The organism is Fulvivirga sedimenti (genome assembly GCF_020328055.1).
Genome location: NZ_JAIXNE010000006.1, coordinates 115,098 through 230,440, shown reverse-complemented (window position 1 = coordinate 230,440; position 115,343 = coordinate 115,098). Strand labels below are relative to the sequence as shown.

The 115,343-nt window shown below is 44.6% G+C and carries 111 protein-coding genes (2 of these 111 cut by a window edge); 66 read left to right on the top strand and 45 right to left on the bottom strand.

Annotated features, from left to right (window positions below; all coding sequences use genetic code 11):
* Both LDX50_RS27015 and LDX50_RS27010 read left to right on the top strand, forming a co-directional pair.
* Positions 1-121: the end of an aspartate-semialdehyde dehydrogenase gene (locus LDX50_RS27015; RefSeq protein ID WP_225699410.1), read on the top strand. Its footprint begins 872 nt before the window's first position; the window shows 121 of its 993 coding nt (coding positions 873-993); its start codon lies beyond the left edge, outside the window; its stop codon occupies positions 119-121.
* Positions 121-1,326, top strand: coding sequence for a THUMP-like domain-containing protein (locus LDX50_RS27010; RefSeq protein WP_225699409.1), 1,206 nt, complete (start codon positions 121-123; stop codon positions 1,324-1,326). The genes LDX50_RS27015 and LDX50_RS27010 overlap by 1 nt, the downstream gene beginning before the upstream one ends.
* On the opposite strand, the gene LDX50_RS27005 is transcribed toward LDX50_RS27010, so the two are convergent.
* Entirely contained in the window at positions 1,323-1,514 is a 192-nt protein-coding gene (locus tag LDX50_RS27005; protein ID WP_225699408.1) for a hypothetical protein, read from the bottom strand. The two genes, LDX50_RS27010 and LDX50_RS27005, sit on opposite strands and share 4 nt — an antisense overlap.
* Before the next feature lie 48 nt (positions 1,515-1,562).
* Between LDX50_RS27005 and LDX50_RS27000 the strand changes: the two genes are divergently transcribed.
* Both LDX50_RS27000 and LDX50_RS26995 read left to right on the top strand, forming a co-directional pair.
* Complete coding sequence (locus tag LDX50_RS27000) at positions 1,563-2,147, top strand: Crp/Fnr family transcriptional regulator (protein ID WP_225699407.1); 585 nt, start codon at positions 1,563-1,565, stop codon at positions 2,145-2,147.
* Between the two features lie 58 nt (positions 2,148-2,205).
* Positions 2,206-2,802, top strand: a complete 597-nt coding sequence (locus LDX50_RS26995; RefSeq protein WP_225699406.1) for a DinB family protein — start codon at positions 2,206-2,208, stop codon at positions 2,800-2,802.
* Here the strand turns inward: LDX50_RS26995 and LDX50_RS26990 are convergent.
* Genes LDX50_RS26990 through LDX50_RS26980 form a run of 3 tightly spaced genes read right to left on the bottom strand, consistent with a single transcriptional unit; the run spans position 2,771 to position 5,013 of the window.
* Positions 2,771-3,307 (bottom strand): dihydrofolate reductase family protein, encoded by a 537-nt coding sequence (locus LDX50_RS26990; RefSeq protein WP_225699405.1) that lies wholly within the window; start codon positions 3,305-3,307, stop codon positions 2,771-2,773. The two genes, LDX50_RS26995 and LDX50_RS26990, sit on opposite strands and share 32 nt — an antisense overlap.
* A gap of 44 nt (positions 3,308-3,351) precedes the next feature.
* Positions 3,352-3,528 (bottom strand): hypothetical protein, encoded by a 177-nt coding sequence (locus LDX50_RS31115; RefSeq protein WP_420828568.1) that lies wholly within the window; start codon positions 3,526-3,528, stop codon positions 3,352-3,354.
* Positions 3,529-3,552: 24 nt separating this feature from the next.
* The gene (locus tag LDX50_RS26980; protein WP_225699403.1) at positions 3,553-5,013 is read right to left on the bottom strand and encodes an aldehyde dehydrogenase family protein; all 1,461 of its coding nucleotides are present in this window, start codon (positions 5,011-5,013) and stop codon (positions 3,553-3,555) included.
* A 172-nt stretch (positions 5,014-5,185) separates the two neighbouring features.
* On the opposite strand from LDX50_RS26980, the gene LDX50_RS26975 reads away from it, so the two are divergent.
* Entirely contained in the window at positions 5,186-5,818 is a 633-nt protein-coding gene (locus LDX50_RS26975) for a 2OG-Fe(II) oxygenase (protein WP_225699402.1), read from the top strand.
* On the opposite strand, the gene LDX50_RS26970 is transcribed toward LDX50_RS26975, so the two are convergent.
* The 4 genes from LDX50_RS26970 to LDX50_RS26955 all read right to left on the bottom strand — a co-directional run bounded on the left by LDX50_RS26970 (position 5,815) and on the right by LDX50_RS26955 (position 8,319).
* Positions 5,815-6,192, bottom strand: a complete 378-nt coding sequence (locus tag LDX50_RS26970) for a hypothetical protein (RefSeq protein ID WP_225699401.1) — start codon at positions 6,190-6,192, stop codon at positions 5,815-5,817. The two genes, LDX50_RS26975 and LDX50_RS26970, sit on opposite strands and share 4 nt — an antisense overlap.
* Entirely contained in the window at positions 6,182-6,670 is a 489-nt protein-coding gene (locus tag LDX50_RS26965; RefSeq protein ID WP_225699400.1) for a DUF4199 domain-containing protein, read from the bottom strand. Before LDX50_RS26965 ends, LDX50_RS26970 begins: the two co-directional genes overlap by 11 nt.
* A gap of 9 nt (positions 6,671-6,679) precedes the next feature.
* Positions 6,680-7,144 (bottom strand): nuclear transport factor 2 family protein, encoded by a 465-nt coding sequence (locus LDX50_RS26960; protein ID WP_225699399.1) that lies wholly within the window; start codon positions 7,142-7,144, stop codon positions 6,680-6,682.
* Between the two features lie 68 nt (positions 7,145-7,212).
* Positions 7,213-8,319: an adenylate/guanylate cyclase domain-containing protein gene (locus tag LDX50_RS26955; RefSeq protein ID WP_225699571.1), complete on the bottom strand. Its 1,107-nt coding sequence runs from the start codon at positions 8,317-8,319 to the stop codon at positions 7,213-7,215.
* Positions 8,320-8,488: 169 nt separating this feature from the next.
* Here LDX50_RS26955 and LDX50_RS26950 point away from each other — a divergent pair, with 169 nt between their 5' ends.
* Positions 8,489-9,805, top strand: coding sequence for a hypothetical protein (locus LDX50_RS26950; protein WP_225699398.1), 1,317 nt, complete (start codon positions 8,489-8,491; stop codon positions 9,803-9,805).
* Between the two features lie 108 nt (positions 9,806-9,913).
* A complete protein-coding gene (locus LDX50_RS26945; protein WP_225699397.1) occupies positions 9,914-13,255 on the top strand; it encodes an amidohydrolase family protein in 3,342 nt (1,113 codons plus the stop codon).
* A gap of 139 nt (positions 13,256-13,394) precedes the next feature.
* Here the strand turns inward: LDX50_RS26945 and msrB are convergent, their stop codons facing one another.
* Genes msrB through LDX50_RS26920 form a run of 5 tightly spaced genes read right to left on the bottom strand, consistent with a single transcriptional unit; the run spans position 13,395 to position 18,553 of the window.
* Positions 13,395-13,841, bottom strand: coding sequence for a peptide-methionine (R)-S-oxide reductase MsrB (msrB, locus tag LDX50_RS26940; protein ID WP_225699396.1), 447 nt, complete (start codon positions 13,839-13,841; stop codon positions 13,395-13,397).
* Between the two features lie 58 nt (positions 13,842-13,899).
* Complete coding sequence (locus tag LDX50_RS26935; RefSeq protein WP_225699395.1) at positions 13,900-14,817, bottom strand: hydroxypyruvate isomerase family protein; 918 nt, start codon at positions 14,815-14,817, stop codon at positions 13,900-13,902.
* A gap of 2 nt (positions 14,818-14,819) precedes the next feature.
* Positions 14,820-16,157 carry a Gfo/Idh/MocA family protein gene (locus LDX50_RS26930; protein ID WP_225699394.1) on the bottom strand — a complete coding sequence of 446 codons (1,338 nt, stop codon included), beginning with the start codon at positions 16,155-16,157 and terminating at the stop codon, positions 14,820-14,822.
* A gap of 10 nt (positions 16,158-16,167) precedes the next feature.
* Positions 16,168-17,142 (bottom strand): formylglycine-generating enzyme family protein, encoded by a 975-nt coding sequence (locus LDX50_RS26925; RefSeq protein ID WP_225699393.1) that lies wholly within the window; start codon positions 17,140-17,142, stop codon positions 16,168-16,170.
* Positions 17,143-17,158: 16 nt separating this feature from the next.
* Complete coding sequence (locus LDX50_RS26920) at positions 17,159-18,553, bottom strand: amidohydrolase family protein (protein WP_225699392.1); 1,395 nt, start codon at positions 18,551-18,553, stop codon at positions 17,159-17,161.
* Positions 18,554-18,614: 61 nt separating this feature from the next.
* Here LDX50_RS26920 and LDX50_RS26915 point away from each other — a divergent pair, with 61 nt between their 5' ends.
* The 3 genes from LDX50_RS26915 (at position 18,615) to LDX50_RS26905 (ending at position 21,224) form a co-directional block, all read left to right on the top strand.
* A complete protein-coding gene (locus LDX50_RS26915; protein WP_225699391.1) occupies positions 18,615-19,196 on the top strand; it encodes a hypothetical protein in 582 nt (193 codons plus the stop codon).
* A 92-nt stretch (positions 19,197-19,288) separates the two neighbouring features.
* Positions 19,289-19,972 (top strand): tRNA pseudouridine synthase A, encoded by a 684-nt coding sequence (locus LDX50_RS26910; protein WP_225699390.1) that lies wholly within the window; start codon positions 19,289-19,291, stop codon positions 19,970-19,972.
* 163 nt (positions 19,973-20,135) lie between these two features.
* Positions 20,136-21,224 (top strand): class I SAM-dependent methyltransferase, encoded by a 1,089-nt coding sequence (locus LDX50_RS26905; RefSeq protein ID WP_225699389.1) that lies wholly within the window; start codon positions 20,136-20,138, stop codon positions 21,222-21,224.
* 42 nt (positions 21,225-21,266) lie between these two features.
* Here LDX50_RS26905 and LDX50_RS26900 read toward each other — a convergent pair whose 3' ends face one another.
* Positions 21,267-22,358, bottom strand: a complete 1,092-nt coding sequence (locus LDX50_RS26900) for a WD40/YVTN/BNR-like repeat-containing protein (RefSeq protein ID WP_225699388.1) — start codon at positions 22,356-22,358, stop codon at positions 21,267-21,269.
* Complete coding sequence (locus tag LDX50_RS26895; RefSeq protein ID WP_225699387.1) at positions 22,355-22,720, bottom strand: nuclear transport factor 2 family protein; 366 nt, start codon at positions 22,718-22,720, stop codon at positions 22,355-22,357. Before LDX50_RS26895 ends, LDX50_RS26900 begins: the two co-directional genes overlap by 4 nt.
* Positions 22,721-22,783: 63 nt before the next feature.
* Here LDX50_RS26895 and LDX50_RS26890 point away from each other — a divergent pair, with 63 nt between their 5' ends.
* Together LDX50_RS26890 and mfd are read left to right on the top strand one after the other, a co-directional pair.
* Positions 22,784-22,987, top strand: coding sequence for a hypothetical protein (locus tag LDX50_RS26890; protein WP_225699386.1), 204 nt, complete (start codon positions 22,784-22,786; stop codon positions 22,985-22,987).
* Positions 22,988-23,003: 16 nt separating this feature from the next.
* Positions 23,004-26,375, top strand: a complete 3,372-nt coding sequence (mfd, locus tag LDX50_RS26885; protein WP_225699385.1) for a transcription-repair coupling factor — start codon at positions 23,004-23,006, stop codon at positions 26,373-26,375.
* On the opposite strand, the gene LDX50_RS26880 is transcribed toward mfd, so the two are convergent.
* The 3 genes from LDX50_RS26880 to LDX50_RS26870 all read right to left on the bottom strand — a co-directional run bounded on the left by LDX50_RS26880 (position 26,358) and on the right by LDX50_RS26870 (position 28,515).
* On the bottom strand, positions 26,358-26,615 hold the full coding sequence (locus tag LDX50_RS26880) for a hypothetical protein (protein WP_225699384.1): 258 nt from the start codon (positions 26,613-26,615) through the stop codon (positions 26,358-26,360). The genes mfd and LDX50_RS26880 overlap by 18 nt on opposite strands.
* A 129-nt stretch (positions 26,616-26,744) precedes the next feature.
* Positions 26,745-27,458, bottom strand: a complete 714-nt coding sequence (locus LDX50_RS26875) for a LytR/AlgR family response regulator transcription factor (RefSeq protein WP_225699383.1) — start codon at positions 27,456-27,458, stop codon at positions 26,745-26,747.
* A gap of 4 nt (positions 27,459-27,462) precedes the next feature.
* Positions 27,463-28,515 (bottom strand): sensor histidine kinase, encoded by a 1,053-nt coding sequence (locus tag LDX50_RS26870; protein ID WP_225699382.1) that lies wholly within the window; start codon positions 28,513-28,515, stop codon positions 27,463-27,465.
* A 372-nt stretch (positions 28,516-28,887) separates the two neighbouring features.
* Between LDX50_RS26870 and gldJ the strand changes: the two genes are divergently transcribed.
* Positions 28,888-30,135 carry a gliding motility lipoprotein GldJ gene (gldJ, locus tag LDX50_RS26865; RefSeq protein WP_225699381.1) on the top strand — a complete coding sequence of 416 codons (1,248 nt, stop codon included), beginning with the start codon at positions 28,888-28,890 and terminating at the stop codon, positions 30,133-30,135.
* 55 nt (positions 30,136-30,190) lie between these two features.
* Here gldJ and LDX50_RS26860 read toward each other — a convergent pair whose 3' ends face one another.
* Entirely contained in the window at positions 30,191-30,835 is a 645-nt protein-coding gene (locus tag LDX50_RS26860) for a ComF family protein (RefSeq protein WP_225699380.1), read from the bottom strand.
* Between the two features lie 33 nt (positions 30,836-30,868).
* Between LDX50_RS26860 and LDX50_RS26855 the strand changes: the two genes are divergently transcribed.
* From LDX50_RS26855 to LDX50_RS26790, 14 genes are all read left to right on the top strand, one after another.
* Positions 30,869-31,213: a carboxymuconolactone decarboxylase family protein gene (locus tag LDX50_RS26855; RefSeq protein WP_225699379.1), complete on the top strand. Its 345-nt coding sequence runs from the start codon at positions 30,869-30,871 to the stop codon at positions 31,211-31,213.
* Positions 31,210-31,599, top strand: coding sequence for a hypothetical protein (locus tag LDX50_RS26850; protein ID WP_225699378.1), 390 nt, complete (start codon positions 31,210-31,212; stop codon positions 31,597-31,599). The genes LDX50_RS26855 and LDX50_RS26850 overlap by 4 nt, the downstream gene beginning before the upstream one ends.
* 24 nt (positions 31,600-31,623) lie before the next feature.
* Positions 31,624-35,082, top strand: coding sequence for a coiled-coil domain-containing protein (locus LDX50_RS26845; protein WP_225699377.1), 3,459 nt, complete (start codon positions 31,624-31,626; stop codon positions 35,080-35,082).
* Between the two features lie 8 nt (positions 35,083-35,090).
* Positions 35,091-35,492, top strand: coding sequence for an ATP-binding protein (locus tag LDX50_RS26840; RefSeq protein ID WP_225699376.1), 402 nt, complete (start codon positions 35,091-35,093; stop codon positions 35,490-35,492).
* Positions 35,493-35,496: 4 nt separating this feature from the next.
* Entirely contained in the window at positions 35,497-35,913 is a 417-nt protein-coding gene (ybeY, locus tag LDX50_RS26835; RefSeq protein ID WP_225699375.1) for an rRNA maturation RNase YbeY, read from the top strand.
* A gap of 73 nt (positions 35,914-35,986) precedes the next feature.
* Positions 35,987-37,846 (top strand): tRNA uridine-5-carboxymethylaminomethyl(34) synthesis enzyme MnmG, encoded by a 1,860-nt coding sequence (gene mnmG / locus LDX50_RS26830; protein WP_225699374.1) that lies wholly within the window; start codon positions 35,987-35,989, stop codon positions 37,844-37,846.
* On the top strand, positions 37,843-38,718 hold the full coding sequence (locus LDX50_RS26825) for a class I SAM-dependent methyltransferase (protein WP_225699373.1): 876 nt from the start codon (positions 37,843-37,845) through the stop codon (positions 38,716-38,718). Before mnmG ends, LDX50_RS26825 begins: the two co-directional genes overlap by 4 nt.
* Positions 38,719-38,762: 44 nt before the next feature.
* Positions 38,763-40,391 (top strand): Ig-like domain-containing protein, encoded by a 1,629-nt coding sequence (locus tag LDX50_RS26820; protein ID WP_225699372.1) that lies wholly within the window; start codon positions 38,763-38,765, stop codon positions 40,389-40,391.
* 408 nt (positions 40,392-40,799) lie between these two features.
* Positions 40,800-42,587: a tetratricopeptide repeat protein gene (locus tag LDX50_RS26815; protein WP_225699371.1), complete on the top strand. Its 1,788-nt coding sequence runs from the start codon at positions 40,800-40,802 to the stop codon at positions 42,585-42,587.
* A gap of 11 nt (positions 42,588-42,598) precedes the next feature.
* The gene (locus LDX50_RS26810; protein WP_225699370.1) at positions 42,599-44,323 is read left to right on the top strand and encodes an AMP-dependent synthetase/ligase; all 1,725 of its coding nucleotides are present in this window, start codon (positions 42,599-42,601) and stop codon (positions 44,321-44,323) included.
* On the top strand, positions 44,320-44,808 hold the full coding sequence (locus LDX50_RS26805; RefSeq protein WP_225699369.1) for a nucleoside/nucleotide kinase family protein: 489 nt from the start codon (positions 44,320-44,322) through the stop codon (positions 44,806-44,808). The genes LDX50_RS26810 and LDX50_RS26805 overlap by 4 nt, the downstream gene beginning before the upstream one ends.
* Before the next feature lie 168 nt (positions 44,809-44,976).
* Positions 44,977-45,162, top strand: a complete 186-nt coding sequence (locus tag LDX50_RS26800) for a hypothetical protein (protein ID WP_225699368.1) — start codon at positions 44,977-44,979, stop codon at positions 45,160-45,162.
* Between the two features lies 1 nt (position 45,163).
* Complete coding sequence (locus tag LDX50_RS26795; protein ID WP_225699367.1) at positions 45,164-45,619, top strand: hypothetical protein; 456 nt, start codon at positions 45,164-45,166, stop codon at positions 45,617-45,619.
* A gap of 70 nt (positions 45,620-45,689) precedes the next feature.
* Positions 45,690-46,913, top strand: coding sequence for a pyridoxal phosphate-dependent decarboxylase family protein (locus LDX50_RS26790; protein ID WP_225699366.1), 1,224 nt, complete (start codon positions 45,690-45,692; stop codon positions 46,911-46,913).
* Here the strand turns inward: LDX50_RS26790 and LDX50_RS26785 are convergent, their stop codons facing one another.
* Positions 46,914-49,604, bottom strand: a complete 2,691-nt coding sequence (locus tag LDX50_RS26785; protein WP_225699365.1) for an ABC transporter permease — start codon at positions 49,602-49,604, stop codon at positions 46,914-46,916.
* Positions 49,604-49,936 (bottom strand): PadR family transcriptional regulator, encoded by a 333-nt coding sequence (locus LDX50_RS26780; protein WP_225699364.1) that lies wholly within the window; start codon positions 49,934-49,936, stop codon positions 49,604-49,606. Before LDX50_RS26780 ends, LDX50_RS26785 begins: the two co-directional genes overlap by 1 nt.
* 133 nt (positions 49,937-50,069) lie before the next feature.
* On the opposite strand from LDX50_RS26780, the gene LDX50_RS26775 reads away from it, so the two are divergent.
* The 7 genes from LDX50_RS26775 (at position 50,070) to LDX50_RS26745 (ending at position 60,454) form a co-directional block, all read left to right on the top strand.
* On the top strand, positions 50,070-50,507 hold the full coding sequence (locus LDX50_RS26775) for a MarR family winged helix-turn-helix transcriptional regulator (protein ID WP_225699363.1): 438 nt from the start codon (positions 50,070-50,072) through the stop codon (positions 50,505-50,507).
* Positions 50,508-50,522: 15 nt separating this feature from the next.
* Positions 50,523-52,922, top strand: coding sequence for a 3-hydroxyacyl-CoA dehydrogenase/enoyl-CoA hydratase family protein (locus LDX50_RS26770; protein WP_225699362.1), 2,400 nt, complete (start codon positions 50,523-50,525; stop codon positions 52,920-52,922).
* Positions 52,923-52,935: 13 nt separating this feature from the next.
* Positions 52,936-54,108, top strand: coding sequence for a thiolase family protein (locus tag LDX50_RS26765; RefSeq protein WP_225699361.1), 1,173 nt, complete (start codon positions 52,936-52,938; stop codon positions 54,106-54,108).
* A gap of 27 nt (positions 54,109-54,135) precedes the next feature.
* The gene (locus LDX50_RS26760) at positions 54,136-55,947 is read left to right on the top strand and encodes an acyl-CoA dehydrogenase family protein (protein WP_225699360.1); all 1,812 of its coding nucleotides are present in this window, start codon (positions 54,136-54,138) and stop codon (positions 55,945-55,947) included.
* Between the two features lie 209 nt (positions 55,948-56,156).
* Positions 56,157-57,479, top strand: a complete 1,323-nt coding sequence (locus LDX50_RS26755; RefSeq protein ID WP_225699359.1) for a tandem-95 repeat protein — start codon at positions 56,157-56,159, stop codon at positions 57,477-57,479.
* A gap of 9 nt (positions 57,480-57,488) precedes the next feature.
* Positions 57,489-58,424: a PorP/SprF family type IX secretion system membrane protein gene (locus LDX50_RS26750; protein ID WP_225699358.1), complete on the top strand. Its 936-nt coding sequence runs from the start codon at positions 57,489-57,491 to the stop codon at positions 58,422-58,424.
* Positions 58,425-58,426: 2 nt separating this feature from the next.
* Positions 58,427-60,454 carry an OmpA family protein gene (locus LDX50_RS26745; protein WP_225699357.1) on the top strand — a complete coding sequence of 676 codons (2,028 nt, stop codon included), beginning with the start codon at positions 58,427-58,429 and terminating at the stop codon, positions 60,452-60,454.
* Here LDX50_RS26745 and LDX50_RS26740 read toward each other — a convergent pair.
* The gene (locus LDX50_RS26740) at positions 60,451-61,332 is read right to left on the bottom strand and encodes a diacylglycerol/lipid kinase family protein (RefSeq protein WP_225699356.1); all 882 of its coding nucleotides are present in this window, start codon (positions 61,330-61,332) and stop codon (positions 60,451-60,453) included. The genes LDX50_RS26745 and LDX50_RS26740 overlap by 4 nt on opposite strands.
* Before the next feature lie 265 nt (positions 61,333-61,597).
* Between LDX50_RS26740 and LDX50_RS26735 the strand changes: the two genes are divergently transcribed.
* A complete protein-coding gene (locus tag LDX50_RS26735) occupies positions 61,598-62,647 on the top strand; it encodes an App1 family protein (protein WP_225699355.1) in 1,050 nt (349 codons plus the stop codon).
* A gap of 2 nt (positions 62,648-62,649) precedes the next feature.
* On the opposite strand, the gene LDX50_RS26730 is transcribed toward LDX50_RS26735, so the two are convergent.
* A complete protein-coding gene (locus tag LDX50_RS26730; RefSeq protein ID WP_225699354.1) occupies positions 62,650-62,805 on the bottom strand; it encodes a hypothetical protein in 156 nt (51 codons plus the stop codon).
* A 137-nt stretch (positions 62,806-62,942) separates the two neighbouring features.
* Between LDX50_RS26730 and LDX50_RS26725 the strand changes: the two genes are divergently transcribed.
* From LDX50_RS26725 to purE, 6 genes are read left to right on the top strand one after another with little or no spacing between them, the layout of a single operon-like run.
* A complete protein-coding gene (locus LDX50_RS26725) occupies positions 62,943-63,167 on the top strand; it encodes a FeoA family protein (protein WP_225699353.1) in 225 nt (74 codons plus the stop codon).
* A 3-nt stretch (positions 63,168-63,170) separates the two neighbouring features.
* Positions 63,171-65,270: a ferrous iron transport protein B gene (feoB, locus tag LDX50_RS26720; RefSeq protein WP_225699352.1), complete on the top strand. Its 2,100-nt coding sequence runs from the start codon at positions 63,171-63,173 to the stop codon at positions 65,268-65,270.
* Positions 65,271-65,280: 10 nt separating this feature from the next.
* Positions 65,281-67,068, top strand: coding sequence for a MutS-related protein (locus LDX50_RS26715; RefSeq protein ID WP_225699351.1), 1,788 nt, complete (start codon positions 65,281-65,283; stop codon positions 67,066-67,068).
* 31 nt (positions 67,069-67,099) lie between these two features.
* Positions 67,100-69,022: a peptidylprolyl isomerase gene (locus LDX50_RS26710; RefSeq protein ID WP_225699350.1), complete on the top strand. Its 1,923-nt coding sequence runs from the start codon at positions 67,100-67,102 to the stop codon at positions 69,020-69,022.
* A complete protein-coding gene (locus tag LDX50_RS26705) occupies positions 69,019-70,164 on the top strand; it encodes a 5-(carboxyamino)imidazole ribonucleotide synthase (protein ID WP_225699349.1) in 1,146 nt (381 codons plus the stop codon). Before LDX50_RS26710 ends, LDX50_RS26705 begins: the two co-directional genes overlap by 4 nt.
* Positions 70,161-70,664, top strand: coding sequence for a 5-(carboxyamino)imidazole ribonucleotide mutase (purE, locus tag LDX50_RS26700; RefSeq protein WP_225699348.1), 504 nt, complete (start codon positions 70,161-70,163; stop codon positions 70,662-70,664). The genes LDX50_RS26705 and purE overlap by 4 nt, the downstream gene beginning before the upstream one ends.
* Here the strand turns inward: purE and LDX50_RS26695 are convergent.
* Positions 70,661-71,671 (bottom strand): potassium channel family protein, encoded by a 1,011-nt coding sequence (locus LDX50_RS26695; RefSeq protein ID WP_225699347.1) that lies wholly within the window; start codon positions 71,669-71,671, stop codon positions 70,661-70,663. The genes purE and LDX50_RS26695 overlap by 4 nt on opposite strands.
* Before the next feature lie 68 nt (positions 71,672-71,739).
* Here LDX50_RS26695 and LDX50_RS26690 point away from each other — a divergent pair, with 68 nt between their 5' ends.
* Positions 71,740-72,450, top strand: coding sequence for a sulfotransferase-like domain-containing protein (locus LDX50_RS26690; RefSeq protein WP_225699346.1), 711 nt, complete (start codon positions 71,740-71,742; stop codon positions 72,448-72,450).
* Between the two features lies 1 nt (position 72,451).
* Entirely contained in the window at positions 72,452-73,366 is a 915-nt protein-coding gene (gene ilvE, locus LDX50_RS26685; RefSeq protein WP_225699345.1) for a branched-chain-amino-acid transaminase, read from the top strand.
* Here the strand turns inward: ilvE and LDX50_RS26680 are convergent.
* The 3 genes from LDX50_RS26680 to LDX50_RS26670 all read right to left on the bottom strand — a co-directional run bounded on the left by LDX50_RS26680 (position 73,350) and on the right by LDX50_RS26670 (position 76,769).
* Positions 73,350-74,327, bottom strand: coding sequence for a TerC/Alx family metal homeostasis membrane protein (locus LDX50_RS26680; RefSeq protein ID WP_225699344.1), 978 nt, complete (start codon positions 74,325-74,327; stop codon positions 73,350-73,352). The two genes, ilvE and LDX50_RS26680, sit on opposite strands and share 17 nt — an antisense overlap.
* Positions 74,328-74,487: 160 nt before the next feature.
* Positions 74,488-74,904 (bottom strand): Fur family transcriptional regulator, encoded by a 417-nt coding sequence (locus LDX50_RS26675; RefSeq protein WP_225699343.1) that lies wholly within the window; start codon positions 74,902-74,904, stop codon positions 74,488-74,490.
* Positions 74,905-74,939: 35 nt separating this feature from the next.
* Positions 74,940-76,769: an ABC transporter ATP-binding protein gene (locus LDX50_RS26670; protein ID WP_225699342.1), complete on the bottom strand. Its 1,830-nt coding sequence runs from the start codon at positions 76,767-76,769 to the stop codon at positions 74,940-74,942.
* A gap of 153 nt (positions 76,770-76,922) precedes the next feature.
* Here LDX50_RS26670 and LDX50_RS26665 point away from each other — a divergent pair, with 153 nt between their 5' ends.
* Positions 76,923-77,846, top strand: a complete 924-nt coding sequence (locus LDX50_RS26665; protein ID WP_225699341.1) for a universal stress protein — start codon at positions 76,923-76,925, stop codon at positions 77,844-77,846.
* Here the strand turns inward: LDX50_RS26665 and LDX50_RS26660 are convergent.
* Positions 77,843-78,775: an acyl-CoA desaturase gene (locus LDX50_RS26660; RefSeq protein WP_225699340.1), complete on the bottom strand. Its 933-nt coding sequence runs from the start codon at positions 78,773-78,775 to the stop codon at positions 77,843-77,845. The two genes, LDX50_RS26665 and LDX50_RS26660, sit on opposite strands and share 4 nt — an antisense overlap.
* Before the next feature lie 46 nt (positions 78,776-78,821).
* A complete protein-coding gene (gene mutS, locus LDX50_RS26655) occupies positions 78,822-81,437 on the bottom strand; it encodes a DNA mismatch repair protein MutS (RefSeq protein WP_225699339.1) in 2,616 nt (871 codons plus the stop codon).
* Positions 81,438-81,536: 99 nt separating this feature from the next.
* Between mutS and LDX50_RS26650 the strand changes: the two genes are divergently transcribed.
* Positions 81,537-82,067: an RNA methyltransferase gene (locus tag LDX50_RS26650; protein ID WP_225699338.1), complete on the top strand. Its 531-nt coding sequence runs from the start codon at positions 81,537-81,539 to the stop codon at positions 82,065-82,067.
* 54 nt (positions 82,068-82,121) lie between these two features.
* Here LDX50_RS26650 and LDX50_RS26645 read toward each other — a convergent pair whose 3' ends face one another.
* Entirely contained in the window at positions 82,122-82,745 is a 624-nt protein-coding gene (locus tag LDX50_RS26645) for a hypothetical protein (RefSeq protein ID WP_225699337.1), read from the bottom strand.
* Between the two features lie 233 nt (positions 82,746-82,978).
* Between LDX50_RS26645 and LDX50_RS26640 the strand changes: the two genes are divergently transcribed.
* From LDX50_RS26640 to LDX50_RS26625, 4 genes are all read left to right on the top strand, one after another.
* On the top strand, positions 82,979-83,344 hold the full coding sequence (locus tag LDX50_RS26640) for a DUF4174 domain-containing protein (protein ID WP_225699336.1): 366 nt from the start codon (positions 82,979-82,981) through the stop codon (positions 83,342-83,344).
* 79 nt (positions 83,345-83,423) lie between these two features.
* The gene (locus tag LDX50_RS26635; protein WP_225699335.1) at positions 83,424-84,512 is read left to right on the top strand and encodes an efflux RND transporter periplasmic adaptor subunit; all 1,089 of its coding nucleotides are present in this window, start codon (positions 83,424-83,426) and stop codon (positions 84,510-84,512) included.
* Positions 84,509-85,771, top strand: coding sequence for an ABC transporter permease (locus LDX50_RS26630; protein ID WP_225699334.1), 1,263 nt, complete (start codon positions 84,509-84,511; stop codon positions 85,769-85,771). Before LDX50_RS26635 ends, LDX50_RS26630 begins: the two co-directional genes overlap by 4 nt.
* Complete coding sequence (locus LDX50_RS26625) at positions 85,768-86,454, top strand: ABC transporter ATP-binding protein (RefSeq protein ID WP_225699333.1); 687 nt, start codon at positions 85,768-85,770, stop codon at positions 86,452-86,454. The genes LDX50_RS26630 and LDX50_RS26625 overlap by 4 nt, the downstream gene beginning before the upstream one ends.
* Before the next feature lie 62 nt (positions 86,455-86,516).
* Here LDX50_RS26625 and LDX50_RS26620 read toward each other — a convergent pair whose 3' ends face one another.
* Positions 86,517-86,942 (bottom strand): hypothetical protein, encoded by a 426-nt coding sequence (locus LDX50_RS26620; protein ID WP_225699332.1) that lies wholly within the window; start codon positions 86,940-86,942, stop codon positions 86,517-86,519.
* Between the two features lie 96 nt (positions 86,943-87,038).
* Between LDX50_RS26620 and LDX50_RS26615 the strand changes: the two genes are divergently transcribed.
* Positions 87,039-87,758, top strand: coding sequence for a uracil-DNA glycosylase family protein (locus LDX50_RS26615; RefSeq protein WP_225699331.1), 720 nt, complete (start codon positions 87,039-87,041; stop codon positions 87,756-87,758).
* On the opposite strand, the gene LDX50_RS26610 is transcribed toward LDX50_RS26615, so the two are convergent.
* Entirely contained in the window at positions 87,736-88,944 is a 1,209-nt protein-coding gene (locus LDX50_RS26610) for a thiolase family protein (RefSeq protein WP_225699330.1), read from the bottom strand. The two genes, LDX50_RS26615 and LDX50_RS26610, sit on opposite strands and share 23 nt — an antisense overlap.
* Positions 88,945-88,995: 51 nt before the next feature.
* Here LDX50_RS26610 and LDX50_RS26605 point away from each other — a divergent pair, with 51 nt between their 5' ends.
* The 3 genes from LDX50_RS26605 (at position 88,996) to LDX50_RS26595 (ending at position 92,372) form a co-directional block, all read left to right on the top strand.
* Complete coding sequence (locus tag LDX50_RS26605; protein WP_225699329.1) at positions 88,996-89,463, top strand: DUF4293 domain-containing protein; 468 nt, start codon at positions 88,996-88,998, stop codon at positions 89,461-89,463.
* A gap of 108 nt (positions 89,464-89,571) precedes the next feature.
* Positions 89,572-91,467, top strand: coding sequence for a molecular chaperone HtpG (gene htpG / locus LDX50_RS26600; protein WP_225699328.1), 1,896 nt, complete (start codon positions 89,572-89,574; stop codon positions 91,465-91,467).
* 86 nt (positions 91,468-91,553) lie between these two features.
* Entirely contained in the window at positions 91,554-92,372 is an 819-nt protein-coding gene (locus tag LDX50_RS26595; RefSeq protein ID WP_225699327.1) for a toxin-antitoxin system YwqK family antitoxin, read from the top strand.
* Here the strand turns inward: LDX50_RS26595 and LDX50_RS26590 are convergent.
* A complete protein-coding gene (locus LDX50_RS26590) occupies positions 92,366-92,719 on the bottom strand; it encodes a YraN family protein (protein WP_225699326.1) in 354 nt (117 codons plus the stop codon). The two genes, LDX50_RS26595 and LDX50_RS26590, sit on opposite strands and share 7 nt — an antisense overlap.
* A gap of 30 nt (positions 92,720-92,749) precedes the next feature.
* Here LDX50_RS26590 and lipB point away from each other — a divergent pair, with 30 nt between their 5' ends.
* Genes lipB through LDX50_RS26565 form a run of 5 tightly spaced genes read left to right on the top strand, consistent with a single transcriptional unit; the run spans position 92,750 to position 97,816 of the window.
* Positions 92,750-93,493: a lipoyl(octanoyl) transferase LipB gene (lipB, locus tag LDX50_RS26585; protein ID WP_225699325.1), complete on the top strand. Its 744-nt coding sequence runs from the start codon at positions 92,750-92,752 to the stop codon at positions 93,491-93,493.
* A complete protein-coding gene (locus tag LDX50_RS26580) occupies positions 93,490-93,894 on the top strand; it encodes a hypothetical protein (protein ID WP_225699324.1) in 405 nt (134 codons plus the stop codon). The genes lipB and LDX50_RS26580 overlap by 4 nt, the downstream gene beginning before the upstream one ends.
* Positions 93,891-94,607, top strand: a complete 717-nt coding sequence (locus LDX50_RS26575; RefSeq protein WP_225699323.1) for a 3'-5' exonuclease — start codon at positions 93,891-93,893, stop codon at positions 94,605-94,607. The genes LDX50_RS26580 and LDX50_RS26575 overlap by 4 nt, the downstream gene beginning before the upstream one ends.
* Positions 94,608-94,666: 59 nt before the next feature.
* Positions 94,667-96,829, top strand: coding sequence for a ribonuclease R (gene rnr, locus LDX50_RS26570; RefSeq protein ID WP_225699322.1), 2,163 nt, complete (start codon positions 94,667-94,669; stop codon positions 96,827-96,829).
* 9 nt (positions 96,830-96,838) lie between these two features.
* Positions 96,839-97,816, top strand: a complete 978-nt coding sequence (locus LDX50_RS26565; protein WP_225699321.1) for a polyprenyl synthetase family protein — start codon at positions 96,839-96,841, stop codon at positions 97,814-97,816.
* Here the strand turns inward: LDX50_RS26565 and LDX50_RS26560 are convergent.
* From LDX50_RS26560 to LDX50_RS26550, 3 genes are all read right to left on the bottom strand, one after another.
* Positions 97,813-98,001 (bottom strand): hypothetical protein, encoded by a 189-nt coding sequence (locus LDX50_RS26560; RefSeq protein WP_225699320.1) that lies wholly within the window; start codon positions 97,999-98,001, stop codon positions 97,813-97,815. The genes LDX50_RS26565 and LDX50_RS26560 overlap by 4 nt on opposite strands.
* A 44-nt stretch (positions 98,002-98,045) precedes the next feature.
* The gene (gene lysA, locus LDX50_RS26555) at positions 98,046-99,281 is read right to left on the bottom strand and encodes a diaminopimelate decarboxylase (protein ID WP_225699319.1); all 1,236 of its coding nucleotides are present in this window, start codon (positions 99,279-99,281) and stop codon (positions 98,046-98,048) included.
* A gap of 154 nt (positions 99,282-99,435) precedes the next feature.
* Positions 99,436-100,299 carry a T9SS type A sorting domain-containing protein gene (locus LDX50_RS26550; RefSeq protein WP_225699318.1) on the bottom strand — a complete coding sequence of 288 codons (864 nt, stop codon included), beginning with the start codon at positions 100,297-100,299 and terminating at the stop codon, positions 99,436-99,438.
* 127 nt (positions 100,300-100,426) lie between these two features.
* Between LDX50_RS26550 and LDX50_RS26545 the strand changes: the two genes are divergently transcribed.
* From LDX50_RS26545 to LDX50_RS26535, 3 genes are all read left to right on the top strand, one after another.
* Positions 100,427-101,941 (top strand): sensor histidine kinase, encoded by a 1,515-nt coding sequence (locus tag LDX50_RS26545; protein ID WP_225699317.1) that lies wholly within the window; start codon positions 100,427-100,429, stop codon positions 101,939-101,941.
* Positions 101,931-102,620: a response regulator transcription factor gene (locus LDX50_RS26540; RefSeq protein WP_225699316.1), complete on the top strand. Its 690-nt coding sequence runs from the start codon at positions 101,931-101,933 to the stop codon at positions 102,618-102,620. The genes LDX50_RS26545 and LDX50_RS26540 overlap by 11 nt, the downstream gene beginning before the upstream one ends.
* Before the next feature lie 149 nt (positions 102,621-102,769).
* Positions 102,770-103,501, top strand: coding sequence for a 1-(5-phosphoribosyl)-5-[(5-phosphoribosylamino)methylideneamino]imidazole-4-carboxamide isomerase (locus LDX50_RS26535; protein WP_225699315.1), 732 nt, complete (start codon positions 102,770-102,772; stop codon positions 103,499-103,501).
* Positions 103,502-103,504: 3 nt separating this feature from the next.
* Here the strand turns inward: LDX50_RS26535 and LDX50_RS26530 are convergent, their stop codons facing one another.
* Positions 103,505-103,882 (bottom strand): hypothetical protein, encoded by a 378-nt coding sequence (locus LDX50_RS26530; RefSeq protein ID WP_225699314.1) that lies wholly within the window; start codon positions 103,880-103,882, stop codon positions 103,505-103,507.
* A 79-nt stretch (positions 103,883-103,961) separates the two neighbouring features.
* Here LDX50_RS26530 and LDX50_RS26525 point away from each other — a divergent pair, with 79 nt between their 5' ends.
* The 3 genes from LDX50_RS26525 to LDX50_RS26515 are packed head-to-tail and all read left to right on the top strand — an operon-like array spanning position 103,962 to position 107,576.
* Complete coding sequence (locus tag LDX50_RS26525; protein ID WP_225699313.1) at positions 103,962-104,306, top strand: tRNA-binding protein; 345 nt, start codon at positions 103,962-103,964, stop codon at positions 104,304-104,306.
* Positions 104,287-105,150, top strand: coding sequence for a GNAT family N-acetyltransferase (locus LDX50_RS26520; protein WP_225699312.1), 864 nt, complete (start codon positions 104,287-104,289; stop codon positions 105,148-105,150). The genes LDX50_RS26525 and LDX50_RS26520 overlap by 20 nt, the downstream gene beginning before the upstream one ends.
* Entirely contained in the window at positions 105,147-107,576 is a 2,430-nt protein-coding gene (locus LDX50_RS26515; protein ID WP_225699311.1) for a bifunctional UDP-N-acetylmuramoyl-tripeptide:D-alanyl-D-alanine ligase/alanine racemase, read from the top strand. Before LDX50_RS26520 ends, LDX50_RS26515 begins: the two co-directional genes overlap by 4 nt.
* Here LDX50_RS26515 and LDX50_RS26510 read toward each other — a convergent pair whose 3' ends face one another.
* On the bottom strand, positions 107,577-108,155 hold the full coding sequence (locus tag LDX50_RS26510) for a LemA family protein (RefSeq protein WP_225699310.1): 579 nt from the start codon (positions 108,153-108,155) through the stop codon (positions 107,577-107,579).
* A gap of 85 nt (positions 108,156-108,240) precedes the next feature.
* Between LDX50_RS26510 and LDX50_RS26505 the strand changes: the two genes are divergently transcribed.
* Entirely contained in the window at positions 108,241-108,765 is a 525-nt protein-coding gene (locus LDX50_RS26505; RefSeq protein ID WP_225699309.1) for a hypothetical protein, read from the top strand.
* Here the strand turns inward: LDX50_RS26505 and LDX50_RS26500 are convergent.
* Genes LDX50_RS26500 through prfA form a run of 4 tightly spaced genes read right to left on the bottom strand, consistent with a single transcriptional unit; the run spans position 108,749 to position 113,054 of the window.
* Positions 108,749-110,062 carry a DASH family cryptochrome gene (locus LDX50_RS26500; protein ID WP_225699308.1) on the bottom strand — a complete coding sequence of 438 codons (1,314 nt, stop codon included), beginning with the start codon at positions 110,060-110,062 and terminating at the stop codon, positions 108,749-108,751. The two genes, LDX50_RS26505 and LDX50_RS26500, sit on opposite strands and share 17 nt — an antisense overlap.
* 45 nt (positions 110,063-110,107) lie before the next feature.
* Positions 110,108-110,536 carry a secondary thiamine-phosphate synthase enzyme YjbQ gene (locus LDX50_RS26495; protein WP_225699307.1) on the bottom strand — a complete coding sequence of 143 codons (429 nt, stop codon included), beginning with the start codon at positions 110,534-110,536 and terminating at the stop codon, positions 110,108-110,110.
* A gap of 2 nt (positions 110,537-110,538) precedes the next feature.
* A complete protein-coding gene (locus LDX50_RS26490) occupies positions 110,539-111,981 on the bottom strand; it encodes a choice-of-anchor Q domain-containing protein (RefSeq protein WP_225699306.1) in 1,443 nt (480 codons plus the stop codon).
* Entirely contained in the window at positions 111,981-113,054 is a 1,074-nt protein-coding gene (gene prfA, locus LDX50_RS26485) for a peptide chain release factor 1 (RefSeq protein WP_225699305.1), read from the bottom strand. Before prfA ends, LDX50_RS26490 begins: the two co-directional genes overlap by 1 nt.
* A gap of 106 nt (positions 113,055-113,160) precedes the next feature.
* Here prfA and LDX50_RS26480 point away from each other — a divergent pair, with 106 nt between their 5' ends.
* Positions 113,161-113,571 carry a hypothetical protein gene (locus LDX50_RS26480; RefSeq protein ID WP_225699304.1) on the top strand — a complete coding sequence of 137 codons (411 nt, stop codon included), beginning with the start codon at positions 113,161-113,163 and terminating at the stop codon, positions 113,569-113,571.
* Here LDX50_RS26480 and LDX50_RS26475 read toward each other — a convergent pair.
* The 3 genes from LDX50_RS26475 to LDX50_RS26465 all read right to left on the bottom strand — a co-directional run.
* Positions 113,551-114,129, bottom strand: a complete 579-nt coding sequence (locus tag LDX50_RS26475; RefSeq protein WP_225699303.1) for a DNA-3-methyladenine glycosylase I — start codon at positions 114,127-114,129, stop codon at positions 113,551-113,553. The genes LDX50_RS26480 and LDX50_RS26475 overlap by 21 nt on opposite strands.
* Before the next feature lie 75 nt (positions 114,130-114,204).
* Complete coding sequence (locus LDX50_RS26470; protein ID WP_225699302.1) at positions 114,205-114,930, bottom strand: MBL fold metallo-hydrolase; 726 nt, start codon at positions 114,928-114,930, stop codon at positions 114,205-114,207.
* 8 nt (positions 114,931-114,938) lie between these two features.
* On the bottom strand, positions 114,939-115,343 hold the 3' portion of the coding sequence (locus tag LDX50_RS26465; protein ID WP_225699301.1) for a GNAT family N-acetyltransferase. The gene runs 42 nt beyond the window's last position; 405 of the gene's 447 nt are visible here — the last part of the coding sequence; its start codon lies beyond the right edge, outside the window — the gene reads right to left on this strand; the stop codon is at positions 114,939-114,941.

Genomic DNA, 115,343 nt, shown 5'->3' with positions numbered 1-115,343 from the left:
AGATGAGTTCCACCCAAACACGCTCAATATGTGGATTGTGGCTGATAACCTTCGAAAAGGAGCAGCCACCAATGCCGTACAGATTGCAGAATTCCTTACGGCAAATAACCTGGTGTATTAATGCACGCGGGCGAATGGCTTGACGCCCTCGCATCACAGGAAGCCCAGGAATTCATGCGCGCGAATGAAAACGAAGACCCATTCAGTCTGTCGCTAAGATTTCAGGAAATCGCAGGTATTCCAATCTCAATTCTTGCATCCCAAATCCGTTCCAGGCAAAAGGCCCGTACTAAACTGCCCGAATGGGCATCGCACGACTGTATTGTTTTCCCTCCCGCGGAAAATCTCGAACAGGCATCTTCGGAGCAAACCGCACGCTTCAAGTCAACCCTCATTCGCGGAGACAGGTTTGTTGATCTAACAGGAGGTAGCGGGATCGATTCCTTTTACATTTCCCAAAATTTCAGGAGCAGTATTTATGTTGAAGAGCAGCCTGAGCTTTGCGCAATCGCTGAACACAATTTCAGATGTCTCAATCAGGAGATTGAGGTTTTGAACCTCCCGGCAGAAAGATTCCTTGAGCAGTTCACGGTTACAAAGGAAATGACTTTTTTCCTCGACCCTTCTCGCAGGGATTCTGATAAACGCCGTGTATTTCGGCTTGAAGACTGCTCCCCCGATGCACGTAAAATCTGTGCACAGATAAGTGAGCAAAACGGGCATTGTCTTCTAAAACTTTCCCCCATGCTTGATATAGAACAGGCGCGTAGGGAACTCCTGAACAGAGTGGCGAAAATTTGGATTGTTGCCCTTGATGGCGAGGTGAAGGAATTACTGTTTTTAACGCAACCGCAGCCCGAGGATAATCCGCTTTATACGGCAACAGATCTGAACTTAAATGGGGGATGCCAACAGTTTGAATTTCGGCGGAGTGAAGAAGAGAATGCATATTCAGAATATACTGATTCCGGCTTGTACCTCTATGAATCTAGTGCGGCACTTAGAAAGGCAGGAGCATTCAAAATTCTGTCAGGTCATTTTAATCTGAAGAAAGTTGCTCCCAATACGCATCTTTATTTTTCCGGGGAATTTTATCCTGATTTTCAGGGACGTGTGTTCAGGGTATTGGATATACTTCCTTATCAACCAAAAAAGCTCTCCTCCCGGATAGGTTCAGAAAAGGCAAATATTACCATTCGGAATTTTCCTGAAGAAGTAGCTCAGATTCGCAGAAGGTCAAAACTTCGTGATGGTGGCGATCTTTATTTATTTTGCTACACAGATCAGCACGACAGAAAGATGGTTGCTGTCTGTAAAAAAGCCTAACATAGAAAAAGTCTGGTGAGCAGGACAATTATGCAGCCACCACCATATAAAATGAATACCTTCAGCCGGTTCTGAATGCTCATCCACCAAAGGACCCACCATGGCCTGTAGAGACCTGCGAAAAGCGTGAAAAGAAAAATCCCCGCCAGCCAATTCAGAATTTCACACAGTACTTCGGAATTCATCATGGCCTAAATTTGCCAAATAATTATTTATCTTTCATAAAAGTCTGAACTGTGCCTGGCAATGATATTTTTGACGGACTGCTTGAGCAGGCCGATTCATTTTTCCCCATTCCGTCTGTCGACAGGGGTCGCTTCATCCGTGACTGGAAGCCCTGCAGTATCAGTAAAGGCGAACACATTACCCGGATTGGGCAGGTGGAAGATTATTTTTATTACGTTCATCAGGGTGTCCTTCGCGGGTATACAATTCATGAAGGCAATGATGTTAGCGTAGGCTTCACCTACCATGGTGATTTTTCCGGTGTATTTGATTCATTCCTGGACCGTTCGGTATCGTGGTTCGGAATTCAGGCACTTACTCAATGTTCTATGTTGCGAATATCATACAGCGATATGATGAAACTTTATGATGATTCACATAGTGCCGAGCGCTGGGGAAGGATTTTTACAAGTGAAATGCTCATTCGAATGGCAAAACGCCAGCTGGAAGTTCGCAGTTATACAGCGGAGGAAAAGCTCGAGCGTCTGGAAAAAAACAGTCCGCAAATTTTCCAGCATATTCCCTTAAAGCATCTGGCATCCTACCTGGGAATGACGCCCGAAACACTCAGCCGGCTTCGCAATAAACGCCCGTGATTTCTTGATCTGGATCAAGGCGATCCAGCATTGTGGTCACTATCTTTGAAATAAAAAAATGATCGACTCTATTCATTCCCAGATAGAATTCCAGCGCAATCAATTGAAGCAATATGAGCAGCTGGATACCTCACTGCTTCATGCAAAACCAGCCTCCGGCGGCTGGAGTATTCTTGAATGCATCGGTCACATGAATTTGGCGACCGAATTATACCTGGATCAAATCGAAGCGAAATTGCCCTTGCTCAAAGAAGGCGATCGCGCATATAAACCAACCGTACTCGCAAAATATTTTATCAACGGGCTTGGTGTTCAAAAGGATGGGAAAATAAAATTTCGGATGAAGACCATGAAGGCATTTGACCCTTCGGCTACCGGCATACCCGATGACAACGGAATTGAACGTCTTTATGATAACCTGAAAAGGGTTTCCAAAATTCTTTATCAGCTGGAAGGTAAGGATCTGCGATCCTTTAAGGTAACAACCGCTCTTGGTCCGGTTTTAAAGTTCAATGTGGGCGATGCAATCCGGTTTATATCCGCCCACAACGAACGTCACTTTTTACAACTTCAGCGTATTTATAAAAATGTTGCGGAAAGTTCTGATGAAAGATCCTCTGCCATCACTGCTGAAATGTCCAGGTCTCCTGAATAAATCCATTGGCATATTTATTTTCTGATACGAGCCGGGCGTCACCGGGCAGGACGTGTTCTCCGAACAATGGTATTCCTTTAAAGAGCCGAACAGGCAGTTTGGTAAGGATCAGCTCATCGATCAGGCCCGCTTTCAAAAAGGACCCTGCCAGAACGCCTCCTCCAACCAGCCAGATATCCTTCCCAGGAGCATCCTTGCAATTTCGCGCGAATGCTATTGCATCCGTATGAACAAAACAAACCTCATCGCAGGGCATCGGATCCGGATGGCTCGTAAACACAAAATTCCTCTTATCTGAATAAGGGAAAGGCACCTTCATATCCATGAGCTTGGCATAGGTTCGATAGCCCATGAATGTAGTATCGATACGGGCATACATTTCACTATATCCAAAATCCTCTCCCTCCTGAAACCACTTTTTATCTTCAAGCCAGTCAATCCCGTCGTGCTCGTCGGCTATGTAGTGATCTGCCGACGCAGCCACGTAGTAAATGATCTTCCGCATAATTCAATTAAATTGTTTCATACTTTTTATTAATACTCTATTTTTCAGAATAAATCGATCATCATGTCAGAAAAGGTCCGGGAATGCCCTTCATGTGCCATGGAAATCAGTTCTTCGGAGGCAGTTTGCCCAATCTGTGGATATGAATTTCCTTCCCGATACAGAAAAAACTGGTCAATGTTGGCAGCAACAATACTTTTGTTGCTACTGCTGATCCTCATATTTCTGCCCTGATTTATTGGCCGCTAAAACCACTTAATCGTCAGATCGATTAATTTTTGTTTAAAGTCACTGAATGGAGGGCCCATAAAATCCAATCCGCTTACGGGAGCCCACTGTTTCAGGACAGCTCTTGGATTTGAAAACGCCTCGAATCCATAGAAACCATTGCCTTTTCCTATGCCGCTGTTATTCGATCCTCCGAAGGGAAGATTGTTATTGAAGAAATGAATGCCGCTATGGTTGACAACTGTACCACCTGCGCGGGTTTCCTGAATAATCGTCCTGATATTCTTTTTATTCTTACTGTAGATATAGAGTGCCAGGGGCTTTTCCCTGGAATTAATCTCGTTGATAACCTCTTCCAGATCATTGTACAGATATACCGGCAGAATCGGGCCGAAAATCTCATTCTTAGAAATACCGGAACCTGCCGGCACATTCGTAAGAATCGTAGGTTCAAAATAATCCTCATCCGGATTGGTCTTTCCACCATATTCAATACTTGCTCCTTTCGATACGGAGTCCTCCATATAAGCGGAAATTCTACGGTGGTGGTTTTTATTTACAATCCGATTATAGGATGGTGAAACAGACGCATCCTCGCCATAATAGTCCCTGATATTTTGCTTAACCAGCTCCATGAATTCGCTGGCATTCTTTTCATGAACAAACACGTGATCCGGGGCAATACATACCTGTCCGTTATTCATCCATTTACCAAAGGCAATCCGCATGGCGGCGGTTTTCAGGTCGCAGTCCTCGTCAACAATCACGGGAGATTTCCCGCCAAGTTCCAGGGTAACGGAGGCCAGGTTTTCAGCTGCGGCTCTCATCACAATTTTGCCAATTTCCGGAGCGCCGGTGAAGAAAATATGATTAAAAGGAAGTTTTAATAGTTCACTCGCAACTTCCACACCTCCTTCAATAACAGCAACTTCCGATTCATCGAATAGTTCTGAAATGATCTTTTTCATGATCCCGGAGGCATAGGGGGTATGCTCCGAAGGCTTGATCATTACGCAGTTTCCCGCAGCTATCGCCGAGATCATCGGCCCGAATGATAAGTTGACAGGAAAGTTCCAGGGAGAGATTACCAGAACGACGCCCTTGGGTTCATAATGAATATAGGAACTGGTACCAAGCTGGGCCATTGGTGTGCCCACTTTTTTGGGACGCATCCATTTTCTGAGATGTGAGCGCGCATATTTAATGTCGGAAGTTACGGGGTAAATCTCCGTTAGATCTACTTCACTCGGATGCTTGCGAAAGTCCTTGTACAGTGCTTCCCTGATCTCTTCGCGGTAAGAAAGAACAGCTTCATGCAGAACTGCCAGTTTCCGCCGTCTTTCACTTGCTGTCGTCCTCGCCACCTTATGTTGGTTGGCTTTCTGAAGATTAAATATTCTTAAAATTTCTTCCCCTGGCGAAGCTTCGCTATTCGAATTAATCCCTTTTGATTTTGGTTCGGCTACAGTCGTATTCATGCCATCGTATTTTGGTTAATTTACGAATTATTCCTCTAACATTCATCCGTCACAAAAATCTTCCGATACCGGAAAAGTCAACCTTTCATAATTACTATATCCCGGTCAACTTTGTGCATAACGCAGCTGAATACTTCCTTCCAACGACGTATATTCGCAAAATTTCTTTACAATGGGTGCTTATACCGATGATGAATGGCTGGCGTGGATAGATCAACTCTCTGCCGAAGATTACGTTGTGATTGATGAGTTCCTTCCCAAAGATATTTATCAGACACTGCGGTCCTTTTTTCTGGAACACCTGAAGCAGGACGACTTTTCAAAGGCGGGAATCGGCGCTGCGGGCAACCGGCAAATAGCAGCATCCATCCGCGGAGATTATATTTACTGGCTTACCAAAGAACGGGATGTAACACTTCTGCCCGTATTCCAGCTCCTGGAAGAATTAATTCAAAAGCTTAACCGGTATTGTTTCCTTAGCTTGTCGGGTTACGAATTCCACCTGGCACATTATCCTTCCGGAACTTTCTATCGCCGTCATCTTGATCAGTTCAGGGAAAGAAATAACCGGATGATCTCCATCATCATTTATCTTAATGAATTGTGGAATGAAGGTGACGGGGGAGAATTGATCGTTTACAGGGACAATGAAGTCCATGAAAAGATACAGCCACTGGCCAACCGTTGCGCTATGTTCAGAAGTGACTGTGTGGAGCACGAAGTTAGTGAAACCCGCATAAGCCGCTATAGTCTTACCGGCTGGCTGCTGTATCAGCCTCCGGGGCTCGGACAGATTCTTGGTTAGGCGTTCGTATTTTTAGGCCGGACAAACGACCCGACCAGACCTCCGATCAGGGATGTGATGAATGACAAACCAAAAGCCAGTCCGATTTCAAAGGGCGCAAGATTATGCATGGTTTCATCCACGAATGTAAGATCCCAGATTATTCTCAGAATAACGGCCAGTGCCACGCCGGCAGATATTTGCAAAGCGATAATTACAGCTTTACCCCGTTCAAAATAACAGAGCAGGAAAGCAAGTATGCTGCTGGCAGTCATCAAAATAGTTTTCACTTTAATACCCAGCACCGTGGGATTATTATAGTCATTAAACCAGGCATAAAAAATCCCCACAACAAGCCCGCCGAGGACATAGAACAGCCAGCGCTTAGTTTGCATATTTCTTCTTTGTGAATATCGCTACAATTGCTGCTGTAAATGCCCCTGTAACAACCGCAAATATCATGCTCTGTACGATGTAGTTAGTGAGATTAAAATATTCAGCCGCGGCTTCAGTTGTTTCGTAAGTGCCTGACTTAACACTATATTCAATCACATTATCAAAATAGTGAGGTGAAATAAATGTCTGCGTAATATACTGGCTTAGCGGTGAAAGCAGGGCTACAACGATGCCAATAATTATCCCGCTCCTGAAACCCTGTGACCAGTTCATTTGACCAGCGTAATCTGTTTCCCTCTTTTCAACCAGAGCAAAATAATACATGATAAAAGCGGGGAGAATGAAAATCAACGTGTAATAAGCATGCTTGTCAATGTGTACATCATGCCAGCCAAGCAATCGCTCAAGTAAGGTCCATAGCATCATCACAATGGTGAAGATGATCCCCCATTTAATTTCGATTCGGATATTTTTCATGGTTATGTATTAGTTAGATTGGGTTAAAGGTCCTTCCCATAGCACCTGCTCGATCATCCATTTTCCATTTTTCTTGGATAACAACACATAATCTTCTCCCCACCATGCCGTAATTTTCGCCGCTGCGATTATTTCCTTTACATCCAGGATCGTCACCTTCCGCGGGGCATCCGATGCCGGAAATTGCTTTTTTGCAAGAACATTTGCCGCATAGTCCAGCGCCTGATCATAGCTCATGTGAATCGCTTCCCCGAAGCTGCCGCTTTCATCATCCTTCCAAAAGCCAAATTTGTTAAGTTCCGGAGCAAGTGCTTCTTTGAGTTTGTTTGTATTGCCTTCATAAAATCCTTCAATGTAATTCATACAGGCCTGCCGGACGGCATCTTCCTCAGTGCTGGTCTGGGCCTGCAGATTTCCCGTGAATATTAAGAGTAAGGAAAATAAAAAAAGGAATAACTGGGTTGGTCGTTTCATGACTTCAGAGTTTTTGAATTGTTGTTATCGTTAATTAAGATACAAAAAAAAATTGTACGTATCCCAAATCAGATTTCCTCTTTGGCCACCGAAAATAACTCCACACTTTCGGTTTTTCCTCTCAGACTGATATTCCCCATCGCTTCAAACCGGAGCTCGTTTTGAGGTTCCACGAAATTTTTAATCCGGCCTGAGACAAGGAGATCAACACCGTACGTATTACAGCTTGCCTGAATGCGTGCAGCAGTGTTCAATACATCCCCGGTAAAAACGATTTCCTTCTTGATGAGTCCGATCTCACCGGTGGTAACTTTTCCGGAATGAATGCCCGCCTTAAAGCCGGGAATGGCATCATATCTTTCGGCATACCGTGCTTCTTTTGCCTTCATCCCTTCCCGGATATCAAAAAAACACTGTATACTCTTCAGATATCCAAAACCCTCGGCAGAAGGCCAGGAAATGATCACCTCATCGCCGACATACTGATAAATCTCTCCACCGGATTTCAGTATGTATTCAGTGAGATCCCCGTAATACTCATTCAGAAAATCGAAATAGCGGATGTGTCCGAGGTTCTCCGCAATACTTGTTGATGATCTCATATCAAGAAACATAAAGATCCGCTCCTCCTGTTTTGGCCTGTGATATTTTCCGGTCATGTAATTCAGCAATACACTCTGACCGAGATTATCACTGATTTCCGAAATAAGCAAAATGATGGTAACGCATGCCCCGGCATATATCACAATACTTACAAAGGCAAAGCTGAACATGAAATTAAGTACACTATAGATGACTGCGGCATTATACACAGGCTGATCCATCTGTGAAGCATTCAGAAAAAGAGCCACTAAAAAAAGCATGATGCATATCAGCAGAATATAAAGGGCCCCCTTAACCACTACCTTCATGAAGAAAGTTGTGCGCTCAAAAAGACTGTCGAGAAAAAGCACCTCTGAAATGGCCAGCACGATACCCATCAAAAATCCGCCCGATACGCTGGCAGCTATCGCTGAGGCAAAATCATACGGATTGCCGGTAGCCGGATAAATGGTACTGCTTCCCATCAGTCCCTTTTCAATTATGGCGAAGAGGAAGGCGAAAAAGGCTGTTGCCAGCGCAAATGGTATTACCTTTTTTAAACTTCTGCGCTTGAGCGCTGATAATCTGAACATCACGCTTCTCTGGATTAAACACTTAAAATAGACACAAGTGCATTCAATCAGAAAGTAAGAACGAAGAAATTCCTTCCTTTCCTCAAACATATTGTAACTTTCCTCCTGAGTAAGTCTAAAGTTAAGGCACAGGAACAGATCAATCATCACAGGAACAGATCAATCATCTATGAAAATAGTTCGTATTGCCGTCATTGCATTTGCCGTGATATTTGTTTTGGGAATTGTATTTCTGAAGCCACTAAACAGGACGCCACTGGAAGAGACCGGTCTCATCGAACAGGCAAGGGATTCCATCGCCGGGGCAATGATCATTTCAGCGCGTGATACACTTCCGTTCATGGTCTCATACGGCCGCGTGAATATTACTCCGGAATACCCGATGCCAATGGCAGGGTATTCGCAACGGGATGCATTCAATGCCGTACATGACAGTCTTTTCTGCCGTGTGATTATGCTGGAGAAAGATTCGCGCCGTCTTTATATGATTTCCGCTGACCTGCTGATTTTTCCGGAAGAATTGAAATCAAAAATTCAGCAGTCCTTTCTAAGTGCAGACCCGGGGGCACTTTTCTATTTTTCCGCAACACATACTCACAATGGTCTCGGCGGCTGGGCCGACGGACTTGGCGGGGAGTTAATTGCCGGTGAATATCATCCTGAATGGATCGATAAGGTTACCCGTGACATCACCGAATTGGCAAAAATAATTAGCGGACAGGCCAGAAAATCAACAATAAATTATTTTGAAGCCGATGCCCAGCAATACGTCAAAAACAGACTGGTTGCAGGAGCACCAGTGGATGGTAAAATCCGGGGATTGAAGATCAATCGAGCCTCAGGGGACTCATTAGTGCTTTTTACATACTCAGGTCATCCCACCCTGCTCGACCGGAAAAGCCTGACCCTATCCAATGATTATCCGGGCGCAACCATTGAAAAGCTTGAAACCCGTGGGTATGCATTTGCTATGTTCATGGCCGGGATGGTAGGCAGTCACCGCATCACTAATATCGAGGGTAACGGCTTCGAACGAATCAGCAGCCTTTCTGATATACTAACTGATAAAATCTCCAGTGCAGCTGTGATCGGTCCGGTCGAAACCAGTTTTTCCTTGCTGCATTACGAAATTCCCTTCGGGCCGTCCCAGGCACGGATTGGCAAAAACATAGCTGTAAGAAACTGGGTTTTCAGTTCGGTTTTACAACCCCTGAAGGGATCATTAACAGCGGTAAATATTGGCGGGCTGAACCTGGTAAGTACCCCGTGTGATTTCTCAGGAGAGCTCTACGATCAAATCCGTCCTGATTCAAAGCCGGTAATTATCACCAGCTTTAATGGTGACTATGTCGGCTACATCACAAAAGACGCTCACTATGACAATTCAGATTATATGGAAGTAAGAACAATGAATTGGGTAGGACCCTATTACGGTGACCATTTTGCCGGAATGATTAATCAGGCCCTTCACAAAATAAATCACTGAACATCATATTAACATTTCCTGAATTTCATTTTTGCCATTTATATAATCCTACTGTGAAGTATCATTGCTTTTAATATAATTTGAAGAAGCACTCAATCGAAATAATCCATGAAGAAACTAATCATTGCCCTTTTCAGCTTACTGACAATCGTTGCGTATGGGCAGGAAAAATCAGAATCTGATACTGTTAAAAAAGCAACCAAGGAACTTCCCTTGGAACCAACACGAAAAATGCGGTTGCAAACCAACGAAGGAACATGGATCTCACTGGATGTAAGTCCGGACGGTAAAAATCTTGCCTTCGATATGATGGGCGATATTTATCTGATGCCTGTTAGCGGTGGAAAAGCAACCCAGATCACCTCGGGGATGGCATTCGACACACACCCGCGTTTCAGTCCGGATGGTAATTCAATTTTGTTTACCTCCGATAAAAGCGGCTCTGAAAATATCTGGACACTCGACCTGAACAATAAAGACGCCGCTCCTAAACAAATAACCAAGGATTCCGACAAGTATTACCAGGCAGCAGAATGGACGCCTGACGGAAAATATATTGTTGCCGCAAAGGGGGGGCGCGTATTAAAGCTTCATATGTATCATAAAGATGGTGGAGGCGGAATTCAGCTTATTAAAGAGCCTGAGGGACTTCAAACCATCGAACCTGCCTTTGGTGCCGACGAACGATATGTATGGTTTTCCAGGCGTAACGGAGCATGGAATTACAATGCCCAAATGCCTCAATACCAAATAGCCACATATGACCTGGAAACAGGAGAAGTTGCAACTCAAACCAGGCAATACGGTTCTGCATTCTCACCAACACTTTCATCCGATGGGAAATGGCTGGTATACGGGACGCGATACAATACAGAAACCGGACTCATGAAACGAAACCTGGAAACCGGCGAGGAGTCATGGCTGGCTTTTCCGGTACGACGCGACGATCAGGAGTCAAGAGCACGACTGGGTGTTTATCCGGCTATGTCCTTCACGCCCGACAACCAGTTTGTGATCGCATCCTACAGTGGGAAATTGTGGAAAATTCCGATTGCCGGAGGTTCAGCTTCTGAGATCCCTTTTGAAATAGACACAGAGCTGGATTTCGGTCCCTTAGTACATTTCGATTACCCAATCAGTGATGATAAGAAAATGGTGGCAACCCAGATACGCGATGCTCAAAGGTCGCCTGATGGTAAGAAAGTTGCCTTTACTGCACTGAACCGGTTGTACGTAATGGACTTCCCTGACGGAAAGCCAAAAAGACTAACAGACAATGATTTCACCGAAGCAAAGCCTGTATGGTCTGCAGACGGACAGTCTGTTGCCTTCACCACCTGGGAAGGGAATGAAGGAAATATTTACAAAGTGAAGGCCTCAGGTGGAAAGCCCGTAAAACTTACACGCCGGGGAGCAACATATTGGGATCTTGCCTGGGACTCGAAAACCAACCGCATTGCGTTCGTGTATGCGGCAGCACAGGGTTATAAAAATACTACTGGTCCCGGTGGTTTTGGCTCCCCAGCGTTTATCGGATGGATCAGTGCCGATGGTGGTGAGATCAACCCCATAAAATCTGCTGACGGCCGGGAAAATCTGCATTTCATTAAAGGAAATGACAGAATCTATATGTTCCATAGCAGCAAAGGACTAATGTCTATGCGATGGGATGGAACTGATGAAAAGGAACATCTTAAAGTTACGGGCATTATGACATACCCGTCATTGAGCCTGGAGCATTCACTCGAGGAAACTGCCACAGAACCGACCCAAAAACCGAGCAGTGCTGAATATATTACAATGGCTCCCGAAGGAGACCGTGCTCTGGCAAAGATCAACAATGACATCTATGTGGTAACATTGCCGCCAGTCGGAGCAGAAACGATTACTATTTCGGTTTCAAATCCGGAAAATGCTTCCTTCCCTTCCTGGAAACTAACCACGCTTGGTGGCGAATTTGCTCACTGGAGTACTGATGGAAACACGGTGAATTTTACTCTTGGAAACGCGTATTTTACCTACGATCTTAACGAATCTGAACGAATAAAGGAGGAGCTGGAAAAAAAGAAAAAGGAGGAAAAGGAATCGGATTCAGATGAAAAAAAGGATGATTCCGAGGAAAAGGAAGATGAGGGCTACAAGCCGGATGAAATACGGGTAAAAGTCGAGGTTGAAAAGGACATACCGGAAGGAAGAATTTTACTTCAGGGTGCGCGCATTATCACTATGAAGGGCGAGGAAGTCATTGAAAACGGTGACATCCTTATTGAGAATACCAGAATCATTGGAGTGGGGCCCTCCGGTTCATTAACTGTGCCCAGGGGCACAAAGACGATGGACATGCAGGGCAAGACTATTATCCCGGGATTTGTCGACACGCATGCACACATGTGGCCGAATTGGGGACTTCAAAAAAACCAGGTATGGATGTATGCTGCCAACCTGGCGTATGGCGTAACTACTACACGTGATCCGCAAACCTCAACCACCGATGTTCTTACGTATTCAGACATGGTGGAGACCGGACAAATTTTGGGTCCGAGGGTCTATTCTACCGGACCGGGCGTAGGCTTCTGGTCGTACAATATCAAGAGCCTTGAACATGCCCGAAATGTGTTGAAGCAGTATTCAGAATACTTCAATACAAAAACGATCAAAATGTATATTACCGGAAACCGGCAGCACCGCCAGTGGATCATTCAGGCGGCGAGGGAGCAGGAATTAATGCCTACCACCGAGGGAGCCCTGGACATGAAGCTGAATCTCACCCAATTGATAGACGGTTATCCGGGACATGAGCATGCATTCCCGATCTATCCGATCTACGATGACGTAACGCAGTTGGTAGCGAGGGCTCAGATGGCCTATACCCCTACTTTACTCGTTTCGTATGGAGGACCATGGGCTGAGGAGTATTTCTACTCAACGGAAAATGTGGTAGGAGACAAAAAGCTTAATTTCTTTTCTCCAAAATCAGAGATTGATCAGAAAGCCCGGCGAAGGGGTGCCTGGTTCATTCCTGAAGAACATATATTTTCCCGCCATGGCAAGTTTGTAGGCGACCTTGTGAAGTCGGGAGGCCTTGCCGGAGTTGGGTCGCATGGTCAGTTGCAGGGACTCGGCTATCACTGGGAGCTGTGGGCGATCCAAAGTGGTGGTATGCCTGAAATTGACGCATTGAAGGTTGCAACGATACTGGGGGCACGGTCTATCGGGCTCGATAAGGAACTGGGCTCCGTTGAAACGGGAAAACTTGCAGATCTGGTGATCCTGGATAAAAATCCACTGGATAATATTCGAAATACAAACTCGGTTTCCCATGTGATGAAAAACGGGCGTTTGTACGAGGGAAATACCTTGAATGAAATCTATCCACGGGAGAAACCAGCACCTGACTTTTACTGGAACCAGGACGGTCCCGATACTATGGATCTGCCAGGAGAGAAGTAAAGAACCCGGATACATTCTGATCATTTGTAAGTACCCTGCGACACGTTTAAAGAGTGGAAATAAACCAAGACCAGTTTTGGTGTTTCATGAAAAAAGCCGGTTATGAATACCGGCTTTTTTACTTTGAGAAAACAGACGATTAAGAATCCAGTTTCTTCAAGGCAACCGCGTTGATACAATATCGCAAGCCGCTCGGCTTTGGGCCATCCGGAAAAACATGTCCCAGGTGGGCGTCACAAACATTGCATAGTGTTTCAACCCGTGTCATGCCAAAGGACCTGTCAACGTGATAGGAAATAACATTTTCCCTGAGCGGCTGTGTAAATGAAGGCCAGCCCGAACCCGATTCGAATTTTTCTGAGGCATCGAAAAGTGGAGTATCACAGCAGATACAGGCATAACGCCCGGGCTCAAACAAGCTGCACATTTCAGAACTAAATGCCCGCTCCGTTCCTTTTTTCCGTGTCACATAATATTCTTCTTCACTTAACTGCGCCTTCCATTCCTCCTCCGTTTTTGTAACCCGGCGGTCGGGCAGGGGGTTTCCTGTACGTGCAATTTCGATGATGTCATTCCACTTCTGCATATCTGTAAATTTTCTTCACACATTAACCCATTCGCTGCAGAGAATGTTCATGGCGCGACTAAAAGGCATCCGATTTTCGGTATGCTTCAATAACTGCTGTCTCACCTTCCTTCCCTTTCATAGAATTACCATGTTCCATACCTACAATTCCGGTAAACCCTTTTGAGTGAATGTGTCGAAATACATTCAGATAATTGATCTCTCCGGTGCCTGGTTCATTTCTTCCGGGATTATCACCCACCTGAAAATAACCGATCTCACTCCATGCTTTATCAATGTTCGGGATAATATTCCCTTCCGTTATCTGCTGATGATAAATGTCGAAAAGAATCTTACAGGAAGGACTGTTCACAGCCCGGCAGATCTGATATGCCTGTGGTATTTTTGTAAGAAACTGACCAGCGTGGTTAGCCCACCAGTTTAATGATTCGAGTACCATAACAACACCATACGGTTCAAGAATTTCTGATGCCATGCGAAGCGATTCAACGACATTGGCTGTTTGATAATCCATCTCCAGAGACAGGTCCACATGCCCTGGAACAACTGTCATCCATTTCGCATTTACACGTTTTGCAACTTCTGCCGCTTCACGTATATCAGACAGAAACTTTTCACGAAGTTCCGGATCGCCATTGGTTAGGTTTGGTTTGCTCCAGCCTATTTCATGTGCCACAAAAACGCCCATCCGCATGTCCAGCCGCTCAAGCGTATCAGCAATTTTCTGTTGCTCCTCAACCGGACGGGCCTTCATCCAGTTATCTTCAATTGCTCTGAACCCATGATCATGCATAAATGTAATCTGATCCACAATATCCTTACCCGTATGTGATTCAAACATGCCAAAGTGAGGTGCATAATTCAATTTGAACGGGTCACTGGTCAATACGCTGTTACTGCCTGCCATTACACTTCCATAAAGAGCGGCGCCCGGGGCTGCCAGTGCTGCCGCTTTTGTAAAATCTCGTCTTTTCATTATTACATCTTATACTTATTCACTCCCGGTACCGGAACGGGATAAAACCCGTTTTCATCTGGCATAACAGGTGCCATATCATTAAAACTCTGAATATCAGGAACGAGCTTCAGGTTCGTCGCAAGTGCGTCTTCCCAGGAAATTTGCTGTCCTGAATAAGTAGCCATTCGTCCTAGTATTGCCGACATGGTACTGTCAATTCCATGGGTGGTATCATCATGATCATACGCGCCTGCACGTACTGAAGCAAACAGCTCATTATGCTCCTGCTGATATGGGTTAATATCATCCCTGCCTTCATGGGCATAGATATTCGCGCCAGCACGGGAACGAATAATTCCGGTATTCTCACTATTTACCAGCACAGACCCCTGCGTAGTCTGGAAGACTTCTTCCACACGGTTCATGCAGCCGGGCTGGTGTCTGCACTGACTGGAAATAACCTGGCCTTCCGGATACACGAATTCGACAAAGTGATGATCAAAGATCTGACCGTACTCCTTCCCTTTGCGAACTTCCCGGCCGCCCATGCCCTGGGCACTCACCGGATTTGCACCGATGAACCAGTTTGCCACATCAATATTGTGGATGTGTTGCTCCAGAATGTGATCACCGCAAATCCAGTTGAAGTAGTACCAGTTCCGCAGTTGATATTCAAGTTCTGTATACTCGGGTTTCCTGGGGTTCACCCAAACCCCGGAACTGTTCCAGTATACCTGCCCGGATACGATTTCTCCCGCGGCATTTTCCTGAAGACGCTTCAATACCTCGCGGTAGCTTCGCTGGTAATGGCGTTGTAGTCCGACCACCACATTAAGCTTTTTGCTCCGGGCAACTTTCGCCGCTTCCATGACTGTCTTAATTCCTGCTACGTCTGTTGCCAGCGGTTTTTCCATGAAGACATGTTTCCCTTTGCCAACGGCATATTCAAAATGTTGAGGGCGGAAGCCGGGAGGAGTAGCAAGGATTACAACGTCGGCCATATCGATTGCCTTTTTATAGCCATCAAAACCTACAAAAGCCGAATCATCCTTCACCTGCATTTTACCCGACTCACCGTACTTTGCCGTCAGGCCTTTTCGGCTCGATTCCAGCCGATCAGGAAAAATATCGGCCATGGCAACGATCCTTACCCCTTCATCCGCCTCCATTGCCTGAGCCGCAGCACCGGTACCACGGCCCCCACAGCCAACGAGGGCTACCTTAATTTCATCCTTTGCAGCCACGAAGGCACTGGCCGACAGCGGAAGTGCAGAGGCCAGGATTCCCGCACCGGCAATTCGTGCCGAATCAATACAAAATTCTCTTCTGGACGGGTTTCGTTTCTTTTCTTCTTTCATAACTCTGTTTTTAATAGTCGTTGATTGGAGGTAATCTGAAACGCTCCCATTCTGATTCAGGAGGCGTTTGTACAGGGCGGACGATCCGAAAGCCAACATGCAGCGCATCGGTATGCCACCATAAACTTTTTGGAAATTGAGGATCTCTTTTCTTCCACGACGGGTCGGAATAGGTCCGTGCTGCCGATCGCAACACATCCGGATCATCCATCCATGAACCACCCCGCACAACATGCGGATATAGATCTTCTCCTCTATTGAGGGGGTTTTCTGCCACTGAAGGTAAGCCTGCGTAATATTCAGGGTCGTATGAATCCAGCACCCATTCTGCCACATTACCATGCATGTCATACAATCCCCATGGATTTGGCTCTTTCATTCCACCCCTGTTGAATGTGCCGTTACTGTTTTCTGCATACCAGGCGTATTCATCTATGGCCGAAGGATCATCGAAAGAGTAGGGTGTATTTGTTCCTGCCCTGCTGGCATATTCCCATTCAGCTTCGGTAGGCAGCCTGTAAAAGCGTCCTGTTCTGGCCGTGAGCCATTCACAAAAGACACTTGCTGCATACTGTGTAACATTTACAACAGGATGCCCGGGCTTATTGAAATTAACATAGGGCATGGTTGCCCCTGAAACACCATCCACATCCAGCTCTATCTCTCCTGGCCGGGGATGAACAACATCGTCACGATTTCGATAAAGAAAAAACTCAAATTCATCCCAGGTAATCTCCATCGTACTCATCCAAAAACCGTCAACTCTCACCTCATGCAGGGGCCCTTCATCCGGTCTTCTTCCTGCCTCACTATCGGGACTGCCGGCAAGAAATGTTCCTCCCTCAATAGCCTTCATTTCAATCTCAAGGTCGGTGCCGGGAATGATCTCATTGTAATCCTCAAAGCCATTCCTGACTGCCAGGGTTCCCCCACCTACGAAGGTAAGGGCAGTAAGCGTAATCACTACCGGAACCCCTGCCCTCATACACATATTTTTAAGCCTATTCATTTTTTGCACTTTCAGCAATTGCGCTCAATTTCTGTATAATTTCATCTCTGGACAGGGAATATCCTCGCACAATTACATAAGCGGGATTTCTGAGGTTTTCAATATTCTCAAGCGGATTGGCATCAAGGAGAACCAGATCTGCACTGGCACCGCTAACAATCTCTCCAAATTTTCCTTCCATACCAAAATACATAGCAGGGTTTAAGGTGCCTGCCTGAATAGCCTGCAATGGAGTAATGCCTGCCGACAGCATTCCTTCAATCTCATGATGAATGGAAAAGCCGGGTACATTGAATACCTGAGGGGCATCGGAGCCAAGTAATAAACCATGTCCGTTATTCTGAAGAGCAAGCAATAGCTGACGGCGAATTGAATTGAAACGTTCCCATTTATCTTCACTGTAATCAGGATTACTTATCAGGTTTGTCTTGCTCTCTCTCCATGCGGAAAGAACGGATGCCGGCATGTATTGCATTTCCTCCTCTGAGAGATAATCCTCGGGCGCAACAGGTGAAAACCACCGGTCAAATAAACTCTGGGTTGGAACTATCCAAACCTGATGTGCCGCGCTCAGGGCAACCAGTTCTGTAATTTTATTCCTGTCGGCAAGGTCGGTAAAATTGTATCCAAAAAACCCATTCTCATCCGGTGATACATTCGCCTCAACAGGAACCAGTCCTTCCAGGAAACCGTCGATATGGTCAACAGATTTATAATTACTTTCAAGGGCATGCCTGATTCCCACATCAACGGGCACATGACCTGCAAAAGGGATGCCCACCTCATTGGCAGTTGAAACCAAAACGTCAAATACATCTCGCCGTATCCCGGGATGAATCTTCAGAAAATCATAGCCGGCAGCCTGGTACTCCCGTACCTTTTTATCTGCCTCCTCAGTGGTCGGCACGGTATTCCCATTCAGTGAAGGGCTTGACGTATAGATTCGCGGGCTTAATATTTCATTTCGAGCTGCACGTTCCCGCAGTTCCAGGTGAACAGGATGACCAAGCATTCCGCGGATGGTTGTAACGCCATTGGAAAGGTAAAGAAACAGCGTGGCTTCCATATCCTTCCTGCCCCAGTCGGGCGAAGGAATATGTGCATGCATCTCCGCAAGCCCCGGCAGCAGGTATTTACCATTTCCGTCAATGATTTCGGTAAAAACAGTCTCTGGTTCTTCAGTTGAAATGCTCGAAATTTCAGTGTCCTTAACAACCACGTACCGGTTGGCTAAAATTTCTCCGCTTCGTACATCAATTATGTTCACATTAGAAATCAGAATCCCTTCTTCCTGGCCCTTTGACTCGCCGCATGACAGGCAACAGACCAGGATGATACAGCTCACTATATTGAAGTTCAGTATTGATTGTATGGTTGGTCTTTTCATGGCTGATGTCGTTGGCTACCGCGTTGTAAGAGAATTTTGTTAATTTACAAAAAAGAACATTATGAAACCCGTTGCCCTTTTATTGATATTATCTCTTGCCGGATACTCCGCAATTTCCCAGAATTTACCTTATGAGGAAATCCCTGACTATCCCGAGGAATATCACGCAGGTACGGTGCTGTCAAGGATGACGGACGGGCTTGGGTATCGTTTTTACTGGGCAACTGAGGGGCTTCGAAATGAAGATCTCAATTATGTTCCTTCGGAAGGGGCACGATCAACGTTCAAAACAATGGAGCATATTTTCAGCCTGGTACGGATGATCCACAATACATTGAATGGTGAGGCGAATATCAGCCCTGAGGACCCTGCTGCTATGGAATACGAGGAGCTAAGGGCTGCTACACTTGAATTAATACATGCCTGTGCTGAAAAAATGGGAGAAAACAGCGACTTCAGCTCACTTCCAATCATGTTTAAAATGGGGGAACAGGAAGCCTCGTTACCTTTCTGGAATATAATCAACGGGCCACTTTCCGATGCGATCTATCATACTGGACAAATAGTTTCGTTCAGGCGTGCTTCGGGCAACCCGATTGACCCCCGTGTAAATGTCTTTACCGGAAAGAATGCCGATCGATGACTTTCCCCTTTAATTACCTGATCGAATTACAGTATCTCGGATTCAGGTTTCACGGCTGGGCAAAACAGCCAGGAATAAAAACCGTCCATCATATGATCGACAGAACGCTGTCATATGTGCTGGGTCACAATGATTTTAAAACCCTTGGAACCAGCCGGACAGATGCGCTTGTCTCTGCAGTTCATTCCGGTTTTCAGCTTTACCTGCATGAGCCTGTTAAGGAAAATGAATTCATCGGCAATTTCAATGAAAATCTGCCCAACGATATTCGCGCGATAAAGATCCGCAGGGTAGACAGTTCATTTAATATCATACAAACCCCCAAGATCAAGGAGTATGTATATTTATTTCATGACGGGGAGAAGGCACATCCCTTTTGCGCCCCCTTTATGGCATATTTTCCCGGTGAACTGAATTTGGAGCATATGAAGAAAGGTGCCCAAATGCTGCGCGGCCCGCATCACTTTATTAATTATACAACCAAACCATCTGCCCTGAGTAATTTCGACCGGATAATTCTGGACGCTGAGATTCGTGAAAATGATTTGTTTAATGGAAACTTTTTCCCTGAAAAAAGTCATCTGTTCCACGTCAAATCGGCCGGGTTCCTTAGACATCAGGTACGCCTGATGATGGGCCAGCTGGTACAGGTCGGATTGAACAACATTTCTCTTGAAGATTTTTCGATTTCCCTGGATGAAAAACTCGCGGCTCCATTTGATTATATAGCCCCTGCTTCGGGGCTGATCTTGTGGAAGATCGACTTCGGACTTTAATATTTTGAAAGTTAATGCTTTATGGCGGTTACAAAACCGGCATTACAGGTAATATATATCGCAAAATTCTATGAATCGGATATTTTGATAAGGTAAAATCATTAATTAGCTTGAACCAAAATTTATGTCGGCCCAGCCCCTTAACGAAACAAAACCAACCCGGATGAAAAAAGATTGGATTACAATCCTTCACTGTCCTATTACAAAACAGGACCTCCGAGAGTTATCCTCTGAGGAAATTCAACAGATCAACGAAAAAATTACAGCCGGTCAATGCTGGAACCGCGATGGCTCGCCTGCGAATCTTACCTTGGATGAAGGGTTCATCAGCCTGGACGGTGCTTTCATATATCCGGTTATCAATGGGATATCCGTCCTCATGAAGGAAATGGCAATTACTACTCAAAAAGAAGGTATTGATTCCAAGTCACTGCATGACAAAAAGCAGTTGGTAAAGGATTTCTATGACGGGAAGGGGTGGTCTAAAAACGAGGAAGGCCACTATGAAGACGCAGTAATATTTGAAGACCTTCGGGAGGTTTCCAAAGATTATATCAGTAAATGTCACAATCGTCTCGGAAGATACGTACATCCGAAAGGAACATATCTGATGGATGCCGCTTCGGGACCCATACAGTTTGATGATTACCTGCAGTATTCAGAAAATTATAAATACCGCGTCTGCGTGGATCTGTCGTACCAGGCATTATCTGAGGCCAGGAAAAAAATCGGTGACAAGGGTATTTTCCTGCTTTGTGATATGACCAATCTTCCTGTGAAGGAGGGATGCATCGATAGCTTTGTTTCTATAAATACCATATATCACATCCCAAAGGATGAGCAAATGAATGCCATACGTGAGTTGTACCGCGCTCTGAAACCGGGCGGTAAAGGGGCAGTGGTATATGAATGGTATAAATATTCTCCCTGGATGAACTTCTGGCTTTTACCAAAGCGTGGCTGGAACTATATTTCGAATAAGCTGAATAAGTTAAGTACGGCTGTCAAAGGATCAGGGAGCGGACTTTATTATTACGTGCACCCCTACGAACAACTGAAGCAGCATCTGGGAATTCCTTTTACGGTTGGAGTATGGAGAACCGTGAGTGTAGACTGGATGAAGATTTACATACACGATTCGTTATTCGGCAAAAAAATTCTTTCCTGGTTATATAAAAAGGAAGAGGAGAACCCGGAGAAATATGGGATGAAGGGCGAATACCCCATTCTGGCATTTGAAAAGCCGGAATAAGCCCCCTCGTTATATTGAAAAAGCCCGCAGTTGCGGGCTTTTTTATTGAGCATTTTTGGGAACTGTAAGATGCGCTCCGGAAGTTTTTAATGTCATCCTGGCGATCTTGCCATTTCCAGCGAGCCAGGCGGCATCGCCTGAAGGCGTAAAGCGCACAGTGTAGAAATCTTCGTCCGATATCAGCTGCCAGTGTCTTCCGCTATCAAAAGAATACGCTATTCCCGGAATTCCAACAGCGATCATGGATCTTCCCCCGGCCCCGGGAACGTATCTGATGCAGGACCTGTATCCCGGACCAATCCCATCTGAGATTAGTTCCCAGGTTTTACCCCCGTCTGAGGTAACAGCCTTGTTCGATTTGGATATCGTTTTTCGTTCCCAGTCCCCGCCGAATATGATACCGTTATTTTCATCGTAAAAGTCGACCGTAAATATTCCGGTCATGGTGCCGCCCTGAATGATAGGTGTTTGATGAACCTCCCAGGTTTTGCCCTTATCCGCACTGTGATAAATGCGTGCGGTGCCACCACCGGTGGCAATCCAGATATGGGAACCCGATGTGGCTATATTTGTATTGCTGGCAGCAAAAGCACCCTCTCCCGCCTCGGCTGGCGGAAGGTTTTCACAAGATATTTTAGACCATGTTTGTCCGCCGTCCCCGGTAAGAATTACGGAAATGCAGCCGTCAACTGGGTCGCCCATGGCTACACCATTCATGTCATCCATAAATACCATGGCATCATAAAATACTCCCTCACCTGATTCGGTGTATACAAGCTGCCAGCTTTGCCCGTTATCATCCGACCGGTAAAGCAGCGCCGGAGAAGCAACACTGAGAAGAAAAACCGCGTCACTGGTAGAGGCTATTGCCCTGAACTCCGGAAATGTGCCTTCAATTTCAATACTGTCGTGCCTCCAGGTCACGCCACCGTCTGTTGTCACGCCGTACTTGCCACCTGCACCGGCATACCAAACGTGGCGATCATCTATAACTTCCAACGCCCTGATACTGGTATTTACCTGAAAGTTTTGAATTTCTGCATCCAGAAAGGGGGTACTGTTGTCTTCTGCGGGCTCGGGGTTACACCCAAATAAAAGACAGACCGAAAAAAGCAGAATCGTTCGTTTTTTCATTCCAGCATTACTCTGGGGTCGAACAGTGTTTGAATACTGTGTATTTTTCCATTCTTGATAACAAAAAGGTGCCCCATATCCAGGACCTGTCCGCCCGAGAGCCTTACCTTAATGAGGGAAAAAACATCCTTGCCGTCGATTATATCTTTTTCGGCATGGTATTGCGCATTTGAAAATGATGCAGCCACATCGATTAAAAATTCATGCACCGCATCCCTGCCCTCTAAAACTCCCGGAACAAAGGGACCAGCAAGTGTAACATTCTTTGAAAGAGGTATATTCTCAACTTCATTGTTGAAAATCCCCTCGAAGTAATAATCCAGTGTGTTCAGAATCTTTTTCCTTTTTTCTGATTCTCCCATAATTGTAATTCCTATCCGTTATTATGACGCCTTAAATTAGCAACAATCAAATAGAATTCCGGTATGTTTCGATCGGAATTACACCGAAGATTTCGCAGCTATGGTTCGGTGAAGCCATTTTCCTGGCTGAACCTTTCTGCATGGTGGTCCGGTGCGATGCGCTTTCAGGATGTCTCTTGCGGAAAAAATATCCAAATTAATTCCATACTGAATCAACCAACAGGCAGAATCCTTGTTGACATGTCATGCCAATTGCTGGTGATTTAACTAACTTTGCATCTTCGTGAAATCAGTTGACCTGCTAAAATTCTACAAGACTGACAGCCTTGTACAGTCGATCGCCACCGAAATCAAGGTGAATGAGGATAAATGCGTCCTATTGAAAGGTTTTGCGGGCAGCCTGGACAGCGTAATACTTGCATCTCTGTATCAGTTGAATAACCAAAATCATCTGATCGTATTACACGATAAGGAAGAGGCAGCCTATTTTCATAATGACCTGCAAAACCTGTTGCCCGGCAAAGAGGTCTTATTTTTTCCTACAAGTTACAAACGGCCATATGAGTTTGAGGAAACCGAAAATGCCAACGTTCTTATGCGGGCCGAGATCCTCAACAGGATTAATCACAAAGCCTCGTCGGGTGAACTGATTGTTACCTATCCTGAAGCACTTACAGAAAAGGTAATTAACAAGAAGTCACTGCTTCAGCATACCTTCAGCGCGCGGGAGGGAGAGAATGTGGATATACCGTTCTTGAGTGAATTGCTGTTATCTTATGACTTTGAGAAAACTGACTTTGTATATGAGGCTGGGCAATTTGCCGTTCGCGGGGGCATTATTGACATATTCAGCTATGCACAGGATCTGCCATTCCGGATTGAGCTTTTCGGCAATGAGATAGAAAGCATCCGAACCTTCGATCCCGAATCTCAGCTCTCTGTTGATGTTGTTAAGGAAATCAACCTCATCCCCAACATTCAGACCCGCCTGGTTCAGGAATCCAGACAAGGTTTTATGGATTTTCTTCCGAACAATACCAAGTTCTGGGTCAAGGATATGGAACAGACACTTGATGTGATCAGGGCTTACTTCGAAAAAGCCACGGGTGATTTCGAAAAGATCGTTGAGCAGGGAGGGAAAGACCCCATCGTTCTGCGGCCTTCAGACCTATTCGAAACAACGGAAAGTTTTCTAAAGCAGCTGGAAGGACTGGTAAAAATCGAATTTGGACAACGCGTTTATTTCAGAAACCCAAAAGTATTTGAATGGAGCAGCGAATCACAGCCTTCCTTTCAGCAAAACTTTGAGCTTCTTGCCGATAACCTGCAGGAAAACCAGACAAAGGACATCTCAACCATTATCTGTGCAGAAAGCGAAAAGCAACTTGACCGTCTTCGCCGAATTTTTGATGAGGTAAGTCCGGGGATTGCTTTCCATGAACTCCTGATCAGTTTGCGCCAGGGTTTCATTGATCATAATATCAGGATTGCCTGTTATACCGATCACCAGCTTTTCGAGCGATTTCACCGCTATAAAGTCAAGAAGAAATATTCCAAGTCGAAGGCCCTTACTCTGCGTGAATTAAAAACCCTTCAACCGGGGGACTTTGTTACCCATATCGACTACGGTATCGGTAAATTCGCAGGTCTTGAAAAACAGGAAGTAAATGGTAAAGAGCAGGAGGCCATCCGTCTTGTATACCGGGATGACGATTTGTTGTACGTAAGTATCCACTCACTTCACAAAATTTCAAAATACAGCGGCAAGGAAGGAATCCCTCCGGCGATCAGTAAGCTTGGTTCACCAGAATGGGAGAACAAGAAAAAGAAGGTTCGCAAAAAGGTAGCCGACATTGCCAAGGACCTTATTGAGCTATACGCCCGCCGTAAAAACGCCCCGGGATTTGCCTTTACACCGGATAGTTTTCTTCAGGCCGAGCTTGAATCATCCTTTATTTATGAGGATACGCCAGACCAAGCAAAAGCCACTGCAGATGTAAAGGAAGACATGGAGCAGCAGCATCCGATGGACCGACTCGTATGCGGCGACGTTGGATTTGGTAAAACAGAAGTGGCCATTCGTGCAGCTTTCAAAGCCGTTACCGACGGGAAACAGGTTGCCGTTCTGGTTCCAACCACCATACTTGCCATGCAACACTACCGCACTTTCCGGGAACGTCTTCGCAATTTCCCGGTGACCGTAGAATATATCAATCGGTTCAGAAGTACGGCTGAAATTCGCGAAACGTTGAAAAGAGTTGCTTCCGGCGAGACCAACATACTCATCGGTACCCACCGGATCGTAAGTAAGGATGTGAAATTCAGGGACCTTGGCCTGATGGTGATCGATGAAGAACAGAAATTTGGCGTGAAAGTGAAGGACAAACTGAAAGAAATGCGTGTAAATGTGGATGCACTTACGCTTACTGCAACCCCCATCCCGCGTACGTTGCATTTTTCACTAATGGGAGCGCGTGATTTATCGGTCATCTCCACTCCCCCGCCAAACCGGCAGCCAGTTACGACAGAGGTCCATACATTCAATGAAGAAATTGTTCGTGATTCAATCAGCTTCGAACTGCGGCGGGGGGGTCAGGTATTCTTCGTTCATAATCGGGTAAATGATATTGAAGAAGTGGCAAATATTATTTTGCGCCTGGTGCCGGATGCGCGAATCGGGGTGGCTCATGGCCAGATGGACGGAAGCAGGCTCGAAAAAACGATGGTCCGCTTTATCGAAGGTGAATTCGATGTGTTGGTTTCTACCAATATTATTGAATCCGGGCTGGATATTCCCAATGCCAATACGATCATTATCAATCAGGCACATATGTTCGGGCTCTCAGATCTGCATCAAATGCGCGGCCGGGTAGGCAGAAGCAATAAGAAAGCATTTTGTTATCTGCTGACGCCTCCTTCGATAGGCCTTTCTTCCGATTCACGAAAAAGGCTTGCAACACTGGAGGAGTTTTCGGAGTTGGGCGACGGTTTCAAAGTGGCCATGCGTGACCTGGATATTCGCGGAGCAGGAAATCTCCTGGGCGCAGAACAAAGTGGGTTCATTACCGATATTGGCTTTGAAATGTATCATAAAATCCTGGATGAAGCAGTTCAGGAATTGAAGGAAACGCAATTCAAGGACCTTTTTGCGAAGGAGTTGAGCGAATCTGCCCGTCACCTGGTCCCCGACTGTACTATTGAAACAGACATGGAATTGATCATACCCGACAGGTATGTTGATAATATATCTGAACGGCTAAGTCTGTATTCCACTCTGGACAATCTTAAGGATGAAGCTGAACTTACTTCCTTCATGACATCCCTGAAAGATCGATTCGGTCCGATCCCGGATTCTGTAAAGCACCTGGCAGAAACGGTACGATTGAGATGGCTCGCTGAGGATTTGGGTTTCGAAAAATTGACGCTAAAAAATCAAAAAATAAAAGGGTATTTTCTGTCTTCCGACAATGAGGATTATTTTAAATCGGATATTTTCGGAGCGGTGCTCTCGTATATTCAGCAACATCCGAAAAAATGCAGGATTAAGGATACTCGCGGCAGGTTAATCCTGATGGTCGATGAGGTAGAGGAAGTCGAAGAGGCTATTCAGATCCTGGCCGACATGAAAGGTGTGGAATCAGTTGCTCAGAAATGATATATTCACGTCGATATCATCAAGATAGGGCGTGAGTTCCATGATCTCATGAAATGCAAAAATCCCGATCACCCGTTTATGCGGCGGGGAATAGGTCACCTCAACGTAAAATCCTTCCATGTGGTACAAATAAAATTTTAACCCTCCATCGCTTCGATGTGCGAGATAATCTCCAAAAATCGACACGTAGTCACATTGCCGTTCGAAAGGTAAAGTCTGAAAGTCGTCAATAGTAATCATACAAAAAGTGTTTGCACGGAGTATTGACAATTCCGTGCCAACGGGTGAAAACCACACTTCTTGCATTTTTGGAGGGTTTTGGATGATGAATCTTTCCCAAATTGGGAAAAACAGTCTTAAAATAAGACGTTAAAAGCTCATTAATTCCTTAAACCGCTGGGTCTGGCGCCTGCTAACATCTACTTCATGGCCACCTTTCATATAGATTTTAATGCTCCCGCTGAACCACGGCTCTATACGATCAACCCATTTGAGATTGATGATCTGCTGACGGTTCGCGCGGAAGAAGGTTTTGGGATCCAGCCGGGTTTCAAGGTAGTTAAGTGTGCGGGGTATCATTGGTCGCTGGTCTTCAAAGTATATCTTAGTATAATTTCCGTCGACTTCAAATAACCGGACATTTGACAACTGTACAAACCAGCAACGGTCGCCATCTTTCACAAAAACCTGGTCATCTATTCCCATTCGTTCCCCTTCAAAGGATTCCTGTTTGTCCTTCCTTTCAACGACCTTGTTGATAGCCCCTGCCAACCGGTCCTTTTGCACAGGCTTCAAAAGATAATCAAGTGCATTGAATTCAAACGCCTTGATGGCATACTCATCATAGGCGGTGGTAAAAATAACATCCGGTGTAGCATCCAGCTCTTCCAGTAATTCAAATCCATTTTTCCCTGGCATCTGAATGTCTAGAAAAATCAAATCCGGTTTATCCGTCTCAATCTTTTCTATAGCCTCCAAAGCATTTGCCGCCTCACCAACCACCTGAACATTATCGAAATCCTTCAGAAGGCGTTTCAGTTCATTGCGGGCTAATCGAGAATCATCAACAACAAGAGCTTTCATGTTCTTATTTATTTAAGGGTATGGAGAATGAGGCCGACACAAACCGATCGTCCATGTTTTTAATTGTTAGGTCAGACAATTTACCAAAAAGTAACTTCAATCTGTCGGAAGCATTCCTTAATCCAATACCGGTGCCCTGTATCCCTTCCTTAAGCTGACCTGTATTAATGACTTCTACGATCAGGTGATCCTTGTTAAGACTTGATTTAATATTAATAAGGCCTCCCTCCGGTAAATTTGAAATGCCATGTTTGATCGCATTTTCTACCAGTAACTGAATCGCCATTGGCGGAATCATCATCTCCAGGGTCTCCGGTTTGATCTCCAGTTTATATTGCAGGCGGTCCTCAAACTGGATTGACTCCAGGTTCAGGTAATTCTGGACGATCTCAAGTTCATCCTCCAGACTTACGCGTTCCTTATTATTAAACTGAATGCTGTAACGAAGTAATCCCGAAAGGTGGGTGATCATATCTCGCGCTTTCTCGGGGTTCTCAATAACCAGCGATCGGATATTATTCAGACTGTTAAAAATAAAGTGCGGATTAACCTGGGATTTCAATGCAATCAGTTCGGCATCCTTCACTGCTGCCTCCAGTTGCCACTTCTCCACTTCGCTCTGCTTATAGTTTACAAAGAGCTGGAAAATAAAATAGATCATGGACCATGACAGAACCACTATGGATAGGTTCATGGTTATGACCAGCACAATACCAAGGGTGAGCGGTTTATCTTCCTCAACGGGAAAATAATAGGAATTGATTGGCAGAACAATAACCGCCCACAGCATTGCGATCAGCACAGATGCAAGCGATATCCGAACAGCCAGGTTAGTAAGAGACAAATTCAGCCATTGCTTCCGTTTGATATAACCCCTGTATATATGCGTAAGTATAAAACCTACCAGGGTCACATTTGCATAACCCGCAATAACCTGCCAGCTAAAGGAAACAAAATATGCGGCGACAGCCGTTTGTATAATGAAAAAGCCTCCCCAGCCAAATATCTGGGACAGCCAGTACAACTTTTCTCTTTTTATATGTGTTAATACCTGCATAGGAGTTACCTCTGGTCGGTTAACCGAATATAGGTTACTACAAGATTAAAAGAAATCCTGTAATCAACGTTCACAGATTGAATATGCGGTTTAAAAAACCATTCAATGGTTAATATAAGACCTCGCTCCGGCGAAGTTTACATGAGCGATATAATATTTTTTAATTTTTTAAGTTATAACATTGCCCCAAAGGCCTGAAAATAAGGTGATCCGGGGCTATTAACGTCAAAAAGCGTTCAAAAACACATATTTTGTTACGTGGTATGACAATTCTGAATTAGAAATACTATTTTGGCTTTCCGTTAGATCAAAAATACCGACGGTAAAGCTTTTTTAACGAGAATTAAATTTTTTTAAATAAACAAAACAGGTATGAAATTTACTGCCAGCTTTTTAAAAGGTGCTTTTTTAGTTGTAGGTAGTTCTGTCATCCTCTCTTCTTGTTTTGTGGGAGGGAAAAGTCGACCGACTAGTGTTCACCCGGGTGCGGTGAGTACAGCTACTGGACTAGCTTACAATGATGAAGACAACAATGGATTTATGGTAAATCCATATAGTGGTCAGCCCGAAGGGCCCAACCTCGTATTTATCGAAGGTGGACGGGCTGTTGTAGGATCCTACGAAGAAGATGTGATGAACAGACGCGATAACATCGAAAGAACTGTTTCGGTCGCTTCTTTTTATATGGACGAAACCGAAATCGCGAATATTCACTGGTTGGAATATCTCCACTATTTGAATGTTTCAGATTCATCGCGCGAAGTATATCTAGCCGCACTTCCGGATACCACGGTATGGGAGGAGCGCTTAGCTTATAACGACCCGTATACGGATCACTATCTCCGTTATCCAGGTTTCCGTTATTTCCCTGTAGTTGGGGTAAGCTGGGTTCAGGCGAACAATTACTCTGAATGGCGTACAAGAGCTGTTAATATGAAACTGGCAGAAGATGCTGGTGAAGAATATGCAGAAACAGACGGCCGTATTCCATTGGAATCAGGAGTTGTATTGCCTAATTACCGTCTGCCTTCTGAAGCAGAATGGGAATATGCGGCGACTGCCCTGATCGGAACTCAGTGGCTCGATGAAAACCAGACACATCAGCGCATTTATCCTTGGGATGGTCACGCGTTGCGTAATCCTTATGGAAAAGAAATGGGATATTTCCTTGCGAACTTCAAGCGTGGTCGTGGTGACTATGCCGGTATCGCCGGAAAACTAAATGATGGTGCACTTATCACTTCATATATTTATGAATTTCCTCCTAACGATTTCGGGCTGTATAACATGGCTGGAAACGTAAGTGAGTGGGTACTGGATGTTTACCGTCCGATGTCTTTCCAGGATTTCGATGATCTTAACCCGATCCGTCGTGATGGATACATGGATGAAACGGTAAACCCTGTTACCGGAGAAGTATATTATAACAGTGATGAGGAAACAAATCCTGAAGGATTTACTTCACTGATCACCGATAAAGCCCGGGTTTATAAAGGCGGTAGCTGGAAAGATGTGGCTTATTGGTTATCTCCCGGAACCAGAAGATATTTGGATCAGGATTCATCAACGGCAACTATCGGATTCCGTTGTGCAATGATCCGCGCTGGCTCGAATTATTAATTATAATATTTATACCTGAGAAAATCCCTCTCCCTTTAAAGGAGGGGGATTTTTTTTATACCGTTGCCATAGCAATAATACCCAGGCGGGTTACGCCGGCTTCAAAGAGACGCTCGGCACAGGTCTGAAGCGTGGCACCGGTCGTTACCACATCATCTACCAGGATTACGCCCGAAGGTACCGGTCTGCCTGACAGATGAATTCCTTTTTCAAGAGCCCTCAATCTTCCAATCCGTGACCTTTTGGTTTGAGATTGCCTCGGGCCGTTTCTTTTGAGTATTTCGGTATTGACTTTGTGGCCGGAAGTCTCTGCTATGCCTCTTGCCATAATTTCTGCCTGGTTAAAACCACGCACCCTTCGTCTTGCTGCATGCTGGGGTACCGGAACAAGCTCTCCGCTCATGCCGGTGATCCTCCCGCCCACATCATTTCCGATTTTCCGGCAAAGATCAACCCGTCCTTCATATTTTATGGCATGAATGATCCGCTGAACTTTTCCGTCATTAATAAATTGCCAGTGAACATAGTATGCCGAAAGAGGAAACCAGAATTTTTCAGTGAATGCTTTGAGTATAAGCGCAGATGGCGGTCTTAATTCGGTTCGGCAATGCAGACATAACACCTCTTCTTCCGTCCTGAGATACCGGCCGCATGCGGAACAATGCCGGGGAAAAATCACCGAAACAATATCGGAGAGCATTCGTTGCTTATTTGATATATTTGTTAAAAACATATGAGTAATCAAGTAGAAGAATTCAACGGATACCGTCAACGGATGAATGAGGAAATTTTATCCGCGGATAATAAGGTTATAAAAAGATTATTCAACCTGGATACAAATACATATGCAGACGGTGCCCTGAGCAGTGAAACCAAGGAATTGATGGGCCTGGTAGCATCGATGGTATTACGTTGCGACGATTGTGTGAAATATCACCTTGGAAAATGTCATGAAATGGGATTCAGCAAAGACCAGATCTTTGAAGCATTTGCCGTTGCCAACATTGTCGGGGGAACAATTGTTATTCCTCATCTGAGAAGAGCTGTTGAATACTGGAACGAGCTGGAGAAATCATGATTAAAAAAGACCTGAGCCTGGAAAGAAGCTGGCAAAAATTGCTGGATGCGTTAAAAACCATGATCGGCAAGCGACCGGGAGATTTAAACAGCGTGCTTTTTCTTATCGGCGTTCAGGAATTGGGCAAGGGAAAACACCATTTCAGCAAGGAGCAGAAACAGGATCTGATGCACATTGCCATTTGCCGGATTCTCAGTGCATCAGGCTTTTACGAGCTCGAGGGACTCGACGAAGAAGGCTGGCCACACTGGAAACTGGTTAAACCACTTCCCCATTTCGATCTGTTGGAACAGGAAAAATTACTTAAACTCCACGTAATTGATTATTTTAAGGAAGAATATGGCATACAAGTGGATGCAGAGGATGATCGGAACAAAGAATTCTGATTTTACGTATTAGAAATACCCGGGATGGAACCACGCAATACACATATAAATCAGAAAATCCAGCAATATAAACGACGGTATTACTATCGTTTGCTGTTGCAGGGTTTGATGCTGGGCGCTGGTATTCTGCTGAGCATTTTTGTGTTTGTGATTTTACTGGAAGCATTATTCCATTTCAGTTCCGTAATTCGTGGAATATTACTTTTTGGATTAATTGGCACATTCATTTTCGTGTGCGTAAAATATCTGGGCACCCCTGCCCTCGTATTGTCCGGCTTAAAATCCGGAATGAGCGAAACAGAAGCTGCGTCACGGATAGGGAAGTATTTCCCGGGAGTTGGCGATAAATTATTGAACCTGCTACAGTTGCAACAGCAGGCCAATGGCTCCCGGGAACTTGCTGAAGCAGGTATACTTCAGAAACTTGAAGGTGTAAAGGGGCTGCAGTTTACAGAGGCAGTAGATTTTTCAAAGAATAAACCCTATGTGAAGTATGCAGTTGTTCCAGCAGTGGTGTTGATAGCCGTTGCCATCATCAGTCCTTCACTCATTCCGGATAGTACGAACCGGATTCTTCGCTTCACACAAGAATTCGTTCCCGAGGCTCCATTTGCATTCACGATTGAAAATAACTTGCTGCGCGCCTTCAGAAATGAAGATTTCGAGCTGGCATTCCGGCTCGAAGGCCAGAATATTCCTGATCATGCATATCTGATCGATAAAGACCGAAGGATTAAATTGTTTCCCGACGCTTCGGGAACATACCGGTATACCTACCGGAAAATCCAGTCAGACAGGCAGTTTGCCATTGAAGCAGCCGGATTTACATCCTCCTCCAATGAAATTGATGTGGTTGACCGGCCGGATCTATTAGGTTTCGACGTAACGCTCACCTATCCGCCCTATTTAAACCGTAAAAACGAACGTCGTGAAAATGCAGGTAATTTACGCGTTCCGGAAGGCACAAAAGTCACCTGGATGTTCAATACCCAGACAACCGACAGCCTCTCCATATATTTTGGAGACGAGGTGATTCCTGCTTCGAATATTGAGAGTAATTCAAATGTCTTTACATTCACCCGGGATTTGCGAGAATCACATGCGTATAAAATTTTTCTGAGCAATACTTATGGTACAAACCGCGATCCTATTGTTTTTGAGGCAGAGGTTTTAACCGATGAGTTTCCTCAGATAGCAGTTGACGTTTACAAAGATACTTTGCGGTATGATTTCGTTGCCTTCCGTGGTGATGTATCGGATGATCACGGAATACGGCAATTGATGCTTTACCACCGAAACCGTACAGAAAGTGCTGCAGGAGAATTCAGGAGGGATCCTATTCCGGTATCGGATGTTCCCAATCAGCGATTCTATTATCAGTGGGATCTGGATTCCCTGGATCGTATACCGGGAACAGAACTGGAGTTTTATGTTCGGGTATGGGATAATGACGGCGTTAATGGAATGAAATCCCAAAAATCACCCGTGTTTGTATGGCGGATTCCCGGAGCCGAAGAAATTGATGAAGAATTGGAGCGAATAGCCGAAAAAACCTCCAACACACTGGATAAAACAATCAATAAGGCCGAAGAGCTGGAGAAAAGAGTTCAGGAAGCAGAAGAACGTCTCAAGGGAAAACGGGAACTCAATTTTCAGGATGAAATGTTCATGAAGGAGCTTCTTCAAAAAAGGCGTGAGCTGGAACAGGCGATTGAACAATTACAGGAACAAAACAAGGAGTCTCTTTCACAACGCGATCGATTCAATAAAGACCAGAACGAACAGATAAAGGAAAAAGCAGAGCAATTACAGAAGTTGATGGATGAATTGCTGGATGAAGAAACCAAAAAGCTTTATGAGGAATTGCAACGGCTACTCGAAGAACAGCGGAACATCGATGAATTCAGACAAAATCTTAGTGAACTAAATCGGAAAGAAAGTAATCTCTCGAAAGAGCTGGAGCGGACACTTGAACTTTTCAAAAGACTGAAGCTTGAACAAAAGACACAGGAGGGGCTTGAAAAATTAACGGAACAGCTGCGCGAACAGGAGGAATTGCTGAAGAAAACTGAAAAGGAAGCCGGGGAAAAGGATTTCAACGAAAAAGCAAATGAACCGGATGACAATGCTGAAAACAAAGACGGACAGGAAAATAAAGGAGATGATAGGTCACAGGAGGGCGATCAGCAGGACAAGGATCAGAATGCGCAACAGGATAAGCAAAATAATGATTCTGGACAAAACGAAGAATTATTAAAAGAACAAGAAGAATTACAACAGAAATTTGAAGAATTAAAAGAGGATATAGAAGAAATAGAAGAACTCAATCAGGATTTAAACCGTCCCCAGTCATTACCTGATACCGAGGAAGAGCAGCAGGAGATCTCAGAATCACAGCAGAAGAGCAAGGAATCCCTGGAGCAGAATAATAAGAAGAGCTCGCAGCAATCTCAGCAAAAGGCCGTTCAGAAAATGAAGCAAATGAAGCAGAAGATGGAAGAGATGCAGTCTTCAATGGAAATGGATGTTATGATGGAAAACATGGATGATCTTCGTGACATCATGCACAATTTGCTTACGTTATCATTTGATCAGGAAGAGTTAATCGAAGAGTTTAAAGATGTGCAGCAGAGTGATCCCCGGTTCGTAACGCTCGGACAGGAACAATTAAAAATCAGAGATGATGCACAGGTCGTAGAAGACAGTCTTTTGGCCCTTGCGCAGCGTGTATTTCAGCTCCAGGCATTTGTCACACGCGAAGTGGAAAATATGAATTACCATCTTGATAAAAGTCTTGAGGGCATCAAAGAGCGGAAAAAGCCAAATGCTGCCTCTGAACAGCAATTTGCTATGACAGCTATGAATAACCTTGCCTTATTACTTGATGATGTGATGGAACAAATGCAGGATGCAATGGCCAATCCGAGCGGTCAGGGTGGCAAACCCGGTCAGAAACAACCCATGCCCTCGCTCTCAGAATTGCAGCAGCAACTCAATCAACAGATACAGGATCTCAAAAACAGCGGTAAATCAGGACGGGAACTTTCAGAAGAACTGGCCCGACTTGCTGCAGAACAGGAACGGATCAGGCAGGCCTTCCAGGAAATGCAGCGGCAGTTTATGATGGATAATGAAGGAAACAAAGGAAAGGAACCCGGACAGGGCCTTCCGGAGAAAATGGAGGAAACGGAAACTGATCTGGTTAATAAACAATTAACTGAAGAAATGATCCAGCGTCAACGGGATATTCTTACACGAATGCTCGAATCTGAAGACGCACTGAGGGAACAGGATAAAGACGAACAACGTAAAGGGGAAACCGCAAAGGACTACGAGAATATCAAACCGAAGGCGTTTGAAGATTATTTCAAACTGCGTGAACAGGAAATAGAATTATTACGAACTTTGCCCCCAAAACTATTCCCCTATTATAAAAAAGAAGTTAACGAATATTTTAAAAGACTGGGTGATACCGGCAACTAAGAAATTACATGAAGGCTATAAAAATTGAAATTCCTTCTTTACCTGAGAACATTCGTATGATCGAAAGTTTTATTGATAATGCAAAGGAAGAGTTTCAGCTCGAAGATGACATTTATGGAAACATAATGATCGCCGTAACTGAAGCTGTAAATAATGCCATCGTTCACGGAAACGGGAATGACACAAATAAAAACGTAGCGCTTACTCTGCAAATACTTGATCACAGGATCAAGTTTACGGTACAGGATCAGGGTAACGGATTTGATTATTCCACTCTTCCGGACCCCACGTCGCCTGAAAACCTAACCAAACCCGGCGGTCGCGGCATATTCCTGATGAAAAACCTGTGTGATCAGGTGTCGTTTAAGGACAATGGGAAAGTGGTGGAGTTGGACTTTTATATGAGCTAAGGCCTTGATTTCCTATTTCAGCGAGGATATAGAATTTGAACTTAACAACCCTGTTAAACACAGCGAGTGGATTATGCGTATCGCAGAAAGTGAAGGAAACTCCATTGAAGACCTGAATTATATTTTTTGCAGTGACTCCTTTCTGCATTCACTCAACCTTGAGTATCTCAACCACGATACACTTACCGACATAATCACTTTTGACCTCAGGGATACGAACACAGATCCGGTTACTGCCGATATATTCATAAGTATTGACCGCGTACACGAAAACGCGATAGACCAGGGCCTTGAATTCACCGACGAACTGGACCGGGTAATGATTCACGGATTACTTCATCTTTGTGGCTATTCCGACAAGTTGGAAACAGATAAATTAAACATGCGCAAAAAAGAGGACGCTTGCCTATCTTTGCGTTGAAATAGTTCCACGTGGAACTTTTCAGAAAAATGATTCATTGATGTTCCACGTGGAACACTTATAATAATAACATATGTTCAGGGAATATGATGTAGTGGTTGTAGGCGGCGGACATGCCGGTTGTGAAGCGGCTCATGCGGCTGCCAGAATGGGATCATCCGTGCTTTTGGTAACAATGAACATGAACACTATTGCCCAGATGTCGTGTAATCCGGCTATGGGAGGTGTGGCTAAAGGACAAATTGTACGGGAAATAGATGCGCTTGGGGGTATGTCGGGAATTATTTCCGATAAATCTATGATCCAGTTTCGTATGCTTAACCGGTCTAAGGGACCTGCAATGTGGAGCCCGCGAACTCAAAATGATCGAATGCGATTCGCTGAAGAGTGGCGATTAGCACTGGAAAGAACTCCTGGTGTTGATTTCTGGCAGGAAATGGCTACGGGCATCACTACTAAAAATGGTAAGGTTACTGGTGTGGTTACAGCCATGGGACATGAAATACCGGCAAAGGCTGTGGTTCTCACAAATGGTACTTTTTTAAACGGTATTATTCATATAGGTGAAAAACAGTTTGGCGGAGGCCGAAGTGCGGAACGCGCATCAAAAGGAATAACTGAACAACTGGTATCACTGGGCTTTGAATCCGGTAGAATGAAGACGGGCACTCCCCCACGTGTCGACGGACGCTCACTTGACTATAGTAAAATGGAAGAACAAAAGGGTGATGACATACCCGGCAAGTTTTCCTTTTCTGATACAGCACCCTTAACGGAACAGCGATCATGTTATATTACATACACAAACCCTGAAGTTCATTCAATACTTGAGACAGGTTTCGATAAGTCGCCCATGTTCAATGGTCGTATACAAGGAGTAGGTCCCCGGTATTGCCCTTCGATAGAAGATAAAATCAACAGATTCGCCGAGAGGGACCGACATCAGATATTCGTTGAACCAGAAGGTTGGAATACAGTAGAAATATATGTTAATGGTTTTTCTACCTCTTTGCCTGAGGATGTTCAGTACCAGGCCCTTCAGAAAATACCGGGTTTTGAAAATGCTAAAATGTTCCGGCCAGGATATGCGATCGAATATGATTACTTTCCCCCTACGCAATTACAATTGTCCCTTGAAACTAAACTTGTGGAAAATCTCTTTTTTGCAGGCCAAATTAATGGTACAACCGGTTATGAAGAAGCTGCATGCCAGGGGTTAATGGCTGGTATTAATGCCCATCGTAAGATCAAAGACCTTCCCGTATTTACCTTGAAACGATCTGAGGCCTATATTGGCGTTCTTATTGATGATCTAATAAATAAGGGAACTAATGAGCCATACCGGATGTTTACATCACGGGCTGAATTCAGGATCCTACTTCGCCAGGATAATGCCGACCTTCGGCTAACGCATCTGGGTCATGAAATTGGCCTTGCTGATGAGAAACGTTATCAGCGCACGCTCGAGCGTAAAGCATCCATCCTTCGTGCTACAGATCAATTGGAGATGCTGCGCGTTGATCCTTCCATAAATGATAAACTTATCAACTTCAACAGTGCTCCCATCTCCCAGAAGATGCCAGCCGTACAGCTACTTAAGAGGCCTGAACTTTCATTTTCACAACTGCGGGAAATTTCAGGCGATTTAAACCAGGCTTTCTCGTCATTTCCAGAAGACATACTCGACCAGATTGAGATTCAAACGAAGTATGACAGCTACATTAAAAAAGAGGAAAGCCTTGCCGATAAAATGCTATCACTCGATAATCTCAGAATCAAAGATAATTTTGATTATGATCTTATCTCATCCTTATCTTCCGAAGGCCGGGAGAAACTCAAGAAAATCAGACCTGAAACCATTGGTCAGGCGTCGCGTATATCAGGAGTGTCACCGGCAGATATCTCCATCATTATGGTACATATTGGAAGATGAAAAAATCTGATATGATTTGTCAGGCATGTGGAAATCAATCACTGCAGCATTATCTTACCGTAAGAGATCATTTTCTTAGTAAGGAGGAGTTCGATTTACTTCATTGCATCCATTGCGATATGCTAACAACTTATCCTGTCCCCGAAGATATATCGCGGTATTATGATTCCGAGGATTATCTCTCACACCAGTTTACCAAAAAAAATCTTATCACAGCACTCTATAAATTTATCAGAGATGTGCAGGTAAATAACAAACTCGACCTCATCGGTTCCTATCATTCAGCGGGCAGCTTACTCGATGTTGGATGCGGAACCGGATACTTTCTTAAAACAGCGCAGACAAACGGCTACCATGTTTCAGGTGTCGAGATTAATACTGGCGCAAGACAGGTTGCGCAGGAATTAATCCAGATTCCTATTTATGCATCTCTATCTGATATAAAGGAGTCTGCATTTGATATCATTACTCTATGGCATGTCCTGGAACATCTCCCTAAACCGGTAACTCAATTTCAAAGGCTACACAGTCTTCTTTCCTCTAAAGGAACATTACTCATCGCTGTACCTAACTACAAGAGTAAAGATGCCGTCCATTACAAGGAATACTGGGCTGGTTATGACGTGCCGAGACATCTCTACCACTTTTCACAACAGAGTATTCACAAGTTGGCTGATAAAACCGGTTTCATTATTGAACGTGTTGTTCCAATGAAATATGACTCATTTTATGTATCCTTACTTAGTGAGAGGTATAAGAATTCAGGGCCTACTGCCTATATCAATGCTTTTATTCAAGGAATGAGATCCAATATGTCCGCATCAGGTTCAACTGAATATTCCAGTTTAATTTATGTACTTCAAAAAGTATGATAAGAAATTATTATATACTTTTTCTTTGCTGCATACTATTCACCATGTGTGCCAAAACATCACAGCCAACAGGAGGTCCAAAGGATGAAACACCACCTGCACTCATCAGTATTACACCTGAAAACGGAACGCGTAATTTTACCTCCCGTGAAATCAAACTAGTCTTTGATGAAGATGTCCAGGCAAAAAATGCACGAACCCAGATTCTCATCACACCTCGTACCGATGTTAGTTACGAACTAAAAGTCAGAAGAAACGAGGTAACGCTCATATTTGATTCATTACTCGATGCCAATACTACCTATACGATAAGCTTTCGTGAAAGCATTCAGGATCTTACTGAAGGCAATCCTCCAGAGCGTTTACAATTGGCTTTTAGTACGGGCCCGGAACTTGACAGCCTCTCTTTGTCAGGTAACGTATATAATATACTTGATGGAAGTATTCCTGAGAAAGCCACTGTCGTGCTATATCGTTCCACAGATACCACAGACATTTTTACAGATCTCCCTTACTATTTTACAGAGACAACAGACAGTGGAAAATTCCTATTACAAAACCTTAAACAAGGAGACTATAAATTATATGCCATTAATGATAATAACCGGAACCTCAAAGCTGAATCCTCCAAGGAGCCGTATGGCTTCATTCCCGGTTTAATTCGTGTGGATACTACAGCCACCACATATTCAATACCACTCGTTAATCTCGATCTTGGTAAACTACGTTTGCTCAGTGCCCGACCATCCGCCAGTATATACCTAGCTAAATTCAACAAGTCTTTCATAAGCTACACCGCAGAATCACCTGATACAGTCATTTCTCAAATTGATCCGACTGATCCGACCGTTCTTCAATTTTTCCCTTCTGCTTCATATGCCGAAGGAGACAGTGTTCAAACTATTATATCAGTGACCGACAGTCTTGGCTACAGTCTTACCGACACTGTATATACACGATTTAATTTATCTTCAACAAGAAGATCCGATTACAACGTAGGAACTGTTATCTCTCCTGTTTTTGTTTCCAGGCCAATTGTTAATGCTGAACTCAACTTTACAAAACCAAGTTCTCTATTCAAATCTGACAGTCTATATATATTTATAGATTCATTAAATATTATAAACTTTGATACTTCCCATTTCAACTGGAATACGAACAGAACACAGTTAAGAATTACTTACTCCCTTAATGCAGATTTATTCAAGACTCCTGATAATACGGAGGAAGTAAAGGCACGGGATAGAAATGCCAAACTTCCTTATCTGCATATTGGCAAGCAGTCATTTTTAAGTGTACAGTCAGACACCATTAAAAGCAGATCATATCAACTCTCATTTTTAAGAGAACAGGATGTTTCTACATTAATTGTCAACCTCCTCTCAGATGAATCTAATGTTATTATTCAGCTTCTTGATAGCCAAAACAAAGTTTACCGTGAATTCTTACAGGAAGGTCGAAAACAATTCACATTTAATAATCTCCCTCCTGGCGATTACACCCTAAGAGCAGTAATTGATACTAATCAAAACGGAAAATGGGATCCCGGTAATTTCCTGGAACAACTTCCACCGGAGCCTATAATTCATTTTGTATCAGCCGGCGGGGAACAAATAATGAACCTTCGGGCTAATTTTGTCCGCGAAGAAACTCTTCAAATCACCGGTGAATAAATTGTTAATAACTGTGAATAAAACAGGGCTTATCAACGTTGTATTACGAATAGGCTAAACATTTAATTTTCGCGTGTTAATTACTTACTGTATCTGGAAGTTATACGCTTCACTATCCACGTCCAATTTAAATTATTTTACAATTCCAGGTTATCCACATAAATCTTCAAACATGTTCATAACTAATATATATCATTACTAATCAGATACTTATAAATTTTATATATGTGTATAAGTATTGTGAAAAATCCAACGCTTATACACTACTCACACAACCAAACAATACAGTAAACAGTTATTAACATATCCACAGACATAACAATAGATAACAATTAATTTATATATACTTATATTTAATATTGAAGTGTTGAAAGTGTGAATAAATACCTGACTCTTATATTGATTTTCTTGTCAACCGGCCTCTTTGGTCAGGATACAAAATCTATACAGCTGGCCAATGAATATTATGGTCAGGGTGATTTTGATAAAGCCAGGGCCATTTATGAGAAGTTGGTTGCGAACCAGCAAAATATACCACTTATCCACAGCAATTACTTTTTTCTCCTCCTGGAGACAGGAAGTTATGACGATGCCGAGGATTATCTGGATAAGCTTTTGAAACGGAATCCTGAAAATATTTATTACCACCTTGATCTTGGTTACTTGTATTCAGACCGGGGTGATGAGGATAAAGCCCGAAAGAAATTCCAGGAGATCAGGGAACAGGTGAAGACACGCCCGCATCTGGTTCGCATCGTAGCAGATTATCTCATCAATAAACAATTTATGCAGGAAGCGGTTGAGACATTTCTAACGGCAAGAAGGGCCTCGGGCAATCCATATGATTATTCCCTGGAAATGGCGAATATTTACCGGATCATGAATGAGAAAGATCTGATGGTTCAGGAATACCTGAATTATGTCAGTCAGAATCCCGGCAACCTGAAGTATGTTCAGAATACGCTTCAAAATCTTCTCACCGAGCCGGCGGAATTAGAGAGTCTGGAATACCTCCTTTATGATAAAATTCAGAAGAATCCTGACGAGAATATTTATAACGAATTGTTGATCTGGGTGCACCTTCAGCAACGGAATTTTTATGGGGCATTCATACAGGCAAGGGCTATTGACAAGCGTCTTCAGACGAATGGATCGCGATCCCTCAATATTGGAACGATTGCTCTTGACAATAATGATTACAACAATGCTATCAAGATCTTCAGTTATCTGATAAAGGAATATCCTGATACGTACAACTACATTCTGGCCCGTATGTATCTGATCCGATCCTACGAACAGCGGGTGCGAAATACCTTTCCGGTTGACAAAAGGGAGATCAGTAATCTGATTCACGACTATGATATTTTCATATCAGAGTTAGGGAATAACAGGAGTGCATATGAAGCTATGCGAAGCAAGGCCTTGCTGCATGCGTTTTACGTGGACGAAAAGGACAGTGCAATTCAAATACTTAATGAAGTAATTGCTGCACCCCAGGCAGGAGATGAACTGATTGCCCGTTCAAAACTTGATTTAGGAAACATTTACATTCTTGACGGCCAGCCCTGGGAATCTTCCTTGTTGTATTCTCAGGTAGAAAAATCACGAAAAGAGGATTTACTCGGATATGAGGCAAAACTTAGGAACGCTAAACTTTCTTATTACCAGGGTGATTTTGAACTTGCCCAGGCGCACCTTGATATTTTGAAGCAGGCAACCACGCGCACCATTGCTAATGATGCAATGGCCCTCAGCATACTTATTCGTGATAATTCCTATTTTGATTCCACCCAGGTAGCCATGAAGGATTACGCCCGGGTTGAGCTGTTATTATTTCAGAATAAGGACTCCCTTGCGATTGAGTTACTTGACAGTATGAAGCTCCGATATCCCCGTCATCCTATAAACGACGAGATTCTTTGGCTCGAAGCAAAACTTATGCGCAGAAGCGGTAATTTTGAAAAAGCTGCAGAACTTTTGGAGGAGATTTATGCCAGCTATCCCGAAGATCTTTGGGGTGACGATGCATACTTTACCCTGGGAGAAATATACGAGCGTAACCTGAATGACAAAGATAAAGCCATGGAAATTTATGGCGAATTTTTACGAATTTACCCCGGAAGTATTTATGTTGTGGAAGCCAGAAAGAGATATCGGTCACTAAGGGGTGACTTCAACTCAGATGGTTCTCTTTGATCCTTAACTCTATGGAAATTAACCGGCTTTTTGACGTCCTTTTTTATCAGTTGGAACAGTCGCCACTGGAAAGGGCACTGTCTGACCGTAAACCCAACGGATGGGTGCACTACAGTACTGCAGACCTTGTAAAGAGTGTTAATTCCTTAAGCGCGGGATTGCTTAATTATGGCATCCAGAAACAGGACCGTGTTGCCATTGCAAGTTATAATTGTTCGGAATGGGTTATAGCTGATAATGCCATTTCCCAGATAGGCGGGGTGAATGTACCCCTCTATCCCAATGCCTCGGCAGATGATTATCGCTACATACTGGATCATTCAGAAACCAAACTTGTCTTCTGCGGAGATCGCGAAATTCTGGCTCGTGTGGAAGAAGCCATTGCTGATATGACGTATCCTCCCAGAGTTGTAACATTTTCAGAGGAAGTGTCAGGAGATAAATCATGGAAATCACTGATGCTTGATTATGATGATTACGAATCTGTTATCGTTAAGCGCAGGGCACAGACCTTGCCAATGGAAATGGCCACTATAATTTATACAAGCGGGACTACGGGAAGGCCCAAGGGTGTAATGCTTTCGCATCGGAATATTCTTGCCAATTGTGATTCACTTACCCGATCCTATATTCTGCCACAGGCCGGTGAACGGCTGGTGAGCTTTTTACCACTGTGCCACATTTTTGAACGTACCAGTACCTATCATTATATGCGGCACGGGATTGAAATTTATTTTGTGAATGATCTTGACAACCTTGGGGATTACATTCGCGAAGTTAAACCGCAATATTTCAATACGGTACCCAGAATGCTGGAGAAGGTTTATGAAAAACTAATAGCTGCTGGAAATGCACTCACGGGTATAAAAAAGAAATTGTTCTTTTGGGCAGTTGGCCTTGCCGAAAAACACGAACCATATGGGAAGCAGTCCTTATCGTATTCCATACAATTAAAACTTGCCGACAAGCTGATCTATTCAAAATGGCGTATCGCCCTGGGCGGGAATATTAAATACATTATTTCAGGAGCAGCAGCATTACAGCCCCGGCTTGTTCGTATATTCTGGGCGGCAAAGATCTATGTGATGGAGGCTTATGGATTAACAGAGGCATCACCTGGAATTTCGCTTTCCTATCCTGAAAAGGGACTGGTCGTTCCGGGATGTGTGGGAAGGGTGATCGATGGCGTCGAGGTAAAGTTTGACGAAGATGGAGAGATTCTTGTGCGGGGTGAAAATGTGATGATGGGATACTACAAGAATCCGGAAGAAACTGCAAAGGTGCTTCATGGAGAATGGCTGCGTACGGGTGATGTAGGCGAATTGACCAATGGTTTGCTTCGTATTACAGATAGAAAAAAAGAGATTTTTAAAACTTCAGGAGGAAAGTATATTGCCCCGCAAAAAATTGAGAACCTGATGAAGGCGGCATCCGGTATTGAACAAATTCTTGTACTTGGTGAAGGCCGGAAATTCCCTTCTGCATTGATCGTTCCCAATGAAGCGTTTCTTAAGACCCACGCTGATATTGATCTACAGTCTCAGGAAGAAGCAATGCAACGGGATATTGAGGTATTTAATGATCGACTCGCTCAATATGAGAAAATCAAAAAAATCCGGATCGTTCAGGAAAATTGGGACGTGGAAAATGGTCTCCTAACCCCTACCATGAAGATGAAACGGAAGAAGATCCTTTCCCGATATAACGAACTGATCGAAAGCATGTATGACGAATGAGTGTCATAGGCATTGGCGGTACCAGCAGGTCGGGGAAATCTTCCCTCGCAATATCATTATCTGAGGTACTTGAGAATGCAACAGTCATTCATCAGGATGAATTTAATGCCGAAATACTACCCCGTATTCGGGATCATGTCGACTGGGAAATTCCCGCAGCCGTAGACTTCAAAAAGATCATTTCCAGCATTGAGGAGAAACAGCTTTCTTATGATCATATTGTCGTTGAAGGCATTCTGATTTTTGCGCATCCCGGGCTGAACTCACTGTTTGACAAGCGAATCGTACTGACTATTGATGAAGAATCGTTTAAGAAACGAAAGCGGCTAGACCTGCGATGGGGGCAGGAGCCAGAATGGTATATTCAGCATATTTGGGATTCCCACCTTGAATATGGCTTTCCACCGCAAAAATTCGATCAGTTGGTATTGAACACCAGTACTTCCATAGACATTGACCAGGCAATAAATTACATCCGGCGCTAAATCCGTTGTTTCAAAATCGGGTGAAATCATTTCAGCGCCTGTAATGCTGGCAGAAAAGCCTCTTAATCTTACGCGAAAAAGAAATCAAAACCGTTTCGACCTAAAATGCCGGTAACCATCATAGGTTCTGCTGTATCAACCGGTACGATCATTTTTTACTTTGATACTATGCGATATACAACAGCGACAATTTTGGTTGTCTTATTTTTTGCTGTTTTTGCCTGCTCGCAAGAGAAACCCTCCAGGGATCAGGAAAGCGGGCATTTAAAAATTCAATATGAGCCGGCAAGGCAACTTCAGATCAAGGCCGTTCAAACGGAAGCTGAAGTGGATAGCCTTTTAAATATCATATGACATGATGAGAAAACTAATTCTGTATACATATTTTTTATGTGGTTGTTTTGCTGTTAGCAAACTCCATTCACAGGGCAGAGCAAAGGATGATTTCTTTTTTTCAGATCGGCAACAGCCAATGGACTCTCTTCAAAAAGAGGAAGAATCATCTGTAAGTCTCCAGTTGGAGGACGACCGGATGAAATCAGAGGCCTTTGTTTTCACAGATTCCTTCCAGCATAAGATTGAATTGGAAAAAATCATTCGGGATAGCTCTGCTAAACTTGAAAAAATGCTGAGCAGAATAAATGAGAAACAGATGCATTTAAATTCACTTCATGACAAAGGAATTCTAACGAATTCTGAGCTGGAGCTGAAGAATGTACAGATTAAACGTGCGTTGATGAAATGTGAGGAGCTTCGGATTCACATACAGGGAGCGAAAGGCGTATTGAGCCAATTGAACCCTGGCAGTTAGCAGTTATTGATGAATTCCGTGGCAGCATCAATTCAATTTCCTGATATTTGTAAAATTATCAGGGAAAAGGATGAAATACTGGCAAAAGCTATCTCAGGATCAAATTAAAGCCCGCGTTTTTGCTGCGCTGGATGAAAATGTAGACTACTATACAGAAAATATTCTGGGTGTACCTGCATCCCATCTGGACAGCAAGGTTTTTAATAATGATGAACCTTTTCTGAAAGAAGCACCCTTCCTGGCTACACTTGTTCATAATCCGAATCATATCGGATGTCATACGCTCGACAGATCAGAAAGTGCTTTTCATGGTACGCAGAAGATTGAACGGGAAGTGATCGAACTTTGTGCCCAGGATATTCTGCGCGGAGGCGATACAGATGGGTATGTAGCTGCAGGTGGTACCGAGGCTAATATGCAGGCGATCTGGATTTACAGGAATTATTTTCTGGATCAATACAAAGCCAGCCTTTCTGAGATTACCATTTTATCTTCGGCAGATACACATTATTCTGTTGATAAAGCGTGTGATGTCTTTGTTCTTGATCAATATAAAGTAGCTGTCGATCCTTCCACACGCAAGATTCTCCCGTCCGACCTTGAACGAACTATTGATCTGGCATTGCTGGATGGAAAAAAATATTTCATAGTGCTGGCCAACATGATGACCACCATGTTTGGTTCGGTCGACGATCCCGATGTTTACATTCAGGCCTTAACTGCGAGAGATCTGCCATTTCGATTACATGTGGATGGGGCATACGGGGGATTTTTCTATCCGTTTGCAAACCCAAACCACAACCTGGATTTTTCCAATGAACATGTAACCTCCGTTACCCTTGATGCCCATAAAATGGTGCAGGCACCCTACGGCACAGGTATATTCCTGATCCGTAAGGGCTTTATGCACTATACCAATACGCGGGAGGCCAGCTATGTTGAAGGAGAAGACTATACACTCTCCGGAAGTCGTTCCGGGGCGAATGCCGTCGCCATCTGGATGATTCTGATGAAGAATGGCCCATACGGATGGAAAGAAAAAATACTGATATTGCTTAACCGGGCGCGCTGGCTATGTGAGCATCTCGATAAACTTTCCATTTCATATTTCAGGAACGAATTTTCAAATATCGTAACGATCGACAGTTCCTGTATTTCAAAAGAGATCGCTGAGGAATTTGGCCTTGTGCCCGATAACCATCACCATCCAAAATGGTATAAAGTTGTTATTATGGATCATGTGGTTATCGAACGACTGGAGCCGCTGATAAACAGGCTGGCCGAGTCCCGTTAATTATTCGCTTTTGATGATGTCTGCCGGGTTTGAAAGTGCTGCACGAATGGCCTGGTAACCGATCGAAACTCCCGCAATTGCAAAGGCAACAAATCCTACGATCAAATAGATTTCCCATCCAATACTGGTTTTGTATTCGAAGGAGACCAGCCAGCGACTGATCATATACCAGGCAAACGGAACTGCGACAATAAATGATATCAGCACAAGCTTTCCGAAATCCCGGGAAAGCAACATAACAATGGTTTGATTCGAAGCACCTAAAACCTTCCTAATACCAATCTCCTTGGTTCGTTGCTCGGTGAGAAAAGTTGCCAATCCGAATAGCCCCAGACAACCGATCAAAACTGCAAGCACGGCAAATATGGTAATGATGTCGCCAAGACGTTGTTCGTTCTGATACATGGACGAAAATTCATCGTCAAGGAAACCATAGTTGAAGGGCACTCCGCTATTCAATGCTTTCCATTCTTTTTCAGCAAAAGCAATCACCTCGTCTGTATTGGTGCTGTTGAATCTAAAGGATATCAGGCTGGAGTTATTGCCAAGTTGAAACATCACCGGTGAAATCGCCCTGTGCATATCGTTAAAATGAAAATCTTTCATAACACCCACTACTGTGTATGTATTAAATGAATCAGGGTAGGATTCATTGGTGCGCGGATTATACGCAAATGACTGCAGCCTCCTCCCGACCGGATCATCGAGCCCGAATGCTTTTACGGCAGTTTCATTCAATAGAACAGCCGTTGAATCACTTGGGAATTCAGGTGAAAAATTCCGGCCCTCAATAATTTCCATTCCCATGGTATTTACGTATTGGTCGTCGACAACCCAGACCTGTGAATTGACCATACTCTCATCATCGATTGCTTTGCCTTCTTCCCAGTAGGTGGCATCGGAGCGGTTCGAACTTGTAACGGGAAGAAATCCTGAAACCGAACCGTAGCTGATGTTCGAGGATGAAAGAACATTATTGCGGTATGCGTCGAGATCATTTCCAAGCATATACGCATCCCGAACGATCAGGACCTGCTCTTTGTTGAAACCAAGTTTTTTGTCACTGATGTAATTGAGCTGTTTGTACACTGCCGTGGTACCCAGCAGCAGGGCAATCGTAATCACGAACTGAAGTACAACCAGTGCACTGCGGATCGGTGCGCCTGACCGGCTGTTTAAAATTTTACCTTTAAGCACCTGCACCGGGCGAAATGCACTCAGGAAAAAGGACGGGTATAAACCGGCCGCTATTCCCAGGAGCAGTATGCCAGCTGCACTCAGCACATAGAACAACGGGTTGTTGAAAGGGATTGCCAGATCCTTCGATGCGATCTGATTGAATGAAGGGAGAAAGATCTGTGCGAGGAATACAGCAATGACAAATGCAAGGGCAGTTAACAACACCGATTCGGTGAGAAACTGGCGCATAAGATGGCCGCGAATGGACCCCAGTACTTTCCGGATTCCCACCTCCTTTGCACGGGTAGTTGACCGCGCGGTTGAAAGATTCATGAAGTTTATACATGCTAGAATAATGATCAGAAAGGCAATCGCTGAGAATATATAAATCTTCTGTATATCACTGGTGGGCCCTATATCGAATGTATAATTTGAATACAGATAAACAGCCGGCATAGGCTGAAGAGTGTATTCAATTCTTGTACCTGCTTCTTTTGCCGCCTCAAAATCAACACCTACAAATTGCTTTACCTGGGGGCCTACATATTTATCGACCATGGCAGGAAACTTTGATTGCAATGCCCCGGAGGAACCTTTTTCACTCAGCAAAACATAGGTATAAAAATTATTGCTCAGCCATATAGGACTGAAGCTCTCCTCCAATGATTCCATGGATACAAGAATGTCCATTTGAAGATGGCTGTTCGAGGGGAAGTCCTTAAAGACCCCGCTTACTACGGCTTGTCGGTCACCGTCCAGGAGTACCTGTCGGCCCAGGGCTTCGGCAGACCCAAACAGGTTTCTGGAAGTGGATTCACTGATGACGACTTTGTTCGGACCCTTCAGGGCATCTGCCTCATTGCCTGCGATGAACGGAACCGTGAAAATTTTAAAAAAGGTGGAATCCACGAAGGCAAGGTCGTCTATCTTAATGTTATCGGCAGATTCAACAGGCCGAACCAGAAAACTCCCCTGTTTACGGATTCTTACGGTATTTTCTACTTCCGGAAATTCAAGACGTAACGCCGCCGCAAGTGGAGCGGGAGCTACCGGGAAGGTAAAATCATTATCACCGAAATGGACATCTGAGATGATTCGATAAATACGATCACGATTTGTATGAAAATTATCATACTGGAGTTCATTGATAATGAACAGCACGATGAGCATGCTGGCGGCAATACCTGTTGCCAGTCCGAATACATTTATAAACGAATAAAACTTCTGCTTCTTAATGTTTCGGATTGCGATTTTTAGATAGTTCTTAAACATGATGGATTGTTGTTGTTGAGTTTTGATGTTTTCGTGTTGAATTTCTGTAATACCTGATGATGCTCCAAAGGAAGCCATGACCGCTTGATAGGCTTCGAAGAATCGCTGGCCCCCGTCCATACGCTCTTCAATGAGTTCGCAGAAATGATCAACAAGCTCGTCCGTAAGGTCATCCGCTACGATGCTGCGGCGCTCGATCTCGTTTTTGATGAAATCAATATGGCTGTTGTTCAATGCCATCAGACAGGACTAATATCAAGTACGTAATACATAGTTTGAATGAAGGAACGGAATGCATCTACTTTTTCTGTAACAATAGATTTACCTTCAGTGGTGAGATAATAATATTTCCTGATGCGCTTCCCGTTCTTTTCACGGCGGGTTTTTAGCAGTCCTTCCGACTCCAGTTTATGTAATGTCGGGTAAAGGGCTCCCTCCGTCACCAGAATGCTGCCACGTGATAATTCTTTCACCTTTTGGGTGATCTCGTATCCGTACATCTCACCGTTATTGGATAAAAGCTGCAGAATAATGGTCTGTAAAGTTCCCTTAAGTAATTCTCTGTCATGCATATGTTATGAATACATTGGCTACTTAGGTATATACTGTAATGAGTCCTGTTAGGTTGCATTCAATAGAAAAAAATACTAATTATAGTATGCATGCATAACAAATTGGTTATATTTGACGTATAAAGATTATTGAATGACGCGCGAAGAAACCATAGATCACAATATTAAAACCACCTGGCATGCCATTGCAAGAATGTATAACCAGCAGGCATCCAAGCAGGATATCACTACATCCATTGGGTTTGTGTTGCTGAATATCAGTTCACGCGAGGGTACACCTGCAACCAAGATTGCTCCGCTGATGGGCCTTGAGGCCCGCAGCCTTACAAGAGTGCTGAAAAATATGGAAACCAAGGGCCTCATATACCGCAAGCCTGATGAGCAGGATAAGCGATCTGTACGGATCTACCTGACCCCCGAAGGAAAGCAGAAAAAGGAAGTTTCCAGAAATACAGTGCTTCGCTTCAATGAAGAAGTGAGAAAACGCATACCCCAGGAGAAACTCGACGTGTTTTTCGACGTCATCAATGATGTGAATAAGATAATTGAAAACAATTCGATTTATGATTAATGAGAATCAAGCCATATGAACAGAAGAATTAGAAAAGTCGCCGTTCTTGGTTCGGGAATAATGGGTTCACGGATCGCCTGTCATTTTGCCAATATAGGCGTGAAGGTGATACTGCTGGACATCGTACCCCGGGAACTTAACGACCAGGAAAAAAAGCAAGGACTTACACTGGAAGATCCGGGCGTAAGAAATCGTATTGTCCGCCAATCCTTCGACACCGCGGTAGCTGCCAACCCGGCTCCGCTGTATAATAAGGAATTTGCATCACGCGTATCCCTCGGTAATTTCGATGATAATATGAAAGATATTGGGGAATGCGATTGGGTGATCGAAGTGGTGGTTGAGAACCTCGATATCAAGAAAAAAGTTTTTACAGAAGTTGAAAAGTATCGCAAGCCGGGAACGCTGATTACCAGCAATACATCCGGGATCCCCATTCATTTAATGCTTGACGGAAGGTCTGACGATTTTAAGAAGCATTTCTGTGGAACACACTTTTTCAATCCGCCACGATACCTCAGACTCCTGGAAATAATCCCTACACCATCGACAGATCCCGCGGTAACAGATTTTCTGATGCATTACGGGGACCTTTACCTGGGAAAAACGACAGTGCTCTGCAAGGATACCCCTGCTTTTATCGCCAACCGGGTTGGAATTTATGCGATCCTGAAGGTGATCGACACCATGCAGAAGCTGGATCTTTCCGTCGATGAGATCGACAAACTTACCGGACCGGTTATCGGCCGGCCAAAGTCGGCCACTTTCCGTACATCGGATGTAGTCGGACTTGATACCCTTATCAAGGTTGCGAACGGACTGTATCAGGGATTGCCCGACGATGAAGAGCGGCACATCTTTAAGCTTCCGCCAGTGGTGGGCAAATTGGAAGAGAATAAATGGCTGGGTGATAAGACTGGTCAGGGCTTCTATAAAAAGACCAAAAAAGACGGCAAAACTGAAATTTTAACGCTCAATCTTGAGACGTTGGAATATGAGCCGAAAAAGAAAGTATCATTTCCTACCCTGGAGATGACCCGTCCTATTGAAAATCTGAAAGAGCGATTTAAAACCTTGCTTTCAGGGAAAGATAAGGCAGGTGAATTTTACCGAAATTCTTTTTATGGTTTATTCCAGTACGTGACCAATCGCATCCCTGAAATTGCAGATGAACTGTATAAAATTGATGATGCCATCTGTGCCGGATTTGGCTGGGAATTAGGTCCGTTTGAAACCTGGGATACGCTCAACGTTCGGAAGACCGTTGAGAAAATGGAACAAATGGGCAATAAGCCCAATCAGTGGGTATACGATATGCTGGATGCGGGTATTGAATCTTTCTATGAGGCCCGTGACGGTGTTCGTCATTATTACGACATCGGTTCCAAATCCTATAAGCCTGTTCCGGGAGCCGATGAATTTATCATCCTCGATCATTACCGAAAGAACAGCGTGGTGTGGTCAAATGCCGGATCTACAATTTTCGATTTGGGAGATGGCGTGCTGAATGTGGAATTCCACACCAAGATGAATACCCTTGGAGGCGAAGTTGTTGAAGGTATCAACAAGGCGATCGACCTTGCTGAAAAGGAATACCGCGGACTGGTAATTGGAAACCAGGGTGCGCAGTTTTCTGCCGGAGCGAACCTGGGAATGGTTTTCATGTATGCGATAGAGCAGGAATTTGATGAGATCGACTTCATGATTCGTCATTTTCAGAATACGATCATGCGCGTTCGGTATTCTTCGGTACCGGTGGTGGTTGCGCCGCACGGACTAACGCTTGGAGGCGGCTGTGAAATGACCCTGCATGCCGACCGTGTGCAGGCGGCTGCAGAAACCTACATTGGACTGGTAGAGGTAGGTGTTGGTCTGATCCCGGGGGGAGGCGGAACCAAGGAACTTACCAAGCGCGTTTCCGATGCCCTGCAGGAAGGCGACGTTGAACTTAATGCTTTGCAAAATGCCTTTATGAATATTGCCACTGCAAAGGTTGCCACTTCTGCACATGAAGCAATGGGAATGCATATCATCAGGCCTGAGGATCGGATTTCCATGAACATCGATCGTCAGATCGCCGACGCCAAGGAAACGGTTCTTGAACTGGCCGATGCCGGATATACTACCCCAATTCAGGCTACAAACATTCGTGTTCAGGGCAAGACCGGAATGGCATTGTTCATGGCCGGTGTTAACGGAATGAGAATGGGTAATTATATCTCAGACCATGACGTAAAGATTGCTAATAAGATCGCTTACGTGATGTGCGGCGGAGACCTTTCTTATCCACAGGAAGTTTCGGAACAATATCTTCTGGACCTGGAGCGTGAAGCATTTCTCTCACTAACCGGCGAGAAGAAAACACTTGAACGGATTCAATCAATACTCAAAGGGGGCAAGCCCTTAAGAAATTAATAACGAGAAAATTATGGATGCATATATTGTTAAAGGATATAGAACAGCGGTCGGACGCGCAAAAAAAGGCGGATTCCGTTTTACACGGCCTGATGACCTTGCTGTGGACATTATTAAGCATTTGGTTGCCTCGGTAGACGGACTCACCAATGAAATGGTAGATGATGTGATCGTTGGTAATGCCGTTCAGGAAGCGGAACAGGGCATGCAAATGGGGCGAATGATTTCCCTGATGGCATTAGGTGTGGACACGCCGGGCATGGTGATCAACCGTTATTGCGGATCAGGACTGGAGGCGATTCACCTTGCTTCCGCAAAGGTTCAGGCCGGAATGGCCGATTGTGTGGTCGCAGGCGGAACAGAATCCATGTCGATGGTTCCCGTTATGGGATGGAAAACGGCACTGAATTACAAGATTACCTCGGAGCATCCTGACTACTATACAAGTATGGGCTTAACAGCTGAGCAGATCGCCCAGCAATGGAAGATTTCCCGTGAGGACCAGGATGAATTTGCCTACAACTCGCATATGAAAGCTGTGAAAGCACAGGATGATGGCAAATTTGATGACGAGATTGTTCCCATCTCGATCAAGGAAACGTTTGTAGCCGACAATAAGAAGAAAACCCGGGAATTTACAGTAGAGAAAGATGAAGGTCCGCGCCCGGATACGAATATGGAGACCCTTGCAAAACTGCGTCCTGTATTTTCGGTTGGCGGATCAGTAACCGCAGGAAATTCATCTCCTACCAACGACGGTGCGGCGTTCGTTCTTGTGATGTCTGAACGATTGGTGAAACAGCTTAACCTGGAACCGGTGGCACGTATGGTAAGCTATGCCGTTGCCGGTGTTGAACCCAGGATCATGGGTGTTGGACCTACCTATGCAGTGCCGAAGGCATTGAAAAGAGCAGGCCTTTCATTGAATGACATTGATCTTATTGAACTCAACGAAGCATTCGCAGCCCAGTCTTTAGCCGTGATACGCGACCTGGAACTGGATATGAGCAAAGTGAATGTGAACGGTGGGGCAATCGCGCTGGGTCACCCGCTTGGCAGTACGGGCGCCAGGTTATCGATTACCCTCCTGAATGAAATGAGACGGAGAAACGGCAAATACGGAATGGTAACTGCCTGTGTAGGCGGCGGACAAGGTGTAGCCGGAATATATGAATTTTTAAACTGATGGCCGAAGGCATAAAAAATTAGAATTATGAGTACAACAGCAGAACAAAAAGAACTCCAGAAAGCCATTCGAGGCGGAGAATTTTTAATTCGTGAAACAAATGCGAGCGAAGTCTTTATTCCGGAAGAATGGTCTGAAGAGCAAAAAATGATTCAGCAAACCTGCCGTGATTTTCTGGAGCAGGAGATATATCCCAAGCTGGATGAAATCGACAGCATGAAAAACCCCGAACTGATGCCATCCTTACTGGACAAGGCCGGTGAACTGGGATTGCTGGGGACGTCTGTTCCTGAGAAATATGAAGGTTTTGGAATGAATTTTAATACTTCCATGCTTGTGGCGGAAGTATTTGGTGCTGGTCACTCATTTGCCGTTGCCATTTCAGCGCATACAGGTATTGGAACCCTCCCCATCCTTTATTATGGAAATGAGGAGCAGAAAAGTAAATATCTTCCCAAGCTCGCAACGGGCGAATGGAAAGCTGCTTACTGTCTTACCGAACCAGATTCAGGCTCGGATGCCAATTCAGGTAAAACAAAAGCGACACTTACAGAGGATGGAAAACACTATGTGATCAACGGACAGAAAATGTGGATCACCAATGGAGGCTTTGCGGATCTTTTCATTGTTTTTGCCAAGATCGAAGATGACAAAAACCTGTCGGCATTCATCGTGGAAAAAACATTTGGTGGCATAACCATGAATGAGGAGGAGCATAAAATGGGAATTAAAGGCTCTTCTACCCGTCAGATTTTCTTTAATGACTGCAAAGTTCCCGTTGAAAACCTTCTTTCTGAAAGAGAGAATGGTTTCAAGATTGCGGTTAATATTCTCAACATCGGAAGGATCAAGCTTGGAGTGGCTGCGATTGGTGCGTGCAAGGAAGTTACAAGTACTGCCGTAAACTATGCCAATGAACGCAAGCAGTTTGGCCAGTCAATATCATCTTTCGGCGCGATCAAACATAAGATTGCTGAGATGGCAACACGTACCTATGCTTCAGAATCTGCCCACTACAGAGCCGGACAGAACATTGATGATGCATATGATTCACTCATAGCTTCCGGAATGGACGAGGCGCAAGCCAAACTGAAGTCGGTCGAGGAATTTGCCATTGAGTGTGCTATTCTTAAAGTGCACGGCTCTGAAGTCCTGGATTATGTAGTGGATGAAGGGGTTCAGATCTATGGCGGAATGGGCTATTCAGCAGAAGGCCCGATGGATCGTGCATACCGTGATGCCCGCATCAACCGGATTTTTGAAGGGACCAATGAAATCAACAGGATGTTATCGATCGATATGCTTCTGAAGCGGGCTATGAAGGGACAGCTTGATTTGATGTCGCCCGCCATGGCTGTGCAGCAGGAATTGATGTCGATCCCGGATTTTGGTGCACAGGAAGATGATGGCCTATTTGCAAAGGAGAAAAAGGCCCTGAAAAATCTTAAAAAAGCCGGTTTGATGGTCGCGGGAGCAGCTGTTCAAAAGTTCATGCAGAAACTTGGCGACGAACAGGAGATTCTCATGAACCTCGCTGATATGCTTATTGAAGGATATGTCGCAGAATCGGCGCTGTTACGGACAGAGAAGCTTGCCCAGCAAAAGGGAGAAGATGCGGTGAGTATTCAACTTGATATGTCACGGATCTTCCTGTACAACGCCATTGAAAAGGCTGCGGCCGCAGGACGCCAGGCGATCTATGCGTTTGCCGAAGGAGATGAACAACGGATGATGCTCATGGGATTGAAAAGATTCACCAAAGTTGAACCTTACAACCTCAAGGAAGCACGCAGGCGTGTTGCAGACTATATAATTGAGAAGAATTCTTATCCTTTTTAAAAAAAAGGTACATGGAAAAATGAAGCCCCGCGAAACCGGGGCTTTTTTTATTTAGCCTGTTTCATAATCAGGAAAAACATCTGATAATATCGTTGAGGGCCATTTCCTGCCGTTAAAGCGGCATTTTTAAAGATAAATGGTTCTGTGCGTTTACCTAATCCGCTTTTCGGCTATTAATACCCAGTTTGCACTTGTTTAATACATATGTAATGGTATCGAAACGAATTACAGTTGGTTTTCTCGTCCTCTTTTCAGGATTATCCTGTCAGTGGAGCTTTGGACAAGCTTCACCGGTAGCGGTGAACGATAACGTTGTGCTGGATGAAGACACAAATATTCAAATTTCTGCTTTTTCCAATGACACAGACCCGGATGGGGACCTGGATCCTTCCAGTCTGATAATCATATCGGATGCTTCCAATGGCATCACATCCGTGGATCCGTTAACGGGTATTATCACCTATGTTCCGAACCTGAATTATTTTGGGGTGGATCAGATCGTTTATCAAATCAGCGATCAGGCCGTTCCGGCAAATACTGCAGAGGCCACTATAAACATTATTGTAAATCCTGTTAATGATGCGCCAACAAGCGCTGATAATACTGTCTTTACAGATGAGGATGTCACCTATAATTTTATGGCCGATGATATCCTTTACAATGATGTGGATGGAGACTGTTTCAATGGATTCATAATAGTCACGCCCTTAAACCCCGATATTGGGGAGTTATTTTATAACGGAAACCCTGTTGCACTGAATACACTTTATTTTGAGCCGGACCTGCTGTCATTTGTTCCGGATCCGGGTATTTCAGGAGTTACGGAATTCGATTTCCGGGTTGTAGATGATCAGGGGACGCAGAGCATTGACTATACAATGACGATTGTTATAAAAGACGTGAACGACCTTCCGTCAAGTGCAGATATTGAGATTACAATGGATGCCAATACGGTCTATACCTTTGCTTCGAATCAGCTTATATATTCTGATCCGGAGGGGGATCTTTTTGCTGGTTTTATAATCACACAATTGCCTTCGGATGGTCAGCTTCTCTATAATGACGTAGTGGCAAACACGAACACGCTTTATACCGACTTCTCATTGGTATCCTTTGAGCCCGCTACAGATGAGTCGGGCATGCCCTATACAACGTTTTTGTTTATCGTGCGCGATGACAGAGGTGGTGATAGCGAAGATTATACCGTAACGATCAATGTCAGGGAATTACCCGCCCAGGAACCACCAACGCTGATTATTTCAGAAGGATTTTCACCCAATGCTGATTTCATCAATGATTACTGGCATATCGAGGGGATCGACTTCTATAAGAATAATGAGGTGGTCATTTACAACCGTTGGGGAAATCCGGTTCGAACCATCGAAGGCTATTCAAATGAAAGTAATCCCTGGCGTGGTGAAAGCGACCATTCTGCCTTTGGCACAAAGGTTCCCGTAGGATCATATTTCTATGTTATCAAGCTGGGAGATGGATCCGCTCCGATTCAGGGCTATGTTGTTTTGAACCAATAACCTTTACACATGATGAAACGAATTATATTTTTATTCATATGCATTGGTTTGGGGATGCAATCCTTTGCACAGCAACAAGCCATGTTTACACAGTACATGTTCAACCCGCTGGCGATTAATCCCGCCTATGCCGGGTCGCTGGATGCTCTTACCGCCACTGCCATTGCGAGGTCACAGTGGACAACACTGAATGGCGCTCCGCAGACACAGACCCTTTCGGTACACGGCCCGGTTAAATACAGCAGGGCTTCCTTTGGATTTCAGATGATCCACGATGAGATTACCATAAGTAATCATTACGGAGTTTATGGGTTTTATTCATACTACATTCCGTTGAATAAGACCACAAAAATATCCTTCGGACTTCGGGCGGGGGTATCGCATTTCAGGGCTGATATGACGGAACTGGATGTTTATTACCCGGAAATGAATATTGTACAGGACCCGGCCTTTGCTAGTGATATGTATGGCGGTTGGCTGCCTAATGTTGGTCTGGGCGTCTACCTGCGTAGCGAAAAGGGATTCCTTGGATTTTCAATTCCTGAGATGATTCATAATACAATAACGACATCGGTAGATGAAATTCAGGGCAAGCAGGAACGTCATTATTTCCTTCACGGAGGCTATGTGTTTACACTGTCTCCAGACCTCAAGCTGAAGCCTAATTTTCTCGTAAAAGGCGTTGAGGGTGCACCGATACAGGTTGATCTCAATGCAAACCTTCTGATTAAAGAAGTGGTTTGGGTAGGCGCCTCCTACCGGTGGGACGAATCTTTCGCGGCCTTGCTTGAGATTGATTTCAACCGTCAAATCCGATTAGGCTATTCATATGATTTCCCGGGGAAAAACAATCTGGGACCTTTTCAGAACGGCTCACATGAATTTCTGATAAGTTACCGGTTTATTCGCGACAAGGGCATTACTATAACTCCAAGATACTTCTAGGCATGATGAGGAAAATGATACTTTATATTCTGCTGATGGCTCCGGCCGTCACAGCCCTGGGGCAGTCTCCAAGACAAGCCCTGCTGGCCGATTCATTGTATCGCTATGCCAGTTATGCAAAGGCCGTCAGGCATTATGAAAAAGCGATCTCAAAGGAGGAATCCCCCGAACTTTTTATGGGTTTGGGTAACAGCTATTACCGCCTTCAGCAATATGACGATGCCATCGCTGCCTACAAAAGGGCAGAATCAGATGCTTCAGTCTGGGAAGTACGTGACAAGCTGAATTATATTCAATCACTCCGGGCAAAAGGCAATGAGGAAGAGGTTCAAAGACTCCTTGAGAAATGGAGTAATCTTCCTGAGGCGGATCAGTCACTCATTTCATCGAGCATGCAGGCCATGGATATTTTTTTCATGGACAGTGCCATTTATAAAGTAACCGAAACATCCAATGTAAATACAGGGGATGCCGAGTTTTCCCCCGTCTATTTTAAAAACGGAATTTTGTTTGCTTCCTCCCGTGGAACAGGCAATGTATCGAATAAGAAGTACCACTGGAATAATGAGCATTACCTTGATTTATATTATGCAAGCTCCGGCAACGATGAGGCTGCGACATTCGAGACAAATACAAAATTTCATGATGGACCGGTCTCATTCTACGCGCAGGAAACAAAAGTGATTTTCACCCGGAATGAAGAGGCCAAGAATCGAAAAGATCAGCGTCAGCTGGCACTTTATGAAGCGGATGTTACCACTGAAGGTAAATGGGAGAATATTATGCCATTGTCTTTGAATGACCCTTCCTATTCTGTATCACATCCGGCTATCACAGAGGATGGAAGTGTTCTGTACTTCGTCTCAAACCGTGAAGGAGGCTTTGGCGGAACCGATATTTATGTGTCTACACGACAGGGAACCGGATGGTCTGAACCTGTAAACCTCGGATCGGATATCAACACCCCCGGGAATGAGATGTTTCCTGTTCTGTTCAGGGATGAGTTGTTCTTTGCCTCTGACGGGCATCCGGGAATGGGCGGACTGGATTTGTTTGCTGCCGAGAAACTAATCGATGGCGCGTATTACATCCGCAATTTAGGGGCGCCGCTCAATTCAACCTGGGATGATTTCGGGTTGATTACGAGGGATGGGAAAAATGGATATTTCTCCAGCAACCGTACCGGTGACGATGATGTATTTTCATTTGTCAAGGGTAAGATTGTTGTTGAAATCACATATGTGGATGATGAGGGCAAGGTACTTGACAGCGTCGCAACCATGCTGCACGGCAAAAAGATATTTTCAAATCAGGAAGGCCATGTTACAAGGCTTTACCTGGACCGTGAAAGTGTAAGTGAACTTGAAGCTTCCAGATCATTGTTTGCTGATACGGCTTATCAGATAGCAACGAATGATGAATTTTTCATTTCACGTACAATTCCGCTCCGTCCATTATCAGATGAAGATATAAACAGGGGTGTGGTAGACCTTTATCCGATAGCTGTAAATGACGTTGATTATGACCTCTTGCTCGGGAAGGAATTAACCCTGATGAAGGCCGATCCTGAAGAACGGTGGAGAGACAACTTTGTAATCAAAACAGTTCCGGAGGAATCGAAGCCAGACAAAATCGAAAAGGTGAAGGATTTACTGGAAGGAAACGGGTACACGGTACGAGTTCATGAGCGAATAGAACGAATTCATTTTGATTTCGATAAGTGGGATATCCGGCCATCTGAATATGAGAAACTGAACCGTGTTGCAGGTCTGCTCAATACCTATTCGCAAACACAGGTGGTGATTGGAGCGCATACCGATAAACGGGGGTCCGACAGTTACAATATGACCTTGTCTAAGAAAAGGGCTCAGTCAACGGTTGATTACCTGATTTCCCAGGGAGTAAAATCAAGTCGCATGAAATCTGTAGCATATGGTGAATCCATGTTGCTCATCGTATGCGATGAGTGCTCAGAAGATGAGCATCAGCAAAACCGCCGTGTGACATTTGATGTGACCCTGGATGATTAAGGAACCAATACGTTAAGTGGCATTTCAGATACACTGACTTCCACCTTTGCAACGGTGCCGATTACCTCCCCGTCAATCTGAAGTTCTTCGTCAGGGTGAACCAGAACGAGGGCCTCACGGGCTGGAATAATCTTTACATAGGGCGATTCCTTGATATCCCCAATGAAGAATTTCCAGGCAATTCCCCCAAGGGCATACCATGGATACGGGCGAAAGATGCATACCTCAAATATGCCATCATCCAGTTTGCCGTCGGGGTTGATCACAGCCCCGGTTCCGTAGGTACGTGCATTGGCAAATGCGACCATGTGCGCTTTTATGTCAATTACTTCATCATTGATGTAAATGCTGTATTCAGAGGTGGATTGCTCCTGGAGTATGCTGAAAAAGTGTCGTGCGTAATTCCACTTTCCGCGCTGTCCGAATTTTTCAAATTTTCGAATCAGTTTGGCATTGAATCCCAGGTCACTCAGATGTATGGAGTATTGTCCGTTAACCACCAGTACATCCACATTTTTTTGATTGCTGTTGAGTATTAGTTTCAATGCCTCGAGAGGCTCTTCCGGAATCAGAAGTTCTCTCGCCATTCCATTCGCAGAACCGAGCGGGATGATGGCGATCGGAATTTGCATGGCAATTTCCTGAAGCGTGGAGGCCGCGAGATTTACCGTTCCGTCTCCTCCGCCAATGACCAGAATTTCAGGTTGGTACTCCTTCAATGATTCAGCGAGTCGAGAAGGATCATCCTTACCAGTTGTTTCAAGAAATTTGGGTGAAAGGTTATGCGTTTTACAAAACTGTTCTGCATTCGACCGGAAGCCCTTTTTATCCAGGCCGCCGGAAATGGGGTTAATCAGAAAAAATACTTTAGTCGGCATCGGTATAAAGGAAGATAAAATATTTCATATTCAGCAATACTTCATTGCCCCGCTTAATACTGGATTTTCGCTAGATTGGAACGGATTTTCCGGGGATTAGGTTCCTGCCATGATTACTTGCCGCAGGTCTGTACGTTCGACCAGTTTCTGATGTAAATGGGAATCGTTCAGGACGGCGTATCTTGCGTTTACAGTACGTTTTATTTTTCTTTAAGAAAACATCATCATCAAAAAACTATTCACAAAACCGATCAAATCTTTTGGGATGCGCATCAAGAAGGCGATGGGCTTCCTCACCCCCCCTGTGATCTTACCGTACCGTGGCTTCGGGACCATTAAAAAGGCATACCTGAATGGCCATGTTCTCGATGATCGGCGTTTGTATGAAGCCAAAGAGAAAGACCGACGCACCAGAAACCTGAAGGCTATGATGAGCAGGTATATGGCCGATGCATTGCCCGGTGTACAGGTTCTGATTTGTTTTCTGGGTCAGGAGAAAGTCGTGGAAACAGGAGATAACGGATATTTCGAAGCGGAATTTGAATTTGATACTCCCCAGGAACCGGGGTGGCACAAGGCGACATTTCAGGTACTTGACAAGTTGGTAGACTACCAGGAGCCCCGTGAATTTTATGAGGAGGTATTGCTCCTCGATGATTCACCCCGGTTCGGCATCATCTCTGACATCGATGATACCATCCTGGTTTCCCATGCAACACGTATTCATCGCAAATTGTCACTCATACTCACAAAGAATGCCAAGACCCGAATGCCTTTTGACGGGGTTTCCAGTTTTTACAATGCGTTACATATGCACAAGGAACAGCCATTGAACCCCATATTTTATGTGAGCAGTAGTGAGTGGAACCTGTATGACTTTCTGGAAGACTTTTGTGATACACAGCAGATTCCGAAAGGGGTGTTTATGCTGCAGGATCTGAAGGAAAATCTATGGAGCGTGCTTACTTCAGGTGGAGGATCCCACCGTCATAAAGTAAACAAGGTAAGACGGATCCTCGACCTGTATCCGGATCTCGCTTTTGTTCTGATTGGTGATTCAGGACAGCGTGATGCCGAGATATACGCTGAAATCATTGCGAATTATCCGGGAAGGATTCTGGTGGTATACATCCGCGACGTGAGTAATCGCAACAGGGATGTTTATGTTGAACACCTCTCCGATATGGCGCGGGAAGATGGAGTAGATATGGTAATGGTACGGGATACAGCAGATGCCGCCAGGCATGCGTATACCCTGGGTCTGCTCGATAGGGATGAAGTACATGAAGTAGAGGCTGCCGTTGCGGCACGTTAGCACTAACCTCCGCAGCCCAGGTTCTTTTTAAGGTTTCTGTTTGGTAATCCTCCAAAGTCCCGCTCATTCCCATCCTCACCGGAGGTTTCGGGATGCGTCTCCCGGACGGGCTCTCCACCTTTTTCCTTTTTCTTTTTTACTTTCCGGTCTTTAGACATAGCCTTAATTTACTGATATTAATCATAACGGATTATGATTTTTTGAAAACACGGCAATCTAAGCGCTAATTTATATTGCGTAATACGAAGGTAAAGCCTATCTTCGTGGTAGTTTATAATTAATCTAAATAAACACAGTGAAAGCTAGAAGCGTAGTTGATTTGCATCCTGGTGAGAGCGGAGTGATAAATACCCTCACCGATGATTCCCTTTCTCTAAAGCTTCTTGAAATGGGTGTTCTTCCCGGAACACTGATTCAGTATAATTTCGCTGCTCCTCTTGGTGATCCTATCTGTGTAAGTGTTTCCGGATATAACCTTTCACTGAGACTTGATGAAGCAATAACTATTTCCATTCAGTAGACTATGCCCGGGGCCGATATTCCCAAGATCGCATTGGTGGGAAATCCCAATTCCGGTAAGTCTTCCCTATTCAATATCCTTACCGGCTTAAACCAGAAAATTGGAAATTTTCCGGGCGTAACTGTAGATAAGAAAACCGGTGTTTGCCAGCTGACCGAAGGGAAAAAGGCAAAAATTATTGACCTTCCGGGAACGTACAGCATCTATCCCAATTCGACGGATGAGCGTATCGTGTTCGATATTCTGGCCAATCCTGAAAATGAGCTTTATCCCGACGTGGTTGTTGTGATTGTGGATGCTTCCAACTTCAAGCGGAGCCTTCTACTCTTTTCCCAGATACATGACCTGAACATACCGTCGGTGCTGGTGCTCAATATGATGGATCTGGCAGAGAAAGCGGGAAATGTAATTGATATCGACAGGCTATCAGATGAGCTGGGAGTTCCGATCGTTCCTATGAAGGCACGGACGGGTGAAGGCCTTGCCCGCCTGAAGGACGTCTTGTCGGAAGGCATTTTACTGCCCGGGGAGCCGGTTTTTGATGCGAATAAGTATGCTGAAGAAGCCATTGCAGAAGTGAAGGAAGCCTTTGACATATCGAATGATTACCTGGCATATCAGCTTCTGCAGCAATTCAGAATCAATAATGCCCTGAGTGATTCCGATAAAGAAAAACTGGAAGAAATTTGCCTGCGTCATAATTTCAATAGTCATGAACTGCGCAAAGCAGAAACCCTGGAGCGCTACCGGAGAATCAATGAGTTTGTTGTAAATTCTGTTAAGGAGTCTACTCAGATTTTACCCAGAAGATGGACCGAGCGCCTCGACCGGATATTTACCCATAAATTCTGGGGGTACATTATTTTCCTGCTAATCCTGTTTCTGATATTTCAGTCGATCTTCGCCTGGGCTACCATACCCATGGATTTTATTGACCTCATGTTCTCCGGGCTTAGTGTCTGGGTGAAACAGGTGCTACCTGCCGGCGTTTTAACAAACCTTTTATCCGAAGGAATTATTCCGGGTATTGGAGGGATCGTGATTTTCATCCCGCAGATTGCCATCCTTTTTGCATTCATCGCGATCCTCGAAGAAACAGGTTACATGTCGCGCGTTGTGTTCCTCATGGATAAGATCATGCGCAGGTTTGGCCTGAACGGAAAAAGTGTGGTACCGCTCATATCCGGAGTGGCCTGTGCTATTCCGGCAATCATGGCTACCAGGACTATTGACAACATCAAGGAGCGGATGATCACTATTTTTGTAACTCCGTTCATGAGTTGCTCTGCCAGGCTGCCGGTTTATACCATTCTTATCGCCCTGATCATTCCTGAAAATCCTTTTTACCAGGGATTGGCCTTAATGGGAATGTATTTACTGGGAGTGATCGCCGCGGTTCTTTCCGCATGGCTGATGAAATTAATACTCAAAACCCGTCAGCGTAGCTTCCTGATCATGGAATTGCCAACGTATAAAATGCCGCGTTGGAGTAATGTGGGTATCACCATGTATGAAAAGTCGAAGGCGTTCGTTTTCGAGGCAGGGAAGATCATTTTTGCCATATCAATCATTCTTTGGGTACTGGCAAGCTACGGGCCCGGAGATTACATGGAAAATGCCGAGCAGTATGTTCTTCAGGAGCAGGTAACTTCAGCAGAGCTCAGTCCTGCCGACCTTGAAAAAACCGTTGAGGCGTTCAAGCTTGAACATTCATATGCCGGAATATTCGGCAAATTTATTGAACCTGCTATCCGGCCTTTGGGATATGACTGGAAAATTGGCATTGCGCTCATTACCAGTTTCGCTGCACGAGAAGTATTTGTGGGTACCATGGCTACGATCTACAGTATCGGCAATGTAGAGGATGAAGCAACAATTAAAACCCGCATGAAAAATGAGATGGACAGCTATGGCAATCCCCGATATGATCTGGCTACCGGTTTATCCTTACTTATTTTCTATGCTTTTGCTATGCAATGCATGAGTACCCTGGCCGTGGTTTACCGTGAAACAAAGAGTTGGAAATGGCCTGCCCTTCAGCTGATCTACATGAGCGGAGTTGCGTATCTTTGCTCACTGATCGTGTATCAGTCGCTTAGCTGATTTACAAAATATGACACATCCCAGAGAATATTATGTGGCGAGAATACAGGATTTTCGTCTGAAAATGGATTTGGTAAGCCGTGAGGTATACCGTCTCTCGTGGGCGCGTGTACTTGTATTTCTTTTGTTTCTCGTACTTTTCATCTTTTTTGCCAATGATAGAAACGGTCTTGCAATGGTCGTTTCAATAGCTGTATTTCCACTTGTTTTCGGCACGCTCGTGAATCGGTTTAATCGTAAGTCGGAATTGAGGGAAACCTACAGGAATTTGATGGAGATGAGTGAAGAGGAGTTGCTTCGTCTCGATTATCAGTTGAAAACCCTTGATGACGGCTCTGAATATATCACACGGGAACACCCTTACTCGTATGATCTTGACCTCTTTGGTAAACATTCCCTTTTTCAATTACTGAATCGCACACAAACACCCGATGGCAGGCAAATGATTGTATCCTGGATGCTTGCCCCCGCAAGCAAAGATGAAATCTTAATACGACAGGAAGCAGTAAGCGAACTGCAAGGAAAAATGGACTGGGTTCACCAGTTTCTTTCAGCAGGAAGAAGCGCCACAGCAACAGTGGAGAACACAGGCAGGCTTAAGTCATGGCTCTTAGATAAAAGTGAATCCGGCGCATCTCATCTGTTTACGGTCCTTTCGTACATTATGCCATCATTATTGGTTGCAGCCCTGGTGGCAGTAGTATTTTTTGGTGTGTCGATCTATATTCTATTTCCCTTCCTGGCAGTTAACGGTATTATTCTGGCACGGATTCAGGAGAAAATGCGCGCTGTAAGCGAACAGACCGAAGGAAATGTGAAACTTCTCCGCTCCTATGAGAAAATGATAACCTGTCTTATCAGGGAGGACTTTACAAGTGACCGATTACAGCAACTATGCAAACCATTCGGAATGAAGTCGGTACAAGCCATTAAATCCCTGAGAAATTTGCTCGATATTCTGGATGGCCGAAGCAATATGTTTTATGGAATATTTGATCTCGCTTTCCTGCTCGATGTTCATTTACTAAATCGAATCCGGAAGTGGAAAAGTGAAAATGAGCACGATCTGTCAACATGGTTTGAGAACATTGCCGAACTTGAAGTGCTTTCGAGCATGGGTGCTCATGCATATTTATTCCCAGGGCACACTATACCGGAGATCAGTGCCGACTGGCAACTGAACGCCACCGGTGTTGGCCATCCCCTGATAAATCCGAATGAATGTGTAATTAATGATTTTACAATGCAAGGTGAGGGTACTGTCGTGATCGTCACGGGCTCCAACATGTCAGGCAAAAGTACCTTCCTCAGGACTGTCGGGATTAATATGATCCTGGGTTTGATGGGATCTGTTGTATGCGCAGAGCGAATGCTGATACCTGTATCGCAGGTTTTCACAGGAATGCGTTCAGAAGATGATCTTGCCTCGCACATTTCATCATTTTATGCCGAATTGCGCAGAATTCGCGCACTGCTTGAAAAAATTCAAACCTCAGAACTACCGGTGCTTTTCATGCTCGATGAAATTCTCAAAGGTACCAACACGCAGGATCGCCATCGCGGATCTGAGGGACTGGTAAAACAATTGTCGATGATGCCGGCTTTTGGATTTATCTCCACTCACGATCTTGAAATTGGAAGACTGGGTGAACAGGACAAGAAGATTCAGAATTACAGCTTTAACAGCTCCATCAAAGGGGACGAGATTATTTTCGACTATAAGATTTCACCCGGTATATGTCATAGCTTCAATGCCAGTAAATTGATGGAAAAAATGGGGATTCACCTGGCCGACTGATCAATACTCATCTTTTCCTATCTTTGAAACCATGATCCGAATCTTCCGACTTTCAGTATACGCTTTCATCATTCTGATGGGATGCCAGACAGTAGAATCTGAAAATACTAAAACCACTCTTTTTGCTGACAGCGTCGAACTGAAAATCAGAGAATTTCAGGATAGCCGGAATACCCCCGCAATCATCAGTTATTTAAATAATGAAAATGCACGGTATCGCCTGCAGGCAGCGAGGGCGCTTGCATCTTTGCAGGATAGCTCTGCTGTCGAAATGCTGGAGGTTTTACTGAATGATCAGGATTCTTCCGTGAGGAAAGCAGCGGCATTTTCTTTGGGAATGACCAGGGACACAATTGCGGTGGCGCCTATTCTGCGCGCGCTCAAGGAAGAACAAATCCCCGTGGTTCGTCGGGAATTGCTCGAAGCACTCGGTCGCGTGATTGATCAGCCAAGACTAATCCTTCTTCAGCAGCAGGAAGCATCTTCCATGCCGGAAAAGGAAGGGCTCGCATGGGGCCTGTACCGCGCGGGGAGAAGAAATGTTTTTGATCAATTTTCAATTGAGATTGCTCTTTCTTTGTTGAATCCGCAAAATTCCTATCGCACCCGTCTAGGGGCATCTAATTTTCTAATTCGCACGAGGGATGTCGATAATTGTGCGTTTCAGGATCAAATCAGAGGACTTTCGGCAGGTGAAAAGGCTGCTGCGGTTCGAATGAACCTGGTACGTTCCCTGGGATCCTGCGACAAGCCGGAGACGATTGAATACCTGAAAAAAACGGCGTTGGGTGATCAGGATTACCGGGTGCGTGTAAATGCGGTTAGTGCACTGGAAAGATCTGCTGCACTGGCGAATGATGCGTCATTGCTTGTGGCTCTTCTGAATGATACACAGGTTAATGTGGCCATCCAAACTGCAGAGGCTATAGATCGTTCTGATAATATTCAGTTTAATGCCGAAATGCAATCCCTTGCCACTGAACATCCTAATCAACGTGTTCGCGGGTCGTTGCTTTCGGGTCTTGTAAAAACCGACAATGAAAAATGGCTACCAGTTGTAATGGAAAAATATGGTGCGGAAACAGATCCGTATGCGAAGGCATACCTGCTGACTGCTGCGGCAGCCGGTAACAATGCCACACAGTTTCTTGCGGAACACATTTTTTCAGACGAGGAGACTGTGGTCAATTCAGCTGCAATGAATGGATTCATCGTATCAGGCACACGTCAGGATATACTGGCAACCGCAGCGGTTCAACCGGTAATTCTACGCGCATTGTATTCAAATGATATTGTAAAAACCTTTCAGGCACTTACCGTGGTTAATGATAATTATGAAACCTACGAATCTCTGCTCGATGCTGATGAATTGAATAAATTGGTGGAGGAAAATGAAGACGAGTTTCTTGTCTATAATGTTCAGAAACTGCTGGATCGTCTCAACGGGATTGAATCTGAAGAATTTGCATACGAGAACAAGCAGGAAATTGACTGGCAGGGACTTCAGCAACTTAGTGAAAACCCGAAAGCGGTGATCCATACTACAAAGGGAGACATTTTCCTTGATCTTTTTCCGGAAGATGCCCCGGGTTCGGTCATAAATTTTATAAATCTCGCCCGGTCGGGCTATTACAATGGTATCAGGTTTCATCGGGTGGTTCCCAATTTTGTTATTCAGGCCGGTTGTGATCGAGGCGATGGCTGGGGTGGAGGAACATATGCCATCCGAACAGAAATTTCAGGACGGCAATATGAAGCGGGAACTGTGGGGATGGCTTCAGCCGGAAAGGACACCGAGAGCACGCAATGGTTCATTACGCATTTTCCAACGCATCATTTGGATGACGACTACACAGTTTTTGCCAAAGTTACAGATGGAATGGAGGTCGTTCATCAGATTGAAGTAGGAGATGCCATAAATTCCATCGAAATATTTAACAGTTCTGAATTATGAAAGAGAATAATATCCAGGATTTGAAGCTGGGAATTCTTGGAGGGGGACAGCTTGGAAGGATGTTCATACAATCGGCGATGGACTATAATATTGACGTCCACATTCTTGATCCTGATCCCGATGCTCCATGTAAAAATGTGGCGACATCTTTTACAGTGGGCAAGCTTACCGACTATGATACGGTAATGAAATTCGGAAAGGATTGTGATATACTTACGATAGAGATCGAAAACGTAAATACTGAGGCTCTCAGGGCACTTGAAAAAGAAGGTGTCAGGGTATTTCCCCAGCCGGACATAATTGAGCTGATTAAGGATAAGCGAACTCAAAAATCATTTTACCGTGATCACGATATACCAACGGCAGATTTTACCCTGGTGGATAGCAAAACAGATATCGCAAAGCTTGGTAAGTTTCCGTCGGTAAATAAGCTTGGAAAAGAGGGCTATGACGGTCGGGGCGTGCAGGTTCTGCGTACTGCTTCAGATATTGACAAAGCATTTGATGTGCCCGGCCTGATCGAGGATCTGGTTGATTTTGAAAAAGAGCTGGCAGTAATTGTCGCTCGAAATGAACGTGGAGAGTGCAGGACTTTTCCAGTTGTGGAAATGGTCTTTCACCCGGAGGCTAACCTGGTGGAATATCTGTTTGCCCCGGCTGATGTCTCTGCAGAGATTGCGAAGAAGGCAGATGAAATTGCCCGTAATGTTATCGACAGACTGGGGATGGTCGGACTCCTCGCTGTTGAGATGTTTCTCACCCGGGATGGAGATATTCTGGTTAATGAAGTGGCTCCCAGGCCGCATAATAGCGGGCACCAGACAATAGAGGGAAACATTACCTCCCAGTATGAGCAACACCTGCGGTCCATATTTAACCTTCCGCTTGGCGATACCTCTTCGAGGGCAAAAGCGGCAATGGTGAATCTTCTGGGTGAAGAAGGGCATACGGGTCCGGCATTTTATGAGGGTTTGGAAAAGGTTTCTGCCATTAGCGGCGTGCACGTCCACCTGTATGGTAAAAAGCTCACCAAGCCTTTCAGGAAAATGGGACATGTGACAATCGAAGAGAATGATATGGAACTTCTCATCGAAAAAGTGCAATTTGTAAAAGAACATTTGAAAGTAATCTCAAACGTATGAGCGATTTACAAGTAGGTATAATCATGGGGAGCAAATCAGATCTTCCCGTCATGAAGGAAGCGGCGGCTGTTTTGAAAGAACTTGGAATAGAACCGGAGGTCACGGTCGTATCTGCACACCGAACACCTCACAGGATGGTTGAATATGCAGAATCGGCACGTTCACGGGGTATAAAGGTGATAATCGCGGGTGCCGGGGGAGCGGCACATCTACCCGGAATGGTGGCATCGCTCACTACATTGCCCGTGATCGGCGTTCCTGTGAAATCCAGTAATTCCATTGATGGCTGGGATTCTGTTTTATCTATACTTCAGATGCCCGGAGGTATTCCTGTAGCAACGGTTGCCCTGAACGGGGCGAAAAACGCCGGTATTCTGGCAGCTGAGATTATTGGCGCTTTTGATGAAGGTGTAGCAGACCGGCTTGCTCAGTTCAAGGAAGAACTGCGTGAGAAGGTCATGAATTCCATCGAGGATGTGGAAAAAGGATGGAAATCCTAATGCTTCAGATATATATCAAGGAAATTGTGTATCTGATCATAACGCCCGAGAATGATCATGGTATCTCCTTCAGATACGATTTTGTCTGAATGCGGGTTAAATATAAATCCCTGAACGTCATCCTTAAAAGCAATGACTGTTACACCGGTACGCTGCCGGATATTCAGATCTTTCAGGGAAAGGTCATGAAATTCATCTTTCATTCTGGAGTACGGAACCTCTTCCAGCATGAGTTTTTCTTCACCCACTCCGTTCAGTAATTCCAAAAATTCAATTACAACAGGTTTTGTCACCAGATTTGCCATATGAATACCGCCAAGTCTGTCGGGCATTACCACATGTTCTGCCCCGGCACGATAAAGCTTGGTTTCAGAATTTGCTTCCGATGCTTTCGCGATTACACGGATACCCTGATTCATTCCCCGGGCAGTGAGCGTAATGAAAACATTATCAGCATCATTCGGAAGCGCGGTAATCACCGTAGATGCACGTACAATCCCGGCTTCTTCCAGTACTTCATCCATGGTGGCATTTCCATTGATGAACATATAATTTCTTTCATTTGAAAATGATTTGATCACCTCAGGGTCCCGTTCTACAACAACAAACGGACGGTTTTCGGCGTACAATTCTTCACAGGCTTGCGCGCCGTTTTTTCCAAAGCCGCAGACAATGACGTGTTGGTTAAGCTTTTTCACTTCCCTGCTCGATTTAAGATTTTTAAATATTTTTTGAAGTTCGCCCTCAAATAAAAATGAAGATACTACAGAAACTGAATAAGCGAAAATAGCCAGGTTGACTACGATATATCCGGTAGTAAAAATTTTCCCTATGTCAGAAAGCGGATTTACCTCCGTAAAACCGACTGTTGAGAATGTTATTACCGCCATATATGCCGCGTCCACAATGCCGTACCCTTCAATTACTACATAGCCGATTGTTCCTCCAATGATGCTCAGGAAAAAGAGAAATGTGGCAATGAATATTCGCTCAATACTTCGGGGCATGCGTGAAAATATACATAATGAAATTGGTTTGCAATTTTGTGTTAATATGTGCTATTTCAATTTTCGTAATGAAGGAGCAGCGTATAATTTCTCTTTGGTCGGGCCCCAGAAATGTATCAACAGCATTGATGTATTCATTTGCCCAGCGCCCTGATACTTCCGTTATTGATGAACCGCTTTATGCGCATTACCTGGATACATCGGGCGCCCAGCATCCTGGCCGTGAGGTGGTACTGGCAGCGATGGACAAGGACCCTGACCGCATCTGGAAAAATGTTTCGAAATATGAATCGCCCGTTGTCTTCATTAAGAATATGGCTCATCATATTGCGGGGATCAATGACGAGTGGTTTTCAATTCCTGTACCGATTTTGTTGATCAGGGACCCTGAAGAAATGTTGCCGTCGCTGCAAGTACAGATCCCCAGACCGACTTTGCAGGATACCGGTCTTCAGCATCAACTTGACCTGGTAAACAAATTTCGGAAATCAGGGGTCAATCCGTATATTCTTGATTCTAAGAAATTATTAATGAACCCACCGGAAGTGTTATCTGAACTTTGCGAATGGGTGGGAATTGACTTTGATGAAAGTATGTTGCGCTGGCAACCCGGTCCTATTCCGGAAGATGGTGTCTGGGCACCGTTCTGGTATCACAGGGTTCATGAATCGTCCGGATTTCAGACCTATCGGCCGCGTACTGGAGCCTTCCCTGAAGATCTGATTCCACTATTGGAAACGTGCAAACCTATATACGAACAATTGGTAAATCAATCATAACATGACGAATAAGATACAATTGCCCGATGAAAGAAATGCGGGAATTCTTGTAAACATCAACGGGAAGCTATTCCCCCGTGAGGAGGCCAGGGTCTCTGTTTTTGACAGTGTTGTACAGGGGGGTGATGCCGTGTGGGAAGGCGTAAGAATCTATGATGGAAAGGTGTTCATGCTCGAGGAGCATCTCGACCGGTTATTTGATTCGGCCCATGCGATGGCATTTGCCAATGTTCCTTCACGTGCATCAGTGCGGGAAGCCATATTTGATACACTGAATGCAAACGGTATGTATGATGAGGCTCATATCCGGCTGACGCTTACACGTGGTGAAAAAGTAACGAGCGGAATGAGCCCTGTATTTAATCAGAGCGGCTGTACACTTATTGTTCTTGCAGAGTGGAAAAAGCCGGTATACAAAACATCTGGTATATCCCTCATTACATCCTCCATTCGAAGAAATAACCCTTCTTCCATAGATTCGAAAATTCATCATAACAACCTGATCAATAATATACTGGCTAAAATCGAGGCCAACCTGGCCGGTGTGGATGACGCCGTGATGCTGGATATGATGGGGTTTGTATCAGAAACGAATGCAACGAACCTTTTCTTTATTAAAAATGACCAGGTAAAAACACCACATGCCGATAGTTGCCTGCCGGGAATCACACGCAGAAATGTTATCCGTATTTGCCATCAGCAGGGAATTCCCCTTACTGAAAGGAATATTTCCATAAGCGAAATGTATACAGCCGATGAGGTTTTCACAACCGGAACCATGGGAGAGCTTTCACCAGTATTGAAGATTGACGGACGTGTGATTGGAAATGGCAAACCGGGGCCTGTAACCCACAGGATCCAGGAGGCCTACAGGGCCATGACTCAAAATGAAGGAGTTACTATTCCGCGCCGGTAGTCCCGGCTTTTTCGGTTTTTTTCTCGGGAATGATCAATGACATTACGATTGATCCGGTGAGCGTACTGATGATCACAATAAAAGAAACTGCGGTGCTGATTTCAATGCTGAAGATTTCCAGAAGCATTTTAGCCCCGATGAAGATCAGGATCAGTGAAAGACCCCGCTGAAGGAGATAGAATTTGTCGATGATCCCCGCCAACAGGAAGAATTTGGCCCGGAGCCCCAGTACTGCGAAGATATTGGAGGTATAGATCAGAAATTCGTTTTGGGTGATAGCAAAAGCAGCTGGAATTGAATCCACTGCAAATATTAAGTCGGTGGTCTCTATGAGTATGATCACCAGGAAAAGAGATGTAAAATACAGTGTGCCGTCTTTTCTGATGGCAAATTTTCCTCCATAGTCACCGTTGATGATCCTCAGATATTTCCTGGAAAATTTCAGGATCGGATTATTACCCGGGTCGATTTCATTGCTGTCATCTTCAAAAAAGATCTTAATTCCGGAATACATAAGGAATACCCCGAAGAAGTAAAGAATCCAGTGAAACTGTTCTACCAGGTAGGCACCAAGGAAAATGAAAATGGCTCTGAAAACCAGCGCTCCAAGTATTCCCCAAAACAGAATGTTATGATAATATTTTTCGTCAACGCGGAAATACCGCAGAATGATAAGAATTACAAAGATATTGTCGACTGATAAGGCGTATTCGGTGAGGTATGCGGAAAAGAATTCCAGCGAAGGCTCTGTGCCGCCGTCGTATGCATAGATCAGGTATCCAAAGACCATTGAAATCGCCACCCAGAAAATGGACTGGTACAGGGCTGATTTGGTCGAAATGGAATGCGCCTTCTTATTGAAGACACCCAGATCAATAATTAAGAAAAGTATAATGATGGCGCCAAAAAGAGCAAAAAGTAAACCTTCATTGGCATTACCAAACATCGACAATAGCAGCATGCGATAAATTCCTTGGCCTTGAAAGACCTATTTATTTAAATTCTAATTTGTGACCGTCTGCAATTTGGCCGGTAAATGGCGCCTAAATTACAAAAATATACCACTTTCCAATGGCATTCAGGGGTTTATTCTTTCTGGAAGTATGAAGTAACCAAAATGGTCACATATTATTACATATATTACATGTGCCGGAAATTAGAATGTTCCGCTCTTCGATACTAAACCCCTCAGGCAGAATGATTTGCGGTATCGTTACGTCTTCTATGCAAACGGTATTTCCGCATTTATTACACTTGAAGTGTATATGTTCATGATGGTGTTCTTCCACCGAACAATCACTGCAGGGAGCATATTTGGTCGCTCCCGAGTCATCAAGAACTTTGTGTATCAGACCCTTCTCCTGAAAGGTCTTCAATGTCCTGTACAATGTAACCCGATCATAGCTGTCCTCAACAGCACTTTCAAGGTCGGCATGCGACATGGCATGATCATGATTTAATAAGATCTGCAGCACGTCGTGACGGCAAGAGGTGTTCTTGAGGCGATAATTCTTCAGGATTTTGGCAACGCGATCCATACTATTAAGATACACACATAGCGTATAATTTAAAACTACTCGGTTGTTTGAAATTGCAGCTCAAGAAGGTTTCGGTAAAGCCCATTCTTTTGATTTGCCAGTGTAATGTGATCACCGGATTCAATAATTTCACCGTCTCGAATTACAAGAATACGATCAGCCTTTCGGATTGTTGAAAGCCGGTGGGCAATGATAATGGAGGTACGGCCTTTCATCAGCCCTTCAAGCGCTTCCTGAACCAAAACCTCGGATTCCGCATCAAGGGAGCTCGTTGCCTCATCAAGTACTAAAATTTCTGGATCTTTCAGGATGGCCCTGGCAATGGCAATACGTTGCTTTTGACCCCCGGATAGCCGAACACCGCGCTCTCCAACCATCGTATTGAGCCCGTCTGGAAAGCGTTGGATGAATTCAAGGGCATTTGCTTTTTTTGCTGCTTCAAGTATCTCTTCCTGGGAGGCTCCTTTTTTCCCATACCCAATATTTTCTCCGATCGTTCCGCCAAAAAGGATCACTTCCTGTGGAACGATACCTACATGATCCCGATAAAAGGTGAGATCATATTCCATTACATCTTTATTATCGATGAGCAATTTGCCGGAATCCGGAAGGTAGTATCGCATCAACAGTTGGATGATGGTTGATTTGCCAGCGCCACTGGGTCCCACCAATGCAATTTTTTCGCCGGCATGAATGCTGAAAGACAGATTTCGAATCACTTTTAATTCAGGGCGGGAAGGATAGGCGAAGGTAATGCTGTTGTATGAAATATCTCCCTTGATCCGTTCCGAATGAATTTTAGGGTTATTTACTTCCTGTTCCTCCCGGATGATTTCCATAACGCGTTCTGATGCGCCAATGGCTCGTTGAAGTTGTCCGTACAAATCGCCGAGACCTGCAATGGATCCGCCGATGAATGCTGTATAGAGAACAAACCCAAATAGATCACCACTGGACATGGCGCCACTTGATACGAGTGATGCTCCATACCACATGAGCGCTACGATTCCGGAGAAGAGCACGAAAATGATAAAAGAAATGAAGGCTCCGCGGTATTTTGCTGTGCGCAAGGCGACATTGATCAATTCCCGTAATGCACGGATATAGCGGTTGGTTTCGAATTCTTCATTGGTAAATGCCTTTACAATCTGAACAGACTGCAGTGTTTCCTCGACGATAACGTTGGCATCGGCCAGTTTATCCTGCGTTTGTCGCGAGAGTCGGCGGATAAAGTTGCCAAAGACCAGGGCTGAAATAACCAGTACCGGAAAAGTAGCCAGCATGAACAGGGTTAGTTTGGGGGATACCATAAAGATGATGACACTTCCGATCACCAGGGTGGCGATCTGTCGGAAAAACTCTGCCAGTGTAACTGAAAAAGTATCCTGAAGCAGTGTGACATCAGAGGTAATCCGACTGATCAGTTCACCTACCCTGCTACGGTCGAAGAAGATCATGGGCAAGCGAACCATCCGACCGTACATATCCCTTCGCATGTCGGCCATTGCCCTTTCGTTCACCTGGGCAAAAAGATATACCCGAAAAAAGGAAAATATACTTTGAATGAATAATACGCCGATAAGTGCTATGCCGATATCTGAAATTCGTTCTACCACGTACGGATTGCCCGCCGGAAAGGGTAATTGCCAGTTCTTACCATCTGCTACGTCTACAAGCTTGCCAGCCAGGTATGGAAAGGCCAGCAGGGTTGTGCTGCTGAAAGCAAGACAGATCATTCCCAGAATGAAATAGCTCCGATACGGCTTGATATACCGCGTTATTTCAAAAAGCTTTTTTAGATTGCCTTTGGTGAGTTTACGTTTTTCTTCAGGCTCCAGGGGGCCCCTGCCTCTTTTTTTTGCCATGCTCCGTACCCGCGATTAGGCGTATGTTTTTGAATCTACAAATGTATTCACTTCTGCCTCCATAAACACAACAAATGATATGAAAAGAGGTTCACGCCCTTAAATGGGTAACTTTCTAATTTTTGCACTAACTTTAGATAAAAGATCAGCATTATGCCCCTTTATGAATTGAAACGCGTGATGGTCGGCCTGGACCTCACAGAAATGGATGACCACCTGATTGCCTATGTAAATCACCTGGTAGACCTCTTTGATCTGGATGTGGTTTACTTTCTTCATGTTGCCAAGCAGCTCAAGTTGCCCGATCGGATTCGCAGGAAATATCCTGATATCATGGCTCCGATTGATGAGTCGATTGAGAATGAGATCCGTAAAAAGATTGAAGAGAAGTTTGTGAACAGGCAGGGCACCGAATACAAGATTGAAATTAAAGAAGGGGATGCCATCGAAGAAATCCTTCACTGGACAGGTATCAAGCATGTTGATTTGATCCTTATGGGGCGCAAGCTGGACCTGGAAGGATCCGGTACCCTTGCTTTAAAGGTTGCCAGGGTAGCACATTGTTCAATTCTTTTTGTTCCCGAAGGCAGGAAGTTCAACCTTGAAAAGATCCTGGTTTCGGTAGATTTTTCAAAAACTTCAGCACTCGCACTGGAAGCGGCTGTTCGGCTGAATAAGCGTACAGCTGTACAAATTGTGCTGCATAATGCCTATGAAGTGCCGTCAGGTTATCATTTTACCGGTAAGTCGTTTGAGGAATTTAAAAACATCATGAAGCAGAATGCACAGGAAGACGCGTATGAATTTGTAGAAAAAAACGGGCTTCAAAAGGATGATGTGATGTATTCATTCACTTTTGATGACGAAGAGGACCCCGGGGAACGCGCGTACGAGGTGGCTAAGGAAATGAATGTCGACCTAATGATGATTGCTTCGCGCGGACGTACAGGTCTGGCTTCCCTTTTATTGGGAAGTGTTGCCGAGAAAATGATCCGGTACGATTCAGAAATTCCGTTACTTATTGTTAAGGACAGAAAAGAGAACCTGGGATTTTTCCAGGCTCTACTAAGACTCTAGGCTGATTTGCGAAGCTCTTCTTCCTTAAGTCGGAGAGCTTTTGCCTCGGCTTTGTTGCGGCTGTACTTAATATGCTTCGGCACTCCTTTCATGTCCCATATCAAGCCCAGCCATGAAAAGACTTTCAGTCCATAGTAAGTCAGATCAATTTCCCACCAGAAAAATCCCTGACGTGCCGCTACTTCGTAGTAGTGGTGATTATTGTGCCACCCCTCTCCCAGTGTAAGTAATGCCAGCCAAAGGCTGTTTCGGGATTCGTCGTTTGATTCATATCGCTGATTACCGAATTTGTGCATGATCGAATTAATCGAGAATGTGGCATGGTAAACCAGGATTGTACTCAGGAAAAACCCAATGAAGAGGGTGGACAGGCCGTAATGAGTGAACATCAGCCATGGGCTTCCACCGTTGACCCAGGCACCCAGCATGGTAACAATTATCGCAAGTGTTACCGGAGGAACCAGGTAGTGCTTGTTAAGCCATACCAATTCAGGATATTTCGCATAGTCACCAATGGTTTTATAATCGGTTTCCTTGTAATCCGGACCGATGATCCAACCCACATGTGAATACCAGAATCCATACAATTTCATTGAATGCGGATCTTCCGGCTGATCACTGTGCCTGTGATGGTGACGATGGTGAGCTGCCCACCACAAAGCACCTTTTTGAGCGCTCGTCTGTGCCATAAAAGCGATCACAAACTGAAACCAGCGGCTCGTTTTGTATGATTTATGTGCAAAATAGCGGTGATATCCACCGGTAATCCAGAACATTCTGAAAAAGTACAGGAATGCACATACGATCCAGTCAAAAAGTGTTGCTCCTGTCCATATCGCGGCAAGAGGAATCAAATGAACGGCAATAAACGCTATCTCCTGGCGGAGAATAGGTTTATTCCTTTTACGTAGTGTAATACTATCAGACATAATAAATATATTCTTTTGGGTGTTTTTCACCCTGATTGGCGCAAAGTTAAGACTTATTCTGTAGAACTGTTTTTATTTCATTTAGTTTCAGTAACGCTTCAACAGGTGAGATCGTATTGATGTCTAGGGCATTTAACAATTCTTCAACATTCTTGAAACGCGGATCCGCCTCAAATAAGTTCAATTGATAATTTGCTTTTGGAACCTCTGAAAGTTTTTTGGAGGTGTCGTTCTTTCGTTTATCCTTCTCCAGAAAATGCAGGATTTCATTGGCACGGATCACAACTTTATTAGGCATCCCGGCCAGTTGCGCTACATGGATACCAAAGCTGTGCTCGCTACCCCCTTCTTTCAGGGTTCGCATGAAAAGGATCTTATCTCCCGCTTCCTTTACAGACACATTGAAGTTGTGAATCCTGACAAAATCTTCCGACAGCTGATTCAATTCATGATAGTGTGTCGCGAAAAGTGTTTTTGGGCGATGATCAGGATGATTATGAAGGAATTCAAGAATACTCCAGGCAATCGAAACCCCGTCATAGGTGCTGGTGCCACGGCCAATCTCATCCATCAGGACAAGACTGCGGTTATTAAGGTTATTCAGAATGCTGGCGGTTTCTGTCATTTCAACCATGAAAGTTGATTCGCCCTTCGCCAGGTTATCTGATGCCCCGACACGTGTGAATACCTTGTCGATTATACCAATAGCCGCACTTTCTGCCGGCACAAAAGAACCCATCTGTGCCATGAGGACGATCAGTGCAGTCTGACGAAGTAAGGCGGATTTACCTGCCATATTCGGACCGGTGATCACCATGATTTGCTGATGGTCATTATCCAGATATACATCATTGGGTACATAGGGTTCCCCGGGAGGGAGCTGTTTTTCGATCACTGCGTGCCGCCCCTGCCTGATGTCGATTGTGAGTGAATCATTTACCTGAGGACAAACATATCGGTTCTGAAGAGCAACCCGTGCGAATGACATCAGGCAGTCAAGCCTGGCAATTGCACGCGCGTTCTGCTGAATTCTGTGGGTGAAATCTCCGGCGAATTCCACCATTCGGCTAAAGAGATCCTGTTCGATTGCCACGAGTTTTTCTTCAGCGTTCAGGATTTTCTCCTCATATACCTTCAATTCTTCGGTAATGTAACGTTCCGCATTTACCAACGTCTGCTTCCGGATCCACTCCTGAGGAACTTTGTTTTTATGTGTATTACTCACCTCCAGGTAATACCCGAATACTTTATTATAAGCGATTTTAAGCGAAGGAATTCCCGTCCGCTCACATTCCCGCTGTTGTATCTGAACCAGGTAATCCTTACCCGAAAACGCAATGGCACGAAGTTCATCAAGAGTTTCATCCACACCGTCACAGATGATATTTCCCTGATGCGTAACCATCGGCACCTCCTCCTTTAACTCTTTTTGCAGGCGCTCGATCAATTCGATACACGGGTCCAGTTTGATGGCGATTTCATTCAGGCCCGGATCGCCCTGAGCAGCCAGAAGTTCTGCTATACTGGGTAATATGAGCATCGATTTACGAAGCTGTGAAAGCTCCCGTGGATTGATCCTCCGTGTGGCAACTTTACTGATCAGCCGTTCCAGATCTCCGATTTTTTTCAGATGGCTTTCCAGATCGGTTAGCAAATTCCCATCCTTTACGAGGGACGAAACGATCTCATGCCTGTCCCTGATTTTTTCCGGATCACGTAAGGGCAGTACCAGCCACTGGCGAAGAAGCCTTGAACCCATCGGAGTTGTGGTTTTATCCAGAATTTGAATAAGAGCCACACCCCCTTCCTGCTGGGGGTATACCAGTTCAAGGTTTCGTATGGTGAACTTATCAAGCCAGACATGCTTATCTTCATCCAGGCGCCCGATGGAGGAAATATGGGCTGTTTCCCGATGTTCAGTTTCATCAAGGTAATGCAGGATAGCACCGGCAGCAATAATGCCGTTTTTCATCCGGTCGATACCGAATCCTTTTAAAGAACTTGTTCTGAATTGCTGCAGCAATTTTTCATTGGCAAAATCTTCACTGAATACCCATTCATCCAGCATGTAACGAGCACCATTATCGGGGATGAACCGACTGATCTCAGTCTTCTGACGCTTACAGAAGATAACTTCAGCCGGCTGAAAGCCCTGAATTAGTTTTGAAATATACGCGGCATGACCCTGGGATGTCATAAACTGACCGGTAGATAGATCCAGAAATGCGATCCCTAAGGAATTATCATTTTCGTAGTGAATGGATGCCAGAAAATTATTCCGTTTCCGGTCGAGTACATTATCGTTGAATGACAATCCGGGGGTTACGAGTTCTGTAACTCCTCGTTTCACGATACCTTTTACAGATTTTGGATCCTCCAGCTGATCACATATCGCAACCCTGTTTCCGGCACGTACCAGCCGCGGCAGATAGTTATCAAGGGCATGGTGCGGAAACCCTGCAAGTTCTACTTCGGAGGCTGAACCGTTTGACCGTTTGGTTAATACAATATCAAGTATTTCAGATGCCCTGATGGCGTCTTCTCCGAAGGTTTCGTAAAAATCCCCTACCCGAAAAAGCAAAAGTGCGCCCGGGTACTTTGCCTTGATGGCATTGTACTGTTTCATTAACGGGGTTTCCTTTGGGGCAGCAGTTTTAGGCATGGTCTAAGCTACAAATATTCTTTTTTTTGAAAGGATAATCAAGGTAAATACTCTGGCGGAAAATACCATCCCACATACTTTTTTATGCATTTTTGTCGGATGGTACGTAAGCTGTCTAATGATGAACTGGGGAGAAAGTCAGTTGGTGAATTCAGAAAATCTGAAAAACAACCCATTGCAGTAGTTTTGGATAATGTCCGGAGTATGCACAATGTGGGATCTATATTTCGTTCAGCGGATGCTTTTTTAATTGAACGCATCATCCTCACGGGGATTACTGCCTGTCCGCCCCACAGGGAAATTCAAAAAACAGCTCTTGGCGCAACGGAATCGGTCGACTGGACCTATGTGGAAAAGAGTGTCGACGCTGTACGTGAATTGCGTGCAGAAGGATATAAGATCATTGCCATTGAACAAACAGAGCCCGTAACAGAGCTTCAGGAATTTATGCCGGAACCAAATCAAAAGTATGCGCTGGTCTTTGGGAATGAAGTTTTTGGTGTGGCTGAAGAAATTGTTGCAGAGGCAGATGTATGTATAGAAATACCTCAGTTTGGAACCAAACACTCGTTGAACGTTGCGGTGAGTGCTGGAGTAGTAATGTGGGAGTTTGTATCCAGGTTAAAATAAAAAAGCTACCCTGGTTCCCCATGGATAGCCCTTTTCAACCTAAACAAAGCGTCTTTATATTGTAGTCAGTTCTTTGAGTTCATCTCCGTTGATCACCTCAAATGTGAAGTTTTCACCCTGAAGACTGCTCAGGTCATAGACCCTTTTGAAGCCGCGCTCGAAATTCACACGCTCTTCATGAAGAACCAGACCTTTTTCATTTCTGATTTTTATTTCTACTTCCTGCTGATTAGGCTTCATAACCAATAGCTGGAATTTCTTTGAACCTTCAATTCGTTGAACATTCGCTTCAAGTGATTGCAATTCGATGGTTTCTACAATTTGAGAATGATCTACGGCCTGGCGAAGAATACTGCCATCTGAATTGATCACTTCAAATGTATATGTGCCAGCTTCCAGGTTCTTAAAGTTATAAGGCAGTGCGAAACCATCCTCAGAATTAACTTTTTTGCTGTAAATCCGTACGCCCTCTTCGTTATAGAGTCGAACTTTTACTTTTCCTTCTTGTTCTGAAACATAGAACATCTTGTAGTTGGCGGGAGAAATTTTCATTACCGCCATCTTGGTTTCAGCCGTAGGGGCGGGCTTTTCTTTTTTAACTTTGTCATTGTCTCCTGCGAAAGCGAATGAAGATGCTCCGATTAAGGTCAGAGCGACCAGTGTTGTTAGAGTTTTCATGATGTTGATATTTTAAGTTTGTTGACCTACTCTATAGACGAGTGAAAGCCCCCCTGGGGTTACTTTCAGACCGTTTTTTATGATTAGTGGAGAGTTTTGCGTGCTGAATGGAGGAACCCCCGGATCGGGTTACCGCAAACCGGGGGATAAAAAGCCAGGTATTTAACGACATCAGAGGGATGAAGGGAATAAAAATATTAATAGTACTCATTTTCAGTTTTAACTTGGGGCATATGTCTTTTTCACAATCCTATGAGAAGCAGTTCATTTGGAGCAAAAGGGTGATCATTCTGCTGGCAGATTCTCCCGATAATAAAAATTTCAAAACCCAAATGAAGATTTTCGGTATGGAAAAAAAGGAGATGGAGGAGCGTGACCTGATTGTATTAACCAATCATTCCGCGGAGATTCCTGTCTCCGACCGTATGCAGTTGTTTCAAAAGTATGCATCTGTGAATACCGATTTTACCATTCTTTTATTAGGGAAAGACGGAGGAGTTAAGCTGAAAAAGAATGAACCGGTGTCTGCCAGCGAGTTGTTTTCACTCATCGATTCGATGCCGATGCGGCGCAGTGAAATGAAAGACCAAAAGAGATAGGATCAATTTACCTTTCAGAGGGAGTCAGTCCGTACTTTTCAGGGGGATTGTGTAAATTAAACCTGATAAGATAAAAGACATGACATTATTGAGGATTATGATTCTTCTGCCGGTTCTTTTGATGGCTTCCTGCGGTACAGATAATTCGGGAATCAAGCCGGAAAAAGTGGCCATCACAGAATCGGTATACGCATCCTTAACCATTCAGCCAGACAGCATGTACCAGGCCTATGCTGTTGTTTCGGGAATAGTTGAGCAGAATCTGGTGGAAGAAGGCGACCTGGTAAGGGTTGATGATCCCCTCGTTAAAATCAGGAACGACGCCCCTGAACTAAACCTGGCGAATGCCCGACTGGCTCTGGAGCAGGCACGGGATGATTTACAGGGCCGCAACAATGCCCTGGCCGATCTGGAAAACCAGATTGAGACCATGCGGTTGCAGCAGCGCGATGACAGCCTGAACTTTGAGCGTCAACGGCGGTTGTGGGAACAAAAGATCGGTACACAGACAGAATTTGAAAGAAGAAAACTTGCCTACCAGTTATCCTCGAATCAGCTGACCAATCTGAAAGTGGCCTATCGAAGGCTGCGGCAAGACCTTGAAATCCGGTATCAGCAGGCCATGAACAATTATGAGGTTGCCAGGGTGAACACCGGCGATTACACGGTAAGGAGCAAGATTGATGGTAAGGTGTACGCTCTTCAAAAAGAACCGGGTGAAACAGTATCAATGCAGGAGCCTGTAGCGATGATTGGCAGCGCTTCACGATTTATGATCGAAATGCTAATTGATGAACGTGATATTGCACGTATTCGATCAGGCCAGGAAGTGCTCATCTCACTGGAAGCATTTGACAACGCAGTATTTCAGGCGAAGGTTATAAAAATATACCCACAGAAGAACGAGCGGAATCAAACCTTTAAGGTGGAAGCACAATTTGAAAAGGATGCTCCCGCTGTTTTATATGCCGGATTGTCCGGCGAAGCCAATATCGTTATCGACCAAAAAGAAGCAGCGCTTACTATTCCGTTAGATTATCTTTCGGAAAATTCAACGGTATTAACTGATAGTGGTGAGATACCCGTGACAACAGGCCTTCGAAGTCTTGACAGGGTTGAGATACTGGAAGGGATCAATTCTGAAACCTTGATCTACAAACCCGAATGACAAACTGGAAGGTTATTCTTTCGATTTCCAAAACGCATTTGCTTTCACGCCTGAAGCAGACCAGTATCGCTGCACTCGGAGTAACTTTCGGTATCTCCACATTTATTATTTTGGTAAGCTTCATGACAGGGCTGAATAACCTGCTCGACGGATTGATTCTTGACAGGACACCCCATGTTCATCTTTACAACGAACTGGCACCCAGCGAACGCCAACCGGTTGATCTTTATGAGGGATTCAGTGACAGCTGGAATGTGGTTCATTCTGTTAAACCAAGGCTCAGCCAGGAGCGAATTCACAATGCCCTGCCCATAATCACATATCTTCGTGAGCATAAAAAAGTACTGGGTGCAACCCCGCAGGTACAGATCAATGGATTCTACATCGCCGGATCCATTCAGCTGAATGGCGTTCTCAACGGCGTTAATATCGGGGATGAAATCTCCCTGTTCAATATCGATCAATATATTGTTAACGGGGATCCTTTTGCGCTTGACCGGATTGACAATGGCATCATTCTGGGTGCCGGTGCGGCTTCAAAATTATCCGTCAATATAGGTGACCGCGTACAGGTTATGTCGGCCAACAGTGAGATTTTTCCATTAAAGATTGTGGGGATTTACCAGAGCGGACTGGCCGAAATTGATAATGTGCAGAGCTACATTTCCATTAAATCAGCACAGCGTATCCAGGGCGAGGGTACTAATTACATAACAGACATCAATATTAAATTGACGGATATCGAATTGTCACCCTCTTTTTCAAAGCAGCTTGAGAGCATGTTTAATGTTACCGCGATCGATATTAATACGGCAAATGCACAGTTTGAAACAGGTACTTCCATCCGGAACATTATAACCTATGCCGTGTCTGTAACGTTGCTCATTGTCGCAGGATTCGGGATTTATAATATTCTGAATATGGTGATATATGAAAAAATGAACGACATCGCTATTCTGAAGGCAACCGGATTTTCAGGACGTGATGTAAAGCTGATTTTTATGAGCCAGGCAATGCTCATCGGTCTTGCAGGAGGGTTTTTAGGTCTTGTATTTGGGCATCTCATTGCCGTGGCTATTGATCACACCCCGTTTGAAACCCAGGCCCTGCCAACAGTAGATACCTTTCCCGTGAATTTTAATCCTGTTTTCTATTTGATTGGGGTCATCTTCGCGTTAACAGCCACATTTTTTGCGGGTTATCTGCCGGCCCGAAGAGCCGAAAAAATTGATCCTGTTGAAATTATCCGAGGCCAATGAGCTACGTAATTGAAGCAAAGAATATTAACAAACATTTCTATGACCCCGTAGATTATCATGTTCTCCGTGATATTTCGTTCCGAATTAAAAAAGGTGAGTTTGTTTCAATTATGGGCAAATCGGGCTGTGGGAAATCAACATTGCTTTATATTCTGTCCACCATGGATTCCGACTATACCGGCGAACTGTATCTTGGCGGAAATCTGCTCTCCGGGCAGGATCAGAAAGAACTGGCGAGAGTAAGAAACGTGCACATCGGCTTTGTTTTCCAGTTTCATTATCTGTTGCCTGAGTTTACCGTATTGCAAAACGTCATGCTGCCCGCACTTAAACTGGGACGTAAACCGGCTTCGCAGGTAAAAGAAGATGCAATGAAAAAACTCGAGTTGCTGGATATTGGAGATCAGGCGCATAAACTGGCCCATCGTATTTCAGGCGGACAAAAACAGCGTGTTGCCATTGCTCGCGCACTCATCAATGACCCTGATATTATCATGGGAGATGAACCCACTGGAAACCTGGACAGCAGGAATAGTGAAAATGTCTTCAATATATTCAGGGAATTATGTGATAAGGGCCATCTTTCCCTGTTGGTCGTGACACACGACATTGATTTTGCCAAAAAAACAGACCGGATTCTCGAAATGGAGGACGGCCGGATCATTGGTGGAAATGATATATAAAAAAACCGGCCAAAAGCAGATCTAATGATCACCCCTGGCCGGTTTCAGCTTACAGATCGTGTCTATTTAGTCAGAGTAATGGTAGTAACTCCAAATAATCCGGTATCAATTGAAATCACGAGTTTGTTATTCGTGAATTGCTCAATGGTCCATTCTCCGGAGTAACTTCCCCCCTGCTGAGAATCATTATCCTCGATGATCAGCGTGGTATTGTCAGTTCCGAAAGTATAGTTGAATGTGCCACTTGTTTCGTCGGACGCCATATAATCGATTCCGGTACAGTCACCGGTTGCGCAACCTTCGAAAGTTAACCATGAACCGTCGCCCGGAACGCTCACATCAAAAAGTGTTTGAGAGTCTACCACCCACTTACCAACAATTCGTTCGTTTACATCTACAATCAGTTCTTCACTTTCAGACTCACTGCAGGAAGTAAAACCAATGACCGACAGGCCAAGGAGAATTAAAAAATAGTTGAATCGTTTCATAATTTTTAAATTTTGTATGTGCAGAATTCTGCGTTGTTTTGAGTTAATGCATGCCTTATTCCAATAGTAACACGCCATGTAAGAATTGAAGACATTTTGTATTTAATTGAAAATAAGCAACTTGAAGTGATGACATTCGGCGAAAAGATTTTTAAGTACTACCAGCAGATTAATGTTCCACAAGACCTGCCGACAGGAGTCGAGGTTTTATATCCCTTTGATTCGACAGAAGTAGCAGACCTTACGAGGTCGTTTTATATGCGCTATTTTAATGACAAACGACCACGCACTTTTCTGATTGGGATTAACCCCGGGAGATTTGGAGGTGGATCAACCGGTATTCCCTTTACCGATCCAAAAATACTTGAGGAGAAGCTTCAAATCCCGAATACCCTTGATAAGCGTCATGAACTTTCTTCCAGGTTTGTTTATCAGATGATTGATGCGCTGGGCGGGCCCGAGAAATTCTATGATTCATTTTACTTTACTTCCGTTTGCCCTCTCGGTTTTGTCAGGGATGGGAAAAACCTGAATTATTACGATGACAAGGCTCTCGAGGAGGCACTTGAGGAATATATGGCCGGTGAAATGCGAAAGCAATTAGATTTTGGCGGCAATGAAATTGCCTTCAGCCTGGGGATGGGAAAGAATATTAAGTTCCTGAAAGAATTTAACCGGCGCCATAACCTGTTTAAGGAAATCCGCCCATTACCGCATCCCCGCTGGATCATGCAATACCGGTTAAAGCGGCTTGATGAATTTATTGGGGTTTACCGGGAAACGCTTGCACCCTTTATGCCAGATTTTCATAAATAATGGCGGCTCCCTGTCCTACCCCCACACACATCGTGGCCAGACCGTATTTCACATTGGGCCTCTTTTGCATTTCGTGAATCAGGGTTGCTGAGATCCGTGTTCCGCTTGCGCCCAGTGGGTGCCCGATCGCGATCGAACCACCATTTACATTTACAATTTCCGGATCAAGGTCAAGATCCCGGATACACGCGATAGATTGTGCTGCGAAGGCCTCATTCAGTTCAACCAGCCCAATGTCTGATAACTTGAGCCCGGCACGTTTGAGTGCTTTCCTTGTCGCAGGAACCGGTCCGATACCCATGCAGTCGGGATTTACCCCTGCAATGGCCATGCTTACGATGCGGACTTTCGGACTGGCCGAAAGCTGTTTGAGAAGACTTTCATGTACGATTAGCGAAGCGGCTGCTCCGTCATTGATTCCCGACGAATTACCCGCTGTTACTGAACCACCGTCACGGAAAGCGGGTTTCAGTCCGCCTAAAACTTCCACCGAAGAAAGGCGCGGATGCTCATCCTTGTTAAATATTATAGGATCCTGTTTGCGTCGGGGTATTTCCACCGGAGTAATTTCATCTTTGAATTTTCCGGCATTATGAGCGGCCTCATACTTTTCCTGCGATCCATGTGCAAAGATATCCTGTTCTTCCCGCGAAATCTTCCAGGATGAAGCCACGTTTTCTGCCGTTTCTCCCATTGCAAAGGGATAATACTTTTCTGCAAGTTTCGGGTTGATGAAGCGCCATCCGATGCTGGTATCGTAAAGCTGCTGTCCACGGTCATAACCATATTCAGCTTTTCCAAGTACATACGGAGCCCGTGACATACTTTCAACACCTCCGGCAACATAAGCTTCGCCTTCCCCCAGCATGATCGCCCTGGAAGCATCCATAATCGATTGTAGACCCGATGCGCATAAACGGTTTACGGTGACACCTCCCGCCTCAATAGGTACACCTGCCATGAGCAGTGCCATGCGCGCTACGTTGCGATTGTCTTCACCGGCCTGGTTTGCAGCACCCAGAATAACATCTTCTATGACCCCCGGATCAAGATCCTGATTACGACGCAAAAGAGCGCGAATAACATCAGCTGCGAGGTCATCCGGTCTAACTCCCGCAAGGGTTCCTCCAAACTTTCCAACAGGTGTACGTACAATATCGATAATATAGGCTGCAGATGAACTCATGACATTCCCAAAATTTGGTTTACTTTGCATGCAAATTAAAGCAATAGGGATATGTTACAAAGAATCCAAACCGTATTTCTCTTTCTCATTGTCCTCTTTATGACAGGGGTTTTGTTTTTCAATGTATGGACCGGCACCTCTGATGAAGGGATTGTTAACCTTACCTCGTTCTACCTGGAGATTATTGCCGGTGAGGAGACCGAGTTCGTTTCGAATCCATATCTTATAATTGCTGTCCTGTCTATTGCCTCGGCAACCCTCGCCATGATCGAGATATTCAGGTACCGAAACCGGTTGTTGCAGATCAAACTGGGGGCGCTCAATTCACTGTTTATGGCCGCAACGATCGTTTCAATGGTGCTTTTCAGCAACAGCCTCACTGAAACCTATGCTGTTCAGACTTCACAATATGGTATATCACTCTACCTTCCGGTTGCTGCCATGATCTGTAACCTGCTCGCGAACCGTTTCATCCGAAAAGATGAAAAACTGGTTCGATCGGTCGACAGGATCCGATAAGCTGACATAATTGACAGCATTCACAGGCATATTATGTCAATATGTCACGGGACACCTTTCTGGAATGGAATTTGAAAATCCCTTTGCGGAATTAAAGCAAAGATGACTATGCAAGAGAAAGGTACTATTTCGATTCATACGGAAAACATTTTTCCGATAATCAAGAAATTTTTATACTCAGATCACGAGATTTTTTTACGTGAACTGATATCCAACGCCGTGGATGCTACCCAGAAGCTAAAGCGGCTCACCCTTATGGGCGAAAACAAGGATGAGGAGGGTGACCTTACTATCCATGTGAGCTTCGACAAGGACAAAAAAACCATCACCATCAGTGATCATGGTATCGGCATGACGGCCGACGAGATCAAGAAGTATATCAACCAGATCGCATTTTCTGGGGCGACCGAATTTGTCGAGAAATTCAAGGGTAAAGATGATATTAAGGACATAATCGGAAAGTTTGGTCTTGGATTCTATTCGGCATTTATGGTGGCTTCGAAAGTAGAGATCATCACAAAATCCTACCAGGAAGGCGCGTCACCGGCAAAATGGGTTTGTGATGGAACCACTGAATTCGAGATCATGCCAACAGAAAAGGAAAGCCGCGGCACGGATATTATTCTTCACATCGCCGAGGACTCTGTAGAATTCCTGGACGAATGGCGGATCAAAGGCATCCTCGACAAATATTGCCGCTTCCTTCCTGTACCCATTCAGTTTGGAACCACGGAAGAGCGCGTGGAGGATGGAAAAGACGAAGAGGGAAAACCCAAATACAAAACCGTAACCAGTCCGCGAATCATTAATGACACGGAACCGTTATGGACAAAATCTCCCTCGGAACTGAAGGATGAAGACTACCTGGAGTTTTACAGGACTCTATATCCAATGTCTGAAGAACCGTTATTCTGGATTCACCTGAACGTCGATTATCCCTTCAATCTCACCGGTATTTTGTACTTCCCCAGAGTGAAGAATGATTTCGAGGTTCAGAAAAACAAGATTCAGCTTTATTCACGTCAGGTGTTCATCACAGATGAAGTAAAGGATGTGGTTCCTGAGTTCCTGATGCTCTTGCACGGGGTGATCGACTCACCGGATATTCCCCTGAATGTGTCGCGGAGTTATTTGCAGTCTGACAGTAACGTTAAAAAGATCAATGCGCACATAACCAAGAAAGTCGCCGACAAACTTGGAGAGTTATTCAGGAACGACCGGGCGTCTTACGAGTCGAAGTGGGATGACATTGGAATCTTCGTGAAGTACGGAATGCTTAGTGAGGATAAATTTTATGAAAAGGCAAAGGACTTTGCACTTTTCAAAAGTACGGATGACAAGTATTTCACTCTGGATGAATATCGCGAGAAGGTAGCACCGTTGCAAACCGACAAGGACGAGCAGGTCATTTATCTGTATACAACAGATCCCGGCAAGCAGGATACATTTATTTCGAATGCTAAAAAGCGGGATTACGATGTTCTTTTAATGGATTCTGTTATTGATCAGCACTATGTGAATTTCCTCGAGCAAAAACTGGAAAAAACACAACTCAAGCGAGTAGATGCTGATACCATTGATAAACTGATCGATAAGGATGAAAACCTGGAAAGTGTTCTTTCAGATGATGAAAAGGACAAGGTAAAGACCATCTTTGAAGAAGCGGTGAAGAATCAGCAGATGACTATTTCTGTTGAATCGTTGTCGCCCGAAGACCTTCCGGTTACTATAACCATGAATGAATTCATGCGGCGCATGAAGGATATGGCACGTACCGGTGGTGGAGGATTCGCCATGATGGGCAATATGCCGGATCAGTTTGAGCTGACTGTGAATGGGAACCATCCGCTGATCGGTAAAATTCTGCGATCTAAAAAAGCAGAGAAAAAGCACCAGCTGGCAAAGCAGGCATATGACCTGGCAATGCTTTCGCAGAATATGCTCACGGGCAATGATCTCACCCGGTTTATTCAGCGAAGCGTGGAACTTGCGTCGGAGCAATAGTGTTAATACTCTGAAAAGTACAGGCCATCCATTACCGGATGGCCTTTTTAATACTAAAAAATTGAAGAAAACGTTATCTTGACGTCATGAAGAGATTCGTTGCTATTATTTTTATTTTTTGCACGGCGAATGCATTTGCTCAGAGCGATGGCAGGGACCCATCCAGTAAGGATGAGTATTTTTCTATAAATCCGCCGGCTACGGTTAACCTCTCTACGGATGAGGAAAAAAAGGATGATGGTTTTATTGAGGTCCCGGAGAAGAAGCGGAAGAAAAAGGTTTTTTACGGGATGAAAACCAAGAAGAAATTTACCCGTGACGGCGATACCTATGAGCTTTTTTATGTCCTCAAGGAGTTCAAACTTCCTGACCCCTATGTACGTGATATTTACTGGCTGGATTACAAGGTCAACAAGATCAAGAGTGGAGGGGAAATAGAGCCCGGAGACGGTGCAATTCTTCATGGTCCGTATAAAAAGGTAAAAGATGAACAGGTAATTGAGGAAGGCATCTTTTATATGGGCACCAAGCATGGAAGATGGGTAAGTTACAATAAGCAGAACGTTCTCATCGACAAGGAGAAATACTACCAGGGATGGCCAAGGGAATCCCAGGTGAGCTACTATGACAGTGAACGCAGGAAGATGAAGGAAATCATCCCGATTGAATACGGGGAGAAAGAGGGTAATTATTATTACTTCTATCCCAACGGTAAAGTGGCGGTTCGTGGTGAATATCACTGGGACCATCCTGTTGGTGAGTGGACCGAATATTACCCCTCCGGTTTTCGCAAGAAAATCGTTCGTTATGATAAGGACCCTTTTGAAGACGAATTCCGGCCGTACATTGTTAAAGAGTGGGATCCTCGCGGGAAGGTGGTTTACGAAGACAATAAAGTTCAGTAGAATGCGTCTCTGAAATGACATAACTGGGTGTTGGGCCCCTGGATTACTACAGATATTATATCGAAGCGAACCATCCCCCGCCAGTCCTTTTGGAGTAGATAGGCCTCTGCGGCAGTCAGAATCCGCTCTATTTGCCCATCGGAAATCATTGTTTCGGGGAAACCGAAATGCAGCGAAGATCTTGTTTTTACTTCAGCGAAAACCATCAGCTGATCTTTGCGAACAATCAGATCAATTTCAGCTCTGCCGAACCTGAAATTCCTTTCAAGGACCTGGAATTTGTTCCGTTTGAAATAAGCCATGGCCATGTCTTCCCCACGCTTACCCATACCGTATCTTTTATTCATTTCTTGCTACCTTTGCTATAAGAAGAAATCGTGAATCAGCTAATCAATAGGACAGTACAATTTTTGGATCTGGGACGGACAGATTATAAAGAATGCTGGGATTTTCAAACCCGGCTATTCGACGGGATTGTATCAACCAAAATTGAAAACCGGAAAAAGCCGGTTTCTGAACAACAGACAACCCAAAATTATATGCTGTTTTGTGAGCATCCACATGTGTATACACTTGGAAAGAGCGGGGAAGAATCAAACCTCCTGGCGGATGCTTCACGTCTTGAGGAAATTGGGGCGACATACTATCGTATCAACCGGGGGGGAGATATTACCTATCATGGCCCGGGGCAGATCGTAGGTTATCCCATCCTGGATCTTGAGAATTTTTTTACAGATATCCATAAATATCTCCGTTTTCTGGAGGAAGCGGTAATGTCAACACTGGATGAGTATGGAATTCAAACAGGCAGAATTGAAGGACTTACCGGGGTGTGGGTTGATTCTGAGAGTAAAGACCCCAGAAAGATTTGTGCATTAGGTGTAAAATCAAGCCGTTGGGTGACAATGCATGGGTTTGCTTTCAATGTAAATACCGATCTTTCCTATTTCAACAATATTATTCCCTGTGGAATTGATGATAAAGGGGTTACATCCATGCAGCAGGAACTTGGACGGCCTGTTGATCTGAAGGAGGTATCAGAAAGGCTGAAGGATCATCTTGTCAGGATTTTTGGAATGGACCGGCGCGATATTGAACAGATTGAAACGATATCCCAATGAAGGAAGACATTGATATACCACAAGTCACCAATGTGCGCGTTGCTATCGGGCGCCATATAAATGAATTGAACCAGGCCGAATGGCAGGTTTATTTACTGAATCAGAACGATCATCTGATCAGCAATGTACTGGTTTCATCAAAAGGCTACGGAGAAAAGGAGGGAGAGCCTCAAAAGACATCCGTTTTGCGTCATTATTTCGAGGAGATCGGTCCGCAAACTTCAGCTAAAATTGAACCGATTCACCCCGATGTTTTTCATTTAAATAATGAATACTGGGTGAGTTATTATCATGATGGAAAAGTATTCGACAAGAAATACATTTTTTTGCCGGATACCATTCAGGAAGGAAACTTGCTCTACATTGATATGATTGAAACCGAGGGAGTACTACACTCATGAGCAGGTATCCTTTACATGATATTTTATTTCTGGATATTGAGACTGTGAGTAGTTTTCGCCGAATGGATGAAATGGATGAGCGATTGCAAAAAGAATGGACTCGCAAGTCAAACTATCATCAACGTTTGGAGGAAAAATCTGCCGAAGAGCTTTATCCGGAACGGGCGGGTATTTACGCTGAGTTCGGGAAGATCATCGTAATAGGTCTTGGTTTTTTCACAAAAAGTCCGGACGGGCTAATTTTCAGGCTTAAGGCACTATCGGGAGAAAATGAAAAAGAGTTATTGCAGAATTTCCGCAATATTTTACTGCGGTTTGATTCGGAAAAACTCCAATTATGCGCCCATAATGGTAAGGAATTTGATTTTCCCTACCTCTCGAGAAGGATGCTGATCAACGGGATTGCCTTGCCTGATGTGTTGAAACTTGCAGGAAAGAAGCCCTGGGAAGTGCAGCACCTGGATACAATGGAGATGTGGAAATTTGGTGATTACAAGCACTATACGTCACTTGATTTGCTGGCGGCGCTGTTTGAAATTGATACGAGCAAATCTGAGTTGGACGGAAGTAAGGTAGGAAAGGCGTATTATGAAGAGGGCGACCTTGAAAGTATCACGAGGTACTGTCTGAACGATGTGGAAGTGGTAGCAAGGGTTTACCTTCATCTGACCGAACAACATGACCTTACTTTTGATGTTGTTTATGCGGATTGAATCAATAAATGGGCAATGTGTTCATATCCTGTGTTTGCTTCTCTAACTTTACTGAAATTATGAGCAAGAAAAGAAAAAAATTAAAAGGGGGTAAGGGAGAGAATATTCAGGAGAAACTTCGGGGTAAGATCATGTCTCTTCTGAATCACCATATTCACAAGGCATATACATCTGCGCAGGTTACCAAAAAACTTGGCTTCAGAAGAAAAGACTATAACCGGGAGATTCCTGTAGTGCTCGCACAACTGGAACGGGAAGGTAAAATCGCTAAACTGTCGAACGGCGGATATAAAAGTATTCGTGAACCTGAATTCATGGTAGGTCGCGTAGATCACGTGAACGCGCGTTTTGCTTATGTAATACCCACTGAGGGAGATCAGGATGTTTATGTTAAGACAACCGATCTCAAATTTGCCATGGATGGTGATATTGTCCGGATAAGTGTTCAGCCGGGCAGGCCAGGGCAGCGGCCGGAAGGTCGCGTAATGGAAATTGTCGAGCGGACACGCGATACGATTGTTGGGAGAATAGAATTTTCAACGCGTTACGCGTTCGTTATTCCCGATAACCGGAAGCTCCATCAGGATATATTTATTCCACTTGACGCTGCAGATAAAGCCGCGCATAACGACAAGGTAATTGTATCAATTACCCAATGGCCGGCACCCGACCGGAGCCCTGAAGGCAAGGTGATCCGTATACTGGGTAAAGCCGGTGATAATGATGCGGAAATTCATTCGATCATGGCTGAATTCGATCTTCCCTTTGAATTCCCTGAACATGTGATTCAGGCCTCTGACAGTATCCAGGGAAAGATCACAGCGAAAGACATCAGTCAAAGAAAAGACTACAGGGATATCCTTACTTTCACTATCGATCCCGAAGATGCAAAAGACTTTGATGATGCCATTTCTTTCCAGGTTCTGGAGGATGGAACATATGAGATAGGCGTACACATCGCGGATGTAACGCACTATGTACAACCCAATACGGCACTTGAGAAAGAGGCATTTGACCGCGCTACTTCTGTGTACCTGGTAGACCGGACTGTTCCCATGCTGCCTGAAAGACTTTCAAATGAATTGTGTTCTTTGAGGCCCCGGGAAGATAAGCTCACCTTCGCAGCGATTTTCCGGATGAATGACAAGGCGGATGTGTTGAGTGAATGGTTTGGCAGAACAGTCATACACAGCGATCGCCGCTTTACGTATGAAGATGCACAGGCAGTGATAGAAACCGGGGTTGGAGACCTTTCCCAGGAACTCGTATTACTTAATACACTGGCAAAGAAATTACGGGATCGCCGCTTCAAACATGGCGCTGTGAATTTTGAATCCACCGAGGTGAAATTTAAGCTGGATGAGAAAGGGAAGCCACTTGGGGTAATACCCAAGGTACGTAAGGATGCGCATAAGCTGATCGAGGAATTTATGCTTCTGGCCAATCGTCAGGTGGCGACCTTTGTTTATAAAATGAAAAAGGGTAAGGACAAAAATACCTTTGTGTATCGTACACATGATTTCCCGGACCCTGAAAAGATTAATTCCTTCGCATTATTTGCCAGGAAATTTGGCCATCAGCTTAAAACAGATGATGCGGCCATATCCAATTCAATAAATTCGCTGCTTGCCGAAATTGAAGGTAAGCCCGAGGAGAATGTATTGCAGCAACTCGCCATCAGGGCCATGGCCAAAGCGAAATATACTACCAAGGAGATGGGGCATTTCGGACTGGCCTTTGAGCATTACACACACTTCACATCACCGATTCGGAGATATCCTGATATGATGGTTCACCGTCTGTTGCAACACTATCTGGATGGGGGTAAATCTGCGGAGGCGGAAGAGACAGAAAAGAAGTGTGTTCATTCTTCTGAGCGGGAAAAACGTGCATCTGATGCCGAACGCGCATCGATCAAATACAAGCAGGTGGAATTTATGGAGTCCGTTGGTGATAAGGTATTTAATGGCATTATCAGTGGTGTGACGGAATGGGGAATTTACATTGAGATCGTAGAAACCAAGTGTGAAGGAATGGTGAGAATGGTAGATATGCGCGATGATTTCTATGAATTTGATGAAAAGAATTATCGTATCATTGGCCGTAAGAATAAGCGGATGTTCACGTTGGGAGATGAAGTTTACGTACGCGTAAAAAACACGGATATCGACCGAAGGACTATCGACCTCGAGTTCGCCGATCCTTCTGAAATGACGATTTAATCAGAACCTATGTCCAGGAAAACAGAAAAATTTTTAAAGCTCATTCAGGATACACTCGCTGAAACCTCCTATGGAGCCGAGCCTGCCGAGCTATATGAACCGATTGAGTATATCATGTCCCTTGGCGGGAAAAGACTTCGTCCGCTGCTCACACTGATGTCATATTCGCTCTTCAGGGATGATGCGGAGAGCGTTGTAAAACAGGCACTGGCTGTGGAGGTGTTCCATAATTTCACGCTTATGCATGATGATATTATGGATGAAGCTCCGCTTCGTCGCGGTAAACCTACGGTTCATGAGAAGTGGAATGCACCAACGGCAATTTTGAGTGGTGACGTAATGCTTGTGCGCGCGTATGACTTGCTGCTGAATACGCCTACTGAATACCTTAGCGAAACGATTGGAGCATTCAATAAGTGTGCGGCTGAAGTTTGTGAGGGTCAGCAGCTTGATATGCTTTTTGAAACAAGGGATAACGTTCAGGAGGAAGAATATATTAATATGATCAGGCTGAAAACAGCTGTGTTGCTGGGTTATAGCCTTGAGCTAGGAGCGATCCTGTCAGGAGCCCTGGATTCTGATAAACGGGCGCTGCGTGAATTCGGGACACTTGCCGGTATTGGCTTTCAGCTGAAGGATGATCTGCTCGATGTTTATGGCGACAGCAACAAGGTTGGTAAACAGGTTGGTGGTGATATCATTTCCAATAAGAAAACCTATCTGCTTATAAAATCACTTGAACTTGCCAACCCGAAACAACTAAAAGAAATTAAATCATGGCTTTCGAAGAAATCCTTTGATGAGCAGGAAAAAGTGGCCGCAATCCGGGGAATTTATGATGAGCTGGGAATTCGGGAAAATACGCAGGAGAAGATTGAAAGATATTTTGAGCAGGCCCTGACACGGCTTCGGCATATCGATGCGCCCATGCCTCGAAAGGCATCTCTTCGCCAGTTTGCTGAACGACTGATCAAAAGAGATTATTAGGGGTACTTTTCCTTGCCCACCATCAGTGCGATAAAGTCACCCTCCTTTTTGATATAACCCTGCATGATCAGTACCTCAGCAACGAGGTTTACAGGCTCCATGAGCTCTTCCCAGTTCACAGGGTCGAGTTCTTTAGCCACATCGGAAAGTGGAAACGGTGAATTAAGACCTTTCCTTTTTCCCATTGCCAATATTGCTGATTTTATCTGGTCTGCAGCTATCATTTGATTTAGTTCAACTCTATTTCCACCTGGCGCGCCAGAAGATCTTCCATGGTCTCCCGTTCACGAATCAGGTGAGCCTTACCCTTGTAGACGAGCACTTCTGCAGGCCTGAATCGGGAATTGTAATTTGAGGACATACTAAAACCATATGCTCCGGCATTACGGATAGCAAGAATGTCTCCTTCCCGCACCTCGTGGATTTTCCGATCCCAACCGAAAGTATCGGTCTCACATATATATCCCACTACAGAGTAAACACGCTGGATGCCTTTTGGGTTTGAAACATTGATAATATTATGATAAGCGTCGTACATCATTGGCCTGAGCAGATGATTCATGCCTGAATTAACACCCACGAAAACAGTTGCCGGGGTAGTTTTAATTACATTCACCCGTACGAGCAGTATACCCGCATCGCTCACCACATATTTACCGGGCTCAAACCACATTTCAAGCTTTCGTCCGTACGACTCGCAAAAGTTTTCGAAAGATTTACCCAGCTTAAGTCCGAGATCATAAACATTGGTAACAATATCGTTTTCCTTGTACCCTACCTTGAAGCCACTGCCGAAGTCAATAAATTCAAGCTCCGGGAATTCCATGGCAATACCGTAGAGAATCTCCGCCATCTTCAGGAAAATTTCAGCATCCAGAATATCCGACCCGGTATGCATGTGCAAGCCAATAACCTTGATGTCATTGGTTTTGATCACGCGCATCAGGTGCGGAAGCTGGTAAATGGAAATTCCGAACTTAGAATCCACATGACCGGTTGATATCTTGTGATTTCCGCCTGCCATGATGTGAGGGTTGAGTCGTATACAGCAAGGAACCTTGTGTCGGAAACGGTGACCGAACTGTTCCAGAATACTGATATTATCAATATTAATGATCAGTCCCAACTCGACACCTTCCAGTATTTCATCAAAGGAGACGCAGTTCGGAGTAAAGAGGATTTCCTCAGGCTTGAACCCTGCCTTAATAGCAAGATGTGCTTCCTGAATAGATACCACATCAACACCGGCACCCTGTTCCCTAATAAGTTTCAGAATGTTGATGTTTGTTAACGCCTTGGCAGCAAACTTGATCTTTACGCGTTGATTCGAAAAAGCATTTTTGAGCGTTTGTAATTGTTGAGTGATCTTCTCCGCATCATATACGTAAACGGGGGTCCCGAATTCTTTAGCAATTTTCAGGACGTCCAGTCCCTGTATCAGGTAACTATTATTCTTTAACTCCATTATTCTTATAGCGTGCCGTTTATTGAGTAAAATTAGACAAATAAAATGGAAAAAGAATTATTTGACAGGGATCTGCCAAAGTGAAAACTGACGAATGCATATAAAAAAAGACCGCTCTTTTAAAGCGGTCTCAGGAGATACATTTGAATATGAATTAATCAATCATGATCTTTTTGAACAGTGCTTTTTGACCCTGTCGGATTTCAAGAAAATATGTACCTGCCTCCTGACCTGATAAGTTGATTGTCTTACTATACGCTCCATCGAAATTGTTCAACTCCTCAGCGTAGATCCTGTTGCCATCTGAATTGGCAATTGAAACATGGAGCGATCCCTTTGCGGCTTCCATTCGTACGGTTAGTGTTCCCTGTGCTGCGTCGAGAATATATTCAATGGATTCTGGCTTGAGTGCCTTACCAGCAGACAGTCCGGCAGAGCGAATCTCATTGTCTGAAGGATCATTGATAGAGATATTTCGTCCCGCGTGAATCTTTCTCAGGGTAACCATGGGCGCATCAGAACTTCTGACCACCCATTTTTTTGGTCCGTCGATGCTCTTAAATTCATAGGAAGCTTTGGAAGAGTCCCCTTTAAAAAAGAATACATCAGCCTCGCTAGTTTCCTCACCAGATCCTTTGAATACAAAGGTATTTGACTTACCATCACCCAGTTGAATTACATGATCCTCAGAAATGACGATATCATGGTCTCCATCTGAATGAGCCTCACGACCAATAACTATGAATTTATTCGTTGAGCTGTCGGTGGACCATGTGAAGTTTCCTTTTTTTGGCATTATAAAAATATTGGAATCACCGGTTTCTTCCTGAAACTTTTTAAACTCGGGATCATTCGCCATTTCTTCCTTCGAGGAATATGATTTCTCGAAGACTTTCATTTCACCGTCTACGTCCTTCATAATTTTAATTCGTACTGGTTTTTCGTCCTGGGCAAAGCTTTCACATGCAGCGCCGAAGAATAAAAAGAGAGTGATCACAAGGATGTTAGTTGATTTCATTGGGTTTCATTTATGTTTCATTCAAATATACGGGACCTGTAACGGGCAGGTAGTTAATGCGGGGTTAAAGAATGTTAAAATGTGTTAAAATAGAATCCGGGGCTAATGGAATGTGTATTTTTACAATATGAAAACCCGGCAGCGAAATATTATTGTCGCCCTGATGGTTCTTGCACTAACCGGTCTAATCGCATTTCAGGTATATTGGATCAATCATGCCCTAGCCCTGAGTGAAACTCAGTTTGAAAGAAATGTTCGGGAATCGCTGGTACACATAGCTGACCGGCTGGAAGAACAGGAAGCAGTACAACTTGCCCAAAATACCTTTGTCTACTTCGGTAAGGATGGATCCACCTATCAGAATTCCACGTTAAAGCTTCGCCGCAAAGCAGGGACGGGAGTTAACGTTTCTGCCGATACTGATACAAATATTGTTAAGGATACCGATGAATCCCATTTTGCCTATACCATAAAAAGTGATTCGGTTATTTTCATCGGACCGGGGACGAAAGAAGAATCAAAACAACGTATCCGAAACAGGGTTGAGCTTCTGGATGTCGCCGTTCATCGAATTTTTACCGTGGAGCAAAAAGATATTCGTAAGCGAATTCAGACAGATCAGCTTGATTCCCTTTTACGTACGACCTTTTTGGAAAAAGGCATTGGAACAGCCTATAAATACGGAATAATTGAGAAGGGAAATTCGGGAAATGATGAACTTGTAATTACCGATGCTTCTGAGCAATCCGAAGAAGTGCTCGATTCAAGATATCGCGCCAGCCTGTTCCCGAATGACATTGATGGTCCCGGCCATTTTCTGGCCGTGTATTTCCCTAATCAATCGGCCTACATTCTGCAGGAAATCGGGACCACGCTAGTTGCCAGTCTAGTATTTATCGCGATTATTCTTGGAAGCTTTATTTATACCATGAAAGTGATCGGGAGACAGAAAAAGCTGTCTGATATAAAGACGGATTTTATCAACAACATGACACATGAGTTAAAGACCCCGATTGCAACGATATCCCTGGCTACCCAGGTCCTGTCTGAGAAGGATATCGGCAATGACCAGGAGTCAAGAAATAAATATTTGCGCGTGATCAGGGACGAGAATGACAGGCTGGCTCAGCAGGTGGAACGCGTGCTGCAATCCTCATTGATGGAAAACAATGAGCTTGCTCTCAGGATGGAACGGGAATCGATGCATGTTCTTCTGATGGAATCACTTTCCACCTTCAAAACCATGAACAGCGATTGCCAGATCACAAGTAAGCTGGAAGCAGCGGAAGATACGGTTGTGATGGATGTTCATCACATGCAGAATGTGGTGCGTAACCTGCTTGATAATGCGCGAAAGTACTCTTCCCCTGGGTGCACCATTGAGGTTCAAACCTGGAATGAAGACAAAAGTCTGCATATTTCAGTTGCTGATAACGGCATTGGAATGGAAGCGAAGCAGCTTCAGTATATTTTTGACAGTTTTTACCGGATACCTACCGGTAACCGTCACGATGTGAAAGGATTCGGATTGGGACTTAGTTATGTAAAACGAATTGTTGACCTTCATGACGGGTCTGTACGTGTAAAATCTACTCCCGGAAAGGGAAGTGAGTTTATAATTATACTTCCGTATGGCGAATGACACCCGACTTTTAATTGTTGAAGATGACCCAAATCTGGGGGAAGTTCTCAATGAATACCTTCGTTTAAAAGGCTTTACTACTGTGTTATGCCGTAACGGAGAAGAAGGTGGAAACGCGTTCGCCGGGGGGACGTTCGACCTCATTATCCTGGACATAATGATGCCGAAAAAGGACGGTCTGACACTGGCCCGTGAAATTCGAAATACAAGTCAGATACCGATTATTTTTCTAACGGCCAGAAATCAGCGTGAAGACGTAATTACCGGACTGGCGGCCGGGGCAGATGACTATATGGTAAAGCCCTTCAGTATGGAGGAACTTCTATTGAGGATCAAGGCAATTCTTCGCAGAAGTGCGCCCGTCCGGGAAGATATATTTACTGAAATTAAGATTGGCGAATTACTTTTTAATCCCCTTACAAGGACACTGAGCAATGGCAAGGAGGGCTGGAATCTTACCTCACGCGAGAGTGATCTGCTGTGTCTGATGGCTAAAAACATGAACCGGATCACATCAAGAAAACAAGCTCTGACTGAAATTTGGGGGGATGACTCCTACTTTAATGCCCGAAGCATGGATGTCTATATCAACAAGTTACGCAAGCACCTCAAAGCGGATAATAATTTGCAGATCATTACTGTTCACGGCGAAGGATTTAAGCTTGTAAATCTTTCCTAATTTTTGTATTTTCAAAGTTCCTCCGATGGGATCTTGCCTGGTCAGGAGAAATGGAAGGGAAGGGATGCGCAGCGGGGATATTAAAGTTTTTTCGCATATTCGCGTTTCTCAAAGCGCAAAATATTACAACCACGGATTAAGATACCTTTATGATTCAGATAATACCATCTATAGCGATACTCAATGGAAAAGTCATAAGACTTCAACAGGGAGACTTTGCACGCGAAAAGGTATATGATGAAAGCCCTATCGATCTGGCCAAAAATTTTGAAGATCACGGTATTGAAGTGATTCATTTGGTAGACCTTGATGGAGCCAGACGGGGCCAGCCAAAAAACTATCACATTCTTGAAGCCATTGCGGGCCACACAAATTTGAAAGTTGATTTCAGCGGAGGAATACATACCGATGGAGACATCAGTAAGGCTTATGAGTATGGCGCCCGCTATATTACCGCTGCCAGCGTTGCTGTTACAAAAAAGGAGTTATTCGCATCCTGGATCATATCTTATGGCCGTGAAAAGATTACACTCGGTGCAGATGCTCGTGACGGAAAGATCGCTATCCGCGGATGGGAACGAAATACAGATCTGAACATTATGGACCACATTGAATACTTCTATTCAAGGGGCCTTAAATATGTTAAAACTACTGATATTGAACGTGAGGGGGTTTTGAATGGCCCTTCGTTTGATCTGTATGAAGGGATCATCAACGAATTTCCGGATATCTGTGTATTGGCAAGCGGTGGCGTACGCAATATCGAAGATATCGACCGTCTCAATGACATTGGTGTATTTGCCGTGATCATCGGAAAAGCCCTGTATGACGGTCATATCAAATTGTCGGAACTGGATAAGTTCCTGGCGAAATCACACTGATTTTTATTTCTCTACGGTCTCGGAAAGCTTGAATTTCTGTACGAGATAGTACAGAAAGTTGAATGATAAAACACTTTCATCTTTTTCCTGTGTCGCCTTAGGCCTGGAGGGTGTTTCACGCTCCTTTGTTGTGTTCACAACAGGCTCTGAACGTTTAACTGTGGTGTTTTCCACCCGGTTGCCGGGTTCTCGCTGGATGCGGTCCATTTCCCACATTGGCATTCCTGTCTCTTTGGAAGGATTAGTCTCTTGTGGCCGTACTTCGGGGATTTGTTCCTGAGGCGCAGGAAATTGCTCTTCCTGTGCGAATGCAGAAAATCCGCAAGCGAATAAAATCATCAATGTAAGGAAAGAAACCTTTTTCATTTTTGACATCTTCATCAGGTTAAGTTTTTAAAGATACGGAAAAAAAATAACAAGTTGTAACATCAACACCATGCTCCGTTTGTAAATTTATTGCATGGCAGATAACACTATAACGTGGAAAGAGTTCGAAAAGTTAGAAATACGTGTTGGAACTATTCAGCGGGCAGAAGATTTTCCGGAGGCACGAAAGCCCGCCTATAAGATATGGGTAGACCTGGGGCCTGATATTGGGGTAAAAAAGTCCAGTGCTCAGATCACGGGGAACTATTCTAAGGCAGATCTTATCGGACAGCAAGTGCTGTGTGTTGTTAATTTTCCTGAAAAGCAAATCGGTCCGTTCATTTCACAGGTACTCATAACAGGCTTCACAGATGAAAAGGGCGCAGTGGTGTTGGCAGTACCAAAAAGCAACGTTCCAAATGGATCCCGATTACACTAAGCCGCATATACAAACTCCTGATTCGGTTCATACTACGGATCTTTACCTGGCATTTTCCGATGCCTTTGGAGACTATAAACCAAGTGTAGGCCTCACACTTCCGGAGTTTCGGCAGAAATTTTTTGTACACTACCAGACAGACAGGCGACTTTCAAGACTAGCGCTTGTGAATGCTGAAATTGCCGCATTTATTCTTTCCACTCCCGGGAATTATCGCAACAGGAGGAGTGCCTATCTGAGTGCAGTGGGGGTGCGTCAGAAGTATCGGGGTATGGGACTGCTGGGCGCATTGTTTGATGACCTGATCACACAACTTAAGCAGGAACAGTTTGAGCAGTGTCTCCTCGAAGTCCTGTCATCCAATGAGCGGGCAATCCGAATATTTGAATCGAAGGGGTTCCGTGAAACCAGACGCTTTTTGGCTTATTCAGGGCCGGCAAGAAATTTAAACCCACCGGAGAATTATTCATTCATTGTAAAAAACAATTTGTATTTTCCGTTCAGGGAAATGGAAATTACAGATAATGTTAATTTTCAGGAAACGCCGTCATTCATGCGGAAAGAACGGAAGCGTTTATTGACAATTGTATCAGGTGACGATCAGCAGGAGAAAGGATATTTAATCCTTAACCCTGTATCGGGAAGAATCCGTCATATTTTTGTACATCCCGAATATCGGCGTGCTGGCATTGGCAGAAGCATGATACAATATGCCATAACGCTGGTTCCGAAATTGAAAATAATAAATGTTGATCGTGAGAATCATTCCTTACGTTGCTTTCTGGAAGCACTGGGTTTTCATACACAACTTGAACAGATCGAAATGATAATGGAATTGAAATGATGACGTTCGCGGAAGCAGCTCAAATTACAGAAGGGGAATGGCTTACCGCCAGACCTGAGGGTTGTGTGGTCACAAATCTCCTCATAGACAGCCGCAAATCATCCTACCCGGTTGATGAAACCATTTTTTTTGCCATTCCCGGCCCAAGACATGATGGGCATCAATTCGTTCAGTCCATGTATGACAGGGGCGTCAGAATGTTCATTGTATCCCGGGAGATAACATTGGCGGGAAATGATGCATACGTCTTAAAAGTGGATGATACCGTCCTTGCCCTACAGAAAATTGCAACAGCCCGTCGCAGGCAATTTAATTTACCTGTTATTGCCATCACCGGAAGCAACGGTAAAACCATCGTGAAGGAATGGCTTGGAATATTACTTTCACACTTCCGCAAAGTTGTAAAGAATCCCGGAAGCTTTAATTCCCAGGTAGGTGTTCCGTTAAGTGTCTGGCAAATCAATGGGCAACAAGAGACGGGAATTTTTGAAGCGGGGATTTCCATGCCGGGAGAAATGGACCGGCTACGAGAAATAATTCGGCCCCATAAAGGAATTTTTACAAATATCGGAAGTGCGCATGATGAAGGCTTTGCTTCCAGGGAGGAGAAAATCGCTGAGAAAATGAAGCTGTTCCTTGAATGTAGCTGCCTCATTTATCGCCGTGATCATGAAGAAATTCACCAGCATGTTCAGATTCCTTCCTTCACCTGGGGGCACCACCGCGACAGTGACATCAGGATTGAAAAAGAAGAGGTAACGGATGCTGGCCTGGAACTGGAACTTTGTTACGAGGGCTATCCGGCGAGAATATCATTGCCTTTTGCCGATAGAGCCTCCGTTGAAAATGCCATGCATACGGTTGCATTCATGGTTCAGGAAGGATTTACATGGGCTGAAATATCTGAAGGAATTCAACACTTGCGGCCAATGCACATGCGCCTTGAGATGAAACGTGGCGTGAACAACAGCTACCTGATTGATGATACCTATAACAATGACCTTGGCGGTATCAGAATCGCACTCGATTTTCTTTCAACCCAGCCTGGTGCCACAAAAAAAACAATGATCATTTCCGATATCCTTCAAACCGGACTCCCGGAAGAGCAATGGATGAAGAAAGTAAGGGAAATGGCTTCTTCCGCCGGTATCGACCGCCTTATAACGATCGGGCCGAAGTGGTATGCTCACCATGAATCAGGCGAAAGCTCCTATCCCGACGCCCAAACGTTCATAGATGAAATGGATGAGTTCTCATTCAGCCATGAGTTGATCCTCGTCAAGGGAGCCCGCCAGTTTGCACTTGAGAATATCGTCAGGCGTCTGGAGGAGAAAATACATGGTACAGTCCTCGAAGTTAATCTCAATGCGTTAACGGAAAACCTGAATTTCTATCGTTCACGCCTCGGCAAACAGGTAAAAGTGATGGTGATGGTAAAAGCCTTCGCCTATGGCAGCGGGAGTGTTGAAGTTGCTAACCTGCTCGAATATCATCGCGTCGACTACCTCGGGGTCGCCTATGTGGATGAAGGGGTCTATTTACGAAACAATGGTATCCAGCTGCCAATTATGGTGATGAATCCGTCGTCAGATGGATTTGAGACGATGATCAAGTATAATCTTGAGCCGGAAATATATAACGAACGCCTCATGCTCGACCTCATCCATATTATTAAAAAGCGGCCGATTAAAGTCCACCTGAAAATGGATACGGGAATGCACCGGCTGGGATTTGAGAAAGATGAACTGGGCAATTTGGTAAAACACTTATCGGCACATCCAACCATCAAAGTCGCCAGTATATTTTCACATCTGGCCGGAGCAGATGAGCCGGAACACGAAGAGTTTTCCAGGAATCAGGCCAGCTTGTTTGAAGATATGTACGGGTTTGTTTGCGAGGGGATCGGTTATAAGCCTATCCGACATCTGTTGAATTCTCCGGGTATAGTGAGATTTCCTGAATTGCAGTATGACATGGTTCGGCTGGGAATAGGTCTTTACGGCGTGGAGGCAAGTGACCTGGTGCAGGACAAACTTGTGCCTATAAGCAGCCTGCAGACAGTTATCTCCCAAATCAAACATGTAAAAAAGGGAGAAACCGTTGGGTACGGAAGGGCTGGAAAGGCGAATTCAGATATGAAAATCGCCACCATTGCAATTGGCTATGCCGATGGTTTCAGCCGGTCTTTCAGTAACGGCAAAGGTAAGGTTTATATCCGGGGCAAATTTGCGCCCGTCATGGGGAATGTTTGCATGGATATGACCATGGTAGATATAACTGGCATCGATGCCAGCGAGGGAGATCCCGTGGAGATATTTGGTGAACATATTTCCATTCGGGAAATGGCCAATGCCGCGCATACCATTCCCTATGAAATACTCACGAATGTGAGTCAGCGTGTACGGCGAATTTTCTACAGTGAATGATCAGTCAAAATTAACCTGGGGAGCCTGATCTGCGCCTTCAGAAGATTCAAAGTAACCTTTCTGATCAAACCCGGTAAGCTTTGCAAAAAGAACGGTAGGGAATGTTCGCACCGACTTGTTATAATCCCTTACAGATTCATTGAACCTGTTTCTCGCAACGGCAATCCGATTTTCTGTGCCCTCGAGCTGCGCCTGCAAATTCAGGAATTGCTGATCGGCTTTCAGGTTCGGATAGCGCTCTACAGTTACCAGCAACCTCGATAAGGCGCTTGAAAGTCCCTGCTGAGCCTGTTCGAATTGAGCGATCGCCTCAGGTGTTAAATTGGAAGGATCGATAGTTACCTGGGTTGCTTTCGCCCTGGCCTCAATGACACCCGTGAGGGTTTCCTGTTCGAAATCTGCATACCCTTTCACTGTTTCCACCAGGTTGGGGATCAGGTCTGCCCTGCGCTGATATGCGGTCTCTACCTGCGCCCACTGGCCTTCTACATCTTCGTCTTTTGAAACCAGTCCGTTATAGGCGCCTACACCCCATACAACAAGCAGAAGGATTATGGCAATGGGTATGATCTTTTTCATCTTTCTTGTACTTTAGTATGAAGTAAAAATAACTTTTTTAATGCCTATTCTCCAAATGGTCCAACCATTTAATAAACCGCTTATAATGTTTATGTTGGCCGGACTTATTTCATGCAATATCGACAGGGACAGAGCGGTCGAACGTGACAAATTTGAATTCAAAACCGGGGATGATACCGAACTGTTCTTTAAGAATGTAAGACAGAGCGATTATGAACTGGAAGAAAATGAAGCAGCTGGTTTGCGGGTGTTCCGTCATGAAAATATCTGGCCCGGCGACACTATTCCTGTGATTGTTCCGGCTATTGTAATGAATGTCCTTAAGGATGAAGCCTATATTTTACTTGAACCCTCGAACGGATTGGAGGATGAAGACCCGTTAACCGTGGTGCTCACTGGTAGCCGCCAGGCAGATACAGTGAAACTTGAACTACCAAACCGCGAAAATAATCTGGAGTTTGCCACGCGAATCTATGAACATCTGCAACGGGGAGGAACGTTCCGGGTTGGTATCGGTGGTTCGTTTACCGACTTGCTTACCGATTCACGCTACCGGGAATCTTTTAGGATCACTATGAGCGATTATTACAGGCTCACAAGGATTTACTGATCGCAGCATCGGCCAGCCAGTGTGATATATACTCGCCCCTGGGGTCATAGCGGGCAGTCTGGCTTTCAATGTTAAATTGCCTGCCGTTGCGGGGATCATTCCCTACACCTGCGATATAGGCCCAGTTCAGCCAGTTGCTGCTGGCATCATAGTCTATGAGCCGGTTCTCAAACCAGCTTGCACCCCAGGTCCATTTGATTCCCAGGTCATGCATAAGATAACTTGCTGCATTTTGTCGCCCGCGATTCGACATATATCCTGTGAGCAGTAATTCCTTCATGTTTGCATCGATGAATGGCTCACCGGTCTCACCGTTTTTCCACTTTTCAAATAAGCCATGATTTTCACTGAATTCGGAAGAGTATTCGTTGAGCCCATTGATCATGAATATTTTCGCCCCATGCTTCTTCGCCATGAAGCGGAAGAAATCTCGCCATAGAAGCTCAAAGAAAAGCCAGTACGTACTGATGTTCTTTTTCCTTTCCTGCTCATATCGTTTTAATTCATGAAAAACAGATTTGGCAGAAATACAGCCAAGTGATAACCAGGGTGACAGCTTCGAGGAATAATCGCCTCCGAGCAACTGGTTACGTGTGAATTTGTAGTTTTTAAGCAGGTCCTCCTCCCAAAAATAATAGGATATGCGTTGCCAGGCCTCCTTTTCACCGCCCCTGAAGTGAAGCACCCCCCGAGGGTCTGATTCTTCTTCCCGGATACCCAGGTCATTGCAGCTGGGAATTTTACCTGCATCAATATCAGTAAAGGGCTGAAGCTCAGTAATGGTTGGAAATTCAGCACGTACCTGAACGGTCTTTTCCGCCTCTTTACGAAAACTAGTAAATACTTCAGGCACCTGCCTGATAGGCCACGGAACATCTTCTTCATGGTAGAGCGTGTGCTGCCAGAAAGAATCCATTCTCACCTTCATTTGGTTCAACTTCTCCTCCAGCGCAATTTCAACTTTCTGCTCTTCGGATAGTGACTCTTTGGAGCAGTATAATGCAGTTGCTCCCACCCGGGCAGCCAGTTCCGGCAGGATCAATTCCGGCAACCCAACCCGTATTACCAGGTTAGAACCGCACGCCTGTAAAGAATTGCGGAGATCTTCTACCGCCTCCAGGAGAAATTTTAGCCGGTGTCCCCCGGTCTTTGGAAAACCAAGTTCGGTAAGCCGAAACATCCTGGGATCAAAGATGTATACTGGATAGACAATGTCACTGGCTTTTGCAGCTTTATAGAGCGCTTCGTTGTCTCGCAACCGCAAATCATTCCGGAACCAAACCACACTTTTCTTCATACCATATAAACCGGTAAAGGCTTAAATGGTTTGCCTGAAATGCGGTTAGTAAGGTATGCCCGAAACGGTAATTACTATGGATCGGCTCCCTCCGTGATTCCTGTGTTCACAAAGATAAATTCCCTGCCAAATTCCCAGGTTAAGTTTACCGTTTGTAACAGGAATCTGTACCGATGCTCCAAGAACGGATGCCTTGAGATGTGCCGGCATATCATCACTACCCTCGAAGGTGTGTTCGTAATATGGAGCATTCTCAGGAATCATTTGATTAAAGTGCCGCTCAAAATCCCGACGTACAGAAGGGTCTGCATTTTCATTGATGGAGAGACTGGCGGAGGTGTGTTTTATGAATACCTGTACCCAGCCGGTTTGAATTTGCTGAATTTCCGGCATGGCCTTTATAATTTGATCAGTGATCAGGTGAAACCCTCGTTTTACCGGCGGCAGATTCAGTTCTGTTTGATAAATTTCCATCCCTATTTAATCTTTTCGTAAGCTCCCAAATCCGGATCTGCATCCCGTGGCGTACCGGTCAGGTCTGTCGGAATACCAATGTCACTGCCACGGTCAATGGCCGGAGAACCATCATCAAGCTGGTAATCATAGAGGCGCGGGTCTGCAAAGAAGGGGTCGGCGTTTATAAGGTTTACATCACCCAGGGCATCTCTGAATTCCAGTGTTCTGATCAGGTTATCCCTGATGTCGATTTGAGCCGTTGCCTCATTGGTGATGCTGATGGTAAGCTCGTCGGACAGACTCCCCCAGACAATTGAGTTCAGGAGTGAAACGTTCAGCGGGAATTGCAGCAGGCTGTTATCATCAAGAATCAGGTTATCGGCAAACAGGACCGAAGGAGACTGACGGAAGAACTGGAATGAAAAATTAGCCAGGGTACAGTGTTCATAGCGATAATTACCGCCGGCATAATTTCCAATTGTCTGAATTTCACAATTATTGATCAATACATTATAGGCATAGAGATCTGAATTGAAGGCAATCAGGCCAAAGCCCGGCAAGACCTGAAAGTCACCCGTGGGCAGTGCTTCGCCACCACCGATATTTTCTATGATTGAATTACTGACTACCAGGTCGGGATTAGCATCGTCGTCCGGAGTGCCCAGGTAAATTCCTACCTGTGCGTTTCTGATTCTCGCATGATCGATTACATGATCTTTACTTCCTTCCAGCATGATAATCCCGCCCCACTGCCCGGGAGCATTAATAAAGTTCTCCTCAAACCGGTCATTACTGAAAAGTATGGGCGATTCCGCTGTTCCTGCCGCCTCAAGGCTGCCCTGAACAAAAATAAACGATGCATTATGTGAATAAATTCTTGCACCCGGCTCAATGGTAAGTTTACAGAGTGAGTCAACCAGTACCGAATTATAAATTACATACGGACGGTTGGCTGTCCAGGTCGTATTGCAAGCAAGGACTTCGCCATTCAGGAAAACAGCATCCTGCCCGTAGGCCACGAGTGGAACGTTTTGATTATTGCCATTTGTGAGAAACTCAATCTGATCGGTGACCAGGAAGGGCAGGTCTTCATCCTCCGGGTCTATCAGTACCTCCACCAATACGAGGAGACTGTCTTTTCCGAGCAACCTGATATTTTCATGCTTACTTGCATTAACCCCGTTGACTACAATATCAAACGGTGATAAATTACCTGATTGTAGGATGATGGATGAGATATTTACCGCATTCCTACTGTCATTGTATACCTTCAGCCGTTTGGTAATACTTCCAATGGAGGTAAAAACGGTATCAAATTTTACTGAGTCTGACGAAAAACGCAGACTGGCGGAAGGATCAAATGTAAATTTCTCCTGCTCCGGCTCACAGGCCAGCAGGATCAGCCCTGTGATGAAAACCAGGAAACCTGTAATTCCTATGTTGGCCGGTGCTTTTTGCTGCATCAGTCGAGAGAACCTTCCTTCATTTTTTCAGCGCTTTCTGCCAGTTTCAGCTGTTCAATGAAATCGTCGATCTCACCATCCATTACGGAGGGGAGGTTATGCTGACTGTAATTGATCCGGTGATCGGTAACACGGCTTTGCGGATAATTGTAGGTTCGGATTTTATCGCTTCGGTCGCCGCTTCCGACCATTGACCTGCGCTGGGCACCTACTTCTTCGTTGTGCCGGGCAAGCTCAATTTCGTATAGCCTTGAACGCAAAACCTTCAGAGCTTTATCAAAATTCTTTATCTGGGATTTCTGATCCTGGCAGGATACCACAAGACCTGTTGGCAGGTGGGTTAACCGGACGGCTGAATACGTGGTATTTACGGATTGACCTCCGGGTCCCGACGAACAGAATGTGTCTTTCCGTATGTCATTCATATCCACTTCCACATCTACTTCATCCATTTCGGGAAGAACGGCTACAGTAGCAGCTGAAGTATGCACCCTTCCCTGCGTTTCAGTTTGTGGAACACGCTGTACCCTGTGAACCCCTGACTCGAATTTGAGTGTACCATAGGCGTTTTCACCGGAAACAGTACTTACGATTTCCTTGTATCCGCCTGCAGAACCTTCTGTCAGATCCAGAACGGTAAGCTTCAGCCCTACCCGTTCGCAGAAACGCTGGTACATGCGGAAAAGGTCCCCCGCAAAAATGGCGGCTTCATCGCCTCCTGTGCCGGCGCGGATTTCGAGGATAGCATCCTTGTCGTCATTAGGGTCTTTCGGGATTAGGAGTTGCTTCAGCTCTTCTTCTATTTTTTCTTTTTGTGGCTGCAGCTCATCCAGTTCCATTTTTGCCATTTCCCTGAATTCCTCATCCTTCTCATTTCTGATGATGGATTTGGCATTTTCAATGTTGGAAAGGATGTCGCTGTATTCATCGTATTTTGAAACGACTTTCTGAAGATCCTTGTATTCCTTATTCAGTTGCGAGTACTTTTTCATATCCTGCATAGTGTCAGGTTGTACCAGCAATTGTCCTACCTCTTCGAACCGGTGCTTGAATTCTTCTAATTTGTCGATCATAATGAATCTGTTATTTAGCAAAAATAACAAATAGGGATGATTTTAAAGTTGGCTTGGTTATTTTCGCTTCATTATGCGAGTGAATATCTTTTTTTTGACTGTAATTATGGCTTCCCTGTTTTCATGCGGTGGAAATCTTTCTGATCAGGAACGGAAGGCGTTGCAGGAGGAGATGGCCAATCGCGAAATTCGCCAGATACGTGATGAGGAAATAGTTAATGAGGCGCTGGATATGGCCCGCAGTATCCGTGAAAGTGATTCCGATTCATTGTTAACAGCCCTGGGCGCAGAGAAGTCAGTCTATTATGCGAGACCTGAAAATGAGAAACTTGCTGAGTTGTGGGATGCCTATGAAGAAGCGATAGGAAATGGGATTCAGCCCGAAGATAATATTCAGCGTGATTACCCTGATTGGCTTATTTACACTTTCATCGATGAGGGAGATTCAGGAAAGTACTTCATGACCTCAATCCGGATAGCCAAAAAAAGTGTTGTGCTATCCCTTCAGCCCAAGTAATTCTGCATGCCTGAAGCAGTCGGTAGTATGATCATTCACCAGTCCGCAAGCCTGCATGTGGGCATAGATAATGGTCGACCCCACGAATTTGAACCCCCGTTTTTTCAGATCCCTGCTGAGTGCGTCTGATTCTTTAGATGTTGCCGGGCATTCACCCTGGGTTTTCCAGTGGTTATGGATAGTTACACCATCTACGAATTGCCAGATATAGGCGTCGAAGGAGCCGAATTCCTTTTGAACCTCCAGAAATTTCTGTGCATTGGTTACGGACGACCGTATTTTCAGTCGGTTACGAATGATGGATGGATTGAGGGTAAGGGTCTCGATTTCAGCCTCAGAAAACATGGCAACCGCATTCGGATCAAAATTGGCAAATGCCTGCCTGTAACCTTCCCGTTTTTTTAGAACGGTCGACCAGCTTAATCCTGCCTGAGCCCCTTCCAGTATCAGAAATTCAAAATGTTTCCGGTCGTCATGCACGGGAACGCCCCATTCATGGTCATGATATTCCACGTATTCGGGGAAGTGCCCCTCAGACCATGCACATCGTGTTACCATGTTTTCTATTTATTTAGCAATCATGTTAAAATAGAAATTAGAATCCTTCTAAACGAATGGCTGAATAGAATGATGTCAGGGCATTTTTCTTACTTTGATATTGACCTCGTCCAGATCTTTGAGAAGCGCAACCAGTTCTGCGGGATCTGTGGAACCATAATGATAGGGATATAGCACATCAGGTTTAAATCCGCGGGCTGCATCGGCCACCATTTCCGGTGTCATGGTATAGGGCAGATTCATCGGAAGAAATGCAATATCAATGTCTTTGAGGGCTTTCATTTCAGGGGTATTCTCGGTATCGCCACCGATGAATATACGCATTCCCCCGCCTTCAATTACATAGCTGTTGCAGGTACCTTTCGGGTGAAAGGGATCACCATGATCCCTCTTATGAACCAGATTATAGGCGGGTATGGCTGTAATGGTGAAGTTTTTAAAAGTAGCTGTTTCATCGTTCGGCAGAACGGTGCCATGACCCAGACTTTCTTTTGCAAGCGCTGTTAGCAATACAGTAGAGCCGGATTTTTCTACGGCTGCCACAGCAGACGGGTCACAGTGATCCCCGTGGTGATGCGTGATCAGGATTAGATCGGCGTCAGGCAAGGTCGTATAATCTGCTTCACGTGTCGATGGATCCACATGGATTACCTGTCCGTCCCACTCCATCATAAATGAACCGTGGCCGATGAAAGTAAAGGTGAGATCTCCAAGCTCAGTGGGATACACATCCTTTTCAAAATCCTGTCCTGATACATTCAGCCAGGATACTGTAAGTAAAAGAATCATTAAATTTTTCATACCTGTTATCATTTCATCCATTCATATAATTGATAATGTTCACCGTCCATACCCATGGCCTGATAAACTTTTTGTGCAATGTGATTTTCTTTTTCGACATACAGACGTATTCCCCGAAGTGAGGGGTTGGCATGAACCAGCTGTTGCACGTGAGTATAGAGCATTCTGAAAACGCCTTTTCCCCTGTATTCGGGCAGGACGTAGACCGATTGGATCCATACCACTGTTCCATTCCTCCAATCGCTCCATTCATAGGTAAGCATCAGACAACCGATGGTTTTTGCATGGTCGCGTACCACAAAGTAACTACCTTTGGAAGGATCATTGAACAGCGCCTCTATACCTGAGTGAAGTGTTTCGGAATCCAGTTGAAGGTTTTCCGTCTCCATGGCCATTTTTTGCTGAAACTCAGC

What these genes read in the sequence shown, in the direction of transcription:
- LDX50_RS27010 (WP_225699409.1), top strand. Translation starts at nt 121, where the DNA reads ATGCACGCGGGCGAATGGCTTGACGCCCTCGCATCACAGGAAGCCCAG.
- LDX50_RS27005 (WP_225699408.1), bottom strand. Translation starts at nt 1,514, where the DNA reads ATGATGAATTCCGAAGTACTGTGTGAAATTCTGAATTGGCTGGCGGGG.
- LDX50_RS26995 (WP_225699406.1), top strand. Translation starts at nt 2,206, where the DNA reads ATGATCGACTCTATTCATTCCCAGATAGAATTCCAGCGCAATCAATTG.
- LDX50_RS26990 (WP_225699405.1), bottom strand. Translation starts at nt 3,307, where the DNA reads ATGCGGAAGATCATTTACTACGTGGCTGCGTCGGCAGATCACTACATA.
- LDX50_RS31115 (WP_420828568.1), bottom strand. Translation starts at nt 3,528, where the DNA reads ATGAGGATCAGCAGTAGCAACAAAAGTATTGTTGCTGCCAACATTGAC.
- LDX50_RS26980 (WP_225699403.1), bottom strand. Translation starts at nt 5,013, where the DNA reads ATGAATACGACTGTAGCCGAACCAAAATCAAAAGGGATTAATTCGAAT.
- LDX50_RS26975 (WP_225699402.1), top strand. Translation starts at nt 5,186, where the DNA reads ATGGGTGCTTATACCGATGATGAATGGCTGGCGTGGATAGATCAACTC.
- LDX50_RS26970 (WP_225699401.1), bottom strand. Translation starts at nt 6,192, where the DNA reads ATGCAAACTAAGCGCTGGCTGTTCTATGTCCTCGGCGGGCTTGTTGTG.
- LDX50_RS26965 (WP_225699400.1), bottom strand. Translation starts at nt 6,670, where the DNA reads ATGAAAAATATCCGAATCGAAATTAAATGGGGGATCATCTTCACCATT.
- LDX50_RS26960 (WP_225699399.1), bottom strand. Translation starts at nt 7,144, where the DNA reads ATGAAACGACCAACCCAGTTATTCCTTTTTTTATTTTCCTTACTCTTA.
- LDX50_RS26955 (WP_225699571.1), bottom strand. Translation starts at nt 8,319, where the DNA reads ATGTTCAGATTATCAGCGCTCAAGCGCAGAAGTTTAAAAAAGGTAATA.
- LDX50_RS26950 (WP_225699398.1), top strand. Translation starts at nt 8,489, where the DNA reads ATGAAAATAGTTCGTATTGCCGTCATTGCATTTGCCGTGATATTTGTT.
- LDX50_RS26945 (WP_225699397.1), top strand. Translation starts at nt 9,914, where the DNA reads ATGAAGAAACTAATCATTGCCCTTTTCAGCTTACTGACAATCGTTGCG.
- msrB (WP_225699396.1), bottom strand. Translation starts at nt 13,841, where the DNA reads ATGCAGAAGTGGAATGACATCATCGAAATTGCACGTACAGGAAACCCC.
- LDX50_RS26935 (WP_225699395.1), bottom strand. Translation starts at nt 14,817, where the DNA reads ATGAAAAGACGAGATTTTACAAAAGCGGCAGCACTGGCAGCCCCGGGC.
- LDX50_RS26930 (WP_225699394.1), bottom strand. Translation starts at nt 16,157, where the DNA reads ATGAAAGAAGAAAAGAAACGAAACCCGTCCAGAAGAGAATTTTGTATT.
- LDX50_RS26925 (WP_225699393.1), bottom strand. Translation starts at nt 17,142, where the DNA reads ATGAGGGCAGGGGTTCCGGTAGTGATTACGCTTACTGCCCTTACCTTC.
- LDX50_RS26920 (WP_225699392.1), bottom strand. Translation starts at nt 18,553, where the DNA reads ATGAAAAGACCAACCATACAATCAATACTGAACTTCAATATAGTGAGC.
- LDX50_RS26915 (WP_225699391.1), top strand. Translation starts at nt 18,615, where the DNA reads ATGAAACCCGTTGCCCTTTTATTGATATTATCTCTTGCCGGATACTCC.
- LDX50_RS26910 (WP_225699390.1), top strand. Translation starts at nt 19,289, where the DNA reads ATGATCGACAGAACGCTGTCATATGTGCTGGGTCACAATGATTTTAAA.
- LDX50_RS26905 (WP_225699389.1), top strand. Translation starts at nt 20,136, where the DNA reads ATGAAAAAAGATTGGATTACAATCCTTCACTGTCCTATTACAAAACAG.
- LDX50_RS26900 (WP_225699388.1), bottom strand. Translation starts at nt 22,358, where the DNA reads ATGAAAAAACGAACGATTCTGCTTTTTTCGGTCTGTCTTTTATTTGGG.
- LDX50_RS26895 (WP_225699387.1), bottom strand. Translation starts at nt 22,720, where the DNA reads ATGGGAGAATCAGAAAAAAGGAAAAAGATTCTGAACACACTGGATTAT.
- LDX50_RS26890 (WP_225699386.1), top strand. Translation starts at nt 22,784, where the DNA reads ATGTTTCGATCGGAATTACACCGAAGATTTCGCAGCTATGGTTCGGTG.
- LDX50_RS26880 (WP_225699384.1), bottom strand. Translation starts at nt 26,615, where the DNA reads ATGATTACTATTGACGACTTTCAGACTTTACCTTTCGAACGGCAATGT.
- LDX50_RS26875 (WP_225699383.1), bottom strand. Translation starts at nt 27,458, where the DNA reads ATGAAAGCTCTTGTTGTTGATGATTCTCGATTAGCCCGCAATGAACTG.
- LDX50_RS26870 (WP_225699382.1), bottom strand. Translation starts at nt 28,515, where the DNA reads ATGCAGGTATTAACACATATAAAAAGAGAAAAGTTGTACTGGCTGTCC.
- gldJ (WP_225699381.1), top strand. Translation starts at nt 28,888, where the DNA reads ATGAAATTTACTGCCAGCTTTTTAAAAGGTGCTTTTTTAGTTGTAGGT.
- LDX50_RS26860 (WP_225699380.1), bottom strand. Translation starts at nt 30,835, where the DNA reads ATGCTCTCCGATATTGTTTCGGTGATTTTTCCCCGGCATTGTTCCGCA.
- LDX50_RS26855 (WP_225699379.1), top strand. Translation starts at nt 30,869, where the DNA reads ATGAGTAATCAAGTAGAAGAATTCAACGGATACCGTCAACGGATGAAT.
- LDX50_RS26850 (WP_225699378.1), top strand. Translation starts at nt 31,210, where the DNA reads ATGATTAAAAAAGACCTGAGCCTGGAAAGAAGCTGGCAAAAATTGCTG.
- LDX50_RS26845 (WP_225699377.1), top strand. Translation starts at nt 31,624, where the DNA reads ATGGAACCACGCAATACACATATAAATCAGAAAATCCAGCAATATAAA.
- LDX50_RS26840 (WP_225699376.1), top strand. Translation starts at nt 35,091, where the DNA reads ATGAAGGCTATAAAAATTGAAATTCCTTCTTTACCTGAGAACATTCGT.
- mnmG (WP_225699374.1), top strand. Translation starts at nt 35,987, where the DNA reads ATGTTCAGGGAATATGATGTAGTGGTTGTAGGCGGCGGACATGCCGGT.
- LDX50_RS26825 (WP_225699373.1), top strand. Translation starts at nt 37,843, where the DNA reads ATGAAAAAATCTGATATGATTTGTCAGGCATGTGGAAATCAATCACTG.
- LDX50_RS26820 (WP_225699372.1), top strand. Translation starts at nt 38,763, where the DNA reads ATGTGTGCCAAAACATCACAGCCAACAGGAGGTCCAAAGGATGAAACA.
- LDX50_RS26810 (WP_225699370.1), top strand. Translation starts at nt 42,599, where the DNA reads ATGGAAATTAACCGGCTTTTTGACGTCCTTTTTTATCAGTTGGAACAG.
- LDX50_RS26805 (WP_225699369.1), top strand. Translation starts at nt 44,320, where the DNA reads ATGAGTGTCATAGGCATTGGCGGTACCAGCAGGTCGGGGAAATCTTCC.
- LDX50_RS26800 (WP_225699368.1), top strand. Translation starts at nt 44,977, where the DNA reads ATGCGATATACAACAGCGACAATTTTGGTTGTCTTATTTTTTGCTGTT.
- LDX50_RS26795 (WP_225699367.1), top strand. Translation starts at nt 45,164, where the DNA reads ATGATGAGAAAACTAATTCTGTATACATATTTTTTATGTGGTTGTTTT.
- LDX50_RS26790 (WP_225699366.1), top strand. Translation starts at nt 45,690, where the DNA reads ATGAAATACTGGCAAAAGCTATCTCAGGATCAAATTAAAGCCCGCGTT.
- LDX50_RS26785 (WP_225699365.1), bottom strand. Translation starts at nt 49,604, where the DNA reads ATGGCATTGAACAACAGCCATATTGATTTCATCAAAAACGAGATCGAG.
- LDX50_RS26780 (WP_225699364.1), bottom strand. Translation starts at nt 49,936, where the DNA reads ATGCATGACAGAGAATTACTTAAGGGAACTTTACAGACCATTATTCTG.
- LDX50_RS26775 (WP_225699363.1), top strand. Translation starts at nt 50,070, where the DNA reads ATGACGCGCGAAGAAACCATAGATCACAATATTAAAACCACCTGGCAT.
- LDX50_RS26770 (WP_225699362.1), top strand. Translation starts at nt 50,523, where the DNA reads ATGAACAGAAGAATTAGAAAAGTCGCCGTTCTTGGTTCGGGAATAATG.
- LDX50_RS26765 (WP_225699361.1), top strand. Translation starts at nt 52,936, where the DNA reads ATGGATGCATATATTGTTAAAGGATATAGAACAGCGGTCGGACGCGCA.
- LDX50_RS26760 (WP_225699360.1), top strand. Translation starts at nt 54,136, where the DNA reads ATGAGTACAACAGCAGAACAAAAAGAACTCCAGAAAGCCATTCGAGGC.
- LDX50_RS26755 (WP_225699359.1), top strand. Translation starts at nt 56,157, where the DNA reads ATGGTATCGAAACGAATTACAGTTGGTTTTCTCGTCCTCTTTTCAGGA.
- LDX50_RS26750 (WP_225699358.1), top strand. Translation starts at nt 57,489, where the DNA reads ATGATGAAACGAATTATATTTTTATTCATATGCATTGGTTTGGGGATG.
- LDX50_RS26745 (WP_225699357.1), top strand. Translation starts at nt 58,427, where the DNA reads ATGATGAGGAAAATGATACTTTATATTCTGCTGATGGCTCCGGCCGTC.
- LDX50_RS26740 (WP_225699356.1), bottom strand. Translation starts at nt 61,332, where the DNA reads ATGCCGACTAAAGTATTTTTTCTGATTAACCCCATTTCCGGCGGCCTG.
- LDX50_RS26735 (WP_225699355.1), top strand. Translation starts at nt 61,598, where the DNA reads ATGCGCATCAAGAAGGCGATGGGCTTCCTCACCCCCCCTGTGATCTTA.
- LDX50_RS26730 (WP_225699354.1), bottom strand. Translation starts at nt 62,805, where the DNA reads ATGTCTAAAGACCGGAAAGTAAAAAAGAAAAAGGAAAAAGGTGGAGAG.
- feoB (WP_225699352.1), top strand. Translation starts at nt 63,171, where the DNA reads ATGCCCGGGGCCGATATTCCCAAGATCGCATTGGTGGGAAATCCCAAT.
- LDX50_RS26715 (WP_225699351.1), top strand. Translation starts at nt 65,281, where the DNA reads ATGACACATCCCAGAGAATATTATGTGGCGAGAATACAGGATTTTCGT.
- LDX50_RS26710 (WP_225699350.1), top strand. Translation starts at nt 67,100, where the DNA reads ATGATCCGAATCTTCCGACTTTCAGTATACGCTTTCATCATTCTGATG.
- LDX50_RS26705 (WP_225699349.1), top strand. Translation starts at nt 69,019, where the DNA reads ATGAAAGAGAATAATATCCAGGATTTGAAGCTGGGAATTCTTGGAGGG.
- purE (WP_225699348.1), top strand. Translation starts at nt 70,161, where the DNA reads ATGAGCGATTTACAAGTAGGTATAATCATGGGGAGCAAATCAGATCTT.
- LDX50_RS26695 (WP_225699347.1), bottom strand. Translation starts at nt 71,671, where the DNA reads ATGCCCCGAAGTATTGAGCGAATATTCATTGCCACATTTCTCTTTTTC.
- LDX50_RS26690 (WP_225699346.1), top strand. Translation starts at nt 71,740, where the DNA reads ATGAAGGAGCAGCGTATAATTTCTCTTTGGTCGGGCCCCAGAAATGTA.
- ilvE (WP_225699345.1), top strand. Translation starts at nt 72,452, where the DNA reads ATGACGAATAAGATACAATTGCCCGATGAAAGAAATGCGGGAATTCTT.
- LDX50_RS26680 (WP_225699344.1), bottom strand. Translation starts at nt 74,327, where the DNA reads ATGCTGCTATTGTCGATGTTTGGTAATGCCAATGAAGGTTTACTTTTT.
- LDX50_RS26675 (WP_225699343.1), bottom strand. Translation starts at nt 74,904, where the DNA reads ATGGATCGCGTTGCCAAAATCCTGAAGAATTATCGCCTCAAGAACACC.
- LDX50_RS26670 (WP_225699342.1), bottom strand. Translation starts at nt 76,769, where the DNA reads ATGGCAAAAAAAAGAGGCAGGGGCCCCCTGGAGCCTGAAGAAAAACGT.
- LDX50_RS26665 (WP_225699341.1), top strand. Translation starts at nt 76,923, where the DNA reads ATGCCCCTTTATGAATTGAAACGCGTGATGGTCGGCCTGGACCTCACA.
- LDX50_RS26660 (WP_225699340.1), bottom strand. Translation starts at nt 78,775, where the DNA reads ATGTCTGATAGTATTACACTACGTAAAAGGAATAAACCTATTCTCCGC.
- mutS (WP_225699339.1), bottom strand. Translation starts at nt 81,437, where the DNA reads ATGCCTAAAACTGCTGCCCCAAAGGAAACCCCGTTAATGAAACAGTAC.
- LDX50_RS26650 (WP_225699338.1), top strand. Translation starts at nt 81,537, where the DNA reads ATGGTACGTAAGCTGTCTAATGATGAACTGGGGAGAAAGTCAGTTGGT.
- LDX50_RS26645 (WP_225699337.1), bottom strand. Translation starts at nt 82,745, where the DNA reads ATGAAAACTCTAACAACACTGGTCGCTCTGACCTTAATCGGAGCATCT.
- LDX50_RS26640 (WP_225699336.1), top strand. Translation starts at nt 82,979, where the DNA reads ATGTCTTTTTCACAATCCTATGAGAAGCAGTTCATTTGGAGCAAAAGG.
- LDX50_RS26635 (WP_225699335.1), top strand. Translation starts at nt 83,424, where the DNA reads ATGACATTATTGAGGATTATGATTCTTCTGCCGGTTCTTTTGATGGCT.
- LDX50_RS26630 (WP_225699334.1), top strand. Translation starts at nt 84,509, where the DNA reads ATGACAAACTGGAAGGTTATTCTTTCGATTTCCAAAACGCATTTGCTT.
- LDX50_RS26625 (WP_225699333.1), top strand. Translation starts at nt 85,768, where the DNA reads ATGAGCTACGTAATTGAAGCAAAGAATATTAACAAACATTTCTATGAC.
- LDX50_RS26620 (WP_225699332.1), bottom strand. Translation starts at nt 86,942, where the DNA reads ATGAAACGATTCAACTATTTTTTAATTCTCCTTGGCCTGTCGGTCATT.
- LDX50_RS26610 (WP_225699330.1), bottom strand. Translation starts at nt 88,944, where the DNA reads ATGAGTTCATCTGCAGCCTATATTATCGATATTGTACGTACACCTGTT.
- LDX50_RS26605 (WP_225699329.1), top strand. Translation starts at nt 88,996, where the DNA reads ATGTTACAAAGAATCCAAACCGTATTTCTCTTTCTCATTGTCCTCTTT.
- htpG (WP_225699328.1), top strand. Translation starts at nt 89,572, where the DNA reads ATGCAAGAGAAAGGTACTATTTCGATTCATACGGAAAACATTTTTCCG.
- LDX50_RS26595 (WP_225699327.1), top strand. Translation starts at nt 91,554, where the DNA reads ATGAAGAGATTCGTTGCTATTATTTTTATTTTTTGCACGGCGAATGCA.
- LDX50_RS26590 (WP_225699326.1), bottom strand. Translation starts at nt 92,719, where the DNA reads ATGAATAAAAGATACGGTATGGGTAAGCGTGGGGAAGACATGGCCATG.
- LDX50_RS26580 (WP_225699324.1), top strand. Translation starts at nt 93,490, where the DNA reads ATGAAGGAAGACATTGATATACCACAAGTCACCAATGTGCGCGTTGCT.
- LDX50_RS26575 (WP_225699323.1), top strand. Translation starts at nt 93,891, where the DNA reads ATGAGCAGGTATCCTTTACATGATATTTTATTTCTGGATATTGAGACT.
- rnr (WP_225699322.1), top strand. Translation starts at nt 94,667, where the DNA reads ATGAGCAAGAAAAGAAAAAAATTAAAAGGGGGTAAGGGAGAGAATATT.
- LDX50_RS26565 (WP_225699321.1), top strand. Translation starts at nt 96,839, where the DNA reads ATGTCCAGGAAAACAGAAAAATTTTTAAAGCTCATTCAGGATACACTC.
- LDX50_RS26560 (WP_225699320.1), bottom strand. Translation starts at nt 98,001, where the DNA reads ATGGGAAAAAGGAAAGGTCTTAATTCACCGTTTCCACTTTCCGATGTG.
- lysA (WP_225699319.1), bottom strand. Translation starts at nt 99,281, where the DNA reads ATGGAGTTAAAGAATAATAGTTACCTGATACAGGGACTGGACGTCCTG.
- LDX50_RS26550 (WP_225699318.1), bottom strand. Translation starts at nt 100,299, where the DNA reads ATGAAATCAACTAACATCCTTGTGATCACTCTCTTTTTATTCTTCGGC.
- LDX50_RS26545 (WP_225699317.1), top strand. Translation starts at nt 100,427, where the DNA reads ATGAAAACCCGGCAGCGAAATATTATTGTCGCCCTGATGGTTCTTGCA.
- LDX50_RS26540 (WP_225699316.1), top strand. Translation starts at nt 101,931, where the DNA reads ATGGCGAATGACACCCGACTTTTAATTGTTGAAGATGACCCAAATCTG.
- LDX50_RS26535 (WP_225699315.1), top strand. Translation starts at nt 102,770, where the DNA reads ATGATTCAGATAATACCATCTATAGCGATACTCAATGGAAAAGTCATA.
- LDX50_RS26530 (WP_225699314.1), bottom strand. Translation starts at nt 103,882, where the DNA reads ATGAAGATGTCAAAAATGAAAAAGGTTTCTTTCCTTACATTGATGATT.
- LDX50_RS26525 (WP_225699313.1), top strand. Translation starts at nt 103,962, where the DNA reads ATGGCAGATAACACTATAACGTGGAAAGAGTTCGAAAAGTTAGAAATA.
- LDX50_RS26520 (WP_225699312.1), top strand. Translation starts at nt 104,287, where the DNA reads ATGGATCCCGATTACACTAAGCCGCATATACAAACTCCTGATTCGGTT.
- LDX50_RS26515 (WP_225699311.1), top strand. Translation starts at nt 105,147, where the DNA reads ATGATGACGTTCGCGGAAGCAGCTCAAATTACAGAAGGGGAATGGCTT.
- LDX50_RS26510 (WP_225699310.1), bottom strand. Translation starts at nt 108,155, where the DNA reads ATGAAAAAGATCATACCCATTGCCATAATCCTTCTGCTTGTTGTATGG.
- LDX50_RS26505 (WP_225699309.1), top strand. Translation starts at nt 108,241, where the DNA reads ATGTTTATGTTGGCCGGACTTATTTCATGCAATATCGACAGGGACAGA.
- LDX50_RS26500 (WP_225699308.1), bottom strand. Translation starts at nt 110,062, where the DNA reads ATGAAGAAAAGTGTGGTTTGGTTCCGGAATGATTTGCGGTTGCGAGAC.
- LDX50_RS26495 (WP_225699307.1), bottom strand. Translation starts at nt 110,536, where the DNA reads ATGGAAATTTATCAAACAGAACTGAATCTGCCGCCGGTAAAACGAGGG.
- LDX50_RS26490 (WP_225699306.1), bottom strand. Translation starts at nt 111,981, where the DNA reads ATGCAGCAAAAAGCACCGGCCAACATAGGAATTACAGGTTTCCTGGTT.
- prfA (WP_225699305.1), bottom strand. Translation starts at nt 113,054, where the DNA reads ATGATCGACAAATTAGAAGAATTCAAGCACCGGTTCGAAGAGGTAGGA.
- LDX50_RS26480 (WP_225699304.1), top strand. Translation starts at nt 113,161, where the DNA reads ATGGCTTCCCTGTTTTCATGCGGTGGAAATCTTTCTGATCAGGAACGG.
- LDX50_RS26475 (WP_225699303.1), bottom strand. Translation starts at nt 114,129, where the DNA reads ATGGTAACACGATGTGCATGGTCTGAGGGGCACTTCCCCGAATACGTG.
- LDX50_RS26470 (WP_225699302.1), bottom strand. Translation starts at nt 114,930, where the DNA reads ATGAAAAATTTAATGATTCTTTTACTTACAGTATCCTGGCTGAATGTA.